General features: G+C 33.2%; 100 protein-coding genes (2 of these 100 cut by a window edge). 44 read left to right on the plus strand and 56 right to left on the minus strand.

The genetic code is table 11. The features are described from left to right. A protein-coding gene (locus OS188_RS00225; protein WP_267146793.1) for a methionine aminotransferase crosses the window boundary here: on the minus strand, positions 1 to 206 show its start. 937 nt of this gene lie to the left of the window's left edge; only the first 206 of its 1,143 coding nucleotides appear in the window; it begins with the start codon at positions 204 to 206; the stop codon falls past the left edge of the window. Positions 207 to 394: 188 nt separating this feature from the next. Here OS188_RS00225 and OS188_RS00230 point away from each other — a divergent pair, with 188 nt between their 5' ends. Next, entirely contained in the window at positions 395 to 2,530 is a 2,136-nt protein-coding gene (locus OS188_RS00230; protein WP_267146794.1) for a S46 family peptidase, read from the plus strand. 77 nt (positions 2,531 to 2,607) lie between these two features. Here the strand turns inward: OS188_RS00230 and OS188_RS00235 are convergent, their stop codons facing one another. The 5 genes from OS188_RS00235 to OS188_RS00255 all read right to left on the minus strand — a co-directional run bounded on the left by OS188_RS00235 (position 2,608) and on the right by OS188_RS00255 (position 8,476). Then, on the minus strand, positions 2,608 to 4,377 hold the full coding sequence (locus OS188_RS00235) for a MutS-related protein (protein WP_267146795.1): 1,770 nt from the start codon (positions 4,375 to 4,377) through the stop codon (positions 2,608 to 2,610). A gap of 136 nt (positions 4,378 to 4,513) precedes the next feature. Next, positions 4,514 to 5,260 (minus strand): succinate dehydrogenase/fumarate reductase iron-sulfur subunit, encoded by a 747-nt coding sequence (locus OS188_RS00240; RefSeq protein ID WP_267146796.1) that lies wholly within the window; start codon positions 5,258 to 5,260, stop codon positions 4,514 to 4,516. Positions 5,261 to 5,348: 88 nt separating this feature from the next. Continuing rightward, positions 5,349 to 5,729, minus strand: coding sequence for a four helix bundle protein (locus OS188_RS00245; protein ID WP_267146797.1), 381 nt, complete (start codon positions 5,727 to 5,729; stop codon positions 5,349 to 5,351). 32 nt (positions 5,730 to 5,761) lie between these two features. After that, entirely contained in the window at positions 5,762 to 7,774 is a 2,013-nt protein-coding gene (locus tag OS188_RS00250) for a fumarate reductase/succinate dehydrogenase flavoprotein subunit (RefSeq protein WP_267146798.1), read from the minus strand. A 15-nt stretch (positions 7,775 to 7,789) separates the two neighbouring features. Further along, entirely contained in the window at positions 7,790 to 8,476 is a 687-nt protein-coding gene (locus OS188_RS00255; protein ID WP_267146799.1) for a succinate dehydrogenase cytochrome b subunit, read from the minus strand. 402 nt (positions 8,477 to 8,878) lie between these two features. Here OS188_RS00255 and OS188_RS00260 point away from each other — a divergent pair, with 402 nt between their 5' ends. The 4 genes from OS188_RS00260 (at position 8,879) to OS188_RS14820 (ending at position 11,458) form a co-directional block, all read left to right on the plus strand. Next, complete coding sequence (locus OS188_RS00260) at positions 8,879 to 9,919, plus strand: DUF481 domain-containing protein (protein ID WP_267146800.1); 1,041 nt, start codon at positions 8,879 to 8,881, stop codon at positions 9,917 to 9,919. 126 nt (positions 9,920 to 10,045) lie between these two features. Next, a complete protein-coding gene (locus OS188_RS00265) occupies positions 10,046 to 10,819 on the plus strand; it encodes an alpha/beta fold hydrolase (RefSeq protein WP_267146801.1) in 774 nt (257 codons plus the stop codon). A 64-nt stretch (positions 10,820 to 10,883) separates the two neighbouring features. Then, positions 10,884 to 11,147, plus strand: a complete 264-nt coding sequence (locus tag OS188_RS00270) for a DUF1660 family phage protein (protein WP_267146802.1) — start codon at positions 10,884 to 10,886, stop codon at positions 11,145 to 11,147. 80 nt (positions 11,148 to 11,227) lie between these two features. Next, entirely contained in the window at positions 11,228 to 11,458 is a 231-nt protein-coding gene (locus tag OS188_RS14820; protein WP_524499340.1) for a DUF1660 family phage protein, read from the plus strand. On the opposite strand, the gene thiL is transcribed toward OS188_RS14820, so the two are convergent. Then, positions 11,442 to 12,491 carry a thiamine-phosphate kinase gene (gene thiL, locus OS188_RS00275; RefSeq protein WP_267146803.1) on the minus strand — a complete coding sequence of 350 codons (1,050 nt, stop codon included), beginning with the start codon at positions 12,489 to 12,491 and terminating at the stop codon, positions 11,442 to 11,444. The genes OS188_RS14820 and thiL overlap by 17 nt on opposite strands. A gap of 508 nt (positions 12,492 to 12,999) precedes the next feature. On the opposite strand from thiL, the gene OS188_RS00280 reads away from it, so the two are divergent. From OS188_RS00280 to OS188_RS00345, 14 genes are all read left to right on the plus strand, one after another. Then, the gene (locus tag OS188_RS00280; RefSeq protein ID WP_267146804.1) at positions 13,000 to 13,329 is read left to right on the plus strand and encodes a HesB/IscA family protein; all 330 of its coding nucleotides are present in this window, start codon (positions 13,000 to 13,002) and stop codon (positions 13,327 to 13,329) included. Between the two features lie 145 nt (positions 13,330 to 13,474). Continuing rightward, complete coding sequence (locus tag OS188_RS00285; RefSeq protein WP_416236484.1) at positions 13,475 to 13,603, plus strand: four helix bundle protein; 129 nt, start codon at positions 13,475 to 13,477, stop codon at positions 13,601 to 13,603. A 178-nt stretch (positions 13,604 to 13,781) separates the two neighbouring features. After that, positions 13,782 to 15,230 carry a Fe-S cluster assembly protein SufB gene (sufB, locus tag OS188_RS00290; RefSeq protein WP_267146805.1) on the plus strand — a complete coding sequence of 483 codons (1,449 nt, stop codon included), beginning with the start codon at positions 13,782 to 13,784 and terminating at the stop codon, positions 15,228 to 15,230. 67 nt (positions 15,231 to 15,297) lie between these two features. Next, the gene (locus OS188_RS00295; RefSeq protein WP_267146806.1) at positions 15,298 to 15,699 is read left to right on the plus strand and encodes a hypothetical protein; all 402 of its coding nucleotides are present in this window, start codon (positions 15,298 to 15,300) and stop codon (positions 15,697 to 15,699) included. Between the two features lie 68 nt (positions 15,700 to 15,767). Further along, the gene (gene sufC, locus OS188_RS00300; RefSeq protein ID WP_267146807.1) at positions 15,768 to 16,520 is read left to right on the plus strand and encodes a Fe-S cluster assembly ATPase SufC; all 753 of its coding nucleotides are present in this window, start codon (positions 15,768 to 15,770) and stop codon (positions 16,518 to 16,520) included. A 139-nt stretch (positions 16,521 to 16,659) separates the two neighbouring features. Next, on the plus strand, positions 16,660 to 17,973 hold the full coding sequence (sufD, locus tag OS188_RS00305; protein ID WP_267146808.1) for a Fe-S cluster assembly protein SufD: 1,314 nt from the start codon (positions 16,660 to 16,662) through the stop codon (positions 17,971 to 17,973). Positions 17,974 to 18,024: 51 nt separating this feature from the next. Beyond that, positions 18,025 to 18,645: an outer membrane beta-barrel protein gene (locus OS188_RS00310; protein ID WP_267146809.1), complete on the plus strand. Its 621-nt coding sequence runs from the start codon at positions 18,025 to 18,027 to the stop codon at positions 18,643 to 18,645. Continuing rightward, complete coding sequence (locus tag OS188_RS00315; protein WP_267146810.1) at positions 18,645 to 19,871, plus strand: aminotransferase class V-fold PLP-dependent enzyme; 1,227 nt, start codon at positions 18,645 to 18,647, stop codon at positions 19,869 to 19,871. The genes OS188_RS00310 and OS188_RS00315 overlap by 1 nt, the downstream gene beginning before the upstream one ends. A 52-nt stretch (positions 19,872 to 19,923) precedes the next feature. Beyond that, positions 19,924 to 20,721, plus strand: coding sequence for an META domain-containing protein (locus OS188_RS00320; RefSeq protein ID WP_267146811.1), 798 nt, complete (start codon positions 19,924 to 19,926; stop codon positions 20,719 to 20,721). A gap of 51 nt (positions 20,722 to 20,772) precedes the next feature. Next, entirely contained in the window at positions 20,773 to 21,195 is a 423-nt protein-coding gene (locus tag OS188_RS00325) for a SufE family protein (RefSeq protein WP_267146812.1), read from the plus strand. 74 nt (positions 21,196 to 21,269) lie between these two features. Beyond that, positions 21,270 to 21,596, plus strand: coding sequence for an iron-sulfur cluster assembly protein (locus OS188_RS00330; RefSeq protein WP_267146813.1), 327 nt, complete (start codon positions 21,270 to 21,272; stop codon positions 21,594 to 21,596). A gap of 150 nt (positions 21,597 to 21,746) precedes the next feature. After that, entirely contained in the window at positions 21,747 to 22,265 is a 519-nt protein-coding gene (locus tag OS188_RS00335) for a DUF2480 family protein (RefSeq protein ID WP_267146814.1), read from the plus strand. 117 nt (positions 22,266 to 22,382) lie between these two features. Continuing rightward, positions 22,383 to 23,327 (plus strand): DUF3078 domain-containing protein, encoded by a 945-nt coding sequence (locus OS188_RS00340; RefSeq protein ID WP_267146815.1) that lies wholly within the window; start codon positions 22,383 to 22,385, stop codon positions 23,325 to 23,327. Positions 23,328 to 23,460: 133 nt separating this feature from the next. Beyond that, positions 23,461 to 24,381: a DUF3078 domain-containing protein gene (locus OS188_RS00345; protein WP_267146816.1), complete on the plus strand. Its 921-nt coding sequence runs from the start codon at positions 23,461 to 23,463 to the stop codon at positions 24,379 to 24,381. 43 nt (positions 24,382 to 24,424) lie between these two features. On the opposite strand, the gene hflX is transcribed toward OS188_RS00345, so the two are convergent. Continuing rightward, a complete protein-coding gene (gene hflX / locus OS188_RS00350; protein ID WP_267146817.1) occupies positions 24,425 to 25,639 on the minus strand; it encodes a GTPase HflX in 1,215 nt (404 codons plus the stop codon). Positions 25,640 to 25,730: 91 nt separating this feature from the next. Between hflX and OS188_RS00355 the strand changes: the two genes are divergently transcribed. Next, positions 25,731 to 26,666, plus strand: a complete 936-nt coding sequence (locus OS188_RS00355) for an endonuclease/exonuclease/phosphatase family protein (protein WP_267146818.1) — start codon at positions 25,731 to 25,733, stop codon at positions 26,664 to 26,666. 154 nt (positions 26,667 to 26,820) lie between these two features. Here the strand turns inward: OS188_RS00355 and OS188_RS00360 are convergent, their stop codons facing one another. The 3 genes from OS188_RS00360 to OS188_RS00370 all read right to left on the minus strand — a co-directional run bounded on the left by OS188_RS00360 (position 26,821) and on the right by OS188_RS00370 (position 31,534). Continuing rightward, positions 26,821 to 27,198, minus strand: coding sequence for a hypothetical protein (locus OS188_RS00360; RefSeq protein WP_267146819.1), 378 nt, complete (start codon positions 27,196 to 27,198; stop codon positions 26,821 to 26,823). 81 nt (positions 27,199 to 27,279) lie between these two features. Further along, positions 27,280 to 28,686, minus strand: a complete 1,407-nt coding sequence (locus OS188_RS00365; RefSeq protein WP_267146820.1) for a DUF5689 domain-containing protein — start codon at positions 28,684 to 28,686, stop codon at positions 27,280 to 27,282. Between the two features lie 40 nt (positions 28,687 to 28,726). Continuing rightward, positions 28,727 to 31,534 (minus strand): carboxypeptidase regulatory-like domain-containing protein, encoded by a 2,808-nt coding sequence (locus OS188_RS00370; RefSeq protein WP_267146821.1) that lies wholly within the window; start codon positions 31,532 to 31,534, stop codon positions 28,727 to 28,729. 137 nt (positions 31,535 to 31,671) lie between these two features. Between OS188_RS00370 and OS188_RS00375 the strand changes: the two genes are divergently transcribed. After that, positions 31,672 to 32,724 carry an endonuclease/exonuclease/phosphatase family protein gene (locus tag OS188_RS00375; protein WP_267146822.1) on the plus strand — a complete coding sequence of 351 codons (1,053 nt, stop codon included), beginning with the start codon at positions 31,672 to 31,674 and terminating at the stop codon, positions 32,722 to 32,724. A gap of 91 nt (positions 32,725 to 32,815) precedes the next feature. On the opposite strand, the gene OS188_RS00380 is transcribed toward OS188_RS00375, so the two are convergent. The 10 genes from OS188_RS00380 to uvrC form a co-directional block, all read right to left on the minus strand. Then, on the minus strand, positions 32,816 to 33,253 hold the full coding sequence (locus OS188_RS00380; protein WP_267146823.1) for a hypothetical protein: 438 nt from the start codon (positions 33,251 to 33,253) through the stop codon (positions 32,816 to 32,818). Positions 33,254 to 33,356: 103 nt separating this feature from the next. Further along, complete coding sequence (locus tag OS188_RS00385) at positions 33,357 to 35,963, minus strand: TonB-dependent receptor (protein WP_267146824.1); 2,607 nt, start codon at positions 35,961 to 35,963, stop codon at positions 33,357 to 33,359. A gap of 162 nt (positions 35,964 to 36,125) precedes the next feature. Further along, positions 36,126 to 37,778, minus strand: a complete 1,653-nt coding sequence (gene pgi / locus OS188_RS00390; protein ID WP_267146825.1) for a glucose-6-phosphate isomerase — start codon at positions 37,776 to 37,778, stop codon at positions 36,126 to 36,128. A gap of 4 nt (positions 37,779 to 37,782) precedes the next feature. Continuing rightward, on the minus strand, positions 37,783 to 39,087 hold the full coding sequence (locus OS188_RS00395; protein WP_267146826.1) for a M23 family metallopeptidase: 1,305 nt from the start codon (positions 39,085 to 39,087) through the stop codon (positions 37,783 to 37,785). Next, positions 39,045 to 39,968 carry a tryptophan 2,3-dioxygenase family protein gene (locus OS188_RS00400; protein WP_267146827.1) on the minus strand — a complete coding sequence of 308 codons (924 nt, stop codon included), beginning with the start codon at positions 39,966 to 39,968 and terminating at the stop codon, positions 39,045 to 39,047. Before OS188_RS00400 ends, OS188_RS00395 begins: the two co-directional genes overlap by 43 nt. Then, on the minus strand, positions 39,968 to 40,750 hold the full coding sequence (locus OS188_RS00405) for a DUF3108 domain-containing protein (protein ID WP_267146828.1): 783 nt from the start codon (positions 40,748 to 40,750) through the stop codon (positions 39,968 to 39,970). Before OS188_RS00405 ends, OS188_RS00400 begins: the two co-directional genes overlap by 1 nt. 240 nt (positions 40,751 to 40,990) lie before the next feature. Then, positions 40,991 to 42,151, minus strand: a complete 1,161-nt coding sequence (hppD, locus tag OS188_RS00410) for a 4-hydroxyphenylpyruvate dioxygenase (protein ID WP_267147014.1) — start codon at positions 42,149 to 42,151, stop codon at positions 40,991 to 40,993. 100 nt (positions 42,152 to 42,251) lie between these two features. Continuing rightward, positions 42,252 to 43,406, minus strand: a complete 1,155-nt coding sequence (locus tag OS188_RS00415; protein WP_267146829.1) for a homogentisate 1,2-dioxygenase — start codon at positions 43,404 to 43,406, stop codon at positions 42,252 to 42,254. A 234-nt stretch (positions 43,407 to 43,640) separates the two neighbouring features. Then, positions 43,641 to 45,872, minus strand: coding sequence for a patatin-like phospholipase family protein (locus OS188_RS00420; protein WP_267146830.1), 2,232 nt, complete (start codon positions 45,870 to 45,872; stop codon positions 43,641 to 43,643). Continuing rightward, the gene (gene uvrC, locus OS188_RS00425) at positions 45,869 to 47,662 is read right to left on the minus strand and encodes an excinuclease ABC subunit UvrC (protein ID WP_267146831.1); all 1,794 of its coding nucleotides are present in this window, start codon (positions 47,660 to 47,662) and stop codon (positions 45,869 to 45,871) included. Before uvrC ends, OS188_RS00420 begins: the two co-directional genes overlap by 4 nt. Positions 47,663 to 47,883: 221 nt before the next feature. Here uvrC and OS188_RS00430 point away from each other — a divergent pair, with 221 nt between their 5' ends. Genes OS188_RS00430 through OS188_RS00445 form a run of 4 tightly spaced genes read left to right on the plus strand, consistent with a single transcriptional unit; the run spans position 47,884 to position 50,749 of the window. Further along, on the plus strand, positions 47,884 to 48,318 hold the full coding sequence (locus OS188_RS00430; protein ID WP_267146832.1) for an ATP-dependent zinc protease family protein: 435 nt from the start codon (positions 47,884 to 47,886) through the stop codon (positions 48,316 to 48,318). Between the two features lie 12 nt (positions 48,319 to 48,330). Further along, on the plus strand, positions 48,331 to 49,203 hold the full coding sequence (gene rimK, locus OS188_RS00435) for a 30S ribosomal protein S6--L-glutamate ligase (RefSeq protein WP_267146833.1): 873 nt from the start codon (positions 48,331 to 48,333) through the stop codon (positions 49,201 to 49,203). A gap of 3 nt (positions 49,204 to 49,206) precedes the next feature. Continuing rightward, positions 49,207 to 50,181, plus strand: a complete 975-nt coding sequence (locus OS188_RS00440; protein WP_267146834.1) for a succinylglutamate desuccinylase/aspartoacylase family protein — start codon at positions 49,207 to 49,209, stop codon at positions 50,179 to 50,181. 4 nt (positions 50,182 to 50,185) lie between these two features. Then, positions 50,186 to 50,749 carry a 5-formyltetrahydrofolate cyclo-ligase gene (locus tag OS188_RS00445; protein ID WP_267146835.1) on the plus strand — a complete coding sequence of 188 codons (564 nt, stop codon included), beginning with the start codon at positions 50,186 to 50,188 and terminating at the stop codon, positions 50,747 to 50,749. Here OS188_RS00445 and OS188_RS00450 read toward each other — a convergent pair whose 3' ends face one another. The 9 genes from OS188_RS00450 to panC all read right to left on the minus strand — a co-directional run bounded on the left by OS188_RS00450 (position 50,750) and on the right by panC (position 61,516). After that, positions 50,750 to 51,370, minus strand: a complete 621-nt coding sequence (locus OS188_RS00450; RefSeq protein ID WP_267146836.1) for a lipoprotein signal peptidase — start codon at positions 51,368 to 51,370, stop codon at positions 50,750 to 50,752. Between the two features lie 64 nt (positions 51,371 to 51,434). Beyond that, the gene (locus OS188_RS00455; protein WP_267146837.1) at positions 51,435 to 52,055 is read right to left on the minus strand and encodes a DUF4097 family beta strand repeat-containing protein; all 621 of its coding nucleotides are present in this window, start codon (positions 52,053 to 52,055) and stop codon (positions 51,435 to 51,437) included. Positions 52,056 to 52,178: 123 nt separating this feature from the next. Beyond that, positions 52,179 to 52,562, minus strand: a complete 384-nt coding sequence (locus OS188_RS00460; RefSeq protein ID WP_267146838.1) for a TraR/DksA family transcriptional regulator — start codon at positions 52,560 to 52,562, stop codon at positions 52,179 to 52,181. Positions 52,563 to 52,566: 4 nt separating this feature from the next. Next, a complete protein-coding gene (gene ileS, locus OS188_RS00465; protein WP_267146839.1) occupies positions 52,567 to 55,986 on the minus strand; it encodes an isoleucine--tRNA ligase in 3,420 nt (1,139 codons plus the stop codon). Positions 55,987 to 56,707: 721 nt separating this feature from the next. Continuing rightward, positions 56,708 to 58,066, minus strand: a complete 1,359-nt coding sequence (gene radA, locus OS188_RS00470) for a DNA repair protein RadA (protein WP_267146840.1) — start codon at positions 58,064 to 58,066, stop codon at positions 56,708 to 56,710. Between the two features lie 34 nt (positions 58,067 to 58,100). Continuing rightward, positions 58,101 to 59,249, minus strand: coding sequence for an alpha/beta hydrolase (locus OS188_RS00475; RefSeq protein ID WP_267146841.1), 1,149 nt, complete (start codon positions 59,247 to 59,249; stop codon positions 58,101 to 58,103). 66 nt (positions 59,250 to 59,315) lie between these two features. Beyond that, positions 59,316 to 60,302, minus strand: a complete 987-nt coding sequence (locus tag OS188_RS00480; RefSeq protein ID WP_267146842.1) for a lysylphosphatidylglycerol synthase transmembrane domain-containing protein — start codon at positions 60,300 to 60,302, stop codon at positions 59,316 to 59,318. Position 60,303: 1 nt separating this feature from the next. Then, positions 60,304 to 60,654, minus strand: a complete 351-nt coding sequence (gene panD / locus OS188_RS00485; protein ID WP_267146843.1) for an aspartate 1-decarboxylase — start codon at positions 60,652 to 60,654, stop codon at positions 60,304 to 60,306. A 13-nt stretch (positions 60,655 to 60,667) separates the two neighbouring features. Further along, positions 60,668 to 61,516, minus strand: a complete 849-nt coding sequence (gene panC / locus OS188_RS00490; RefSeq protein WP_267146844.1) for a pantoate--beta-alanine ligase — start codon at positions 61,514 to 61,516, stop codon at positions 60,668 to 60,670. Between the two features lie 106 nt (positions 61,517 to 61,622). Between panC and OS188_RS00495 the strand changes: the two genes are divergently transcribed. The 3 genes from OS188_RS00495 to glmS are packed head-to-tail and all read left to right on the plus strand — an operon-like array spanning position 61,623 to position 65,944. Next, complete coding sequence (locus OS188_RS00495; RefSeq protein WP_267146845.1) at positions 61,623 to 62,432, plus strand: glycogen/starch synthase; 810 nt, start codon at positions 61,623 to 61,625, stop codon at positions 62,430 to 62,432. Between the two features lie 25 nt (positions 62,433 to 62,457). After that, positions 62,458 to 64,086 carry a beta-barrel-assembly machine lipoprotein BamH gene (gene bamH, locus OS188_RS00500; RefSeq protein WP_267146846.1) on the plus strand — a complete coding sequence of 543 codons (1,629 nt, stop codon included), beginning with the start codon at positions 62,458 to 62,460 and terminating at the stop codon, positions 64,084 to 64,086. A 10-nt stretch (positions 64,087 to 64,096) separates the two neighbouring features. After that, positions 64,097 to 65,944, plus strand: coding sequence for a glutamine--fructose-6-phosphate transaminase (isomerizing) (gene glmS / locus OS188_RS00505; protein WP_267146847.1), 1,848 nt, complete (start codon positions 64,097 to 64,099; stop codon positions 65,942 to 65,944). A gap of 9 nt (positions 65,945 to 65,953) precedes the next feature. Here glmS and OS188_RS00510 read toward each other — a convergent pair whose 3' ends face one another. After that, on the minus strand, positions 65,954 to 66,184 hold the full coding sequence (locus OS188_RS00510) for a hypothetical protein (RefSeq protein ID WP_267146848.1): 231 nt from the start codon (positions 66,182 to 66,184) through the stop codon (positions 65,954 to 65,956). Positions 66,185 to 66,481: 297 nt separating this feature from the next. Between OS188_RS00510 and OS188_RS00515 the strand changes: the two genes are divergently transcribed. The 4 genes from OS188_RS00515 to OS188_RS00530 all read left to right on the plus strand — a co-directional run bounded on the left by OS188_RS00515 (position 66,482) and on the right by OS188_RS00530 (position 72,943). Further along, entirely contained in the window at positions 66,482 to 69,247 is a 2,766-nt protein-coding gene (locus OS188_RS00515; RefSeq protein WP_267146849.1) for a TonB-dependent receptor, read from the plus strand. Positions 69,248 to 69,266: 19 nt separating this feature from the next. Next, the gene (locus tag OS188_RS00520; RefSeq protein ID WP_267146850.1) at positions 69,267 to 70,868 is read left to right on the plus strand and encodes an SGNH/GDSL hydrolase family protein; all 1,602 of its coding nucleotides are present in this window, start codon (positions 69,267 to 69,269) and stop codon (positions 70,866 to 70,868) included. A gap of 206 nt (positions 70,869 to 71,074) precedes the next feature. Further along, positions 71,075 to 72,583, plus strand: a complete 1,509-nt coding sequence (gene atpD, locus OS188_RS00525; protein WP_267146851.1) for a F0F1 ATP synthase subunit beta — start codon at positions 71,075 to 71,077, stop codon at positions 72,581 to 72,583. A gap of 66 nt (positions 72,584 to 72,649) precedes the next feature. Next, positions 72,650 to 72,943: a F0F1 ATP synthase subunit delta/epsilon gene (locus tag OS188_RS00530; protein ID WP_267146852.1), complete on the plus strand. Its 294-nt coding sequence runs from the start codon at positions 72,650 to 72,652 to the stop codon at positions 72,941 to 72,943. A gap of 61 nt (positions 72,944 to 73,004) precedes the next feature. On the opposite strand, the gene OS188_RS00535 is transcribed toward OS188_RS00530, so the two are convergent. The 3 genes from OS188_RS00535 to OS188_RS00545 all read right to left on the minus strand — a co-directional run bounded on the left by OS188_RS00535 (position 73,005) and on the right by OS188_RS00545 (position 76,100). Next, a complete protein-coding gene (locus tag OS188_RS00535) occupies positions 73,005 to 74,819 on the minus strand; it encodes a sodium:solute symporter family protein (RefSeq protein WP_267146853.1) in 1,815 nt (604 codons plus the stop codon). A gap of 31 nt (positions 74,820 to 74,850) precedes the next feature. Then, positions 74,851 to 75,294, minus strand: a complete 444-nt coding sequence (locus tag OS188_RS00540) for a LexA family protein (RefSeq protein WP_267146854.1) — start codon at positions 75,292 to 75,294, stop codon at positions 74,851 to 74,853. Positions 75,295 to 75,629: 335 nt separating this feature from the next. Next, positions 75,630 to 76,100 (minus strand): regulatory protein RecX, encoded by a 471-nt coding sequence (locus tag OS188_RS00545; protein ID WP_267146855.1) that lies wholly within the window; start codon positions 76,098 to 76,100, stop codon positions 75,630 to 75,632. A gap of 117 nt (positions 76,101 to 76,217) precedes the next feature. Between OS188_RS00545 and OS188_RS00550 the strand changes: the two genes are divergently transcribed. Then, on the plus strand, positions 76,218 to 80,369 hold the full coding sequence (locus OS188_RS00550) for a RemA C-terminal-like gliding motility protein (protein WP_267146856.1): 4,152 nt from the start codon (positions 76,218 to 76,220) through the stop codon (positions 80,367 to 80,369). A gap of 132 nt (positions 80,370 to 80,501) precedes the next feature. On the opposite strand, the gene OS188_RS00555 is transcribed toward OS188_RS00550, so the two are convergent. Genes OS188_RS00555 through porZ form a run of 3 tightly spaced genes read right to left on the minus strand, consistent with a single transcriptional unit; the run spans position 80,502 to position 86,006 of the window. Next, positions 80,502 to 82,916, minus strand: coding sequence for a TonB-dependent receptor (locus tag OS188_RS00555; protein ID WP_267146857.1), 2,415 nt, complete (start codon positions 82,914 to 82,916; stop codon positions 80,502 to 80,504). Between the two features lie 16 nt (positions 82,917 to 82,932). Further along, positions 82,933 to 83,655 (minus strand): DNA repair protein RecO, encoded by a 723-nt coding sequence (recO, locus tag OS188_RS00560; RefSeq protein ID WP_267146858.1) that lies wholly within the window; start codon positions 83,653 to 83,655, stop codon positions 82,933 to 82,935. Beyond that, positions 83,655 to 86,006: a type IX secretion system anionic LPS delivery protein PorZ gene (gene porZ / locus OS188_RS00565; RefSeq protein ID WP_267146859.1), complete on the minus strand. Its 2,352-nt coding sequence runs from the start codon at positions 86,004 to 86,006 to the stop codon at positions 83,655 to 83,657. Before porZ ends, recO begins: the two co-directional genes overlap by 1 nt. A gap of 540 nt (positions 86,007 to 86,546) precedes the next feature. On the opposite strand from porZ, the gene OS188_RS00570 reads away from it, so the two are divergent. Then, the gene (locus tag OS188_RS00570; RefSeq protein ID WP_267146860.1) at positions 86,547 to 87,326 is read left to right on the plus strand and encodes a THC0290_0291 family protein; all 780 of its coding nucleotides are present in this window, start codon (positions 86,547 to 86,549) and stop codon (positions 87,324 to 87,326) included. Positions 87,327 to 87,374: 48 nt separating this feature from the next. Here OS188_RS00570 and OS188_RS00575 read toward each other — a convergent pair whose 3' ends face one another. Next, the gene (locus OS188_RS00575; RefSeq protein WP_267146861.1) at positions 87,375 to 88,514 is read right to left on the minus strand and encodes a cystathionine gamma-synthase; all 1,140 of its coding nucleotides are present in this window, start codon (positions 88,512 to 88,514) and stop codon (positions 87,375 to 87,377) included. A gap of 166 nt (positions 88,515 to 88,680) precedes the next feature. Between OS188_RS00575 and OS188_RS00580 the strand changes: the two genes are divergently transcribed. Beyond that, positions 88,681 to 89,397 (plus strand): DUF3298 and DUF4163 domain-containing protein, encoded by a 717-nt coding sequence (locus tag OS188_RS00580; RefSeq protein ID WP_267146862.1) that lies wholly within the window; start codon positions 88,681 to 88,683, stop codon positions 89,395 to 89,397. Here the strand turns inward: OS188_RS00580 and OS188_RS00585 are convergent. After that, complete coding sequence (locus OS188_RS00585; RefSeq protein ID WP_267146863.1) at positions 89,392 to 89,847, minus strand: DinB family protein; 456 nt, start codon at positions 89,845 to 89,847, stop codon at positions 89,392 to 89,394. The genes OS188_RS00580 and OS188_RS00585 overlap by 6 nt on opposite strands. Before the next feature lie 108 nt (positions 89,848 to 89,955). On the opposite strand from OS188_RS00585, the gene OS188_RS00590 reads away from it, so the two are divergent. Beyond that, entirely contained in the window at positions 89,956 to 90,309 is a 354-nt protein-coding gene (locus OS188_RS00590; protein ID WP_267146864.1) for an arsenate reductase family protein, read from the plus strand. Beyond that, entirely contained in the window at positions 90,302 to 91,186 is an 885-nt protein-coding gene (locus OS188_RS00595) for a DMT family transporter (RefSeq protein WP_267146865.1), read from the plus strand. Before OS188_RS00590 ends, OS188_RS00595 begins: the two co-directional genes overlap by 8 nt. A gap of 1 nt (position 91,187) precedes the next feature. On the opposite strand, the gene OS188_RS00600 is transcribed toward OS188_RS00595, so the two are convergent. Then, positions 91,188 to 91,667, minus strand: coding sequence for an acyl-CoA thioesterase (locus OS188_RS00600; RefSeq protein WP_267146866.1), 480 nt, complete (start codon positions 91,665 to 91,667; stop codon positions 91,188 to 91,190). Positions 91,668 to 91,784: 117 nt separating this feature from the next. Here OS188_RS00600 and OS188_RS00605 point away from each other — a divergent pair, with 117 nt between their 5' ends. The 4 genes from OS188_RS00605 to OS188_RS00620 all read left to right on the plus strand — a co-directional run bounded on the left by OS188_RS00605 (position 91,785) and on the right by OS188_RS00620 (position 94,945). Next, positions 91,785 to 92,642: a YicC/YloC family endoribonuclease gene (locus tag OS188_RS00605; protein WP_267146867.1), complete on the plus strand. Its 858-nt coding sequence runs from the start codon at positions 91,785 to 91,787 to the stop codon at positions 92,640 to 92,642. A gap of 136 nt (positions 92,643 to 92,778) precedes the next feature. Beyond that, complete coding sequence (gene gmk, locus OS188_RS00610) at positions 92,779 to 93,372, plus strand: guanylate kinase (protein ID WP_267146868.1); 594 nt, start codon at positions 92,779 to 92,781, stop codon at positions 93,370 to 93,372. 2 nt (positions 93,373 to 93,374) lie between these two features. Then, positions 93,375 to 93,953 (plus strand): nicotinate (nicotinamide) nucleotide adenylyltransferase, encoded by a 579-nt coding sequence (nadD, locus tag OS188_RS00615; RefSeq protein ID WP_267146869.1) that lies wholly within the window; start codon positions 93,375 to 93,377, stop codon positions 93,951 to 93,953. Positions 93,954 to 94,039: 86 nt separating this feature from the next. Continuing rightward, on the plus strand, positions 94,040 to 94,945 hold the full coding sequence (locus OS188_RS00620; protein ID WP_267146870.1) for a DMT family transporter: 906 nt from the start codon (positions 94,040 to 94,042) through the stop codon (positions 94,943 to 94,945). Between the two features lie 89 nt (positions 94,946 to 95,034). On the opposite strand, the gene OS188_RS00625 is transcribed toward OS188_RS00620, so the two are convergent. From OS188_RS00625 to OS188_RS00635, 3 genes are all read right to left on the minus strand, one after another. Beyond that, positions 95,035 to 95,907: a cupin-like domain-containing protein gene (locus tag OS188_RS00625; RefSeq protein ID WP_416236479.1), complete on the minus strand. Its 873-nt coding sequence runs from the start codon at positions 95,905 to 95,907 to the stop codon at positions 95,035 to 95,037. A gap of 275 nt (positions 95,908 to 96,182) precedes the next feature. Next, positions 96,183 to 96,596, minus strand: a complete 414-nt coding sequence (locus tag OS188_RS00630; protein ID WP_267146871.1) for a putative signal transducing protein — start codon at positions 96,594 to 96,596, stop codon at positions 96,183 to 96,185. Next, a complete protein-coding gene (locus OS188_RS00635) occupies positions 96,593 to 97,738 on the minus strand; it encodes an aminotransferase class I/II-fold pyridoxal phosphate-dependent enzyme (RefSeq protein WP_267146872.1) in 1,146 nt (381 codons plus the stop codon). Before OS188_RS00635 ends, OS188_RS00630 begins: the two co-directional genes overlap by 4 nt. A gap of 84 nt (positions 97,739 to 97,822) precedes the next feature. On the opposite strand from OS188_RS00635, the gene OS188_RS00640 reads away from it, so the two are divergent. After that, on the plus strand, positions 97,823 to 99,595 hold the full coding sequence (locus tag OS188_RS00640) for a M61 family metallopeptidase (protein WP_267146873.1): 1,773 nt from the start codon (positions 97,823 to 97,825) through the stop codon (positions 99,593 to 99,595). A gap of 89 nt (positions 99,596 to 99,684) precedes the next feature. Here the strand turns inward: OS188_RS00640 and OS188_RS00645 are convergent, their stop codons facing one another. From OS188_RS00645 to OS188_RS00655, 3 genes are all read right to left on the minus strand, one after another. Further along, on the minus strand, positions 99,685 to 100,179 hold the full coding sequence (locus OS188_RS00645) for a DUF6646 family protein (RefSeq protein WP_267146874.1): 495 nt from the start codon (positions 100,177 to 100,179) through the stop codon (positions 99,685 to 99,687). Between the two features lie 144 nt (positions 100,180 to 100,323). Further along, positions 100,324 to 100,821: a peptidoglycan-binding protein LysM gene (lysM, locus tag OS188_RS00650; RefSeq protein ID WP_267146875.1), complete on the minus strand. Its 498-nt coding sequence runs from the start codon at positions 100,819 to 100,821 to the stop codon at positions 100,324 to 100,326. Between the two features lie 195 nt (positions 100,822 to 101,016). Further along, positions 101,017 to 101,958: a nicotinic acid mononucleotide adenyltransferase gene (locus tag OS188_RS00655; RefSeq protein WP_267146876.1), complete on the minus strand. Its 942-nt coding sequence runs from the start codon at positions 101,956 to 101,958 to the stop codon at positions 101,017 to 101,019. 131 nt (positions 101,959 to 102,089) lie between these two features. On the opposite strand from OS188_RS00655, the gene OS188_RS00660 reads away from it, so the two are divergent. Then, on the plus strand, positions 102,090 to 103,091 hold the full coding sequence (locus OS188_RS00660; protein WP_267146877.1) for an NAD(P)H-dependent glycerol-3-phosphate dehydrogenase: 1,002 nt from the start codon (positions 102,090 to 102,092) through the stop codon (positions 103,089 to 103,091). A gap of 282 nt (positions 103,092 to 103,373) precedes the next feature. Here OS188_RS00660 and OS188_RS00665 read toward each other — a convergent pair whose 3' ends face one another. The 7 genes from OS188_RS00665 to OS188_RS00695 all read right to left on the minus strand — a co-directional run bounded on the left by OS188_RS00665 (position 103,374) and on the right by OS188_RS00695 (position 111,611). Further along, positions 103,374 to 103,769 carry a hypothetical protein gene (locus OS188_RS00665; protein WP_267146878.1) on the minus strand — a complete coding sequence of 132 codons (396 nt, stop codon included), beginning with the start codon at positions 103,767 to 103,769 and terminating at the stop codon, positions 103,374 to 103,376. 57 nt (positions 103,770 to 103,826) lie between these two features. Beyond that, positions 103,827 to 105,239, minus strand: a complete 1,413-nt coding sequence (locus OS188_RS00670; RefSeq protein WP_267146879.1) for an efflux transporter outer membrane subunit — start codon at positions 105,237 to 105,239, stop codon at positions 103,827 to 103,829. 5 nt (positions 105,240 to 105,244) lie between these two features. Then, the gene (locus OS188_RS00675; protein ID WP_267146880.1) at positions 105,245 to 108,397 is read right to left on the minus strand and encodes an efflux RND transporter permease subunit; all 3,153 of its coding nucleotides are present in this window, start codon (positions 108,395 to 108,397) and stop codon (positions 105,245 to 105,247) included. Positions 108,398 to 108,405: 8 nt separating this feature from the next. After that, complete coding sequence (locus OS188_RS00680) at positions 108,406 to 109,524, minus strand: efflux RND transporter periplasmic adaptor subunit (RefSeq protein ID WP_267146881.1); 1,119 nt, start codon at positions 109,522 to 109,524, stop codon at positions 108,406 to 108,408. Between the two features lies 1 nt (position 109,525). Beyond that, positions 109,526 to 110,035, minus strand: coding sequence for a GbsR/MarR family transcriptional regulator (locus OS188_RS00685; RefSeq protein ID WP_267146882.1), 510 nt, complete (start codon positions 110,033 to 110,035; stop codon positions 109,526 to 109,528). A gap of 101 nt (positions 110,036 to 110,136) precedes the next feature. Beyond that, positions 110,137 to 111,156, minus strand: a complete 1,020-nt coding sequence (pheS, locus tag OS188_RS00690) for a phenylalanine--tRNA ligase subunit alpha (protein WP_267146883.1) — start codon at positions 111,154 to 111,156, stop codon at positions 110,137 to 110,139. A 98-nt stretch (positions 111,157 to 111,254) separates the two neighbouring features. Next, on the minus strand, positions 111,255 to 111,611 hold the full coding sequence (locus OS188_RS00695; protein WP_267146884.1) for a hypothetical protein: 357 nt from the start codon (positions 111,609 to 111,611) through the stop codon (positions 111,255 to 111,257). Positions 111,612 to 111,812: 201 nt separating this feature from the next. Here OS188_RS00695 and OS188_RS00700 point away from each other — a divergent pair, with 201 nt between their 5' ends. Further along, entirely contained in the window at positions 111,813 to 112,340 is a 528-nt protein-coding gene (locus OS188_RS00700; protein WP_267146885.1) for a CvpA family protein, read from the plus strand. Here OS188_RS00700 and OS188_RS00705 read toward each other — a convergent pair. The 3 genes from OS188_RS00705 to OS188_RS00715 form a co-directional block, all read right to left on the minus strand. Then, entirely contained in the window at positions 112,337 to 114,529 is a 2,193-nt protein-coding gene (locus OS188_RS00705) for a PepSY domain-containing protein (protein WP_267146886.1), read from the minus strand. The genes OS188_RS00700 and OS188_RS00705 overlap by 4 nt on opposite strands. A gap of 26 nt (positions 114,530 to 114,555) precedes the next feature. Further along, the gene (locus tag OS188_RS00710) at positions 114,556 to 115,038 is read right to left on the minus strand and encodes a DUF2271 domain-containing protein (protein ID WP_267146887.1); all 483 of its coding nucleotides are present in this window, start codon (positions 115,036 to 115,038) and stop codon (positions 114,556 to 114,558) included. A gap of 115 nt (positions 115,039 to 115,153) precedes the next feature. Beyond that, on the minus strand, positions 115,154 to 115,343 hold the 3' end of the coding sequence (locus OS188_RS00715; protein WP_267146888.1) for an ankyrin repeat domain-containing protein. Its footprint extends 1,283 nt past the window's final position; 190 of the gene's 1,473 nt are visible here — the last part of the coding sequence; the start codon falls outside the window, past its right edge — the gene reads right to left on this strand; its stop codon occupies positions 115,154 to 115,156.

The following is a 115,343-nucleotide window of genomic DNA, read 5'->3' on the forward strand; positions in this document are numbered from 1 at the left end:
TCACGTAATTCCATATTTCCTCCCATTAATGCATACTGATTATAACCGGAGTTCATGGCTTTGGAAACAAAATCAATTAATTTCTGATCGCTTTTAAAATTTGGAAAGCCTTGCGATAAATTTATGGCTTCGTATTTATTCGCCAAACCACTCATAACCGTAAAAATGGTGGTTTCAATATTAGGGAGTTTAGAAAGATGCTTCATGTTTTTTAAATTTTTTACGGAACCGTTTTACCGCTATTTACTATTTTGGTAATAATGAGCATTTTTATCAAACGCCCATTATGGGTCTTCATAGCTTAAAGATACAAGTTCAATAGATAAATTTAGATCATTTTAACATCTTTTATAGCATGGTTCTTTATCTTTGAAGGATACTAAATTATCTGATTATGAAATTCATTAAAATTCTATTACTTTTTATTACAATTCAAGTGTCAGCGCAACAAGGTGGCATGTGGATTCCTTCACTTTTAGAGGGAATGAACGAGGAAGAAATGGCCAATCTTGGAAGCAAGCTTTCGGCTCAAGACATTTACGATGTTAACAACTCGAGTTTAAAAGATGCCATTGGGCATTTTAATGGCGGTTGTACCAGTGAGGTGATTTCTCCAAAAGGCTTGGTTCTTACCAATCACCATTGTGGATTTAGCCAGATTCAATCTCATTCATCTTTAGAAAACGATTATTTAAAAGATGGGTTCTGGGCTATGAAATTAGACGAAGAATTACCAAACCCAAGCTTATTTATAGAATTTATTGTTAGAATAGAAGATGTAACAGAGCAAGTTTTAAATGGTGTTACAGAATCTATGACGGAAAAAGAAAGGCAATCCGCTGTTTCTAAAAACTCTAATAATATTGAAGCTGGGGTTAAAAAAGAAACTTGGCAAGACACTAAAATTAAATCGTTTTATAAAGGAAATCAATACTTCTTATTTGTTACAGAACGTTTTAACGATATCCGTTTAGTTGGTACACCTCCATCAAGTATTGGGAAGTTTGGTTCTGATACAGACAACTGGGTTTTTCCGAGACATACTGGAGATTTTGCTTTATTTAGAATTTACGCAGACAAAAATAACCGCCCAGCAGAATACAGCGAAGACAACGTACCATATACGCCTAAACACTTTTTACCAATTTCTTTAGATGGTGTTGAAGAAGGCGACTTTACTATGGTTTTTGGCTTCCCTGGAACTACAGATGAATATTTACCAGCAGTAGCTATAGAACAAATAACTCAAGATTATAACCCAAGTAATATTGCTATTCGTAGAGCTGCTTTAGAGGTTATTGACGCTAAAATGATGGAAAGCGACGAGGTTAGAATTAAATACGCTTCCAAGCAAGCTAGAATTGCCAATGCCTACAAAAAATGGCAAGGTGAAAATTTAGGGATTGAAAAAAGTGGCGCAATTGAAAACAGAAAGAAGTTTGAAGCCGATTTTAAAAAGGCTTTAAAAGAAAAGAATCTGGAAGATAAGTACGGAAATATTCTTCCTGAGTTTGATGTGCTATATGAAGAATTTGAAGCTATCAACGTGAAACGAAGAAGCTTTATAGAAGTATTTTTAGTAACAAACGAATTGATGGAAATGACTTTTAGAGCCTATCAATTTGAGCAAGCAGTTACAAATAATCCAGCTATTTTTGATAAAGCTAAAGCTGCTACAGAAAGTACTTTAACCAAAATACATAAAGATTTTGATGTGCATGTAGATAAAGGTGTTTTCGAAAATGTGATGCCTTTTTATACAGAAAATGTAGATGTTTCTATTTATGACAAAACAGCTCTAACAAGTTTAGAGTCGGCTTTAAAACTATTTGAAGGTACTCAAGAAGAAATTATAGAAAAATTGAATAACGATCCGGCTTATGCCTATGCTAAACCAATGATTGACGAGTTCTATAATAGCATCAACCCAGAGTTTGAAGCCAAGAACGAGCCAATAACAGCTTTACAAACCGAATATATGACGGCGCTTATGAAGGCACTTCCGGATGCACGATATTTCCCAGATGCCAACGGAACACTTCGTGTAACTTACGGACAGGTAAAAGGATATTCTCCTAGGGATGCTGTTTATTACGAGCCTGTGAGCTATTTGGACGGGGTTATTGAAAAGTATATTCCTGGTGATTACGAATTTGATGTACCAGAGAAACTAATTGAATTATACGAAGCTAAAGATTACGGACCATACGCTGATACTAACGGAAAAGTTCCTGTTTGCTTTTTAGGAACAAACCATACAACGGGTGGAAACTCTGGAAGTCCAGCAATTGATGCGCATGGAAACTTGGTTGGATTAAATTTTGACAGAGTTTGGGAAGGAACTATGAGTGATATGTACTACGATCCAGAAATTTGTAGAAACATTATGGTAGATGTGCGCTATATGTTGTTTATTGTAGATAAATACGCTGGAGCTACACATTTAATTGATGAAATGGAATTGGTGCATCCAAAGCAAAATAAGAGTGAGAGTAAAAAGAAAGGTAAGAAGAAAAGAAAAAAGAAATAATTCTCTTTAAAAACGCTTTTGATTAAACTATATAAACCTTTCAACCCAGAGACATCTGGACTGAAAGGTTTTTTTATTTAAATAATCGCCATCTTCTTTAATAAGAAACTCGCATTCATATTCTGGCAAATGCCATCCTTAAATTTATAATCGAAAAAGAGTTCGTCGTTGACAATTTGAGCATCAAAAAAGTGATTTTTCACGTCTGGTAATTCTTTAGAAATTTCACACAAACTTAAATCGTGGGTAGCAATAATTCCAGTAGCATTACTAGCCACTAATTTCTCTACAAATTTTCTAGAGCCAATAGCTTTATCTGTGGAGTTTGTACCTTTTAAAATCTCGTCCAGAATAATAAAATACGGTTCCTTTGAGATTTCATCTACAATAAATTTAAGTCTCGTTAGTTCTGAAAAGAAATACGAGCTATCGTCTGTTAAAGAATCGCTGGTACGCATACTTGTAATCAGTTTTACAGGAGCGTATTTACTGGACTTGGCACAAACAGGCAATCCTGCATTTGCCATTACAATATGTAAAGAAACTGTTCTAAGAAAGGTACTCTTTCCTGCCATATTAGCACCGGTTACAATAAAAAACTCTTGATTATGGATATCTAAATTACTATCTACACGTTTATTTTTATCCAATAAAGGATGGCCTAGATCTACAGCTTCAATTACAGTACTATTCTCAACAATTTCCGGGAATACATAATCCGGATGATTAAAAGCATAATTCCCTAAAGTATTATAGGCATCAAAAAATGAAACGACTTCAAACCAATTAGCCACGGTGGTTTTATATTGAGAGATCCACTGCTCTATTCTGTAGGCATTTTTTAAATCTGATAAGAAAAACCCGTTGCCAAAAATGGCAGAAATAAGGTTATTCCTATTGTCTAAAGCATCCAAATATTTTGAAAACTGAGAGAAAATCTCAGAAGCTTTTTTTTGCTCTTGTTGAATATGGGCTTGCTTGTTTTTTAATAATTCAGACGAAAAACTTTCAGATTCAATCTGATTTAGAAGTAAAGCATATTGTCTAAAGGTATCTCGTACTTTATCGGTATTTGCAGCTAAAACATTGATCTTTTTTAAATATAAACCTGTAATTAGCAAGCCCAGAATTAACCAATATCCAATAAAGCCCAAATCGATAATTTTAAACATACCAAGGGCAATCATTACTAAGGATGCCACGGAAAAAACTTTAGGAAACCAAGACATTATTTTGGGTAAAAATGACTTATGAGATGTTAACCATTCTATAATTTTTAGAGCTGGAGTTTCTGCTTCAATTAAAGTTGCAACTGCCGAAAACTGTTGGCGCCACTCTGGTTTTCCAGACAATTCTTTGATGGCATTTTGTTTTAAGGGAATATTTTCTATTTGATTTGCAGTTAAGCTTTCTGCTAATTTTTCAGTTCCCTCATTAATACCTGTTCTGTTTATAAATTGAAAGAAAGAACCTCTTCCAAATAAATCGATATCTAAGCTATAATAATGTAAGGGATTTATAAATGCTTCTCCTGATTCTCTATGGTGAAAATCTCCGGCCGCTATTTTAATTTCCTCTTCATTTAAAGCTACCAAAGCCTTACTAACATCTCTTAAGCGTTTGGTATCTGTATATTTTGAAAGCAGAAAAATAAACAATGAAATCCCTATAATTCCAATAGCTACTGCTACCTGCCATAAATTGAAAGTGACATATATTCCAGCGACAACTCCTAAAAAAACAAGCAATCTTAGGCTGCTCATTCCTAACAGTTTTTTATTGAAAGCCTTTACCGCAAGTTGATGTTTTTCTAACTGGTTTTTATAAAATGTATTTGGATGTTCCATGACTATTATTGAACTGTAAAGAAACAAAAATCCCAAGACATAGCTTGGGATTTTAACTTATAAGAGATTCTTCTAAACTACGTTTAAGTATTTTCAATCAAAATATATTTTGATTTCAATAATGCTCTGAATGACATTATCCTTTTAAACTTGCTTTTAAGTATTCTCTATTCATTCTAGCAATACTTTCTAAGGAAATTCCTTTCGGACATTCCACTTCGCAAGCTCCGGTGTTAGTACAGTTACCAAAACCTTCTTCGTCCATTTGTTTTACCATGTTTAAAACACGATCTGTAGCCTCTACTTGTCCTTGTGGCAATAAGGCAAATTGAGATACTTTAGCAGAGACAAATAGCATAGCAGACGAGTTTTTACAACTAGCAACACAAGCTCCACATCCAATACAAGTAGCAGCATCGAAAGCTGTATCTGCATCGTGCTTATTTACTGGAATAGCATTGGCATCTATCGTATTTCCTGAGGTATTTACAGAGATAAATCCTCCAGCATGCTGGATTCTATCGAAAGAAGTTCTATCAACTATTAAATCTTTAATTACCGGAAAAGCTGCTGCTCTAAATGGTTCGATAAAAATAGTATCTCCATCTTTAAACATACGCATATGTAGTTGACAAGTGGTAACACCTCTATCTGGACCGTGAGCTTCTCCATTAATATAAAGCGAACACATTCCACAGATTCCTTCACGACAATCATGATCGAAAGCAATTGGTTCTTCACCTTTATTTATTAAATCTTCGTTTAATACGTCTAACATTTCAAGGAAAGACATATCTGGAGAAATATCACTGACTGGATAATCAACCAATTTTCCTTTATCGTCTTTATTTTTTTGTCTCCAAATCTTTAGTGTAAGATTCATAAGTTGTAATATTAAGTTATTGAGAAATTAAGTTATTGAGAGTTAAGGCTTTGCTTATAAAATCTCATTAAAATACTCTCATTTTCCGTTATTTGTTATTTTTCTGATTTTTTAGATATTTAATATACCCATTTAAAATCAGCAATGTTTTATCATGAATTACTCTTAATTCATTTAAATTTTCTTCTGAAATATAACCTTCATCCAAAGCGATAATTCCATGATCTAAAGTTTCAAATAATGATCCTCTAGCAATTCTACAAAACTGAATATTTTCTTGAAAGTGAAATCTTCCATATCCTTCAGCTATATTATTCCCAACAGATCGTGATGAACGTTTTATTTGATCTATTAAACTAAATTTTTCATTATTAGGTAGTTTAGATATAATCTTTTTGGAGACAAATAATCTTAAATTTCTAGCTTCTTTCCAACAAGCTAAATCTTCAAACGATTTAAAATTACTCACCTTAATAACTTATTTACCTAATAACTTATAATCTATTTATAAGAACGCTGCTTCAATTCAATATCTTTAAATTCTAAATCTTCTTTATGAAGAACGGCAGCACTTGGGTCTCCTTTATACTCCCAGGCAGCTACGTATGCAAAATTCTCATCGTCACGTTTCGCTTCCCCTTTTTGTTCTCCACTTTCTTCAACCGCATCTTCTCTAAAGTGTCCTCCACAAGATTCCTCTCTATGTAAGGCATCCTTAGCAAATAATTCACCTAATTCTAGGTAATCTGCCACACGACCTGCTTTTGCAAGTTCATCGTTAAACTCGTCGTTAGTTCCAGGAACTCTTACATCTTTCCAAAACTCCTCGCGTAGTTCTTTTATTTCTTGTAAAGCTTCTGTTAGTCCTTGAACATTTCTGGCCATTCCTACTTTATTCCACATAATTTTTCCAAGTTTCTTGTGGAAGTGGTCTACTGTATGTTTCCCGTTATTGTTTATTAAATGGTCTATTCTATCTCTTACATCTTTTTCAACTTGCTCAAATTCTTTAGAATCTGTTGAGATTTCTCCGGTTCTAATATCGTTCGATAAATAATCGCCAATAGTGTAAGGTAATACAAAATAACCATCAGCCAACCCTTGCATTAAAGCCGAAGCTCCCAATCTATTTGCTCCGTGATCTGAAAAGTTAGCTTCACCAATACAATATAATCCAGGAACGGTTGTCATTAAATTATAATCTACCCAAAGACCACCCATAGTATAATGTACTGCAGGATAAATCATCATTGGGGTTTCATACGGATTTTGATCTACAATTTTCTCGTACATCTGGAATAGGTTTCCGTATTTATTTTTAACAACTTCTTTTCCTAGTTTAGTTACTAAAGCAGTATCGTTTGCATCTAAATGTCTAACAGTTGCTTGTTCTTTTCCGTAACGTTCAATAGCTGAAGCAAAGTCTAAAAACACAGCTTCACCTGTAGCATTTACACCAAAACCAGCATCGCAACGTTCTTTAGCAGCACGGGATGCCACATCACGAGGCACAAGATTTCCAAACGCCGGATATCTACGTTCTAAGTAATAATCTCTATTTTCAGCAGGAATATCTACAGGTTTTAATTTTCCAGATCTCACTGCTTCTACATCTTCTTTTCTTTTAGGCACCCAAATACGTCCGTCGTTTCTTAAAGACTCAGACATCAAAGTTAATTTTGATTGGTGGTCTCCGGAAACAGGAATACAGGTAGGGTGAATTTGCGTATAACACGGGTTTGCAAAGTAAGCGCCACGTTTGTGTGCTTTCCAAGCAGCCGTTACATTAGAACCCATAGCGTTGGTAGATAAAAAGAATACGTTTCCATAACCTCCAGTTCCAAGCACAACAGCATGAGCTGAATGTCTATCTATTTCGCCAGTAATTAAGTTACGTGTTATAATCCCTCTTGCTTTTCCATCAACAATGACAACGTCTAGCATTTCATGACGGTTGTACATTTTAATTTTTCCACGTCCAATTTGACGGTTCATGGCAGAATAAGCTCCTAAAAGCAATTGTTGTCCAGTTTGTCCAGCCGCATAAAAGGTTCTTGATACAAGTACACCTCCAAACGAGCGGTTGTCTAAATAACCTCCGTATTCACGAGCAAAAGGAACCCCTTGAGCCACACATTGGTCAATAATATTTGCCGAAACTTCAGCCAAACGATACACGTTTGCTTCACGAGAACGGTAATCGCCTCCTTTTACAGTATCGTAAAATAATCTGTAAGTGGAATCGCCATCACCTTGGTAGTTTTTTGCTGCGTTAATTCCTCCTTGAGCTGCAATAGAGTGGGCACGTCTTGGGGAATCTTGAAAGCAAAATGCTTTTACGTTATATCCTAACTCTGCTAAAGTAGCAGCAGCAGAACCTCCTGCTAATCCTGTTCCCACCACAATAACATCTATATTACGTTTGTTTGCTGGATTAACAAGATTGATATTATTTTTATAGTTTGTCCATTTGTCTGCAATTGGACCTTCTGGTATTTTAGAATCTAAAGCCATATTAGATATAATTTTTTATTGATTAAAGTGATGGAATAAGGCAATAATAATAAACCCTAATGGAATTAAAATAGCATAAGCTTTTCCAAAACCTCTTAATCCTTTTGTGTATTTGTTATTTGCTCCAACAGATTGGAAAGCAGAACTAAAACCATGTAATAGGTGAAGTGATAAAAACACAAAACCAATACAATATAAAGCCACACGCCAAACAGGAACAAACTTATGTTGTAACTCTTCAAAATAACGCAAACCACTTTCTGCATTATTTGGATCGATTAATCCTGACGTATCTCCTTGGATATATTTTATATTAATTTCTGGAAACCAAAAATCTAAAAAATGAATCACTAAGAAGATTAAGATAAATAAACCGCTATAAATCATGTTTCTGCTCATCCAAGTAGAATTCGCATTTCCATTATTTTTTACATAGCTAATTTTTCTAGCACCCTTGTTTTTAATTTCTAGAACAAAACCCATAATAAAATGAAATAACACCCCAATTAATAATATAGGCTGCATAACATATTGGATTAACCAATTGGTTCCCATAAAATGAGAAACCTCATTAAAAGTTTCACTGTTGCATACAGATAATAAATTTATTGCAAAGTGTTGTACTAAAAATATCATTAGGAAGAATGCCGAAAGTGCCATGGCAAATTTTCTTCCAACTGAAGAATTCAAAATTCCGCTCATTGTTGAAGTTTAATTTTTATCTAACAAAGATACACTTCAAATAAGATTTAGACAAAGTTGTAACAATTTAAAATAGGTATTTAGAATCATTTTAATTAAAAAATATTAATTACAATACTTGGATTTTGAGCTTATCATATGTTAATGAGAGTTTCCTTTTCTTATTTCAACAAAAATATATCCTCCTTCTTCAAAACAGGCGTTATTTCAACGGTAGTTTTGTTTTACACCTTCTTTAAAACGCTTAGCTCTTCAATTATTAGGATTAATTTTTAAAAATGAAAAACGAAGATTATTGTATATTCATAAAAAACATGTAAAACCTGGGTAATTTTAATTTCTCGGTCATTTCATACAAACTAGTAATTTAAAGTTTAAATTTACTCTTATAAAAACTGAAACTTGAACAGACTTGCACCTTACTGCTTCTTATTTTATTTGTTTTTGATTATTCCTTTCAACAAAGTTTTAGCTCAAAAAACAGATACTATTTATCATGTTAATAAAAACATACTTACTGGCGAGCTTAAAAACTTAGCATACGGTGTTTTTACTTGGAAAATGGACGGCATGGGAACCATAAGTCTAGAAGAAATTAAAGTAAGCACCATTATTTCACAAAAACAGTTCGAGATTAAATTACAAAATGATGCCATTTATTTTGGAACTTTAGGCGCTTCAGATAGTTCTGGAACCGTATTTATTATAACTAAAACAGATAAAATATTAGTTCATATAAAAGATATTGTAGAACTCTATCCTATTAAAAACAGCTTCTGGCTAAGATTTAGCGGAAATCTCAGTTTGGGATTTAACTACTCAAAAGGTAGTGATATAGGAAGCTTAGCATTTTCCGGAGATATAAATTACAGGAAAAAGAAAGCCTACTTTGAAGTGGAGTGGGATCAAAACAACACCTATCAAGCAGACACCTTAGGCTCGAGAAAAGCAGATGTCTCCATTGCATGGCAAAGATTATTAAGAAATGGATGGTCTACACAACTAGCTGTGGCTTTTAGCCAAAACTCAGAATTAGGTATCAAAGAAAGGTGGGGCGTTAATTTAATGGGACTAAAGGACCTCTCTTATAACAATTGGAATAGACTATATGCAGGAACAGGGATTAATCTAACTCATGAAATCCCGTATGGCAGCACCACAGAACAAAATGACATTGCTGGTATTTTTCAAGTAGTATGGCGGGTGTATAAATATAAGACTCCCAAATTATGGGTGGATTCAGACATTAGCTATTTACCCTATTTTACAGATTCTGGCAGACATAGAGCTGTGTTCAATTTAAATCCTAAAATAAATCTTTTTAGTGATAATTTTAAGGTGGGCTTAAAGTTTTACTACACATACGACAGCAAGCCTCCGGCCGATGCAGCTTCTACAAATGATTATGGTGTAAACTTCCAACTCTCCTACTCCCTTCATTAATTAGTTGCTTAGCCTAAAATTTAGATGTCTATAAATACAAGAAAAAACACATCTATTCTAAATTAACTAACTCTTGTAACTCCAAAATGTTAAGTCTTTTTATCTTTGTAACAGAGTATTAAAATTATGATTATAGAGCATAAAGGCATACAAGTATATTACACAGAACAGGGTTATGGAGAACCTATTATCCTTCTTCATGGTTTTCTTGAAAACAGCACCATGTGGAAAGAAATAACTCCCAACTTATCAAAAACCCACAGAGTTATCTCTATAGATTTGCTGGGACACGGAAAGACCGGTTGTTTAGGGTACATTCATTCAATGGAACTAATGGCCGAAACTGTAGAAGCCGTTTTAGATTATTTAAACATAAAAAAATCTATCTTTATTGGTCACTCTATGGGCGGATATGTAGCCTTAGCTTTTGCTGAAAAAAAACCGCAAGCTCTAAACGGAATTTGTCTTATAAATTCCACCTTTTTACCAGACGACAAAGAACGTCAAGCTCTTAGAACTCGTGCAAGTAACATGGCTAAAACCAACTTTAAGAGTTTGGTAAGCATGTCTTTTACTAACTTATTTAGCCCTGAAAGCAAAACACGATATCAAAACCAACTAAAACTAGCTCTTAACGAGGCTCTAAAAACACCAGTTCAAGGTTATATAGCAGCAAGCGAAGGGATGAAAATAAGAAAAGACAGAACAGATCTATTTAAGAGTCTAAGTTGCAATAAGTTATTTGTTTTAGGACAAAAAGACCCAATAATGAATGTGGTTTTACTGAAGGAGCTTTTAGAAGATTCTGATGTTGAAATTGTTGAACTTTCAGAAGGACATATGAGTTATATAGAAAATCTGACTGAATTAACTTACAAACTGGTGCGGTTCATCGAATAATTTGTGTTTTTTAGCCATTATTCTTGTTTTTTATCTAAGTTAGGAATCCCAAACAACCTTAATTATGAAAAAAACTACAACTAACCGAACTCCGCTTAAGTTTTATTGCGATATTTTTGGACATAGATATAAAGTGTCTAAAAAAGTAACTTCACATGTAAGTGAATACACTTGCTCTTGTTGCAAGAAACAAGTAACTACAAATAGCAACGGACAATTAACAGAATTAACTCCAAAATACAAAGAGATAAACAATTTGTTGGAGGACATTTATACAAGACGCATGGTTCGTAGAAAAAGCAAAACTCTTGCCTCTACCATTTATTAAGAATACGTCTTGGATTTTCGGTTAAATTGCCTATATTGATTTTTCACATATTTTAGAAATTGATAATAGCAAATAGTAACATGAAAAATCTGATTTGTTCCCTTGTAGGTCATGATTTTAGAATCACAAAAAAAATAACCAATTATGTTAGTGAATTTCAATGTATTCATTGCAAAAAACAAATGTCCACTAACGGGAATGGCAATTTAACCCCTTTAACTTCTAAGCAAAGAGAAATTAATATATTATTGCAGCATATTCACAAAAAAAAGAAAAAGAAAACGGCTAAATTCCCTACTCATCACCAATAGGATTCCAACCTTGTGCTTTTATTGGAATACTTGTTTCTGCTCTTGTAATTAAATGCATTCCAGCAGCCTCTTCCTTCATAAAACCAATAACTGAAAAGTGAGGGTTCGCTTTAATTTTAGGAAAATCTTCCTGCGAGATTGTGAATAGCAATTCGTAGTCTTCCCCTCCATTTAACGCAACAGTTGTACTGTCGATATCAAACTCTTCGCAGGCCGAAATAACTTGCGGATCTAAAGGGATTTTATTTTCATACAAATCGCAACCCACTTTACTATGCTTACAAAGGTGCATAATCTCAGAAGACAAGCCATCGCTTATATCAATCATTGAGGTTGGTTTTATCCCTAAATCTTTTAGTAATTTTGGAACATCTTTTCTTGCTTCAGGCTTTAACTGTCTTTCTATAATATAAGTATAGGCATCTAAATCGGGCTGATTATTAGGATTTACTTTAAACACCTCTTTTTCTCGTTCTAACACTTGTAATCCCATATAAGCTCCACCTAAATCACCGGAAACAACCAGTAAATCGTTTGGTTTTGCACCACTTCTACAAACCACATCATTGGCATCTACAGTTCCAATAGCAGTTACAGAAATCAATAATCCTGTTGTAGAAGACGTAGTATCTCCTCCAACAACATCTATATTATAAATACCAGCAGCCGTTTTAATTCCAGCATATAACGCCTCTAATGCTTCCAATGGAAACCTATTAGACACAGCAATAGAAACCGTTACTTGGGTAGCTTCAGCATTCATGGCATACACATCAGACAAGTTTACAATAATAGCTTTATAACCCAGGTGTTTTAGAGGCATATAACTTAAATCAAAATGCACACCTTCAACCAACATATCTGTTGTAACAACAACCTGCTTATCTTTAAAATCTAAAACAGCAGCATCATCGCCTATAGATTTAATAGTTGATTTTTGTTTTACGGTAAAGTTTTTAGTTAGATGGTCTATAAGACCAAATTCGCCTAAACTTCCTAAATCTGTTTTGCTTTGGTTTTTATCTTCAATCATAGGGCAAAAATAAGAAGCTTCTTGATACTAAATGTAAAAATTAGCGATAATTCCTTTTTTAAAGCTATTTAACTGTGAAGTCACCCAAATAAGATCACTTATTTAATATTTAAATCTGGAGAAAATCTAACAACGCCCAACTTAAAATACTTTCATTTTTATGAAGAATTCATATTTTTTCATAAATATTCAGATAAATCAGAGAACAGTAAAAAACCCACTTATTTTTAAAGGTTTTCATACAACAACCAAGTAGTAAAACGAGACTTTAAACACCTGTTTTAACTACCAATACAGGCTCTATCTAAGCATAACAAAAGTCTATTAAAGTATTTGTTAATATAATGCTATGTTCTATGGTAAAATAGGACATATATTGTATCTTTGCGTTTCTATTTAGAAACTTTCTTAATAATATTCGTTATAATAAAACGAGTATTATGAGCTAAGGTTGCACGTAACAAATAGAAAAATTAATAAAAACACGTGAATTAATCAATTTTAATTTATGATAAAAGTGTCGGAAACAGCAAAAAAGAAAGTTACAGAACTTATGAGCGAAGATGGCTTTAATTCGGTAACAGACTTTGTGCGTGTAGGTGTAAAAAGTGGAGGGTGCTCTGGATTGTCTTACGATTTGAAATTTGACAAAACACAAGAATCAGAAGATAAGGTTTTTGAGGATAATGGCATTAAGATTATTGTAGACAAAAAAAGCTTTTTATACCTTATTGGTACTACTCTAGAATATTCTGGAGGGTTAAATGGAGCGGGTTTTGTTTTCAACAACCCCAACGCCAATAGAACTTGTGGCTGTGGTGAATCTTTTTCCTTATAAATTTAAGGTGTAAAGTTTTAAATTTAGAATTATGGCAAGGATAAAACAGTTTGAAGAGTTAGAAATTATCTAAAATACTTCGCAATAACATTTATATCATAGCTATAAACACAGATTTAAAAAAGACTACAAGTTAGACAGCCAAATAGACGGTTCATCTAGTTCTATTATGGAAAATATAGCTGAAAGCTTTAAACGAAATGGACATAAAGAATTTATTAAATTCCTATCTATTTCTAAAGCTTTAACAGGAGAAACTCGATCTCAATTGTAAAAAATGTTAGATCGAAAATATATTGATACAGAGACGTTCAATAAGTTAAATAACCAAGTCACTACCTTAAGTAAAATGATTGGAGTATTTATGAACTATCTTAAAAAGAGTAATTTAAAAAGAAGCAAATACAAACTGGATTAGCTCAACTTTAAATTTTGAATTTTAAATTTTAATTATGAACAAGTATACTGAAGACGATTTAAGAGAAGAACTAAAAACCAAAGAGTACGAATATGGTTTTTTTACAGATATTGAGTCGGAAACATTCCCTATAGGTTTAAATGAAGACGTAGTAAAAGCTATTTCAATAAAAAAAGAAGAACCAGAATGGATGACCGAATGGCGATTAGAGGCTTTTCGAGCATGGAAAGAAATGATTGAACCAGAATGGGCAAACGTCAATTATGAAAAGCCAGATTTTCAAGCTATTTCCTATTATTCTGCTCCAAATACCAAACCTAAATACGATAGTTTAGACGAAGTAGATCCAGAGTTACTGGATACCTTTAAAAAACTTGGTATCTCTATAGATGAACAAAAAAAACTTGCTGGTGTTGCTATGGATATAGTTATAGACTCTGTTTCTGTGGCTACCTCTTTCAAGGAAACTCTTGCAGAAAAAGGAATTATATTTTGCCCTATTAGCGAAGCCATTAGAGACTATCCAGATTTAGTAAAAAAATATATTGGAACCGTAGTTCCTCAAAAAGACAATTTCTACGCAGCTTTAAATTCTGCTGTATTTAGCGATGGAAGTTTTTGCTATATCCCAAAAGGCGTTCGTTGTCCAATGGAATTATCCACCTACTTTAGAATTAATCAAGGAGGAACGGGTCAGTTTGAGCGTACACTTTTAATTGCAGATGAAGACAGTTATGTAAGTTATCTCGAAGGTTGTACAGCTCCAAGTAGAGATGAAAACCAATTACACGCTGCTGTTGTAGAGCTTATTGCTTTAGATGGTGCAGAAATAAAATACTCTACCGTTCAAAACTGGTATCCTGGAAACGCCGAAGGAAAAGGAGGCGTTTTCAATTTTGTAACCAAAAGAGGAATTTGCGAGAAAAACGCGAAAATTTCCTGGACTCAAGTAGAAACCGGATCGGCAGTTACCTGGAAGTATCCAAGCTGTATTTTAAAAGGTGATAATTCTGTGGGAGAATTTTATTCCATTGCAGTTACCAATAATTTCCAGCAGGCAGATACAGGAACCAAAATGATCCATTTAGGTAAAAACACCAAATCGACTATTATATCTAAAGGAATTTCTGCAGGAAAATCTCAAAACTCGTATAGAGGATTAGTAAAAATAGGACCTCATGCTGAAAACGCTAGAAACTTCTCTCAATGTGATAGTTTACTAATGGGGAACGAATGTGGCGCGCACACCTTCCCATACATTGAAGCTAAAAATAAGTCGGCGCAGATAGAACACGAAGCAACAACTAGTAAAATTGGAGAAGACCAATTGTTTTATTGTAATCAACGTGGAATAGATACAGAAAAAGCTATTGCATTAATTGTTAACGGTTTTAGTAAAGATGTTTTAAACAAGCTTCCAATGGAATTTGCTATAGAAGCTCAAAAATTACTAGAAATTTCGTTAGAAGGATCTGTTGGATAAAATTATGAAGAGACTTTTTTATCCCGAAGTTTTCGGTTAAAAATTTAGAAAGTCTAAAATATAAATTATGAAAAAATTATTAATCCTATTCTTATTGGTAACTAGTTTTTATAGTTGTAAAAACGATACTAAAAACGAAGCCATTGAACCAGAAACAGAAGTCACTGACACAAAAGGGCTTACTTTATTAAAGGGAGATTTTGTGTATTATGCAGATGCAGCCGTTTTACAAACAAAACATGAAGTTTATGGAGTTGTTATCGATAAAAAGATGCACGAATTAGATGAACAAACAAAAACCTATAAGAAGGCTGAAACCGATATGATTCCTGTGGAAATAAAAGGAAAAATTATCCAAAAGCCGGAAGGCGAAGAAGGTTGGCCATTTCGTATAGAGATTAAAGAGATTATAAATGTTAGCAAACCAGACCCTAATAAAGAAGAAATAATCTTAGGAGCTGATAAATAAATTAAAAACTGAGTCATATTTTAAGTGCGAATTAAGCTTAAAATTTTAATTTTTTTGAATAAATAATTATGTTAAAAATTAAGAATTTACACGCAAGTGTTGAAGATAAAGCCATTTTAAGAGGCATTAATTTAGAAATAAATCCAGGAGAAGTTCACGCTATCATGGGACCAAACGGTTCTGGAAAAAGTACTCTAGCCTCTGTTATTGCTGGAAAAGAAGAATACGAAGTAACTGATGGAGAAATTCTTTTATTCGATGAAGACATAGATGAATTGGGACCAGATGAACGTGCTCATAAAGGAGTATTCTTATCGTTTCAATATCCGGTTGAAATTCCAGGGGTTTCTGTAACCAACTTTATAAAAACAGCTATTAACGAAACACGTAAAGCAAAAGGTTTGGAAGATATGCCAGCCAATGAAATGCTAAAACTAATTCGCGAAAAAGCTGAATTGTTAGAAATTGATAGAAAATTTTTATCTCGGTCGTTAAACGAAGGTTTTTCTGGAGGAGAGAAAAAACGTAACGAAATTTTTCAAATGGCTATGCTAGAACCTAAGGTAGCTATTTTAGACGAAACAGATTCCGGTTTAGATATCGACGCCTTACGTATTGTTGCAAATGGTGTTAATAAACTTAAAACCAAAGACAATGCTGTTATTGTAATTACCCATTACCAAAGACTTTTAGATTATATAGTTCCAGATTTTGTACACGTTATACACGAAGGTAGAATTGTAAAATCTGGTGGTAAAGAATTAGCATTAGAATTAGAAGAAAAAGGTTACGATTGGATTAAAGAAAAAGCGAACGCATAATTTACTTGCAGTTCTAAGTAAGCCTATGCAAACTTAAAACTGGAATAGCAAAGCTTTTAAAATGTAAAATAGCAAACAGCATTCTCTAGTAGACTCAAAATTATTGAACTTTACTATAAATGACTGAAAACTTAATTAAATGGAATTAAAAGAAAAACTCATATCCTCCTTTTTAGCATTTGAAAATGAAGTGGATTTAGATTCACGCGTTCACGATGTAAGGAGCGAAGCCATAAAAGTATTTGAAAACGAAGGATTTCCATCTAAAAAAGACGAGGCTTGGAAATACACTTCTCTAAATAGTGTTTTAAAACATGATTATAGCGTGTTTCCAAAACATGAAAAAAACGTGGAATACAACGACGTTAAGAAGTACTTTATTCATGAAATTGATAGTTATAAAATTGTATTTATAGATGGTAAATATTCATCTCACCTCTCGGAAACAACACACGACGGGATTGATGTTTGCTTGATGTCTTCCGCATTAAACAAACCTAAATATCAGTTAATAATAGACAACTATTTTAATAAAATTGCTACAAAAGATAGTTTAAGTTCTTTAAACACAGCTTTTTCCAGAGAAGGCGCTTATATTCAAATTCCTAAAAACAAAATGGTGGATAAACCCATCCAGATTATCCATTTTTCAACAGGGAATGAAGCTGCATTAATGAATCAACCGCGTAACTTAATTGTAGTTAACGAAAATTCTCATGTACAAATTATAGAACGTCACCAAAGTTTAACAGATAATCCTGTTTTAACAAACTCTGTGACAGAAATTTTTGCAAACAAACGCGCTATTGTAGATTATTACAAGATTCAAAACGATAACCAAAACGCCTCTTTAATTGATAGTACATTTATCAACCAAAAGCAAGAAAGTTTCTGTTCTGTGCATACCTTTTCATTTGGTGGGAAATTAACTAGAAATAACCTAGAATTCTATCAAAATGGAGAACGTATAGATTCTACCATGAAAGGTGTAACTATTATTGGCAACAAGCAACACGTAGATCACAATACTTTGGTACACCATATTGAACCAAATTGCGAAAGTCACCAAGACTATAAAGGAATTTACGACGATAGTTCTACAGGGGTTTTCAACGGAAAAGTACTTGTAAACAAAGAAGCGCAAAAAACCAATGCCTTTCAAGCAAACAACAATATTCTAGTAAGCGATAAAGCATCGATTAACACCAAACCACAATTAGAGATTTTTGCAGACGATGTAAAATGTTCTCATGGTTGTACTATCGGACAATTAGACGAAAGCGCTTTATTTTATATGCAATCTAGAGGTATTCCTAAAAAAGAGGCGAAAGCCTTATTAATGTATGCTTTTAGTAACAATGTGTTGAGTTCGGTTAAAATACCAGAAATTAAACAACGAATCAACAAAATTATAGCAGCCAAATTAGGCGTTAATATTGGGTTTGATCTTTAATATTACCAAAGACAAAATTCTCGATTTTGACAGGAAATCAAATTTAATATCATGAAAAAAATATCATTTGTTGTAATTTTTATATTTACTGCAACAAGTATGTTTTCTCAAAATTTATCCTATGGCTTGGTCTTAGGAGCTAGTTATATGGATGGCACAGTCGAAAGGTCATCAAATAGAATTACAGCTTCATATACTGAAAAACCTAATATCCATTTTGGAGCTTTTGCAGATTATCAATTTTTAAAAAGGTTTGGGGTTAAACTAAATTTGCAATATAACAAGTCTTACGAAAAGTACACTTTAAATTATATTCCTAATTATAAAGTTGCTGAATTTAACATAAATTCAATTCAATTAATCCCTCACATAAAATTTGATATGGCTAGCAAATCAGGATATAATAAAGGAGGCTATTTATTACTAGGTCCAAGAATGAGTTTTGTACTATCTGCTAAAGACCAAGATAACAATGATGTTACAGACTTTTACAAAAGCACCAATTTTGGAGCACAATTTGGGTTTGGGTTTATTATTGCAAAAATGTTTGCTATAGAACTCGTAGGAGATTACGGTTTCTCAGACATTTCTGAGTCGGATCCAATGGAAATTAGAACAGTCGGTGCTTATTTAAATTTAAATTTTAACTTAGAATCAATTATCAATAAATAATGTTTCCAATAGAAAATATACGTAAAGACTTCCCAATACTTTCAAGAAAAGTGCACGGTAAACCATTGGTGTATTTGGATAATGGCGCGACCTCGCAAACACCTATACAAGTAATAGATACAATTGTAGATTATTACACCAATTACAATGCAAATATTCATAGAGGTGTCCACACATTAAGTCAAGAAGCTACAGACAAATACGAAGAAGCCCGACATAAAATTCAAGCTCATTTTAATGCCAAACATGCCCATGAAATTATCATGACTTCTGGCACTACCGAAAGCATCAATTTAGTGGCACATGGATTCGCTTCTTTATTGAATGAAGGTGATGAAGTTCTTGTTTCAGCTTTAGAACATCATAGTAATATTGTGCCTTGGCAAATGTTATGCGAAAAAACTGGAGCTGTTTTAAAGGTTATTCCTATGAATGATGAGGGCGAATTAGTTATGGCGGAATACGACAAATTACTTTCAGATAAAACAAAACTGGTTTTTGTCAATCATATTTCAAATGCCATAGGAACTATTAACCCTATTAAAGAAATTATTGATAAAGCACATAAAGTTGATGCAGCTGTTTTAATTGATGGCGCCCAAGCTTGTCCGCATGTAAAACCAGATGTACAAGCACTTGATGTCGATTTTTATGTGGTTTCTGCTCATAAAATGTGTGGTCCAACGGGAGTTGGAATGCTTTATGGAAAAGAAGCCTGGCTTAACAAATTACCACCTTATCAAGGAGGTGGCGAAATGATTGCAGAAGTGACTTTCGAAAAAACAACCTATGCCGATTTGCCTCATAAATTTGAAGCAGGAACCCCTAATATTTGTGGAGGTATTGCTTTTGGTGCTGCTATCGATTATTTAAATACCATTGGTTTTGATAATATCGAAACATATGAACATGAACTCTTAGAGTACGCTACTAAAAACCTCTTGGAAATAGAAGGTTTAAAAATTTATGGCCCGAGCAATTCAGCCTTAAAAAATAAAACGTCGGTTATTTCCTTTAATTTAGAAGGAATACATCCATACGATGTAGGGACCATTCTGGACAAATTAGGGATTGCTGTAAGAACAGGTCACCATTGTGCACAACCAATTATGGACTATTTTAAAATTCCAGGAACAGTTAGGGCATCGTTTGCATTTTACAATACTAAAAAAGAAGTAGATGCTTTAGTAGCTGGTGTTAAGAAAGCAAAAATGATGTTGGAATAAAATTTTGGCTCCATTTTTGTATCTTATAAAGTCTAACACAAAAAATAGCAAAATGAAATATTTATCAATATTAATAAGCATTATTACTTTTATGTCTTGTGGCAACTCTAAAGATATCGCCGCTATGGAAACTAATAAAGAAGCTATGGAACAGATTTCTGGAACTTATTACGTGACAAATGTTGGAGAAAACAATTACTCTCAAGAAAAATTAACCCTGCAGTTTGATCAGGATACAAAGAGTGTTTCTGGTTTTTCAGGATGTAATAGATTTACAGGAACTTATAAAATAGATGGAAATTCTATCACTTTTGGGCCTTTAGCTAGTACCAGAATGCATTGCCAGGAAGCAAATAATAACATTGAAAAAAATATGCTTTCTGCTTTAAATAATGTTAATACTGTAGCTATTAAAAATCAGGAATTAACCTTGTACAACGAAGACGCTATTCTAATAAAAGCTTCCAAAAATTCTGATGCAATACTAGCGCAAGAAAACAACTATACTATAGAATATACCACTTCAACTAGAGGATTTTTTAGTCAGTATGTGTTTGAAAATGGGAAATTATCCATTCAAAAAGACAGAAACTCTGCTCCTACTTTCAGAACCTGTTCTCAAGAAGAAACCAATAAATTATTAGCTGAAGTAAAAGCTTTAGACTTAGAGAAATTAAAAACTTTAGAAGCCCCTACTCAAGATCGATTTGTCGATGCTGCTGCAATTGCAAGCTTAAAAATAACACATCAAGGGAAAAGTTACGAAGTGCCAAAATTTGATGCTGGCGAACCAAATAAATATATAGCTTCATTGATGTCCACATTATTAGAACTGTCTGAAAAACAGTAAAAAATTGATTAAAAATAATACTTATTGTATTTTTGCATAAAATAATAACAGGTGACGATTCAAGACATTCAAAACGATATTATAGATGAGTTCTCTATGTTTGACAACTGGGAAGAACGCTACCAATACATGATTGATTTAGGTAAAACTTTGCCTTTAATTGACGAGCAATATAAAACAGACGACCACCTTATAAAAGGCTGTCAGAGTAAAGTTTGGGTACACGCAAATATGGAAAACAATAAAGTTGTTTTTACAGCAGATAGCGATGCCATTATAACAAAGGGTGTAATTGCCATTTTAATTCGTGTATTTTCAAATCAGAAACCAAGCGAAATTATAGAAGCTAATACCGATTTTATAGATGAAATTGGACTAAAAGAACATTTATCGCCAAATCGTGCAAACGGCTTGGTAAGCATGATAAAACAATTAAAAATGTATGCCATTGCATACCAAACACAACTTAATTAGTATAGTTATTAGTCTTAAAATTATTTAAAAAAATGGACTAAAGAACAAACTACTAAACGAATAAACTTAAAATCATGAGCGAAACAATTATAGACACAAATGCCTTAGGCGAAAAAATAGTAAAGGTTATAAAAACTATTTACGATCCAGAAATCCCTGTAGATATCTACGAATTAGGATTAATTTACGATGTTTTTGTAAACGAAGACTACGAAGTAAAAATTTTAATGACTCTTACAACTCCTAATTGCCCAGTTGCAGAAACATTGCCTTTAGAGGTTGAAGAAAAAGTAAAATCTATAAACGAAGTAAAAACTGCTGAAGTAGAAATTACTTTCGATCCACCTTGGAACCAAGATTTAATGAGCGATGAAGCAAAGTTAGAGCTTGGAATGCTATAACCAGAATTTAATTTTTTTTAGTGGTGTTAAGCCTATAAGCTTCACCTTAGCACAAATAACTAAAAGCTAAACACCTTAATTGTTTAAAGGGTTAATAGCTATGCTCCAATAACAATTAACAAATAACATTTAATCAATAAGTATCAAATCTTGGAAAAAGAAATAATTAATCGCGTAGCTAACAGTAAACTAGTCGTATTTGATTTGGAGGATTATTATCCAGAAGGAAAACGTATCCTTTTAGATGTAAAAGATTGGTTATTTGAAGGATTTGTGCTTCGTGAAAAAGAGTTTAGAACGCATTTAAAAGAGCATGATTGGACACAATACCAAGATTGTTATGTTGCTCTTACCTGTACAACGGATGCTATTATTCCTGCTTGGGCTTATATGCTTATTACTATAGAATTAGAGGCTATTTCTAAAACAACTATTATTGGCGATTTAGAACAATTGGAAACTTCTGTCTATCAAAACATCATAAATAATTTAAATTTAGATGAGTATGCTGGTAAACCAGTTATTATTAAAGGCTGCGCCCACAAACCAGTTCCAAGAAATGCCTACCTAATGGCTACTGAGAGACTAAAACCTTTTGCATCATCTATCATGTATGGAGAAGCCTGTTCTTCAGTTCCTTTGTATAAAAAACCTAAAATAAAAAGTTAGGAAATTATTTAAATTTTACTACATTTATAATATTGCCTCCAATCTTTTGAAAAAATGGCTTGTAACCTATATATTTGCAGGCTTTTATTAAATTTTTAATCCATAAACACTCATAAGATGACTAAAAGACTACTTTCAATCCTCGTTTTAGTAGGCGCAATTTCAACCGGATTTTCTCAAACTAGAGAAGATTTAAAATCGGAACAAGCAGCAAAAAAAGATTCTATTAAAGCTCTACAAAGCAGTGTAGACGATCTACAAAAACAAATCGACGAATTCCCGGGATGGAAATTCGGCGCTTTTGGTACTGTTGGAGCTAGCTTCTCTAATTTCAACAACTGGTACAGCCAAGGAGCTCCAAACAACTCCGCAGGAAACATTACAATTACGGTAAATCCTCATGCCAAATTAGATAGAGATAAGTATTTTTGGTATAATACAGCCAATATTAACTTAAGTTGGGTAAAGTACGATGATAAAGATGACCCGAATGATGATGATAGCTTTAGAGAATCAAGCGATGTTTTTGATGTAACTTCTCTTTTTGGTTATAGAATAGCTAAAAATTTAGCTGCTTCTGCCTTGGGAGAATACAGAACTACGTTAATAAACAACTTTAACGATCCTGGATATTTAGATCTTGGGGTTGGGGTAACATGGACTCCAATAGATAATTTAGTTGTTGTGGTACACCCTTTAAACTACAACTTTGTATTTGCTGAGAATGATGTAATTTTCGATTCATCTCTTGGTGCTAAAGTTGTTGCCAACTACAACCGCGCGTTTGGAGGCTTAAAATTCAATTCAAATCTTTCTGCTTTTATGAGCTATGAAGATTCTAACTTATCGAACTGGACTTGGATTAACTCGTTAAGTTATACTGTTTGGAAAGGAATAGGTCTTGGTTTTGAACTTGGATTAAGAGACAGTAAACAAGAAGGTCTTAACTATGCATATAAGCAATGGGAGAGTGGCGGAGAGCTAGGAACCCAACCAGACTTTAATAATGTAGACAACTCTGTACAAGTCTACACTACATTCGGTTTAAGTTATAATTTCTAAGATATAAGAAAAATATATACATAAAAAGCGTCTCCTTAGTTGCGTAATCACGTGATTAAAGAGGCGCTTTTTCATTTTAAAAATTAATTAAGGTCATTCGCCCAGAAAGAACAACCAACCAAAAGTTTTAATTATGAAGAAAATACTACTCGCATTCGCATTTATTATAGCGGTATCCATAGTACATGCACAAGACACAACTACAGCAACAGACTCATTAGAAGGATGGACTTCCGATGGTAAAATTACATTATTAGTTAACCAATCGGCATTTTCAAATTGGCAACCAGGTGGAGATAATAATGCTGCCGCCAACCTAGGAATTAATTATAATATTGATTATGTTAAAGGACCTTGGTTATGGGATAACAAAATTATTGCTAGTTATGGGGTTACTATAAATGATGATGATGGAATGAGAAAAACCGATGACAGATTAGAAATTAACTCTATTCTTGGTCGTTCTATGAACAGAAAGTATTGGAGCTTTTCTTTCTTTATGAATTTTAGAACTCAATTTAGTGATGGTTACGACTATAATGATGACTTTGCCGGTGACAATGAGAACTACCCAACTGGTGGATTTTTCAAACCGGCATATTGGAGTTTTGGACCAGGTTTTTTATGGAAAAAAGATAAGAATCTAAGTGTCAATATTGCACCTGCAACCTCTAAATTTACTTTTATAACTAGTGAAATTTACACTATTAACGATGACGATAGTGATAATGTATATTATGAATCTAGCAATGATTTTGAAACTTATGGTGTAGCTCCAGGAAAATCAATGTTATATGAATTTGGTTTAAACATACGTGGGTACTACAAATTTGATATTATGAAGAATATTTCTATGGAAAATATTTTAAGTCTTTATTCTAATTACTTAAACAAACCTAAGAATATGGATATAGATTATACCATGAATATTGTTATGAAAATAAATGATGTATTTTCAACTAATTTAACTTTTCAAACGGTTTATGACGATAATGCTTTTCAAGGATTTCAAATTAGAGAAGTTTTTGGTTTAGGATTAAACGTAAACTTCTAGAATACATCAAATCCATAAAAAAAGCGCCCAATGGCGCTTTTTTTTATTCCTCTTCCTCGATATAATCTGGATACAAAAAGTTGTTATAAGGAAAACGCGTCACATGGATTTCTCGAACTTCATCATAAACACGTTTTTTAAATTCTTTCATATTTACTTTGTTTAAGGCAGAAATAAATAAAGCATTATGGCCTACTCGGTTCATCCAGGTTTTTTTCCATTCTTTTAACGTGTAATTAGCTTCTGTTCTTTCCGTTTCTAAATCGGTTTCATCAAAAGGTTCTGGTGTGTAAGCATCAATTTTATTAAACACCATTATAACGGGTTTGTCTGAACTATCAATTTCATCTAAAACTTTATTTACAGAATCTATATGATGTTCAAAATTTGGATGCGAAATATCTACTACATGAAGTAATAAATCTGCCTCGCGCACTTCATCTAAAGTACTTTTAAAACTCTCTACCAATTGTGTTGGTAGTTTTCTAATAAACCCAACTGTATCTGTTAATAGGAAAGGCAGGTTTTGGATAACCACTTTTCTAACCGTGGTATCTAAAGTAGCAAATAGTTTATTTTCGGCAAAAACTTCACTTTTACTTACAACATTCATTAAAGTAGATTTTCCAACATTGGTATATCCAACTAAGGCTACACGCACCATTTTACCACGATTACCTCGCTGTACAGATTGCTGCTTGTCTATAACTTTAAGTTTATCTTTTAATTGCGAAATTCGATCTCTTACTATACGTCTATCTGTTTCAATTTCTCGTTCTCCAGGACCACGCATACCAATACCACCTCTTTGTCGTTCTAAATGCGTCCACATACCTTTTAATCGAGGTAATAAATATTCACATTGCGCCAGTTCGACTTGTGTTCTAGCATAACTCGTTTGAGCACGTTGCGCAAAAATGTCTAGAATTAAATTGGTTCTATCTAAAACTTTACAATTTAAGATTTTACTTATATTTCGTTCTTGAGCAGCCGATAATTCATCATCGAAGATAGCTGTCCCAATCTCATTTTCGTCAATGTACTTTTTTACTTCTTCTATTTTCCCTGTTCCTATAAAAGTCTTGGAATTAGGCGTATCCATTTTCTGGGTAAAACGCTTTTTTACCTCTCCTCCAGCTGTGAATGTTAAGAACTCCAACTCGTCTAAATATTCTTTAGATTTGGTTTCGTCCTGCTCTTTAGTAACAACTCCTATTAAAACAGCTGTTTCTAAAGCTATATCTACTTTTTCAATCATATATTTATTTAAAGTACAAAGTTAATCAATTGTAAGCATTTTTATTTTTATTTTTTCAGACCTTTAACCTCATACTAATTATTCAACTAAAATGACAAGTCGTAAAAAGCATACTCTTGCTTTCTATAATATAGAAAATTTTTTTGAAGCAGAAAGTCCTTTGTTACAAACCTCTTCTATAAAATGGACAACAGGAAGATATCTTCAAAAAATAAAAAAACTTGGACTTGTTATCCCCAGAATTGGAACTAAAGAAACCTCAAAACACCCAGCTCTTATTGGTTTGGCCGAGGTAGAAAACAACAAGGTTTTAGAAGATTTAACTCAGTCTAAGCTTTTAGAACCCTATTCCTATCAATTTGTTTTCTATCGTTCTTTAGATAAACGGGGAATGAATGTGGCTTTGCTTTACGACCCTTCTGTTTTTTCTATTGAAGCATCTAAAACCTATTATATAGAACTTCCGGATTCTGATGGTGAAGCCGACTATACCCGAGATATTTTATGGGTTTGTGGAATATTAGAAGAAGAAAAAATTCATGTATTAGTTAATCATTGGCCTTCAAAACGCGAAAAAGAAACAGACCTGAAAAGAATGGCTGCTGCTAAAAAGGTTGGAGAAATTATAAATAAAATAAAACAGGAAGATCCGAAAGCCAAATTTATTGTTATGGGCGACTTTAACGATAATCCCAACAGTTTAAGTTTAGATTATTTAACCAAAAACTTTCAGCTTTATAATGCCATGGAAAAGCTTCGAAGTTTTAGTAGAGGATCTCTTAATCACAACCGACAATGGTATTTATTTGATCAGATTCTTGTTAGTGAGAGTTTTGTGAAGGCAAAGAAAGAGGAATGGCAAATTGAGACAGCAGATATTTTTGATGAAAATTTTCTAAAACACCCTAAAGGGAAACATAGAGGCATTCCTTTTAGAACGTTTTTGGGAGGAAATTATCACGGTGGCTTTAGTGATCATTTTCCGGTTTATATAACTGTGAGTTGCGCCACAGAAGGACAAGTTTAAAAACATTGAGATTAACAGTGAATATAAAATACATGTAAAGTTAGAAGGATACGCAACTAGAAAAACATGTTTACAACCGAAAACTGAGACTGAATACTGAATACTGAATACTGAAATTAAAAACCCTTTCCATTTCAACCTACCCACTACCTACTTAAACCGCTTGCCATAGAATAGCAGCTAGCACAATACAACCAACAGGTAGTAACCAAAGCATAAAAACAGAATGATTAGCCGCTTTCTTTTTAAGCATTTTAGCATTTAGTACTTTCCGTTTTTTTCCTGCATATTGGATCCAGTTTTTAAAAAAGATAAACATACAAGCCATAATAAACAGTGCCCAGGCTTTATCTTGAGTCATAGTGTCCATATTCATCTGCTTAAAAAAACCGGCAAAAAACACGCCTAAAACAAGTAAGATAGAACATTGTAATATGGAGATATACATAGTTGCAATCTGATTTGCTTTTTTACTTTTGGCGTATTTATAATGTTTAAAGACATTAAAAAATAGAGAATCGAAAACTGACATAATTATTGAAGGAATAAAAATTAAAAAAAACCTGCCAATTTTAAAAATCAGCAGGTTTTAAAATATATTTAATAACTAGTATTAGTTAGCTAAAATTTTCAAATCGTCTATCATATACGAACCAGCTAGGTCGTTTAAGGTATCTGAACCATTAGCTTTAAAAGCTACATATAAGGTTTGTCCGCTATAAGCAGAAATATCGATAAGCCCTGAATCCATAAACACACGCCAATCGCTAGATGAGTCTGCTAAAGCTGCTGTAATTGGCTCCCATGTTGCACCTAAAACATCTGAACCATCAAAGTCTGTAGACACAAATACTTCTAGCGCGTTTTCTGGTGAGTCTTGATCTAAATGGTGTTGAGCAGATTTAAAGTTTAAGAAGATATTATCCAATCCTGTAAGATCGGTACCTGGCGTAACTAACCAGCCAATATTTGAAGCTTGTCCAGATCCAAATGGAGAAAACTCAGTATATCCATTTCCTTCCCAAAATTTCTCACGCCATACGCGAGTTCCAGCTTCTGAATAATTGGTCCAACCTGGAAAATCTAAATCTGTATTATCTATAGCTGCTTGGAAATCTTCTTCTAGAACAACACTAAAATCGTCAATTTCTGACGGAATACATTTGTCTTGATCGAAGTTAATATCGCTTAAAGTGTTTAGTACAAGTACTAGGTTACTTCCATTAAAAGTTTTATTTACAACCCCAGAAATAGTTCCTCCCTTAGCTGTTGGTAAAGGGATTTGCGCAAAATTAGCAAATGAACTTGTTTCTAAAGGAAAATAAGAATAATCAAAACCTTCACAGCTTTGTATTGGTCTAGAAGAATCGTAATCGTCCATAGGATCTACAAAGAATTCTCCTGCTAAAGCATCTGAGAATTGTGCATTTTGAATTTGTACAAATATTCCGATATGGGTGTTGTTAATTTGCGACAGACCGATTGAAACTGGCTCAATAACTTCAGTAACTGAAGATCTTAAAACTTTAATTGGAATTTCACTTGCAGTTAAAGCAGTTAATCTGGTACCATTAGCACCACCACCTATACCGATAACACCATCTCCGTTTCTGTCTTCGCCAATAAATAAGCCTTTTAGGTTAATATAGGTTTCTCTACCAAAGTTAAACTGGTTGTACGTATCTACTTGGTTTAACATTACTTTTAAAGCTGCTGTTGGATTTGAAGGACTGTCTTGAATAAAAAATTCTTTGTAAAAGTTCCCTGTTTGATCCGAGGAAGACACATATCCTTTTATATATACATCTGCTACTATTTCCGTTACTTGTCCAGGAACGAAATAGGTTTTTGCAGCAGCAATACTAACTTCTTCCGAGGTAGAAATTAAAGTGTTTAATCTTGCATTTTCTTCATCACCTAAACTGCTTGGTACTTTATAATCGTCGTCTTGAACACATGAGACAACGGTAAAAACAACCATTAAGCTAAGAAGTACTTTTAATATTTTATTTGTTTTCATGAGTAATAATTTATAATTAATTTTTTCTTTTTCTTTTTTTTTAGAATCTAAAGTTAACATTTAAAAAATAAGTCGTTCCACGTCCGTACCAGTATTTAGAACCAAATACACGCTTTGGATTACTATTATCTTCTAATAATTGTTCGTAGTTAGCGTTTCTTCCTTGCTCAAAACCCCCTGTTTTATAAACTTTATCTAATAGGTTGTTTATACTTGCAAAGAAACCAATGTAGTAATCGCCTATTTTCCAAGATTTTCCACCTGTAAGGTTAACTACCATATAATTGTCAAATTCTTCTTGTTTTAATAATTCTCTGGCAACATCTTCATTATAGTTGTTAAATGGTAAGCCGTCGTTATCTAAATAGAAATTTTCTGTTCTAGTTAATGGACTTACATCTACATAAGTATTTGAAAAGAAGTTAGCTGTTGCTCCAAACCACCAATAGTCTGGATCTCTGTATTCAAATCCTACTGAGTACGCTTGTTGTGGCCCTCCAGCAACTTTATAATCTTTTAAGTTTGAGGTAAACGTATCCGATCTTCCAAAGCTTGAAGCCGTTAAATATAAGTTTGGATTGTTCTGGTAAGTATATTGACCAACAGAAGCAGCTCCTTTTAATTTAATAGTAGGTGTTACTTGAGCTTCTATTCCTAATTCTGCTCCAATATGTTGTTTATCTACACCTTGTAACACTTCTTGAACAAAGGCTGTTGTTTCGTTAATACTAACATCCTCTGCTACTTCAATGTTTAAGTTTGTTAGACCATCTGCATAGTAAAACGAAATTTCGTTGGCATCTTCAATTTTAGAATAGAAACCTGTTAATTTAGCTTTAACAATAGGAGATCTAAAAATATAGCTAATATCTCCAGAAGTAATTTTTTCTTCTGTTATATTATCAACTATATTATTATTTTCTCTTGAGTTTGAAAACGTATTTCTAATAGTTGGAGCTTTAGAAATGTATCCAGCATTAAGATCTATTAAATGTTTTCCTGTAATTTTATAAGTTAATCCAGCTTTAGCTCCAATTCCTGTAAAGGATAGTTTTTCTCCTTTTCCTGAAGAATTGTCTTCAATTATATTTCCAGCATTATCAAACTTTAAATAAGCTTCATTTTGCCATAAGCCATCTCTTTGATAGGTGGTGTTTGTTACGCTTCCCGATACATAGAAATCTACTTTATTGTACTTAAATTGTGCTTGGGCATAACCAGAAACCACATCGGATAAAATATTGTAGTTATATCTAAATTTATCTCCTTCTCCAACAACTCTATTCGGGTTTTGGTAATCGTATTGATAGCCATCAAAAGAATCTACATTTAAATAGCCAGTTGTTGAACCTAATAAATCGATGACTTCACCAAAGTTTTCAGATTTTAAATTTTTATAAGTAAAAGCCGCATTAATTAAAATGTTTTCGTTAACCTCTGTATTTAAAATTGAATTAAAAGTTACTTGCTTATCATCCGTTCTATCTTCATATAGAACATAAGCGCCATATTTTTCACCATTTGTAGGATCGTTATTAGTAATGTTAGCATCTAAAATGCGTTCCCAGTCTATTTGTCCATTATTAATAAATTCTTGTTCTGCTAAGTATGCATTAGTATAATCTGGACCATCTGGTCTTGCTAAATAATAACTAGGTAAGCTTTGGTAGTATGCTGGACTTGGGTTTCCACCACCACCATAATCTAAACGGCTATTTCCTATTTTACCAAATTGATAACCTAGGTTTGTGTTTAAACTTGTTTTGCTGCTTATATCCCAGTAATGGTTTAACATTAAAATTGGTTCTTCTACTTCTTTGATTCGCGAGTTTCTTTTTTCGCCATCTAACCAACCCCAATATTCATTGTATTTAATGCCTTTTAAATCGTATACTTCTTGAGTATTAGGAGAAGATTTCCCTCTACGATTAGGTGTATAAATAGATGTAAAGTTTAAGCTATGCTTATCTCCTATCTTTTTCTCTACTGAAGCAAAAAATGAGTTTGCATCGTATAAAGTTCCATCTTGGTAACCTTCGTTACCCCAACGTCTTCCTGCCATAAAGGTAAAAGCCCATCCGCCATCTACCAATCCAGAAGAATAGCTAGCCATGATACGGTTGGCGTAACTTCTGTTAGAAGCCGAATAAGTTACACGACCACCTTCTCTATATTGAGATGCTCTAACAATCATGTTTGTAGTTCCTAAAACGCCTCCAAAATTATAACTAGAAGGTTGTAGTCCTGTAGTTAATTCTTGGTTTCTAAGAACGTCATTTAAACCTCCCCAATCACTCCATTGCGGTCTTCCGTCGTAAAGTTTGTTCATTTCAATTCCGTTTATTAAAACAGAACCATTTTCAGAATCTAACCCTCTTACTTTAAAGAAAGACGAACTGAATTCGAAAGCTGCTGTACGTTGAAACACATCTTTAGAAGATTGTAGAAGTCCAGAGATATTGTCTAAACCACTATCATCGCTGTCTAACTCGTCGTCTGTTAAGGTAATAGTAAACATATCTCTCTCTGAGACATCCTTTGCTAAGGTCATGTCTGAAATATCCAGAGTTTGACCTTGATTAACTACAATTGGATATCTTTTAGACACATATCCACTTTTTGAAATATGTAACACCTGCTCTCCTAAAGGCACTTGTTCTAAAAACTGAAACTCTCCTTTGGCGTCCGTTTCTACCTTTAATACAGTTCCTTCTACAGATACAGTTACACTTGGAATTGGTTCAAAAGAAATAGCTTCTGTAACACTTCCCTTTACAACTGTTTCTTGAGCGAATGCTGTAAAAGTTGAAAAAATTCCGAATAGAAAAATAAAAAAACTTTTTTTCATGCTTGAATTTATGATTAATAATTGATTTTGCGTTTGTTTACATTAAATAAACCTTGCAAATCTACATTATTTATAATAAATATCTACTTTTGGCAGACGATAAGTATTAACATAACTATAACATAATATACAATTACATGAAAAATTTGAAGTTTTGGCTTGCAGCCTTGTTTTTAACTGCGTTTTTAAATATCCATGCGCAAGAGAAGAAGACCTATAAAGTACATACGATTGCTTTTTATAATTTGGAAAATTTGTTTGATACTGTTAACGATCCAGAGAAAAACGATGAAGCTAGTCCTATTATGGAAATGAAAGGCGACGTAGAAGAAGTTTACAAAAAGAAAGTGAGTAATATGGCTCGCGTAATTGCAGATATAGGTAAAGACATTACTAACAACTCTCCTGTAATTCTTGGTGTTGCTGAAGTTGAAAACAGAAAAGTAATGGAAGATATTGCAAACGACCCACAGTTAATTGACAAAGACTATGGAATTATACATTACGATTCTCCAGACCGTCGTGGAATTGATGTAGGTTTATACTATCAGAAAAAACTATTTACACCTATACATACTAGCAGTCATGAACTTTTAATATATGACGACAACACTAGAAAACGTGTTTATACCAGAGATCAACTTTTAGTAAGTGGGAAGTTAGAAGATGAAATGATTCACGTTATTGTAAACCACTGGCCATCCAGACGTGGTGGAGAAGCTAGAAGTAGACCTAAGCGTGTAGCTGCTGCCAAGCTAAATAAAAAAATGATAGATTCTTTACAGACCATAGATCCTTATGCTAAAATATTTATAATGGGAGATCTAAACGACGACCCTACAAATGCGAGTGTAAAAGAGGTTTTAAATGCAAAAAAAGAAAAAGAGGATGTCGAGCTTAAAGGAATATATAACCCTTTTGAAAGCTTCTTTAAAATGGGTATAGGATCTAATGCATACAGAGACAGCTGGAGTTTGTTTGATCAAATTTTGATGACACAACCTTTATTGGAAAAAGACTACTCTTCGTTCCGTTTTTATAAAGCAGGAATTTTTAATGAAAATTATTTAATTACGAAGAGAGGAAGATGGAAGGGATACCCGTTCCGTAGTTTTGCCGATGGCGGATTTACAGATGGATTTAGCGATCACTTTCCTAGCTATGTTATTCTTATTAAAGAGGCGGACTAAACCTGATAACTTAGATATAAAAATTTAGACATAAAAAAAACGACTCTTTGCCATGCAGAGAGTCGTTTTTTTTTACGTCCAAGTCAATATTTTAAATCCAAGTATTCCAAGGAATTCTAGATAAAAATAGAATTAAGGCTAATGTATAAAACACAGAGATAGTCTTAAATTTAGCATCGGAAATAAGTTTCTTTTTATGTTTAGAATATCCGATAGTTATTAGAACTATAGCTATAATATTAACTAAAGGATGCTCTACCAAATACAATCTATCTACAGAGCTTTTCATAATTTCTCCCATTCCAGATTGGCTAAATAAGCTAAATCTAGGTGAAACAAAATAAAGGATTAATCCTAAGAGTAATTGAATATGAGATACAATTAAAGCAAATAAAGCTATTCTAAAATCTTTTGCTTTATATTCTTTCTTCCCCACTTTTTTTACGATACTATTTACTACAGCTATCACTAAAACTAAAAGCACCAAATAGGCCCAAGATGAGTGAAGCATTTTTACCATGTTATACATATTGTTATAGGTTTTGTTGTTAAAAGCACAAATGTAGTAATTAAAAGCCAAAAAAAAACCTCTTCGAATTGAAGAGGTTTTTAAATAATTCTACTAACAGAATTTAGAATTTAAATCTCATTCCAAAGTTCCATGTTCTTCCGTTACCAAAATAAACTTGGTTATTCGTATTTATTCCTGAATAAGTATCATCTCCAGCTTCAGCCATTATAGCTGTGCTTGATTGAGAAATATACTCTTCGTCAAGAACGTTGTTAAGGTTAAATCTGAAACTTACAGAGTTTGTTCCATCTTTACCTACTAACATTTTGTAAGATAAACCTAAATCTAATAAACCAAAGTTAGGTAACTCTAAGTTATCTTTAATTGCTCCAGCATCAGCATACAATTTATCGTAATATCTGTAATCTCCATCAATAGAGAATCTTTCAACTATTTCGTAATCTAAACCAATACCAAAAGTTGTTTGTGCAGCTCCACCAACTTTTCCACCATCAACGTCTTCCATCTCTACGCTTATAGTATTTAAGTTTTCGTCTCTAAGAGTTGTTTGCGCATCGCCAACATACTCCCAGTTACCAATTGAAGCAAAACCTTTAATTCTTAAAGATTGGATAGGTTTATACATTAACGAAAGTTCTCCACCTGAATGTAATTGTTCTACACCTTCATCTGTTTCAAAAAACACAGAATTTGTATCATCTGTAAAAGAAGAAGAAACTACACGGTCTTTCCAAGACGTTCTATATAAATCTATAGACGCAGAGAAAACTGGAGTTGAATATGTATATCCAGCTTCTAAACCTAATATTTTTTCGTTTTCTGTTAATGGGTTTACTTCGTTAGTAAAGTTTAAGTAAATATTATCGTGGTAAGGCTGACGTGAATAATAACCAGCATTTACATATACTTTACCGTGTTCACCAAGAGCGTAGCTACCACCACCTTTTACATTATAACCTGGATTAGTTATAGTCTCTGATTCTTCATTATCCGCAGTATAGTTAAATCTATCCCATCTTACGTGACTTTGTGTAGAAACAGATCCTTGGAAAAACGCAGAAAACTTATTTTTAGAGTACTCTAATTGACCAAATACACCACCATAATTGATACGCTCATCATAATCGTATGCTATTCTTTCGTCTTCATCAGCAAAATTAGTTAAAGAAGACCATGGTTTTATGCTATATGTTTGAGAAACAATATATGGATCTGGATATTGTTGACTTATTCCACCTTCATTGAAACCATTTAAGCCTAATAAGTTAACTAATTGTCTAAAGTGTGTTCCTTTATAAGTACGTAAATCTGCACCAAAATTTAATGTTAAATTCTCATTTAACTGATTTTCGTAATTTGTAACTAAACCATACCATGCGTGGTTATTAACAGAAGCACGGATTGCAGAACCAGTATAAGTATCTGCATTACCTATTTTTCCTGGAAGTGAATTGTTATAAGCTTGAACAGCATTCCAGTTAATAAGACCATCAGATGTTACACCGTTATCAATATATGTGTTACCAGTACCGTAGCTACCAGTTCCACCACCACGACCCCAAGAGGCGTAAACTACAGTAGATAAAGAAGATTTTTCGTTAATAGTCCAATCCCAGTTTAAATTAGCTACAGGCTTATGGTAATAGTTTCTTCTTAAACTTAAGTATTCACCATTTAAGTATCCATAATTATAGTTGTATTTCTTACCATATTCTTGGTAATCAGAAATTTTCTTTCTGTAGTTTTGATCGTGCCATTGTGGCGCTCCAGTAACTAAAAAGTTTAAGTTATGAGCTTCATTAATTTTATAACCGAAAGAAACAAAATACGTTTGACCTTGTCCTTTTGTTCCAAAATTATACCCATCACCTTGCCAGTGAGAAAGCATAACAGTAGCTCCAAAACCACTTTCCATTAATCCAGTACTATAACCTAAAGTAGTTTTTAAGTAATTATTGTAACCTGTAGAAAAAGCAGCAAAACCACCTTCTCTTTTATCGGTAGATTTTGTTACAAAGTTAACAGTACCTCCAACAGAAGATATTGCTAACTTAGAAGAACCTAATCCTCTTTGAATTTGTACAGCACTAGCTATATCTGAAATTCCAGACCAGTTAGACCAGTACATCTTACCGTCTTCCATCCCGTTAATAGGTTGTCCATTTAATAGGAAAGCAGTGTTATCTTGATCAAAACCACGAACACGCATGTTAGAATCCCCAAAACCTCCAGCTTGACCAGAAACATATACAGAAGGAGTATTTACTAGCGTAGCTGTAATATCTTGAGTTCCAATTTTTTGTTGAATCTCTACCGCTTTAATCGTAGAAACAGCAATTGGTGTTTCTCTGTCGTCGGCTAAATCGATAATTCCACTACCTATAATAACTACCTCTTCTAAAGTGTTATCTGGCTGAAGTGTAATACTTCCTAAGTCTGTGTTTCCATTAAATTTCATCACAACCTTAGTATAACCAACAAAAGAAATAACGATTTCTCCTGAAGATGATTGTGTATTTAAAGTAAATTCTCCATCGAAATTTGAGGACACTCCGTTGGAAGTTCCTTTTTCTACGACGTTAGCGCCTGGAAGTGGCGCAGCCATTTCGGCATCCATAATTGTACCAGTAACAACACTTTGTGCCATGGTAATAGTTGTGAACAAGAATGCTCCAGCTAAAAATAATAATCTTGTAATTTTTTTCATTGTATTAAAAAGATTTGTTTCTAAATTTTGTGCAAAACTACATTTAAATAATTAATATTTATTATGTAATTGTTAAGAAATTTAACACGATGAAGATAAAGAAATAATATGGATTATCAATTTTGCAGCAAAAAAGCTATTAACAAGCTTTTCAACAAAATTTTATGTTATATTTTTATAATAACGCAATAATTTTAGAGTAGAAGCATCGTGATTGGCAATGCTGTTTTTTTTCATTTTTTCTAGAATATTTCCTGCCAACTGTTTCCCCAATTCTACTCCAAATTGATCGTAGCTAAAAATATTCCAAATAATGCCTTGAACAAAAATCTTATGCTCGTATAAAGCAATAAGTTTTCCTAAACTTTCTGGAGTTAGTTTATTAATAAAAATGGTATTTGAAGGTTTGTTTCCTTTAAATACTTTATACGGAAGAATGCTTTTAATTTCTTCTGAAGATAAATTTTTCTTTTCCAATTCCTTTAAAACTTCTTCTTTAGTTTTTCCATTTAGAAGTGCTTCGGTTTGAGCAATAAAATTAGAAATCAATTTGTCTTGATGTGTTTTATTACCGCTTAAAGATTCTACAAATCCAATAAAATCGGCAGGAATTAATTTTGTGCCTTGATGAAAGAGCTGAAAAAAAGCATGCTGAGAATTTGTTCCCGGCTGTCCCCAAATAACAGAACCTGTTTGATAAGTAACTGCATTTCCATTTCTGTCTACAGACTTGCCATTACTTTCCATACAGCTCTGCTGTAAATAGGTTGAAAATCTAAGTAAATATTGAGAATACGGAATTACAGCTTGTGTTTCTGTTTTAAAAAAATTATTATACCAGATACTTATTAGAGCTAGAACTACAGGAATGTTTTTATCAAGTGGTTGCGACTTAAAATGTGTATCCATTTTATTAGCCCCTAATAATAACTTATTAAAGTTTTCGAAACCAATAGATAAACTTATAGACAATCCAACTGCACTCCATAGAGAAAACCTGCCTCCAACCCAATTCCAGATAGGAAATATATTAGTTTCTTTTATCCCGAAACTCTTTGCTTTTTCAATATTTGTGGAAACAGCTACAAAGTGTTTAGAAATAGCCTCTTCGGTTGTCCCTAAATTCTTAGAAAGAAACCATTCTTTAATTGTTGTGGCATTGCTTAGTGTTTCTTGAGTAGAAAATGTCTTGGAAACAACTATAAATAATGTAGTTTCTGGATTAAGGTTTTCTATTACACTATTTACATGATCACCATCAATATTACTTACAAAATGGGTGTTTAGGTGATTTTTATAAAACTCTAAAGCTCCAACAACCATAGAAGGTCCAAGATCTGAACCTCCAACACCTATATTTACAACATCGGTAAAAGTTTTTCCTGTTATTCCTTTTTTAGAACCGTTGATAATCTGGTTAGTAAAAGTTTCGATTTGTGCTTTTACTTGAAAAATTTCTGGAACAACATTTTTTCCATTAACATAGATCTTATCGCTTTCTTTGGCGCGTAAAGCCGTATGTAGAACGGCCCGGTTTTCTGTTTCGTTTATTTTTTCACCAGAAAAATAGCTATTAATAGCCTGTTCTAGTTTTACTTCTTTTGCTAGTTGAAGCAATAAAGAAAATGTTTCTTCAGTAAGTCTGTTTTTAGAAAAATCGAGATAAAAATCTTCCCATTGCAAATTAAATTTTTCTGCTCTTTCCGGATCTTGAGCAAATAAGTCTTTCATATGAGCTTTTTCCAATAATTGAAAATGCGCACGGAGTTCTTTCCAGGCATTTGTAGATGTTGGATCAATCTTTGGTAAGCTCATGATATTATTGCACCTGCGTAATTAAGTTATCTGAAGGTTCTTCAAGTTCAACTGCATACTCAATATGGTCAAGTTGTTGTTTTAAAGGTACAATATAATCTAAATATTTTGCTTTTAGACTATCTGAAATAGGCTCAGCTTCTGGTAATTTCTCTTTAAACGGATCTACTTGACGTCCATTTTTCCAGAATCTATAGCAGACATGTGGTCCAGACGTATTACCTGTCATTCCAATCCATCCAATAACATCGCCTTGTTTTACATATTGACCAACCTTAACATTTTGTTTTTTCATGTGAAGATATTGGGTTTCGTAAGTGGAATTATGTCTAATTTTTACATAATTACCATTTCCTCTTGTAAAGCTAGACTTGGTTACTGTACCGTTTGCTGTAGCACGAATAGGAGTTCCTATAGCAGCTGCAAAATCAGTTCCTTTATGTGGTCTAATTTTATTGCCATAGATAGCAATACGTCTTCTAAGATTGTATCTAGACGAAATACGCTTGTATTCTACAGGCGCTTTTAAAAATGCACGACGAAGGTTATTGGCTTCTTCACTAAAATAATCTTTTAATCCTTTAACACTGTCTGTTTCAAATTCGAAAGCGTAAAATGGTTCGTTTTTATGTTCAAAAACGGCCGATTTAATATTATCTATTCCTGCGTAAATCGAATCGTCAATATATTTATCTGTATAAACTACTTTAAATCTATCTCCTTTTTGAAGTCTTGTAAAATCAATAGTCCAAGCATAAATATCCGACATTTTATAAGCCAAAACGAAGCTAACTCCTTGTTTAGCCAGAGTTTCAGAAATATTGCTTGAAATAGTTCCGGAGATTTCTTTTTCAACATACTTTATAGGTTTTCTACTAGTATATGCATGAATGGAATCTTGAAAGTTAAGAACAATATACTCCTCTCTATTAGGTTGGTAAATAAAGCATCTTGGTTCTTGAAGCGAATCGTTAGTACATAAAATAGTATATGGTTTTCCTATTTGAAGTTTTCTAATATCGAAACTATCTCGAGCTTTTTCTGCTATTTGAAATATTTTAGGATATCCAATTTTATTACGTTGCATAATCTCGCCAAAGCTATCTCCTGCTCTAACGGTATCTCTTTTAACGAAATAATTATTTAAGTTAAAACCAAATTCGTAGACCTCATCAATAACAGGTTCTACAATAGCTATTTCTTCTTCTACAATTTGTGGATTCTCTTCTCTGCAACTATTTAAACCTAAAATAATTGCAAAAAGAACTAGACATCTTCTCCCCACTCCTTTAATTCTTTCTCGCTCCATAATTCTGGAAAAAATATTCTTCTTTGATATTTTGGATGCATATACTTTACCCATTCGCTTCCTCCTGTTGCTTCAGCTGTTTTACCACCAATATTTAAATAGTGATTAGCTGTATTGTAATGTGCCAACACCCATTTTATATTTACCGTATGGTCGTAATGGCGCATGGCTTTTATTAATTCTTTATCTTCTCTAACCTCTTGTGGCAACTCTTTAAACTTGGTCCACATATTGTTGGTATTATAGAATTTGGCAAATCTAATAAATTCATCTTTGTATCTTTCTTCAAAAACTGTTAATAAATAAGATTTTTTGCCAGTTTCGTAGTCTTTTCCTGCAGCTTGCCAATATAAATGATTAAATGCGTGTTCAAAAGAGGTGTTTCTATCAATAGTTTTTCTAAATCTATTGTCTATCAAGTTGATAAGTTCTGTAGAAGCAAGCTCGATTTTTCTGTATTGTGCACTTTGAAAACCACTTGCAGGTGTTAAGGTATTTCTAAACTGATTGTACTGTTCTACATCCATCCCATCCTTCATAATTTCGAAAGAAGAGGTTAGCATATCAAAATACCTACTAACACGCATGAGTTTATTTGAAAAGAACTCTGCTTCAACATGAACTGTTTTAGCTACTTGATCTATTTCCCAAAGAATCATTTTAAATAATAATTCATTTATTTGGTGGTACATGATAAAAACCATCTCATCTGGCAATACTGTACGCTGCGTTTGAAGATCTAAAAGCGCATCTGTTTGAACATAATCCCAATAATTCATGGGTTTACTATATAATAACCCTTTTAAATGGACATCTAAATCCTGTCCAATGGCATCAAATTTTTCTTTTAATTGACTGGTTAATTCTTTATCTATTTCCATTACTTTTTTACTATTATTTGAAACGGGTGTTTTAATCCTTTAAAAGCGTCCAGGTCTGCTCTTAAAGAGCCTACAGCAAGATTTGCTTGAATACGTAAAGGTACTTTATTTTTATCATTTGAAACCCAAAGTGTTAAACTTTCTTCTTCTTTAAAGACTCTTCCAGCCATTACATAAGGCCTAAATTTTAAGGCATTAACTCTTCCAAATCTTGTCTCTATAGTTTCTATTCCTAGGTATTTTAACTTAAAGCCATAGTTTTCTTCGTCAAAAAACATATCTACATGTACTTCTTTCCCTTTATACAAATTGGAGATATCCAGATTATCTCTTAAGTAATAAAAAGTAGAAATCATGTCTTGGATATTAGGTTTAGTATCAAAAACCTTTTTGCTATTGTGTTTAATATTGTTAACGTAGGCCTTGTTATTAACTTGGTCAAAATCGATTTCAATATTTTTTGTGTGTCCGCCTTCATCAATATTTCTTATAAACTTATAAGGCATGATATTCTCTCTATCAAAATAGCTTTCGTATCTATCTTCTACCTTAAAAAACCACTTAATTGCGCCGGTGGTCCAACCTTTACCTACTACGTGATATACGGGTTTATTTCTATATCTGTCCTTTTTTACAGAAAGAGTAGCTTCTCCAGCTTTCAAAAATCCACTATAACTCATTTCAAACCGGAACCATTCGCCATGTCCAAAAGAGCTTTCATTTTGAGCAAAAGCATTAGAAATGAAAATTAGACCTAGAAGTATTAAAAATATTTTTTTCATGCGTCGTTATTCGGTTTTTACTTATCAATTAGAACTCCAATTATCTATTACATTTTTTGTGTAAAAATCTTGTGGATAGTTCTAAATGAAATATCTATAATTTTAACTTATTGAAAACAATTTTATTGTTCTATTTAGAAATTACAGTCTAATTTACAAATACCATTCCAAATGTATAAAACAAAAAAAACTCTATCTGTTAAATAGATAGAGTTTTTAGGTTTTATTTAAATATCTTTTTTATAAAGTTCCTCTTAAAGCTTGTTCGCGCTCGATAGACTCGAAAAGTGCTTTAAAGTTTCCTGCTCCAAAACCTTTTGCTCCCATTCTTTGGATAATTTCGAAGAAAAGAGTTGGTCTGTCTTGAACTGGTTTTGTGAAAATTTGTAATAAGTAACCTTCTTCGTCAGCATCAATCATGATTCCTAATTTCTTTAAGGTTTCTATATCTTCACGCAACTCATGACTAAATTCCTCTAAACGTCCAGGAACAGAATTATAATAATCTTCTGGAGGTGTAGATAAGAATTCAACGCCTCTAGAACGTAAATCTGATACGGTTTTGATAATATCGTCTGTAGCTACAGCTATATGCTGAACTCCTGGACCTTCGTAAAAATCTAAATATTCTTCAATTTGAGATTTCTTTTTCCCTTCGGCAGGTTCGTTAATTGGAAATTTAATTCTACCATTTCCGTTACTCATCACCTTACTCATTAAAGCCGAGTATTCTGTATGGATTTGCTTATCGTCGAAAGATAAAAAGTTAACAAAGCCCATAACATCTTCGTACCATTTTACCCATGTATTCATTTCATTCCAACCTACGTTACCAACCATATGGTCAATAAACTTTAAGCCTGTTGGTTCTGGGTTATAATCTGATTTCCATTCTTTAAACTTAGGCATAAACTTTCCTTTGTAGTTTTTACGCTCTACAAACATATGTACTGTTTCTCCATAGGTGTAAATTCCAGCACGAACTACTTCTCCATGTTCGTCTGTTTCTACAGTTGGTTCCATATAAGATTTGGCTCCACGCTTGGTTGTTTCTTCGTATGCACTTCTAGCATCGTCTACCCACAGAGCTACTACTTTTACTCCATCTCCATGTTTTACTATATGATCGTTAATTGGAGACTTACTATTTAACGGTGTTGTAAGTACTAAACGAATTTTATCTTGTTTTAGCACATAACTTACCTCGTCTCTGGATCCTGTTTCCAAACCTTTGTATGCATAGGATTGAAAACCGAATGCCGTTTTGTAAAAGTGTGCTGCTTGTTTAGCATTACCTACATAAAACTCTACATAGTCTGTACCTAATAACGGCAGAAAATCTTGCGCTCCATCAAATATTTTCTCTAACCCGTATTCTACTGATTTAATTTCTTTACTCATTGTGTTTACTTTTGATATTCCCATAGTGGCGGGAATTTTATTAATTAAACTTTTACTTATTTTTATTTAAATCCCTGAATTACCAGGAATAATTTTAGCCTTACAACCAAGATTTAAAATAGTCTTCGTCTGCTATTTTTAACGCTTCTTCTGTTACTTTTAATGGTTTAAAAGTATCAACCATAACCGCTAATTCATCTGTTTTTACTTTTCCAATACTGCGTTCTGCTGCTCCTGGATGTGGTCCATGGGCAATACCTGCAGGATGCAAAGAGATGTGTCCAGCATCAATATCGTTTCTACTCATAAAATCGCCATCTACATAATATAAGACCTCGTCGCTATCTATATTACTATGGTTATATGGTGCCGGAATTGATAACGGGTGATAATCGTACAATCTTGGAACAAAACTACATATTACCATGGCATCTGTTTCGAACGTTTGATGTACTGGAGGTGGTTGATGGATGCGTCCCGTTATTGGTTCAAAATCGTGAATTGAAAGTGCATACGGGTAACTAAACCCGTCGTACCCCACTACATCGAAAGGATGAGAAGCATAAACCATTTCGAAAATATCGTCTTGCTTTTTAACTTTCATTAAAAAATCGCCAGATTCGTTATGAGTTTCTAATTCTTGCGGTTGACGAATATCTCTTTCACAATAAGGCGAATGTTCTAATAATTGTCCAAACCAATTTCTATATCTTTTTGGCGTATAAATAGGTCTTCTGGATTCTACGATAAACAATCTATTATCTTCTGTATCGAAATCCATTTTATAAATAGTTCCTCTTGGCACAATAAGATAATCGCCATATTTAAAATCTAAATTCCCTAAATGTGTACGTAATTTTCCAGTGCCTTTATGGATGAAAATCATTTCGTCTGCATCTGAGTTTTTATAGAAATAATCTGTTGTAGAATGTTTAGGTGCAGCTAAAATAATGCTACAATCGCTATTAGTAAGCACTGTCTTCCGACTATCCAGATAATCGTTTTCTGGTTTTACTTGAAAACCTCTAAACCGATACGATTGAATATTGTTTTCTTTAGCAATTTTTGGCGCTACACTATACTGCTTATTTATTGCTTTAACTTGTGTTGGACGTTGTTCGTGATACGAGTTTGTAGACATCCCATCAAAACCAATGGTTCCAAACAATTGCTCGCTATACAAACTGCCGTCTGGTTTTCTAAACTGAATATGTCTTTTAGGTGGTATTTTTCCTAGTTTATGGTAAAATGGCATTTTTTTAAATTATTAGTTCAACTTAAATCCTTTTCATATACATAAAGGACGATAGATAATTGAAACGTATCTAAAGATACAACATACGCTAATTTATTCCGGATTTCTTTAGATAAGAAATTGGAGATGTGAAAGTAAGCCTGTCCAAATATATTTCATAGGTTCACAAATATCGGAAATAATTATGACAATTTATTTTAAGAATATGTTAGAATTTATTTTATTTCAACAAACTTAAAACCAAAACCCTAGATTAAAAAACCAGATACTGTTTTTAGTTTCAGGAGAATAGGTGTATTTTAATTCAATGGGTCCAATAAGTGTTTCGAGAGAATATCCAATAGCATAGCCCGAATAGTCTGGAGAAGTAAACCATTCGCCATCATCAAAAATATTATCGGCAATATTGGAATAATTGGCAGCTATATTTATATGGTTTTTCTTAAAAATCTCATAATCTAAAGTAATAACACCTTTTACAAAACTATTTCCTGAAAGGTCAATAAAGTCATATCCATAAAAAGAATCGAAGTTATTTATAAAGTCTACACCATATCCTCCAAGCGCAAAATTTAAATAAGGATTGTTGTTTTCTCCAATATTAAAACCACCTTGTGTGGTAATATTGGCGGTTAATTTACTATTAAAGCTATAAGAATAGCCCAGGGTTGCTTTGGCAATAGAGAACTCGCTAAAGTTTTTGTTGTAATCTGAAGAGTATAAATACAGGTGAAAGTCTCCATTAAAATAAAACCCAGAATTTGGAAAGTATTTATGGTCGTAAGAATCAAATTTAAGTTTCCCAAACAAGCTTAAATAATCACTATTTTCAAACGTAGTTTCCTCTGTACTTGTTCCTGTTAATATGGTTTCAGAAGTAATTTTTAATCTTTTGTGTTCGGCTCCCAAACTTAAGGATAGGTCTTTTGTAAATAAAGTTTGCACATAAAACTGACTGGTTAAATCCTTTAGATCCATATCTAGTTTGTTGACATTTATGGTTTCTAATTCCTCATCTGTTAAAAGTGAAGTGGCAGGGATTACTTTTTTAAATTGGTTGTATCTAGATCTTAATCCAACACTCCAATAAAAACCTTGATCTATATAGTATTCAAAATTATATCTAATATTATCACCTACAATAAAATCGAAGGACAAAACATCGTTTTTAATTAATAATTGCTTTTTAGTAAGATTTACTAAGGCTGCTGTTTTATATAAATCGTCATAATGTACTCCCAATTTAAAAAATGTGGTAATAGAGCTTTCTTTCAGCGTTACATGCATATCATAACCTTCCATATTTTTAGATGGTGTTAGCTCATGCATAACATTATCGAAGTTGTTTGTAGCTGCCAGGTTATTTACGCCTTCTATATAAGTTTTGTATTTAATCTTATTATTTCGTTTAAGTTTAAGCTTACCTAGAACATAAGCTTCTGTATATTTTTGGTTTCCTTCAATATTTATTGCATTAATTTGTATGCTATCTACCGGTTTTATGGCTAATGACTTTCTAGCTTTTCCTGTTTGCATAGAAGCCACATGTTTTAAAGCATCCATTTCTTTTATTGCCGCTTTTTTACCATTGGCAATAATTTGTCTGCCATCGCTAAAGGAAACAACAGTAAAGTCTGAAATATCAGGTTTTATATAAATATCGGTTTTTTTAGACTTTAGCTTCATATCGTTAATGGTTCGATAATTATTGATTTGAAGTAAAATTTCTGGTGCCGATTTTAAGTTTTCTCTAGAGGCTAATTCGTCTTGAACATCTACTCCTATAATAATATCCATTCCTTTTGCTTTTAATTCGTCTATGGGGTAATTATTAACGACCCCTCCATCTATTAAAAGCTGCCCATCTATAACTATAGGTTGAAATAGCGAAGGAAAAGCGCCACTTGCTGTAATAGCCTGAGCCAAATTTCCATTATCTAAAACCACGGCCTGACCCGTTTCTATATTTGTTGCAATACAAAAAAACGGGATAGGTAGTTTGCTAAAGTCTTCAATATCACTTACGTGTAAAGTTAATTGAGAAAGTAAACTCAACGTATTTTGTCCTCGAGATAATGCCGAAGGTAACTTGAGTTTAAAGTGTTCAAAAGGCAAAGTAACAGCATACCTCTCTGAGTTGTCTCTTTCATAAAAGGTTTTTGCTGCTCTAGGTAAATCGTCGTTAATAATTTTATCAAAATTAACGTCTTTAAAAATAGAATCTATTTGTTTTCCGGAATATCCAGAAGCATAAAGAGAACCCACAATAGCTCCCATACTAGTTCCTGCTACATAATCTATTTTAACACCTAAACTATCTATAACTTTCAATACTCCAATATGTGCTAACCCTTTAGCTCCACCACCACTTAATACCAAGCCTATTTTTACATCTTCTTGGTTTTTATTTTGAGAAAACGCAAAACTTGTAGCAAGTATAAATATGATTATAAAAAAATGCTTCATGAATTATGGTAGTAGTTATAGATTTTTTGGGCTTTAGAAACACCAACAACATCTTCCAGCTCGTCCAATTTAGCATTGGAAATTCGTTTTACAGATTTAAACGCTTTTAATAAATCTACAATGGTTTTTTCTCCAATACCTGGAATAGTTTCTAACTCGGTATTTAAAGCTGTTTTACTTCTTCTATTTCTGTGATGTTCTATTCCAAATCTGTGGGCTTCGTTTCTAAGCTGCTGAATAATTTTTAGGGTTTCGCTTTTTTTATCTAAATATAAGGGAATTGGATCATCTGGATAGAATAATTCTTCCAAACGTTTCGCAATTCCGATAATCGCGATTTTTTGACGTAATTGAAGCAGATCTAAACTTTTTAATGCTGAAGAAAGTTGTCCTTTCCCACCGTCAATTATTATTAATTGGGGCAAAGATTTTCCTTCGTCCATCAATCTTTTATAACGCCTGTAAACCACTTCTTCCATGGAGGCAAAATCGTCCGGACCTTCCACTGTTTTAATATTAAAATGTCTATAATCTTTTTTGCTAGGTTTTCCGTTTTTAAAAACCACACAAGCGGCAACAGGATGTGTTCCTTGAATATTTGAATTGTCAAAACACTCTATATGTCTTGGCTCTTCTTTTAGGCGTAAATCGGCTTTCATTTGAGCCATAATTCTGTTGGCATGTCTATCTGGATCAACAATTTTTACTTGTTTTAATTGGTCCATACGATAGTATTTGGCATTTCTAATACTCAAATCCAAAATATGTTTTTTGTCACCTAATTGTGGAACAAAGACTTTTACATCTTCTCCCAGATTAATTTTAAACGGCACATAAATCTCTTTTGATTTTGAATTAAAACGCTGTCTTAGCTCAATAATTGCTAATTCTAACAACTCTTTATCAGATTCTTCTAACTTTTTCTTTATTTCCAGGGTATGCGACCGAATAATTGAACCATAAGATAGTTGTAAAAAATTGATATAAGCATAACCTTCGTCACTAACAATAGAGAACACATCTACATTGCTAATTTTTGGATTCACAATGGTAGATCTTGCCTGGTAATTTTCTAAAATTTCTATTTTTTCTTTAATAATATGAGCTTCTTCAAACTGCATGTCTTTAGCAAATTCTCTCATCTGCTGTTTAAACTGTAATAATGAATCTTTAAAATTTCCTTTTAAAATTTCTCTAATGGCTTTTATATCTTTGTTATAATCTTCTAAAGTTTGATAGCCTTCACACGGTCCTTTACAGTTTCCCAAATGATATTCTAAACAGACTTTGTACTTTCCTGCTTTAATTTTTTCTGCAGATAGATCGTAATTACAAGTTCTAAGTTTATACAAGCCTCTAATTAAATCCAGCAAAGTACTAACCGTTTTCATGCTGGTATAAGGACCAAAATATTCGCTCCCATCTTTAATTACCCTTCTAGTTGAAAACACTCTTGGAAAACGCTCGTTTTTAATACAAATCCAGGGATAAGACTTATCGTCTTTTAGCAATACATTGTATCTAGGTCTATGCTTTTTTATTAAATTATTCTCAAGTAAAAGCGCATCTGTTTCGGTATTAACAACAATATGTTTAATGTCTGCTATTTTTTTAACAAGCACTTTTGTCTTCCCATTTTCATGATTTTTTGTGAAGTAAGAACTAACACGTTTTTTTAAGTTTTTAGCTTTTCCAACATACAAGATAACTCCATTTGCATCAAAATATTGATATACACCAGGCTCATTAGGCAAGGTTTTTAATTGTATGTCAAGAGGAGTTTCGCTCATTAAAAATAGGGTTGTTATTTAAAAGATTATAACATTGGTAGTATGAAATTATGATTTTTTTTGAAGAAAAGTGTATTTTTATAACATCTCTCAAAGGTAATTCATTTAATATTTTTAGTTATAAGTTTTACGTTTAAATTAAAGTGATAAAAAAATAACCTGTTCAACATAAATAAGTAGGCTATTTGATTACCTTGCTTCACTTTTTAATATTTTTTAAAATGGACAAACAAGTTATTGGAAGAGTTGAAAAGATCGACTTTCCTAGTTTAAATTTATTCAATATCGATGCCAAAATAGACACTGGAGCTTATACATCTGCTATACATTGTTCTGAAATAATTGTTGATGGCGAAAAATTAAAATGCACCTTCTATAGTAAAGGACATCCAAATTTTAGCGGAAAGCAAGTAGTTTTTGATAGTTATTCTACCACAAATGTAAAAAGCAGCAACGGTTTTAAAGAAAATAGATTTAAAATTAAATCTGAAGTCATATTTTTTGGAAAAACCTATAAGATTAATCTAACTTTGAGCACCAGAGACGACATGAAGTTCCCTGTGCTTATTGGGAGACAGTTTTTAAGTAAAAAATTTCTTGTCAATGTCGATTTACAAAATGTATCTTATAAAAAATCTAATCCATCTAATTCTTAATACAGCAAACAAATGAATATTGTTATTTTATCTAGAAACCCACATTTATATTCCACTGAAAGACTCGTTGAGGAAGGCAGAAAAAGGAATCATAAAGTGGAAGTTATAGACCCTTTAAAATGTGATATTATTATTGAAAAGGAAAAACCTACCATTTATTATAAAGATAGATACTTAGATTATGTGGATGCTATTATCCCAAGAATTGGAGCATCGGTAACTTTTTATGGCTGCGCTGTAGTTAGACAGTTTGAAATGATGGGCGTGTTTTCTATAGCGTCTTCTGGGGCTATTTTGCGCTCCAGAGACAAACTAAAAAGTTTACAGCTATTAAGTAAGGCCGGAATTGGAATGCCTAAAACTGTTTTCACCAATTATTCCAGAGATGTTCAAAAAGCAATTAATCACGTAGGTGGCGTTCCTGTAATAATAAAGTTATTGGAAGGTACACAAGGCTTAGGTGTTGTATTGGCTGAAACAAAAAATGCAGCCGAATCTGTTTTAGAAGCTTTTAATGGATTAGAAGCTCGTGTTATTGTTCAAGAGTTTATCAAGGAAGCTAAAGGTGCTGATTTAAGAGCTTTAGTGGTAGACGGACAGGTTGTTGGCACTATGAAACGTCAAGGAAAAGATGGAGAATTCCGATCTAATCTACACAGAGGTGGATCTGCAGAGATTATAAAATTAGATGAAAACGAACTAAAACTTGCCATGAATGCTGCAAAAGCTTTAAAACTACCAGTTTGTGGTGTAGATATGTTACAGTCTGCCCGAGGTCCATTATTATTGGAGGTTAATTCAACCCCCGGTTTGGAAGGGATTGAAGCTGCAACTGGAAAAAATATTGCCAAGGCCATTATTACCTATATTGAGAAAAACAAATAAATAATGGATTACGTACATAAAGAGTATATCACCATTTTAGGAAGAAAAATAAAAGTTGGTGAGAGCTACGAACTTAATTTTGGAGTTGCCAATTTACATACCACTTCAAGCATTGACGTTCCCGTTATTGTTGAACGCTCAAAAAAACCAGGACCCGTAGTTTTATTTACTGCTGGTATTCATGGAGACGAAGTAAATGGCGTTGAAATTGTAAGACAACTAATTGCTAAAGGTATTAACAAACCCAAGTGCGGAACTATTATCTGTATGCCTATTATAAACGTATTTGGATTTATAAATTTAAAACGAGAATTCCCTGATGGTCGCGATTTAAACAGAGTTTTTCCGGGTATTAAAAAAGGTTCTCTTGCTAGTCGTGTAGCATTCGAGTTAATTAAAGAGGTAGTAACTGACGTCGATTTTATTTTAGACTTTCATACGGGTGGAGCTGGCAGGTTTAATGCTCCCCAAATTAGGATTGCTAAAAACAATCCTGAGTTAGATAAATTAGCTCAGGTGTTTGGTGCTCCTTTTGTTTTTTACTCGAAACATTTAAAGAAGTCTTTTAGAAATACCTGTTTTAAACTTGGCAAAACCATGTTACTTTTTGAAGGTGGAAAATCGTTATATATAGACAATAACGTTACAAATACTGCCGTTAACGGAGCAAAAAGAATTTTACATCACTTTGGTATGTTACAGTCAAAATTTAAAGTAACTCCTCCAAAAAAGGAAAGCCTTTTTATAACTGGGGGCAAATGGCAACGTGCTAATTATTCTGGAATGTTTAAAGCTTCAGCTATTATTAGCACCAAAGTACATGTTGGAGATATTATAGGAAATATTACAGATCCGTATGGAAAATTTAATCATTTTGTAAAAGCAAATCACGAAGGATATATTATAAACGTTAACGAATCTCCTATTGTATATCAAGGAGATGCCTTATTTCACATTACAACTAAATTAAAAAAATAGTGTGATGAATAAATCTGAATTACGAAAAGCTTACAAGCTAAAACGTCAGGAGTTATCACAAGAAGCTATTGAGGATTTAAGTCTGCAGATTGCCAACAACCTTTTAGAGTTACCTATTTGGGAGCTTTCTTTTTATCATGTTTTTCTTTCTATTGTTGAACACAAAGAAATTAACACCGATTATCTATTGAGTATTCTGTCTGGAAAAGATAAAAATATTGTAATTTCTAAAAGTGATTTTTCTACCGGAAATTTGACTCATTTTCTTTTAACGGACAATACAGTTATCAAGAAAAATCGTTATAATATACCGGAACCTATTGACGGCATTGAGATTTCTAATCAAAAGATAGATCTTGTTTTTGTACCGCTATTAGCTTTCGATACTCAAGGGCATCGCGTTGGTTATGGCAAAGGTTTTTACGATAAGTTTTTAGCAAATTGCAAACCAGAAACTATAAAAATAGGCTTGTCTTTCTTTGAAGCTGAAACAAAAATTGAAGATGTTTTTGAAGGAGACATTCCTTTAGATTATTGTGTTACTCCTACAGAAATGTACAAATTCTAATTAGTCTTTTGGGAAGGCTTTTTTATTAAAAAAAATAATCAAACAAAACCCTGTACTTATTGCCACATCGGCCACATTAAAAACAGGTTCGAAAAAAGTAAAATATTCTCCTCCATAAAAAGGCAACCATTCTGGTAAATAACCTTTCCATAATGGGAAATAAAGCATATCTACTACTTTTCCATGCAATAAACTATCGTAACCTCCTTCTGCAGGTAAAAATGAAGCCACTTGTCCACGACTGTCGTTAAACAAAACACCATAAAAAACGGAGTCTAGAATATTCCCAAGGGCGCCGGCAAAAATGAAAATAATTGCCCAAATCAATACTTTTGGACTTTGCTTTTTTACAGCATCGTATAGCCAATAACCAATTCCAAAAATAGCTACAATTCTAAAAACGGTTAAAGATAATTTTGCTGTTCTATCGCTTATAAAAGAAATAAAGTCGCTAAACTTAGTACCCCAGGCCATACCATCGTTTTCAACAAAATAGATTTTGAACCATGAAAATACTTGATGTTCTTCTCCTATAGTGAAATGTGTTTTAATATAGATTTTGCTTATCTGATCTATCAATAAAATAAGAGTAATGAAAAGAATAGATTTTTTTAAGCTCATATTATTTCCCAATAATGCGGGTGAATTTATAGTAGTAATAGATTATTTTTCAAAAATAGACATATTATTCAGTTTTCTTAACAGTAATATTTCCATTTATTGAATTTAAACTTATTTGATGTTCGCCTGGTTTTAAAGCTTCTTTCTTTACACTACCATGTTTAGTTGAAACTTCAACTTGAGCCCAATTTGTTTCTAATTTAATATCTCCATGAATGGTATTAACCAACAAATTTCCATAGAATTTTTCAGCATTAAAAGAACCATTTATCAATTCGGCATCTACATATTTATAGTTTCCGGATAAAAATACCAGAGCAATATCGCTAGAAATTAAAAGGCTCATATTCTCAGGAATTATTAACTTCAGCTCTATAGAAATAAGTTTGTGCGCACTTAATTTATCGTTATTTGCAACAAACATAGGGTGGAATGTACTGGAGATATGCAGTTTTTTATCTTTTATATCTGTAAATAAAACCACATGCTGGTTGTTTTCTCCTCTAACTTCAGAAAAAATAGAAATGTTTTTAGTTTTAGCGGTTTCAACAACTATTTTAAAAACAGAATTACCATCTATAACAAGAGTTGAAATTCCTTTAGACGAAAAGGATTTAGTACTTGTTTTCTGCGCTTGGATTTGACACAAAAAAAACAGAAAGAAGATGTATATAATATACTTCATTTAAAGAAAAAGAAGGTATAAAAAAACGCCTCAACAAAATGAAGCGTTTTAAAGTTTTAATTTTCGGAAAACTAAAAAGATTGAATTTCTAATTATTAGATTCCTTTTTAGATATTATAAATACTATTGTTGCATGTTTTTAGCTTCAATACTTAAAGTAGCATGTGGCACTAATTTTAAACGATCTTTGTTTATTAGTTTCCCAGTTACTCTACAAACTCCATAAGTTTTATTTTCAATTCTAATGAGTGCATTTTTCAAATCGCGAATAAACTTTTCTTGTCTAATTGCCAATTGCGAATTAGCTTCCTTACTCATAGTTTCGCTACCTTCTTCAAACGCTTTAAAGGTAGGAGACGTATCGTCCGTGCCATTATTTAAATCGTTCATATAAGCACTTTTTATTAAATCTAAATCGTGCTGAGCTTTTACAATTTTATCCTGAATAAGACCTTTAAATTCTGCTAAGTCTTTATCCGAATACCTTACTTTTAAATCTTCTGCCATGTTCTTAATGTTTTTTAATAAATAATTTGGTGCTAACATCGTCGAAAACAACTTCTATACCGTTATTTATTTGGTCAATAATTTCTAATTTCTCTGTTAAAGTTTCAGCCTTAATATACGACATATTTGTTTGTATGGCATCCACTATTTTTTCATCTTTTTGAAGCTGAACCTCAATTTTATCTGTTACTTCAAATCCTGAATCTTTACGTAAATTTTGAATGCGATTAACAAGTTCTCTTGCAATTCCTTCTTTTCGTAGTTCGTCAGAAATAGTCACATCTAAAGCTACTGTTAATGCTCCTTCGTTCGCTACAAGCCAACCTTCAATATCTTGAGATGTTATCTCTACATCTGTCTGCTCTAATGTAATACTTTTTTCGTTAATTACAACCTCAATTTTACCATTTTGCTCGATTTCCTTAATATCTTCAGAAGTAAATTCAACAATAGTATTAGCTATCAATTTCATATCCTTACCAAAGCGAGGTCCTAAGGTTTTGAAATTAGGTTTTATTTGTTTTACTAAAATATCTGAAGCATCTTCTAAGATTTCTACCTCCTTAACATTTACTTCGTGTTTTATAAGATCGGCAACTGCTAATATCTCTTCCTTTTGCTGTTTAGAGTCAATAGGAATCATGATTTTTTGTAATGGCTGACGCACTTTTATCTTCTCTTTAGCTCTTAACGATAATACTAAAGAAGATATTGTTTGAGCTGCTTCCATTTTGCGTTCTAGGCTCTTATCTACAAATGTCTCGTTGTACACAGGGAAGTTTGCTAAATGTACACTTTCAAAAGCTTCTTTCTTAGATACAGAATTTAAATCTAAATATAACCTATCCATAAAGAAAGGAGCAATTGGAGCGCCTAACTTTGCAATGGTTTCCATACAGGTGTAAAGCGTTTGGTACGCTGAAATTTTATCTTGTTGATAATCGCCTTTCCAGAAACGTCTTCTGCTTAAACGCACAAACCAGTTACTTACATAATCTTGTGTAAAATCTGATATAGCTCTGGCAGCTCTTGTTGGTTCGTAATCTGCATAAAATGCATCTACTTTTTGAATTAAAGTATGTAATTCTGAAAGAATCCATCTATCAATTTCTGGTCTTTCACCTAATGGAATATCTGCTTCTAAATTCTTAAAATTATCTAAGTTTGAATATAATGTGAAGAAAGAATATGTGTTATAAAGCGTTCCGAAGAATTTGCGTTTTACTTCTTCTATTCCATCGACATCAAATTTTAAGTTATCCCAAGGATTGGCATTTGAAATCATATACCAACGTGTGGCATCTGCTCCGTAAGTAGCTAAAGTCTCAAACGGATCTGTAGCGTTACCAAGACGTTTAGACATTTTATGTCCGTTTTTGTCTAAAACCAACCCATTTGAAACAACATTTTTATAGGCAACCGAATCGAAAACCATTGTTCCTATGGCATGTAAGGTATAGAACCAACCTCTAGTTTGATCGACACCTTCTGCAATAAAATCGGCTGGAAAAGCCTTATTTTCATCAATTAGTTCTTTGTTTTCAAACGGGTAATGCCATTGTGCATAAGGCATAGAACCAGAATCGAACCAAACATCAATTAAATCTGCTTCGCGTTTCATTGGCTTTCCAGAAGGAGACACTAAATCAATTTCGTCTACAATGTTTTTATGTAAATCGATTTTCGCATAGTTTTCTTCGGAATAATTTCCAACTTCAAAATCTTCAAAAATATCTTTTGCTAAAACACCTGCTTCAACAGAACGTTTCATTTCAGTTTTTAATTCTTCAACAGAACCAATACAGATTTCTTCTTTACCATCTTCTGTTCTCCAAATTGGCAATGGAATTCCCCAGTAACGAGAACGAGATAAATTCCAATCGTTGGCATTAGCTAGCCAGTTTCCAAAACGTCCAGTTCCAGTAGATTTTGGCTTCCAATTTATAGTTTCATTCAATTCGAACATACGTTGTTTTACGTCTGTTACTTTAATAAACCAAGAATCTAACGGATAATATAGTATTGGTTTATCTGTACGCCAGCAATTTGGATAGCTATGTTTATATTTTTCAACCTTAAAGGCTCTATTTTCTTCTTTTAATTTAATGGCAAGTTCTACGTCTACAGAGCGTTCTGGAACTTCGCCATCAGCATAATATTCATTTTTAACATATTTACCGGCATGCTCTCCCATTTCTGGTCTAAATTTCCCTTGTAAGTTTACCAACGGAACCAAGTTTCCTTGATCGTCTTTTACTAACAATGGTGGCACTTCTGGTTTAGCCTGTTTAGCCACCAAAGCATCGTCTGCTCCAAAAGTTGGCGCTGTATGTACGATTCCTGTTCCATCTTCTGTAGTAACAAAATCTCCAGAAATAATACGAAATGCGTTTTCCGGATTGTCGTTTGGAAGTGCATAAGGCAGTAATTGCTCATAAGTAATTCCTACTAAATCTTTGCCTTTAAACTCTTTTACAACATAATAAGGAATGTGCTTACCTCCTGACTTATATTCTAATAGCTCTGGTTTTGTTTCAACTCTTTTAAACTTTCCATCAAACTGATTATTTACCAATGGTTTTGCTAAAACAACATTCATTGGCTCGAACGTATATTGATTGTAGGTTTCTACTAAAACATAATCTATTTTTGGTCCAACGGTTAAAGCTGTATTACTTGGTAAAGTCCAAGGTGTTGTGGTCCAAGCTAAAAAGAAAATAGTTCCTTCGTTTTGTAAAAAATCTGGAAGCGAGTCTTCGTTGGCTTTAAACTGTGCAACAACTGTGGTATCTGTAACGTCCTGATAGGTTCCTGGCTGATTTAGCTCATGCGAGCTCAATCCAGTTCCGGCTTTTGGAGAATAAGGCTGAATGGTATACCCTTTATACATCAAGCGCTTGTTGTAGATTTCCTTTAACAACCACCAAACCGATTCCATATATTTAGGATCGTAAGTTATGTATGGATTGTCCATATCTACCCAGTAGCCCATTTTTTGAGTTAGATCGTTCCAAACATCAGTATATCTCATAACAGCTTTTCTACAAGCTGCATTATAATCTTCAACAGAAATACCCTTTTCGCTGTCTGGATTACCAATATCTTCTTTAGTAATTCCTAATTCTTTCTCAACACCAAGTTCTATTGGCAAACCATGTGTATCCCAACCAGCTTTACGCTTTACTTGGAAACCTTTCATGGTTTTATAACGAGGAAAAATATCTTTAATAGCACGAGCTAACACGTGATGCACGCCTGGAAGTCCGTTTGCTGACGGAGGGCCTTCGAAGAACACAAATGGTTTATTGCCTTCTCTAGTGGTTACACTCTTTTCAAATATGTTATTTTCTTCCCAATATGAGCTAATTTGGTTAGCTACATTTGACAAGTCAAGTCCTTTATATTCAGGGAATTTTGTACTCATGATATCATTCATTCTTTTCGACCTGCGAAAATAATGATTTTTAGGAAAATAGGCAGTGAAAAAGTAGTGAAATCCCTAATTAATAATCTCACTTGGTTACAATTGGCAAAATCATTGGTGCTAAATAAAAAAAACAAATAATAAAACTGATTATTGAAGAAGGAAAAACAATAAATAAAATTTGTTTTTTCATAGAAAGGTTACATAATCTAAAAAAAAGATTTAGGGCCAAAATTAATATGACAAAATTTTGAATAATTCTAATAAACTTTGTTTGTATGTTATCCATATAAACTTAAAAATTATTAAAAAATTCTGCCAAAAATTCAAGACAGTCAGCTAATGAGAAACAAAATACTGTAAATATTAACCAGTCTATGTAATTAAAATTTTGTTTTTCTGAAATTCTTCTTTTTAATATAAACCAGCTAACTATAGAGAATAAAAAGAAAAATAAACTAGTCAGATTATTAAAAATTTTGGATCTGAAACCCAAAGATTCGTTTAGCTCTTTAACTTCTATACATCCCAACAAATGACCTAAATAATTAAATGTAAAAACCTCTGATATTTTACCTTTTGTTATTATGAAGTCAAATAGAAAATAAATGACATTGTAAAATTGAGTTTTTAACGGAAAAAAAGTAAAAATAATATTGCAACAAACATTTCTTTTTTGTGAATTGAAAATGTTATTTTATCTTTCATATTATTAATAATTTTAAACTATAAAGTTTACCAAATCCTCAATCTTAGATATCATTTGAATTTTAATACCGGTGTTTTTTAGAACAATTTTATTGTATTTAGAGACAAATATGGTGGAAAATCCTAATTTTTCAGCTTCCAAGATACGTTGTTCCACACGTTGTACTGGACGTATTTCTCCAGATAAGCCAACCTCAGCTGCAAAACAGATATCTTTTTGTAAGGCTTCGTCTTCATTAGATGAAAGAATAGCAGCTACTACTGCTAAATCGATAGCTGGATCGTCTACTGTTATTCCTCCTGTTATGTTTAAAAACACATCTTTAGCTCCTAATCTGAATCCAGCTCGTTTTTCTAAAACTGCCAACAACATATTTAAGCGTTTAGCATTGAAACCCGTGGCAGAACGCTGTGGTGTTCCATAAACAGCTGTACTTACTAAGGCTTGAACTTCTATCATTAAAGGTCGCATGCCTTCCAGAGTGGCAGCAACGGCATTCCCAGAAAGCTCGTCGTCTTTTTTGGAAATTAAAATTTCACTCGGGTTTGATACTTCACGTAATCCGGAACCTTGCATTTCGTAGATACCTAGTTCGTTTGTAGATCCAAAACGATTTTTGTTAGCTCGGAGAATTCTAAACACGTGATTTCTATCTCCTTCAAATTGTAAAACCGTGTCGACCATATGTTCTAAAATTTTTGGTCCAGCTATATTCCCGTCTTTAGTAATATGTCCAATTAATACAACTGGAGTTGCTGTTTCTTTTGCATATTTTATCAATTCTGTGGTACATTCTTTTATCTGAGAAATACTTCCTGAAGAAGATTCTATATAATCACTATGTAAAGTTTGAATAGAATCAATAACAACAATATCCGGCTCTAAATCTTCTATTTGTTTAAAGATATTTTGTGTTTTTGTTTCAGTAAGAATGTAGCAATTACTACTAGTTGGATTAATACGCTCCGCGCGCATTTTTATTTGTTTCTGACTTTCTTCACCTGAAACATACAAGGTTTTATAAGGTAATTTTAAAGCTATTTGTAGCAATAAGGTACTTTTTCCAATTCCAGGTTCGCCCCCTAACAATATCATGGAACCAGGAACAATACCACCTCCAAGCACCCGATTAAACTCTTGATCGCTTGTTGCCATTCTAGCATCTTGCGAAGCATCAATTTCGTTAATAAGCAAGGGTTTGGAAACACGTTTTGAAGCTGAAGTTGGCGTTTTCCAATCGCTTTTTTCTGGTTTTTGAATAACTTCTTCTGTAATAGTATTCCACTCTTTACAAGCTGTACATTGTCCTTGCCATTTAGAATACTGTGTGCCACAATTCTGGCAGAAAAAAGTTGTTTTTACTTTAGCCATGTTTACTTTCCGAAAAAAACGGAAGTGTTTTTAATTAATACCCAAAATCCGCTTTAATTTCATCTGCTTTTTCCAAAACTAAGTCTTTGGTAATTCCTGCAATTTCCTCTAAAACAAATGCCGACTGATATGTTCTCATTGCTTTTTTAGTTTCACCAGTTTCTTCATAGAAACGCGCTAAATAGTAACTTCCCAACATAGTTTTAGGATATTGTTTTCTAGCAAGTTTTCCTAAATCTTCATAATATTCAAACTTCTCTGTTTTCTCAATAGCGGCTTGGATTGCTTTAAAGTCGTTTAGTAGGATTTTTTTATCAACTCCAAATAAATCTAGAATAGTTTGATATTTTTCTTCTAAATATACCACTGGAGAAGACTCCAATTCTAAAATAGTTTCTCTATATTCCTTTTTACTTATGGGTTGGTATACCAAAAATATTTTCTGTAACGCATCTGGTATAACGTAAGCTGGTAAAGAATAATGAGTAGGATCTTCTAATTTTTTAAAATTGTAGAGAATATTTTTATTATCAATTCCTGAAATAGCTGTATTTAATGCTTCTGAACCTGTATTAATAGACGCCACATCATTCTCTGAAGTTGCCAAGTAATAAAACATCTTTGTTTCTATTTTACCTAATCTTTCTGGAATATAGTTTAACATATCTGGTGCCAAATCTGGAGATATAGCTATATATGCTTTAAATATTGGATCTCCTTTTAGCAGGTAATAATTGATAAAGTTGGCTGTTTCTCCATGTCCAATAGCTACTCTAAATTTTTCGGTTCTGTATGTTTTTTCAATATGTGGGATTAATTCCATGCCAATAAATTCAAAAAAACTAGCACCAGTTTCAATTGGTAATGAATTTTGCTCAGAATAGTACATATCTGCCTCTCTGCTACCCATTTGATTAACACCAACCACAATAGCATCTGGCATATCTTCCCAGTAAGAGTAATAATCAACATTTCCAGAAACGGCTTCAAACATATAATCGCCATCAAATACCATAATTATTGGGTATTTTTTATCTGGATTAGCGTCATATCCTCTTGGTAATTGGATTTTAACTTCGCGAGTTTCACCTAATTTTGAAGAATTAAACGGCTCGTAAATTACTTGAGCATTTACAAATTTAATACACACAAGAAAGATTAATAAGTAGATCTGTTTTTTCATTTTTTACATGGTTAAGAATGCCATGCAAGGTAGTAAAATACCTATAAGATTGAAAATTTTAGTTATTTAAACTTCATCTTTATTCTTAGTAATTTCCGCTCTTTTATTTTTATTAAAAACAGGCAATAAGATCAAAGAAAGTCCACCGGCCAAAACAAGAAGAACGGTTTGCGATGCCCATACAATCCAGCCAAAAGCCATACTTGGAGACTCTGGGATGGCAAAAAGAGAAAAAGCTGCATAGACAGCAATTGGATAAGAACCTATACCTCCATTTGTAGCAGCAATACTAAAAGTGGCTGAAATAAACCCTAATAAAACCGCACCAAAAGATATACCCTGTAATTCTGTTAGAGAAAAAGTTGTAACGTAAAACATAACTATATACATACTCCAAATAAAAAGGGTGTGACCAATAAAAGCCCATTTCTTTTTCATTTTAAAGATGCTTAAAACACCTTCTAAAAGTCCTGCCAAGAACTTTTTTACTTTTAAAGCAAAAGTAGATTGACTGCTTTTTATATACCTAAAACCAACAAACGCAATGAGAGTCAATGCAACTAAAGCTATTATTATGTGTAAGGGATTAAATTTTTCAATAAAAAACTGATAGATAAAGTCGAATTGAATAAAAAGAGTTATTCCAATAATAGCAGACATTACTATTAAATCTGCCACACGCTCTGATACTATAGTGCCGAAACCTTTTTCAAAAGGAACATCTTCGTAAGTTGTTAAAATAGAAGCTCTAGCAACTTCGCCCGCTCTGGGAATGGTGTAATTAATTAAATAAGCCGAAAAAACAGCCATAATACTGTTTGCAAACCTTACTTTATAACCTAAGGGTTCTAATTGAAATCGCCATCTATAAGCTCTAGATAAATGACTCAATAAACCACATAACATGCCTAAAAGAATCCAACTATAGTCGGCATTTTTAACAAATACTAACAGTTCATTTAAAGGTACTTTAGATAAAGAATAGCCTATTAAAAAAACTCCCAACAAAATTGGGAGTAGGATTTTTAAATATTTTTTAAGCGTTTGATTCAATTTATATTAATCTGTTGGTGGCTTCATCTGGAAACACTAGAGCTGGTTTAAATACTTTTGCTTCTTCTAAATCCATAAAAGCATAAGTAATTAAAATAAGCGTATCCCCCACAGACACCTTCCTAGCGGCTGCTCCGTTTAGAGTAATTTCTCCACTATCTCTTGGACCGGGAATAACATATGTATCTAAACGCTCGCCGTTATCGTTATTTACAATCTGAACTTTTTCGCCTTGAATAATATTGGCAGCATCCATTAAATCTTCATCGATAGTAATACTACCAATATAATTAAGTTCTGCACCCGTACATTTTACTCTGTGAATTTTAGATTTTACAACTTGTATTTGCATGTGTTAAAGGTAATTAATTTAGTGCTATATTGTCTATTAGTCGTATATCGTCTGCGTAAACAGCAACAAAAGCACGATATTTTTTATTCTTATTCTTTCTTTTAACGGACTTCAGGGTTACTGCATCGGCAATAATAAAATATTCCAATTTTAGAAATTTGTGTTTAGCAAATTCATTTTCAACCCATTCCGTAACTTTATTAGCACTTTTTGTGCCAAACTTATTTTTGGCAGTTTGAAGCGTTTTAAAAATAAAAGGCGCTGCTTCTCTATATTCCCTTTTTAAACGTACATTCCTAGAACTCATAGCTAAGCCATTGACTTCTCTATAGATATCGCAACCAACGATATTTACAGGAATTTGTTGTTTTTCAACTAGTTTTTTAATTATCATCAATTGCTGATAATCTTTCTTACCAAAGTATGCATTATCTGGTGTAACAATTTCTAATAATCGTTTTACAACAGTTCCAACACCATCAAAATGTCCAGATCTAAACCTACCTTCCATTTCAAACTCCAAGCCATCAAAATCAAAGGCTTCCGAAACGGTCTGCCCATTATAAATATCGGCTACTGTTGGTGCATAAATAAGAATATCTTTAGAAACACTTTCCAGCAACTCAACATCGTTATCTAAAGTTCTAGGGTATTTTTTAAGATCATCTTTATTATCAAACTGTGTAGGATTAACAAAAATACTTACCACCACTACTTGATTTTCCTTTAAGGCTTCTTTAACCAAAAACAAATGTCCGTCGTGTAATGCTCCCATAGTTGGAACAAAGCCAATAGACAAATTCCTGGTCTTATTTTGCCTAATGACGTTTTGAATTTGGGTCCTTTCTGTAAAAATCTTCACTTTATAAAAATATTAACGCGTGCAAACTTAATATTTTACAACGAATCTGCATAAAATTTTGTATTTTTGCGTGATTTTATTTTGAATTACCCAAAAGCATTATGTTATGAAAGATAAGAGGATATTATACGTATCATCTGAAGTTGTACCCTATTTACCAGAAACTGAAATTTCTTCAATGTCCTTTGAAACACCTAGAATGGTGAATCAACAAGGCGGACAAATACGAATTTTCATGCCTAGATATGGGAATATTAATGAAAGAAGACACCAGTTGCATGAGGTAATAAGACTCTCAGGAATTAATTTGGTTATTAACGATTTAGACATGCCTTTAATTATTAAAGTGGCATCTATTCCTAAAGAGCGCATTCAAGTATACTTCATTGACAATGACGAATATTTTAAAAGAAAAGCTACTTTAACAGACGAAGATGGAGCTCTTTTTCCAGACAACGACGAACGCGCTATTTTCTTTGCAAAAGGTGTAATTGAAACTGTTAAAAAACTAAACTGGTCTCCAGACATTATACATGTTCACGGTTGGTTGGCATCATTATTGCCAATGTACTTAAAGCAATTTTATAAAGACGAACCATTATTTACTGAAAGTAAAATAGTGACTTCTATATACAATCAAAGTTTCGAAGGTACGTTAAACAAAGACATGGTTAACAAAGTTAAGTTCGATAATATTGACGACGCTTTTATTAAAGAGCTTGCAAAGCCAACGTACAATAGCTTAATGAAAGTGGCTATCGACCATTCTGACGCCCTAATTATAGGTTCGAAAGAGATACCAGACGAATTGAGCAAATATTTAAATGAATCTAAAAAACCAATACTCGATTATAAATCGAAAGATGAGTTTGGAGAAGCTTATGTGGATTTTTACAACACAAAAGTTTTAGGCTAAGCCCAGATTATTCTATATTATATTTATGAAAAGAATCATTAAAGTTTCAAAGTTTATCAGCATTTTATCTCTAATTGGTATTGCTTTTATTGCTTGTGACAACGATTACAACTCCTTAGAAAGCGACATTGAGGGGATCCAGAATTTTGGAACTAGTAGCGATAAGTTTCCTGTTGTAGCTTACAACAAAAGAATAAAACCTCTGCAAACTAGTAATTTCCCTTCAAACTTTCTGGGTATCTATTCAGATCCTATTTATTCAGAAACTACTAACGAGATTTTGACTCAGGTTGTACCTGCCAATGGTTATCTTAGTCCTGATTTTGGTAGAAATCCAGAGGTCTCAAGTGTTTATTTAACCATTCCGTATTTCTCGAGTGAAACGGGCGAATCTGGAATGGATAAATATGAATTAGATTCCCTTTACGGAGACAAACCCATTAAATTAACTATTTATAGATCTAATTACTTTTTAAGAGACTATAATGCTGCTACTGAAGACACAGGTTCGCAATTATACTATTCAAACAATAGTGAATTTGGAGCTACCAGTAATTTAAAAGAGAAATTATACGAATCTGAAGCATTTTTTCCAAGCAAATTAGAACAAACCATCTATGAAGAAAATGAAGAAGGTGAGCCCGTTGTAGAAACCGGAACTATTCCTCCAAGTCTACGTGTTAAACTACTAAACCCAGGTGATATCTTTTGGAAAACCTTATTATTTGACAAACAAGGCATGCCAGAGTTAAGCAATACTAATAACTTTAAAGATTATTTTAGAGGTTTATATTTTAAAGTAGAACTTGCAAACGACGAAACAACAGGAAATGCTATTATGCTTAACTTTGATAGCTCAGCTGCTAATTTAACAGTAAACTATAGTAATGAAGAGGTTGTTTTAGATGATAATGGCAATATTGAAGAAATTAAACTTGTTAGAAACAATAAGTATATAATGAACTTCAAAGCAAATAGAGCCAGTACTATAACTGTAGATCCAGTAGCAATTTCATTATTAAATAATGCCAATGATAATGCAGACAAAATTAACGGAGATCAAAACCTCTACTTAAAAGGAGGAGAAGGTGCTATAGCAATTGTTGACCTGTTTAAAGATCCAGCTGTATTAGACGAATTTAATTTACTTTATAAAGATACTAACGGAGAGCCTAGTCGTTTAATCAATGAAGCAAATTTAATTTTTTATGTAGATGAGATTGAAACCTCGCAAATGACTTCAAAACAGGATCCCGATCGAGTAATTCTTTATGACATTAAGAATAATATTCCTATTGTAGATTATTTTTACGATACTACAACTAATACAAACAACCCCGTAAATTCTAAATTGAACTACTCATCTCGTTTAGAAGAAGATGCTAGTGGAAATGGTAAGTACAAAATAAGAGTGACCGAGCATTTAAATAATATTTTGCTAAGAGATTCAACTAACCTTCAATTAGGCTTGTATGTTACAAGTAATATTAACGAGATTATTAATTCTTATGTCTTAAATGATGGTGATTTAGAAGGAATTCCTATCGGAACAGCTCTATCTCAAAAAGGCACGGTTTTACATGGTAGCAATTTAAATGTCCCAGAAGACAAAAGAGTACAATTAGAAATATATTATACCCAACCAGATAATTAATTAACAAACTATGTGTGGAATTGTAGGATATATTGGCCAAAAAGAGGCCTTTCCAATTATTATTGAAGGCTTAAAAAGGCTTGAATATCGCGGATACGACAGTGCCGGAGTCGCTTTATTTGATGGCAACAACCTTAATGTTTGTAAAACAAAAGGCAAGGTTGCAGATCTTGAAGAAAAAGTTAATAAATCCATTCCAACCCATGGAAATATTGGGATTGGACATACACGTTGGGCAACACACGGGGTTCCAAACGATGTTAATGCGCATCCACATTACTCCAATTCTGGAGATTTAGTTATTATCCATAATGGGATTATAGAAAATTACGAATCACTTAGAAAGGAACTCACTGCAAGAGGTTACGAATTTACATCAGACACTGATACAGAAGTACTTGTCAATTTAATTGAAGATGTTAAATTAAAGGAAAACCTAAAGCTAGGGAAAGCTGTTCAAGTTGCATTAAATCAAGTTATTGGAGCTTATGCCATAGCGGTTTTCGATAAAAACAAACCGGACGAAATTGTAATTGCTAGATTAGGGAGTCCATTAGCTGTTGGTGTTGGAGATAACGAATTTTTTATTGCCAGCGATGCTTCACCATTCATAGAATATACTAAAAATGCTATTTATTTAGAAGATGAAGAAATGGCTATTATTAGAGCCAATAAAGACATTAAAATTAGAAAAATTAAGGACGATTCTTTGGTAGACCCTTATGTTCAAGAGTTACAAATGAATCTAGAGCAAATAGAAAAAGGAGGTTTCGACCACTTTATGCTTAAAGAAATATATGAGCAACCTAGCGCGATAAGAGACACCTACAGAGGTAGGCTTCTAGTTAAAGAAGGTATCGTAAAAATGGCTGGTATCAATGATAATATAGAGAGATTTCTTAATGCAGATAGAATTATAGTAGTAGCCTGTGGTACCTCATGGCATGCTGGTTTAGTAGCCGAGTATATTTTTGAAGACATTGCTAGAATTCCGGTAGAAGTAGAATACGCATCAGAATTTAGATATAGAAACCCAGTAATTACCAATAAAGATGTAGTGATTGCTATTTCGCAATCTGGAGAAACTGCAGATACCTTGGCAGCTATAAAATTGGCAAAATCTCATGGAGCTTTTGTATTTGGCGTTTGTAACGTAGTAGGATCTTCTATTGCTAGAGAAACTCATGCTGGAGCATACACTCATGCTGGACCAGAAATTGGGGTGGCATCAACTAAGGCTTTTACTACACAAATTACTGTATTAACACTAATAGCATTAAAATTAGCTAAAATAAAAGGTGAAATCTCACTCCCAGAATTTAGACATCATTTACAAGAGTTAGAGCTTATTCCAGAAAAAGTACAAAAAGCACTAGAGTCTGAAGATCATATAAAAATGATAGCCAATAAATACAAAGATGTTAGAAACTGCTTGTATTTAGGAAGAGGTTATAACTTTCCAGTAGCCTTGGAAGGGGCTTTAAAATTAAAGGAAATCTCATACATCCACGCAGAAGGTTACCCTGCTGCTGAAATGAAACATGGTCCTATTGCTCTTATTGACGAGAACATGCCTGTTGTTGTTATTGCTACAAAAAAAGGGCATTATGAAAAAATAGTGAGCAATATAGAGGAAATAAAAGCCAGACAAGGAAAAATTATAGCGGTTGTAACCGAAGGTGACACCAACGTTCAGAGACTGGCAGATTATGTAATTGAGGTTCCAGAAACCTTAGAGTGCTTATCGCCATTATTAACCACAATTCCCTTGCAATTACTATCATATCATATAGCTGTTTTATTAGATAAAAATGTAGATCAGCCAAGAAATCTTGCTAAGTCTGTAACGGTAGAATAATAAGAAGTTTTAAAAGTCAAGTTTTCTTTCTTGCAAACTTTTATAAATAGCATCTGTAGCAGATAATAATTCTGGGTCGCAGTTGGTAGTATCCACTTGCCTGTTATTAGAGAATGGAATAACACTCGAGTAATCGAAAGACATTTCCATTTCTTGAGCTATATGTTTTAAAACTAGTTTGGGTTTGTTTAAATAGTCCTCATATTCTATTAACATGTAGTTATCGTCATCAATTTGCATGAGGTAGCTATATCAATATATCCAAATAAATGGTTCTACTATATAAAAAGCTTTTCTAAGTTGTATTTAAAAATGTAGATATATTAACAAACATATAACATTTATTAAATTGAATATCAGCACCTTATATTCCATTTTATCATCAAAATCAACATTTAGTAAATGAAGTAGAATTATGTTAAAAATGTTATGCACGCATAATTTTAATCAAAAACCTCTTAAAGTTTTCATAATATTATTATATATTGCCTAATAATAAATTAACTAAATCAATTAATAATTAACTAAAACTATAAAATGAAATCAATCCTTTCACTTTTATTTTTGTTTTTTTGTGGGATATCGTACTCACAAACAACAATTTCAGGTGTTGTAACTGACGAGAACAGTCAGCCAATTCCTGGAGCAAACGTTATTATAGTAGGGACGTCGACTGGTACAGTTACCGATTTCGATGGAAACTTTTTTTTAACTGTCAGTCAAGAACCTCCGTTTACATTACAAGCAAGTAGTGTTGGGTTTAGCACCGTAAACCAAGAGGTTACGGCCAACAACCAAACTTTAAATTTTATCTTGAAAGAAGGAACTTCATTAGACGAAGTAGTTATTTCCGCTTCTAGAACTCCGGAAAGAATCTTTGAATCCCCAGTAACTGTAGAACGTTTTGGTTTAAAAGAAATTAAAAATACAGCTTCTGCAGATTTCTATAATGGTTTAGAAAACTTAAAAGGTGTGGATATCAACACCAACAGTTTAACGTTTAACTCAATAAATACAAGAGGGTTTGCGGCTTTTTCTAACACACGTTTTATGCAACTGGTGGATGGAATGGACAACTCAACTCCTGCCTTAAATTTCCCAATAGGAAACTTAGTAGGAATGATTGAAACCGATGTACAAAGTGTCGAGTTACTTCCTGGAGCTGCTTCTGCACTATATGGAGCAAACGCTTTCAACGGAATTCTTTTTATGAGAAGTAAAAGCCCGTTTGATGTGCAAGGTATTAGTGGTTACTACAAACAAGGAATTACCTCGCAAGATGCTGCTGGAGACAACACCTATAGAGATTTAGGGATTAGACTCGCACATAAATTTAGCGATAAATTTGCGGCTAAAGTAAATTTTGGCTGGTTAAAAGGAACCGATTGGTATGCAACTAACTATCAAGGAAAACCAGGAACTGGTGACACTAGAGCTAGTTTAAACTACGATGGTTACAATATATATGGTGACGAAGTTTCTACAAACATACGCTCGGCTTCTGGTGGATTAGGAATTATTCCAGACGTTGTAGTAAGTAGAACAGGATATGAAGAAAGAGATTTAACCGATTATAATGCAGAAAGTATAAAAGCTGACTGGGGACTATACTACCGTCCATGGGCTAACGATTTCGAAATTGCTTATGTAGGTAAAGTAGGTACAGGTTCTACCATTTATCAAGGATCTAACCGTTACAGCATTGATAACTTCTTTCAACAACAACACAAAATTGAAGTTAGAAATGACAACTTCTTTTTAAGAGGTTATATAGTTGCAGACAAAGCAGGAGACTCTTATGATATGACTATGACCGGTATTCAAATTAACAGAGCTTGGAAAAGTGATGAACAATGGTTTGGAGATTATATCAACACCTTTGCTGCAGCAACTATAGGCGGTGCTACAGAAGATCAGGCTCACGATTTAGCAAGACAAGCTGCAGAATCAGGAAGATATGAACCAGGTTCGCCAGAGTTTAAAGCGGCCTTCAATAAAAGTATTAATGACCCACAGTTAGTAACTGGTTCAAAATTCCAAGATGCTTCTAAATATTACCATGCAGATGGTAACTACAATTTCAGTCACCTTTGGGATGTGCTCGAAGTACAACTTGGAGGATCTTTTAGAAAATATGATTTAAATTCATCTGGAACAATATACACGGATTACGACGGATCTATACCTTATTCAGAATATGGTATCTATACCCAGCTTCAAAAACAATTTGATTTAAACGAAGACTTAGAACTTAAATTAACAGGTTCAGCACGTTTTGATAAATCTGAATTTTACAGTGGATTTGTGTCTCCAAGAATTTCTGCTGGTTTAACTATAAACAGAAACCACAATATTAGAGCTTCTTTCCAAACAGGATTTAGAAACCCAACAACTCAAGATTTATTTATTGGATTAGATGCCGGACCATACGTATTAGTTGGTTCTGCTCCTTCCAACTTGGATAGATATACTAGAGATTATGCTGTAAGTGCTTCCGGACAACAAAACGGTCACCCAGCAATTATAAACCAAACAGGTGGAGCTGCATATACCAACTCTTACTCAAGTTCAAGTGTTACTGCATATTTAGCCAGTGGAAACTCCCCTGGAACAAGAGATGCTAGTTTACTAAAGGTTGGGAATCCAGATATTGTAAAACCAGAACAAGTAAGTTCTATGGAAATTGGGTATAGAGGTAAATTAAACCCTCTAACTATAGATTTAAGTGTGTACTACAATAAATATAAAGACTTTATATCTAACGAAAATGTTGTTGCTCCTTTATACGGGGTAGCAGGAGATAATGGAGTCTCTCTTGACGCGATTAACTTTAAAGATTACCAATCATATCAAACCTACACAAATTCAGATGTCGATGTAAAATCTTTTGGAGGGTCCATAGGACTTTCAATGAAAGTATTTAATGGCTTCGATTTAAATGGTAGTTATACATATGCTAAAGAAGATTTCGACCAAGAAGCTAATCCAGATTTTAGAACAAGTTTTAACACTCCAGAACATAAAGTAAAAGTTGGCTTTGGTCATACCGAAGTTTTTAAAAATTTTGGATTTAATTTAGCTTGGAAGTGGAGTGATGATTATAAGTGGGAAGCTACTTTTGGAGACGGAGACATTCCTGCTTTCCATTCTTTAGATGCACAAATTAGCTATACTGTTCCAAAAATCAAGTCCGTATTTAAATTAGGTGCTTCTAATGCCTTTGGCGAAGAATATTATTCTGCAATTGGTACCGGTAGTATTGGATCTATTTATTATGTATCATGGACACTTAATAACCTATAATATCATGAAAAAATTTAATATGAAAACAAAATATATATGGTTACTTGCTGTACTCTTAGGTTTTACAGCTTGTAATAACGATGATGACTCTTCTACACCGGAGCCTGTTTTACCAGCCTTAGTTGCTGGAGAAGCAGATTTATCAAATTATGTGGCGGTAGGTGCTTCTTTCTCTGCTGGTTTTACAGACAATGCTTTGTTTATAGCAGGACAACAAAATTCATTCCCAAACATTTTATCGCAGAAGTTTGAATTAGTTGGAGGAGGAACCTTCAATCAACCTTTAATGAACGATAATATTGGTGGTTTTGTAATGGGACCAACTGTAGTTGCCAATCCTAGACTATATTTTAATGGAACAGCGCCTGTTGTATTACCTGCAACTCCAACAACCCAAGTAACCAATCATTTATCAGGACCTTTTAATAATTATGGTATTCCTGGTGCTAAAAGCTTCCATTTAGGAATACAAGGTTACGGAACTTTAAACCCATATTTTGGCAGAATGGCTTCTAGTGCTGGTGCTACCGTACTTGGAGATGCTGTAAGTCAGAACCCAACATTTTTTACCTTATCTGAAATTGGAGGAAACGATGTCTTAGCTTATGCTACTTCTGGCGGATCAGGTGTAGACCAAACCGGGAATATAGATCCATCAACTTATGGAAGCAATGATATTACAGACCCTAACGTGTTTGCAGCGTCTTTCTCTGCAGCAGTAGATGCCTTAACAGCAAATGGAGCTAAAGGTGTTGTAGCCAATGTACCGTATATTACAAGCTTAGCACATTTTACAACGGTACCTCATAACCCTCTAGATCCTACAAACCCAGATTTTGGACCTCAAATTCCAATGCTTAATTCTATTTTTGGTGCATTAAATCAAATATATGATGCCTTAGGAGAACCTAACCGTATGGTTGTTTTTTCTGAAACAGAAGCAAGTCCAGTGGTTATTAAGGACGAGTATTTAACAGATATATCTGCTCAAATAACTGGCGCTTTAATGGCTAGTCCAACCTTCCCTGATTTTATTGCTCAATTTGGTTTACCACCACAAGCGGCACCATTAGTAGCTGGATTATTAGGACAGACTTACGGTCAAACAAGACAGGCTACAGAAACAGATTTATTTGTTTTACCTAGTAGTTCAGTAATTGGAACTGTTAATCAAGCTTATGCAGCAGCATTAATGCAACAAGGATTATCTCCTGAATTAGCAGGTCAATTTTCTATAGAAGGTATTACACTACCTTTAGAAGACAAATGGGTGCTTGTTCCACAAGAACAAACAAATATCAAAAACGCAACAGATGCTTATAATTCAAGTATAGAAGCTATTGCAAATAACAAAAGCTTAGCTCTTGTAGATTTTAAAGGTATTCTAATTGAAGCGTCGACCATAGGTTTTCCTTCTGGAAACTATATTTTAACTACAGAATTAGTTAGAGGTGGTTTGATTAGTTTAGACGGGGTTCATTTAACATCAAGAGGTTATGCCGTTATGGCTAACGAGATGATGAGAGCTATAGATCTTACTTACGGATCTAACTTTGAAGCCTCAGGGAATTTTGTAGATCCAGGAAACTATCCTACAAACTACCCTCCTAACTTACAATAATATAGGTAAAAAACATGTTTAAAACGCCATCATTCCTTAATTCGGATTGATGGCGTTTTTTATGCTTAAAAAAGCCTAAAAAATTCATGTTGTTTTTAAATTAAAACTACTATCTTTGCAGCGCGAAAAAATGCATTTATCCCACGGGGTAAATTAGTTGTTTTTTTTCATATGAAACATTTAGCAAATAAATAAACACAAGAGTAATGTCAAAAGTTACAGGTAAAGTTGCACAAATAGTAGGTCCAGTTATCGACGTAGAGTTCGAAGTTGGTACTGAACTTCCAAAGATTTACGATTCATTAGAAATTAGAAGAACTGATGGTTCCATTTTAGTATTAGAAGTACAATCTCACATTGGTGAAGATACTGTACGTACTATTGCTATGGACTCCTCTGACGGTTTAAGTAGAGGTTCTGAAGTTCATGCTACAGGAGCACCAATACAAATGCCAATTGGCGAGGATGTATATGGTCGCTTATTTAATGTTATTGGTGATGCTATTGATGGTCTTGGAGACTTACCTAAAAGCGGTGAAGCTGGTTTACCAATTCACAGACAAGCTCCTAAGTTTGAAGAATTATCAACTTCTACAGAAGTTTTATTTACTGGTATTAAAGTAATCGATTTAATTGAGCCTTATGCAAAAGGTGGTAAAATTGGTTTATTTGGTGGTGCTGGTGTTGGTAAAACTGTATTGATTCAAGAATTAATTAACAATATTGCAAAAGGACATGGTGGTCTTTCTGTTTTCGCAGGAGTTGGTGAAAGAACTCGTGAAGGAAACGATTTACTTCGTGAAATGTTAGAGTCTGGAATTATCCGTTACGGTGACGATTTCATGCATTCTATGGAAGATGGCGGATGGGATTTATCTAAAGTTGATAAATCTATAATGAAAGAATCTAAAGCAACTTTCGTTTTCGGACAAATGAACGAACCTCCTGGAGCTCGTGCTCGTGTTGCTTTATCTGGATTAACTATTGCGGAGTATTTCCGTGATGGTGCTGGAGAAGGACAAGGAAAAGATGTACTTTTCTTCGTAGATAATATTTTCCGTTTTACACAAGCTGGTTCTGAGGTATCTGCATTACTTGGTCGTATGCCATCTGCCGTAGGTTACCAACCAACTTTAGCAACAGAAATGGGTGCTATGCAAGAGCGTATTACTTCTACAAAAAGAGGTTCTATTACATCTGTACAAGCCGTTTACGTACCTGCAGATGATTTAACGGATCCTGCACCAGCAACAACGTTTGCCCACTTAGATGCTACTACTGTATTGTCTCGTAAGATTGCTGAGCTAGGTATTTATCCTGCTGTGGATCCATTGGATTCTACATCAAGAATTTTAGCTGCAGATATTTTAGGTGATGAGCATTATAACTGTGCTACTCGTGTAAAAGAGTTATTACAACGCTATAAAGAATTACAAGATATTATTGCCATTTTAGGTATGGAAGAATTATCTGAAGAAGATAAATTAGCTGTGAATAGAGCAAGACGTGTTCAACGTTTCTTATCACAACCTTTCCACGTAGCTGAGCAATTTACTGGAATTCCAGGTGTATTAGTTGATATTAAAGAAACTATTAAAGGATTTAACATGATTATGGATGGTGAATTAGATCACTTACCTGAGTCTGCTTTTAACCTTAAAGGTTCTATTGAAGAAGCTATCGAAGCTGGAGAGAAAATGCTTGCAGAAGCATAAAAAAGTTCAGAGTTTAGAGTTCAAAAACTGAAACTCATAACTTATAACTCATAACTAAAAAGAGATATGTATTTAGAAATTGTATCACCAGAAGCAACTTTATTTAGTAAAGAAGTGGATTCGGTTGTTGTTCCCGGAGTTGATGGCGAGTTTGAAATGTTAAAAAATCACGCGCCCATTATTTCTCTCTTAAAAAAAGGCATCGTAAAAATTCATACTCATACTGAAAGTCATTTAGTATTTGATGAATTACCGGCAGAAATACGTCCGCATAAAGACAACGATAAACTTTTGCTTTTAAAAATAACATCAGGAACTGTTGAGATGAAAGATAATAAAGTTATTATCTTAGCTGAATAAGCTATCTAAAACATTCGATATAAATAAAAAAAGACTATCTATTAAGACAGTCTTTTTTGCTTTATAAGATATTCACTTTTATTTTCTTCCAGAGTTTAATCAGGATCCATCCAAAAATTATAGAGGCTCCAGTTAGTAATACAGCAGAAGTATATTCTCCATATATAAAGTAACCTGTGGCAAACATGAGACTGTAAATTAAAGCAGAACCTACTAACATAGCCAATATACCAGAAGGCACACTCCAACCTCCTTCTTTGGCATCCACTAATTCCATGTTTTCGTCTCTAGCCTCTACAACTACTTTTTCCCATCCTGGACCACCTGGCTGAATTCTCTTATAGAAGTTTCGTAAAACAGTTTTACTTTCAGCTTGTGTTAAAAAGGTAACCAATACCCAAACACATGTGGTTACCAAAACAATCATGGGGAATTTTGCCCAAGTAGGCAATAGTCCTTGATCTCCAAAAAAGTAAATTCCTAAATCTGTAAAGTTTAGTAATATAGAAACTATCCCAGATACAAACATTGCAGAAATTTCACTCCAAGCGTTAATTCGCCACCAAAACCAACGCAAAATAAAAATCAAACCTGTTCCTGCGCCAAACATTAAAATAATTTCGAACAGTTGTAAGGCATTAGTAAGTACTAAAGCTAAAAGCGCACTACAAACCATTAAGGTAACGGTTGCTAATCTACCTACAGTTACCAATTGCTTTTCTGAAGCTTCTTTATTTATTTGTTGTTTATAAAAGTCGTTTACTATATAAGATGCTCCCCAATTTAAATGAGTAGATATGGTACTCATATAGGCCGCAATTAAGGATGCCAATACTAAACCTAATAAACCACTTGGTAATTTGGTTAACATGGCAGAATAGGCTAAATCGTGTCCCAATTTATCTTTGGCTACCAAAGGGAAAGCCTCTTGGATACTTGCAATATCCGGAAAAATCACCAAAGATGTTAAGGCGACAATAATCCAAGGCCACGGACGTAAAGCATAGTGCATAATATTAAAAAAGAAGGTAGCGCCAATGGCATGATTTTCGTTTTTAGCAGCCAACATACGTTGCGCGATATAGCCTCCACCACCTGGTTCGGCTCCCGGGTACCAAGAACTCCACCATTGGACTGCCAAAGGAATTATCAATAAGGTAATAAGAGCTTCTGTATCTGTAAAATCTGGTAATATATTTAATTTATCTACAACATTTTCGTGTTTAAGCATGGCTTCCAAGCCTCCTACTTCCGGTAAACCTACCAAATAATAAGCAGCTCCTAAAGCTCCTGCCATAGCCGTAAAAAACAGAATAAAGTCGGTGTAAACCACTCCTTTAAAACCACCTAAAGCACTAAAGACAACTGTAATTGTTCCCGCATAAACAACTGTTTCCCAAGGTTGCAGTCCCAACATAATAGCTCCAATTTTTATGGCTGCCAAGGTTACGGCCGACATGGCTAAGATATTAAAGATAATTCCCAGATAAATGGCACGGAAACCTCTAAGAAAACGAGCAGCTGGACCGCCATAACGCAATTCATAAAACTCGATATCTGTAGTGACTTGCGACTTTCTCCACAACTTAGCATAGACAAAAACCGTAAGAAGTCCTGTTAACAAAAAAGCCCACCATACCCAATTTCCAGAAACGCCGTTGGTTCTAACTATATCTGTTACTAAATTAGGAGTATCTGTAGAAAAAGTAGTTGCAACCATAGAAACACCTAGTAACCACCAAGGCATATTTCTTCCTGAAAGAAAATATTCGGCTGCAGATTTTCCAGATTGCTTGGACACATAAATTCCAATAAAAAGAGTAATTGCGAAGAAAATAACTATTAAAATAAGGTCTAGCGAGGACAATTCTACCATAGGTGTCTGTGGTTTATTTTGGTGGCGTAAGTTATACTTTTTTAATCACATTGGTAACAATTCCCCAAATAACAAAGTTATTGTCTTCATTGATTTTTATGGCTTGATAGTTTGGGTTTTCAGGTTGTAACCACACCCCATCTTTTTCAACACGCAAACGCTTTACTGTAAATTCGCCATCCAGAAAGCATACAGCTATTCTATTATTTATAGGTTCCAAACTCCTATCAATTACCAATAAATCGTTATCGTCTAAGCCAGCACCAATCATACTTTGACCGCTAACACGCGCATAAAAAGTGGTTTTTCTATTCTTAACAAGCATATTGTCTAAAGAAAGTGTTTCTTCTCCTTTAAAATCTTCAGCAGGGGAAGGAATTCCAGCAGATATACCAGCATCGAAAAAAACGGCGCCCGAAGAATTTGAATAATCGGGACTAAAAAAGCTAAGACTTTTAGATTGACTTTGTATCATAGTTATTTGTGTGCTTAAAGTCCTATTTACACAGGTTATATCTATAGGACTTAAAGACTCTTAGATTAATAAGAATTGCTTGATGATATTTATACCATTAGAAGCCTCAATTTAGTAAATTAAACATATAAAATGTATAGAAGTAAACTATATTTTTAAGATATGTATGTTATAGAGCCTTTTGTGTTTATAGCATCACATTGTAAATAAGATTTAGTTTTTTAATGTTTTGGTATACTACCATGAGGTAGCCATGGAGTATCCATGGGAAAGGTACGGGAAAGCCATGGGAAAGGTATACTATTTGACTCGTCCTAAAATAACTATACAGATTATTAAAACAACTCATTGACTTTATCGTACACCAAATGGCTTTCCCAGCCTCTGTACAAAAGATAATCTGCTAACTTTTTCTTTTTTTTAAAGGGGTTTGTTTCTTTGATGGTGGCTGCTTTTTTTTCAGCTAATTCGTGAAAGACGTTTAGATAATCTGAATCTGGAATTTCCTTAAAAGCTTCTTTGATATTATACGCAGAGATATCTCGTTTTTTCAATTCTATCTCGAGGCGTTTTTTACCCCATTTTTTTACTCGAAATTTCCCTCGCGCATAGGTTTTTGCAAACCGGGTTTCATTTAAAAAATCGTGTTCCAGCAAATGTACTACCACTAGATCTATGGCTTCTGGAATCATACGCATCTTATAAAGTTTTTGGGTAACTTCCTTATGGCATCGCTCCTGATAAGCACAATAGTTTTCTAGGTTTCGTTTAGCCTCTTCTAGAGTGTAAGTTTTAACCGATTTCATAGCTGCAAGATAATAACAATTTGTTAATAAGTAACCCGCTACTAATCACTGCATTGTATTGAAATTTAGACTATATTTGTTTACTTGTCTTACAAAAAGACATTATTTGTTTTCCCTATGATTAAAAAATACTCCCTCATATTTGCTGCGCTTTTATGCTTTGGTTTGTCTGGATTTGGGCAAGAAATAGACATTAATGTATTAAATATAGATTACAACACTAATTTTAATTCATGGAACGGTACGCTACCAAATGGTTATACGCATACTGGAGAAATCACAACATACAGAGGGGATCAAGCTGACACCGACTCTGGAGGTTTGTATGCGGTTCCAAATAATGGCTACGGTTACCAGCCATCAGGATCTGCAGATCACTTAACACTAACTGCAACTTATAGAAATACCTCTGGAAGTCCGATTACTGAATTAGTAATTAGTTATGAAGCTTTTAGTATTTATCACCAGGCTAGTAGATTGCCAGGTTGGTCAGTTACCTCAGTTTTAGGGAATGTTTCTTCTTTAGATTGGTCTTATAACCAATCTGCTACAAATAATATTCCCGATTTAAGAACAGTCACTTTAACTGGTTTAAACATAGCAAATAACGCCACTTTCACGATTGATTTTGATTCAGACCGAGGTTCTGGATCGGGTAGATCACCTAAAATAGGACTCAACAATATACGTGTTAATGCAAATAACTCTGCTCCAACCACCCCAGAACTCCAAATAGTAGATAATACAGCTACCAATCAAAACTGTGGTTATACCATAGATTTTGGAACTCTTGGAAGTAATTTTGGTACAAACAACCTTACTTTTGATATTGAGAATTTAGGGTTTGCAGAATTAGATGTAAGCTCCCTTAATATAACAGGTACCAATGCCGGAGATTTTTCAATCGTATCACCTGCTGCACCGTTTACAGTAATACCAGGTGCTAGTCAAACCGTTACCGTGCAATTTGCACCTACAGCAAATGGTACCAGAAATGGAGTTTTAACTATAAATAATAACGATGTAGATGAGAGTTCATGTACTGTTAATCTTACAGGAATCGGGGTAACCCCTGACCCAGAGATTCGTGTTGAAACCAACTCTGGAAATAATATTCCAGATGCTGCAGGGATTGCTCCGGTATATGACAACACCTTTGCTGGAACAATAGAAGGACAAACCTCTGCCCCAAAAACCTACTTAATTGTAAATTTAGGAACTGGGCCTTTAGATTTAAGCAGTATAACTGTATCTACTACAGAGTTTATAATTACAAGTAATCCTGCTCCTATAAGCTTGGCACCTGGAGATTCCACTCCGGTTATGATTGCGTTTAGTCCATCTACTCCGGGCGAAAAAAATGCCACTGTAACTATTAATAATAATGACAGTAATGAAAACCCATTTACCTTTGCCGTTAGAGGTACTGGTATATGTGGTTCTAGCAGCATGACTTCAACACCAAGTTCTGGACCCATTGGTACCGTTATAACTTTAACAGATTTTAGCACCAATATAAGTACAGCAACAGTAACTTTAAATGGCACGCCATTAACTGTATCTGTTATTAGTAATCATGAAATTGAGGTTACTGTGCCTACAGGCGCGCAAACAGGAAATCTTATAGTAACAAATAGTTTGGGTTGTTCTAGCGCGTTTGCTTTTAGTATTATTGATAGCCAAATTGGTGGTTGTGAAGGCAGCGCAACCTTAGCTGATATATTTATTAGTGAAATTACAGATGCTACTTTAGGAGGCCTCACTTATATAGAACTTTATAATGGAACTGGTAGTCCTGTAAACCTTTCAGGGTATTCTATAGGTATATACAATAATGGAGAAAATTCACCATCAAATTCTGTTAATTTAACAGGTAATATTCTTACTAACGATACTTTCGTTATAGCCATTGGAGCTACAACAAACCCACAAACATCAAATAGCTGCCCGATTAACGGAAATGGAGAATTGGCAGACCTTGTTAGTAATGTTGGAGGAATTAATAAAAAGACTAATGAACATGATGCTATTCGTTTATTAAAAGCATCTGGAACTGTAGTTGTAGACGAATTTGGTGTGCATGAAAGCAATAACTGGATGGATAGTATGCATACTACAGTTTCAGGAGATAGAGGGTTTAACTTTAGAAGACTGAATACTGCGAGTCCTTTACCAAATAATAACTTTGATGATAATGATTGGTTAATTATAGATTGGGCTGGTTCTGGAACTAGTTCTTGTAACACCAATGATTATTCCGACATTGGAACCTACGATTTTTCCACAGGTGTTCCTCCTTCCATAACTGTTCAACCTAATCTGCCAGCTAGCTATTGCGATCTAACTGCCTCCATTAGTGTTACAGCTACCGAAGGTTTTGTTGGAGGAAACCCATTAGCCTATCAATGGTACTATTCTGCTCCCGGAGATACTGGCTGGACTGAAGTTATTAACGGAACAAACTATGCTGGCGCGAATAGCGATACTCTAACCATTTTAGATGTATTAAATCTTGAAAACTACCAATTTTACTGTCAAGTAAGAGAAGATACAGCAAGCTGTTACCAAGCAAGCAATGCTGTAAGGCTGTATATTGAGCGCACTATATGGACGGCTACTGGTTGGTCTTCACCCCCAACTATAGATAAAATTGCCATTATAGATGCTGATTACAATACAGGTAACGGTACAAACGGACAAGTTAGCTTTGAGGCTTGTAACTTAATAGTGAATAGCGGTAACACATTAATTATTAGCGGTGGCACTTATGTGGATGTCAATTTAAATATTACCAACAACGGAGCACTGCATATTGAAAATAATGGCTCTTTAGTACAGAGAGATAATGCCGGTATAAATACCGGAAACATCAGTATGGATCGCGATACCAATATTAGAAGATTGGATTACGTATATTGGTCGTCTCCTATCACTGGCTTTAATGTCAACAATATTTCTCCTGGCTCGCCAAGCAATAGAATTTATAGATGGCATCCAACCATTTACAATACCAATGGTACACAAGGTAATTGGGTGGCTGCAGCTGGCGAAACCATGCAAGCAGGAATTGGCTATATTGTAAGAGGACCAAGTTCTTATACAGATACACCACAAATCTATACAGCAACATTTAATAATGGGGCTCCATTTAATGGGGTTATTACAGTTCCTGTTTCTAGAGGTACTATTTCTGGTAATATAGACGATCAATGGAATTTAATTGGAAACCCTTATCCTTCTGCCATTGATGCTTTTAGCTTTTTACAGCACCCAAACAATAGTGAATTAGATGGTTACGTCCACCTCTGGACTCACGGACATAATATTTCTGAAACATATATCGATCCGTTTTATGATGATTTTGGTTACAATTATACTGAAACCGATTATCTTCCATACAACGCTACAGGATCTGGAAGTGGACCCGGTGACTTTTATATAGGTGCTGGACAAAGTTTTATGGTAAATTTAGAGGAATCTGAGCCAGAAAACTCTACCATTGAATTTACTAATTCTATGAGAAATAGCACTTATGATAACTCACACTTTTATAGAACCACCGAAAGAAATTATAATACAGCTGAAAAACACAGAATATGGTTGGATTTAGTTTCTGAAACTCAAGGAGCTAATAGAATTTTAGTTGGTTATATTGATGGAGCGACCATGGAAAAAGATAGAATGTACGATGCTAGAACTTCTATAAAAGACAATCAACACTTATATTCTTTATTAGAAAACAAACCTTTTATTATTCAAGGGAGAGCTTTGCCTTTTACAGATACAGATGTCGTTCCATTAGGCATACATATAATAGAACAAGGAAATTACCATATAGCGATTGCACATATAGACGGACTGTTTAAAACAACTGACCAAATTATTTATCTAAAGGATAATTTGTTAGGATTTGTGCATGCTTTAAATGACATGCCTTATTCTTTTACTTCAGAAGTAGGCGAATTCAATAACCGTTTTGAAATTCTTTTTAAAGACTCTGCTCTTTCTATAAATGAAAATGAAATAACCGGAAGTAGCATTTCTATTATAGAGCTTCAAAATGGAAATATACAGTTTAGTGTACCAGGAAATTACGAAATAGAATCGGTTGAGATTATTGATATGTTAGGGAGAACTATTTACAAGTTAAAGGGGAAGAGTTCTTCGGAAGTTTATAATCTCTCTAATTTAAGTCAGGGAACTTATACTGCTAAAATTACGTTATCTAATGGACAAATAATTAGCAAAAAGGCTATAAAACGATTTTAGATATTTTGAATAACACTTTATTTTTAAATAATCATCAGAATTCAACTAAATAAACACAATCAAACCAACCTTAAACCAAAAAGCCACTATTTGTTATTTATAGTGGCTTTTTTTACGATGCATTATTGTTATCTACAAACTATAAGTTAAAGAAATAATTAAATTCCTTCCTGGAGAAGCAATTCCAGAAGAATAGGTTTTATAGCGTTGATCTGTAATATTTTCTAAACTAGCCGTTATGGTGGCCGCTTTTGTAATTTGATATTGTGTTCTTAGATTTAATGTAAACCAAGATGGTGCGTACGGATTACCGTTTTTATCTATAGCGTACATATAATCCTTTGATTGTTCGGATGGTGCCATTTGATAAAAGGACAATTCGTCGTTATACTCTGCAAACGCATCCACTAAAAACTTGTTTTTTTGCCAAACAAGATGTGTATTTCCAAAATTTGGAGACACATGTCTAACTGGAACTTCCTTACCATTACTCTCTTCTTTACCGCCTGTAACATTATACTGCGAAGTTATTTTAAATTGTTTAGATAAGTTGACACGCACCCCAACTTCAAATCCGTAAATGGTTGCTTCAGAAGCATTTTGAATAGCTTGTACGTTACTTAATTCGCCATCATACATTATCTCAGTTTCGCCATTTAAACTATAATCTTTTCTAACTAAAGCATTATCTAAATAGGTATAATATGTAGCTAAATCGAGAATAACAGCATTCTCAAAATTTAAAGTCAGACCTAACTCTCCTCCATAAGCATATTCGGCTTCCAAATCTGGATTAGGCACAACTACAGAGCCAGGTTCCGAGTCGAAGACTTTTCCAATATCGTCTATATTTGGAGCTCTAAAAGCTGTGGACAAATTAAATTTCCACTGCATGATGTTATTTGGTAACCAGCTAACTCCGGCAGAACCGGTTAAGGCTCCAAAATTTAAATTGGTTTTATCAAATGGCAAATGGAGATATTGATTGTTTTCTGTAAAATCGGCATGCATTAAAATATAGTTATAACGCAAACCCGATTGAAAAATAAACTTGTCGCTAGATTTAAATTTCACACTAGTATAGGCAGCAATAGATTGCCAATTAGAGCCATTTGGATATCTAGAAACTGTTGGTGTTAGTTCAGAAGATTCCATATTCAGTATATCTCCAGTAGATTTTATTTTATTATATACATATTCCACCCCATAAAATAAATCTGTTTTAGGAGATAACGATTTTTCAAAATCGGTGTTAAATGAATAAGCATCTACGGCTTCTTCTCTAATGTCTTTATATATTTTTTGATAGTCTCTATCGTTTCTACTTTCTTTAAAATTCTGATAAGCTAAAGTGGTTTGTATCTTGTCATATAAATTAGAACTACTACTTACTTTGGTCATTTGTAGATTTCCCATAAACCATTGTTGGGGACCGTAATACCATTCGGCAGAACGCAAATTATCCCCTTTATATCTTATCAATCTATCGTATCTAGAGTAATCAGAGGTAGTCGTGTAAATTAGTCCCAAGTCGAAATTTAAATTCTCTTTTGGCTCAAAACGCACTTTTTGCATTAGGTTTAACTGACTATAACCTGTAGGTATCTGAATTTTAGGATTTGAATTTGGGATTATTTCGTCTACTCCATTATTTGTAACTACATATTCTGGTCTTAAATAGTTATCTGGACCATGACTTCCCATTCTTAAATCGTCAAAATCCGAATAAGAAACACTGGTTAAAAAGGCCCATTTTTTTAAGCCGATATTAAAGTCCAGATGTCCCGTTTTCTCTTTATTTGCCGTGGCGTATCGAACTACGGCATTGGTTGCAAAATACATTTTATCAGAATAGGACACTTGTGGTTTTTTTGTATAAAAACTCATAACACCTCCAATAGCATCACTTCCATAAACCACAGAACCAGCACCTAATGTTATTTCTGTATTTTGAATTACAAAAGGATCTACAGAAATAACATTTTGAAGATTTCCACTTCTAAAAATAGCATTATTCATTCTTACCCCATCAACAGTAAGAAGTAATCTATTAGTAGAAAAACCTCTTATCATAGGACTTCCACCACCGAGCTGACTTTTTTGAATGAACACATTTCCAGAACTTTCTAATAAATCTGCACTTGTTTGTGGGTTTGCTAATTTAATTTCCTGTGCATCTATACTTATAATTTTCTGAGGGATATCTCGTTTGCTTTGTTCAAATTTTGATGCAGAAATAACCACCTCATCTAAACCTTCAATTTTAGCTTCCAATAAAACGATATGGTTATTAGCAATAATTTTAGATTTATTCGATTTATACAATAAGTGTGTAAAATTTTCAAAGTAAATAGTTTCAATCTCAGAAAAGCTATTTAAAGAAGCTCTTCCATCAATATCGGTACTTACGGTGATACTTTTTGTTTGGTTATAAATAGAAACTCCAGGAATAGGTTGCCGAGATTCGCTTTCCAATACTTGAATATTTTGTGCCTGCGTCCAGCTTATAGCAAAAAGTCCTAAAAAAAGGAATAAAACAAACTTCATATTAGTTGGGTAAAAGTTATGTATTAAATACTTGATTAAAAATCTGTAAAGATTGAGGTTTTTTAAAACCTTCTAGGTGTAATTCAAAATACAAAAGCATCATTTTTAAAAACGCTTGTCGCTGATTTGAATTGATTTTAATTGCGTTTAACGCATCAAAATTTATGCCTAAAAGCTGCTTGAGAAGGATTAAATTTTCACCTGTAATTGCGTACATATTGGTTTTATCATTCTGAAAAGTTCCTTCTGTTAAATCGAACCAATTTTCATTGTTTGTGGCCATTTCGGGATAAAATCCTAAGTATTTGGTGAGTCTTAATAAAAAAAGAAGATGAAAATTGGCATACTCTGAATTTGTATCTAGCCACTGTAAAGTAGTTTCTAAATAACTGTAAAGATTCTGGTTAACTTCTTCTTCTTTTAAAGTGCTGCTAAGAACCTCAGCTAGAAAAAAAACAATGGAACTCTTTATAACATGAGTCTGTAAACTCGTATACATATAATGAGTTTTAACCTCTTTTACTTCTTGTAAGGATCTGTTATTTTTATGAAAGACAACTAATTGCAGTTGAGATAATAATTGAAAATAGGCTGTTTTAGATTTTCCTTTTTTAGAGCTGGAAACATTTCTCAATATATAGCTAACTACACCATATTTCTGAGTATAGCATTTAACTATTAAATCGTTATCTCTATATTTAATTTTTGATAGAACAATGGCATTTGTAGTTGTTAGCATTATCTGACTACCATTAATTTAATGACTTTCGTTTCAAAAGTTCCTAAATCGGATAACAAAATTAAATACACTCCAGAAGCCACGGTATTATTACCTAAGTTTTTTCCATTCCAATATGCCGTTCCACCATCAATCTCCAAATTATAACCTTTATATCGCGTATTAGTATTAGATTGAGCTTCTGCTACTAGATTTCCTTCAATATCGGTAATCTTGATATTCATATTATCTGTAATGCCCTTAATTTTCACTTTCTTATCCGTCATATTGTAGTTTGGTCTAACGGGATTCGGGTAAATAAAAGCGTTTTCTAAAGTTTCAGCTGTTTGTGAACCCCCAGACCCATAAGACACCAAGCCTTTGTCTGTTGCTATATAAATAACACCATTAGATTGATCTAGTTTGATATCTACAACATTATTAGAAGGCAAAGGCGAATTGTCTTTAGTAAAATGATAAATTGTTTCTTGACCATCTGACGAAAAGTAAAACAGTCCGGAGCTATAAGTTGCCACCCATTTATTATTAGAACCATCAACTTCTATATCTGATACAAAGGTTTGGTATAGAAGTTCTTTTGGAACTCCATCGTCCAAAATAATAATGGATTGAGCTTGTACAGAAGGATCTGTAAAAAAACCAGCTGTATTGTATAACACCCTTAAACCATTAGTGGTTCCCATCCAGATTTGATTTCTTTTATCGATAGCAACTGTAGACACAAAAGGTGTTGGCATATTTTGTTCTTCCCTGTTTATACTTTTTATTTTAACCCCATTGTTATTATTATAACCAATTAGTCCATTAAAATAAGAGCCTATCCATTTGGTTCCATTTTGATCTATTTCAATATCGCTATAACCCCATTCGCCTTCTAAAGGATCTAAGATTAAACTAGTAAAATCAAAACTTTGCCATTGTCCAGAATTAGGATCATAAGATACCAAGGGTTTTGCAACTCGACCTGTCATAGTCCATAAAACACCACTGGAATCGAAAGTAGAAGCACTTACTCTAATACTTTTATAATTTGGATTTGGTGTTACAAGTGATTTCAACCCACTATTACTTTCATCGTATAAAATAGTAGGAATATCGTTATTAACCTCTAATAAGCCGTCAGCAAAAGAACTAATAAAAGCTTGTTGATGATTAAAAGGGTTTACTGCAATTTTATTTAAGTTTTTAGCTCCTAATACACTATCGAATGGCACATTTACCCATGCTTCTTCTGCCGGAAGATGACTAAAACCTCTTTTTCTTACTGGAGCTGGGTCGTATGCTAAAGTATAATCTCCAAAAGTAACCCAGAGATTATTAGCAATGGCTTGAATGGCAAAGGGGCTATTTCTTAGAGGTCCATCTGGGTGAATTTCAGAAAACTCTCCAGGACTAGGGTATTCTGTTTGTAGCAAACCATAATTTTCAGTTCCAATATATATAAATCCCTCTACAAGAGTAGATACTGTAAATTTTGTATTATATGGTTCTGCCACTGGAATGGAAAGAGTTTGCGCAAAATCGCTATTAAAAACATAAGAAGTGTTTTTGGTTGTAATCAAAAGATTATTTTCTCTACTTCTATAATCTAAAACAGTTGATGGTATAGTTGTTTTTAATTCTAAGTTTGTATTGTTTACTTTAAACACTCTTCTATCGGCTCTAATTACATACACATATCCTTCTTCGGTAGATTGAATGCCCACATAATTTCCAGAAGGCACTACAGAAATCCATTCCTGATAATTTATTAAGTTTGGACTATCTACAAGTGCTCTCTTAAAACCTATCTCACTATAGCATGCTGCATAAATAAAGCCATTTGCTATAGTTGTTTGTTTCACCTTTACCTGAGTTCCATTATTTCCAATATAATAAGTGTCTCCAAATTCCAGACGAGACATATCGTATACAGAAATACCATAATCTGTTGATATATAAACAAACTGGTTATATTCTTCAAAGTTATTAATCTGTTTATTTGTTGGAGGAATGGTTGGTTTATCTAAAATATCTACAACAGTAATTATGTTGGTTTCATTATCTAAAGCAACTTCCATTAAACCATTTGTATGGCCAATTAATAACATTTGATAAGCCTCACTATAATGGATAGATGAAATTTCTTCGCCCGAAAGTCCGTTAATAGTTGTTAGGGTTTCAATTTCTGAAGTATTTATATCATACGAAAAAACAGCGTTCTCTGAAGCGACAAAAACCTTACCATTTCCTTGCGAGACATCTTTAACATTAAGATAAGAAAAATAACCTTTCCACTGGGAAGAATAATCCTGAGCTATTAAAGCCATTGGAAAAAGCAAAACAATTATTAAGAAGTTTCTTTTATTCATACTTACTTTTAAACGTTTCAAATATATCTATATATAACGAGTTTTAAACCAAAAACATATATTTTGAATAAAAAAAGCTTTAAGAAAAGGAACTTTCTTTAAAGCAAGTATCACTTTTGCATTTTAAACGACTAATAATAACTCAGATTTATTTGCTTAACTTTCAAGTTATATGACTAAAAAAGGCCTATATTTTAATTTTTATTTGAATAAATTCAAATGTATCATAGAATTTATTTAATTTATCCAATAAATATACACTATCTTTAAAAGTTGTTTGTTATTTTTTAATTTTTCGCAATGCAACTTATAAAATAAATTCATAGATTTATCTAATTAAGAATTAAAACAGAACAGCTTCAAAATATTGAAGTGTTATAAAAAAATATCATTGCCAATAACGATTAATTTTTCATGTACCCCACCCATTTGTAGACCGACAAAATTATCATAGTAGTTTCGTTTTAAATGATTTGTTTGTCGGTTTGCTGTGTTTTTATATATTTGTTTAACAATATGCTCTAATTATCGAATGCTTATATGCGTAATTTGAAACTGTTATCTATATCCTTATTCCTACTTTTAGGAACTCACTTTAGTTTTGCACAACTTGGATTTTCGCATGAAATTGGTGCTATTGTTGGTCCTGTTCAATTTAGGTCGGATTACGGTGTTCGTCAAGATGAAGGCACAAACTTCGGGAATTCTGGATTTGGAATTGGAATTATTCATTACCTCAACTTTTCGTATAGTGCCGAATGTAATTGCTATACCACGGACAGCTATTTTAACGACCACTTTAAACTAAGAACTGAGATTTCTTATAACAAAACCAAACTCGAGCATCATGGAAAATGGGCCGAAGGGAATAAATTAGAAGCACAAAAATTACGAGCCCACACTGGAGAAGCAAATAATTTTGATATAGGAATGCAATTGGAATATTTCCCTTTAAGTATTCGCGATTTTCAAGCTTTTGCCTATCGTTTTGCTCCTTTTGTAAGTTTTGGAATTCATTATACCGCTTATAATCCAAAAGCAGAAACCTCTTATGGGGACCAAAATATTTTAAACGCAGATAACTTCTGGGGAGCTTGGGAACCTGGATCTATAGATCCTTCTCCAGGAAGTACCTGGTCTTTAGTTTCAAGTCTTGGAGTAAGGTATAAGTTGACAGGCGATTCTGATTTAATGATGGATCTAAGACTACAATATTATGGCAGCGATTGGATAGACGGCTTAAACCATCAATTAGATTCCAATAAATATAACGATTGGTTGGTATGGTTGAACTTTGGATATATTTATTATCTGGATTAAACCTTTAGCATAAAAAGTCCAAAAAACTCTTAGTCTTTTTCTTTATTTCTAGTTGATGGCTTGTTTTAAATCAGCAATTAAATCGCTGATATCTTCAATTCCAACACTCAATCTAATTAAGGAGTCCAAAATTCCCATTTTTTCGCGTTCTTCTTTTGGAACACTAACATGAGTCATACTTGCTGGATGACCCGCTAAAGACTCCACGCCTCCAAGAGATTCAGCTAAAGTAAAGATTTTCAGTTTTTCAACAATTTTAATTGCTTCTTCATAATTATTTCCTTTTGTACTAAATGAAACCATACCTCCAAAATCTTTCATTTGCAATTTTGCAACTAAATGGTTTGGATGGTCCTCAAATCCCGGCCAGTAAACCTTTTCAATTTTAGGATGATTTGCAAGGTATTCTGCAACTGCTTTTCCATTTTCGCAATGACGTTGCATTCTAACATGAAGAGTTTTAATTCCTCTTAACACTAAAAAACTATCATGTGGACCACAAATAGCACCGCTAGAATTTTGAATAAAATATAGACTATCTGCCAATTTTTTATCTTTTACAATCAAGCCTCCCATAACTACATCGCTATGTCCACCAAGGTATTTAGTTGCCGAATGCATAACAATATCTGCACCTAAACTTAAAGGTTGTTGTAGATATGGTGTAGCAAAGGTATTATCAACTGCAAGCAATAAATTATGCTTTTTAGCAATTACAGAGCATGCCTTAATATCGATAATACTCATCATGGGGTTGGTTGGTGTCTCCACCCAAAGTAGTTTCGTGTTTTCATTTATATAAGCTTCTATATTACCAATATCTTGCATATTAACAAAGTGAAATTTAATGCCAAATTTCTTATAAATTGAAGTAAATAGTCTGTAAGAACCTCCATATAATTCGTTAGTTGACAGAACTTCATCCCCAGGTTTCAAAAGTTTTAAAACAGCATCTATTGCTGCCAAACCAGATCCAAAAGCCAATCCGTAATTCCCGTTTTCTAAACTGGCAAAAGCACTTTCTAAAGCATTTCTCGTGGGGTTTGCACCTCTAGAATATTCATAACCTTTATGGCCGCCAGGAGTTGATTGTGCGTAAGTTGTAGTTTGATAAATTGGAGGCATAACAGCTCCATAGGCTATATCAGGCTCTTGACCTCCATGTATTGTTTTTGTATTAAATTTCATTTAAATCAGTTTTTAATATTAATAAAAAGATTCTATGTTACAAATTACCAGAAAGTGTCTGATTTTATTCCAAAAAAATAAAAAATTATTGTCACAAAGTAAGCGTTTAATTCGGTGTATTCAAATGCAATAACTACCTTTAACATCATCTAAATTCTTTTGTGCTATGCGCTTTAAAATTTTCTTTTATGTTATTCTATTTTCATTAGTTTCACAAACTTGCAAAGAGGAAAAAACCATTGAGTTTAAAGAAGTTAATAAAACAACTACAACCAACAAACTTGTAGATATTAATATTCCTGAAGCCTCAGGAGATGATACTGTTTCCATAGCCATTAACAATACTGTGAACCAGTTAATTATAAATTCTTTAAACACAAACGAACCAGACGGATCTGCACCTAAAAACATAGAAGAGAGCATAGATTCTTTTAATAAGGAGTTTAATCGTTTTAAGACGGATTTCCCTGATGCTGTTGTAACTTGGGAAGCCCAAATTGATGGCGAAGTTATGTATCAATCGCCTGATATTATTTCCATGGCAATTACTACTTATCTTAATACTGGCGGAGCTCATGGTAATTTAAGCATTTCGTTTTTAAATTTTAATGCCCAAACAGGAAAGCAACTAAAAAATGAAGATTTACTAGAGGATCATCTAGCTTTTATAGAAATAGCTAAAACTTATTTTGACGAAGAAATAGCCGACAAAAAAGAACTATACTTTGAACCTGAAAACTTTAAACTACCTGAGAACATAGGCTTTAGTGAGGAAGGTGTTATCTTACTTTACAATACCTACGAAATAGCTCCTTACTCCTCTGGAATTACCGAAATTCTTATTCCTTGGAACGAACTACAGACTTCTCTAAATTATTTATAAGGACTTTTTTAAGGCCAAAATATAGCCTAAATGTATGCCTTCATGAAAATTGTTAAAATCGATAGCCTCTTCCACTTTAGTTAGAACACTTTTTGTACTAACCGTGTATGCGTTATACGTTTTAAACACGTTGTTTTTATAATCTTCTTTTGTTTTTTCAAGCGTAGAGAACAACAGGTCTTTTATAATTTCTACTTCGGCTTGGGTAACATCTCTTTCCACTTTTGTCCCTTTTCGATACATTTCTACTAAATCATCCGATAAAAGCATTGGCAATCCAGACATATTATAAACCAATAGTTGTTGTGTTACAATGGTGTGAGCCACATTCCAGATTATATTATTACTAAAGCCTTTTGGTACTTTATTAAGTTGTTCTAAACTAAAAGTTTCTAGAAAATTTTTAAAAATGATTCTATTTTTTAATGTAATATCGAAAGCCCATTCCATATTTATAAGTTTTGCTTAAAAATAATTATTTTTCATTAAAAATGGGCGTTATTTGTAGGTAGAAATTTTTTGTTTAATGTATTAAATACTCACTGTAGTGAGCATCTTATGAAAAAAGTTTACTATTTAAAAACTTGTAGCACTTGTTCGCGAATATTAAAAGAATGGGATTTACCTTCAGACTTTGTATTACAAGACATAAAAAATGAAGAGATTACTGTAAAACAATTAGAAGAAATGAAATCTCTTGCAGGTTCTTACGAGGCTCTTTTTAGTAAACGCGCCAAGCTTTATAAAGAAATGGATTTAAAAAATCAATCTTTAAAAGAAGCTGATTATAAGCAGTATATACTTGAACATTACACTTTTTTGAGTCGTCCAGTTCTTCTTTTTAACAATCAAATATTTATTGGAAACTCTAAAAAAGTAACACAACAAGCCAAAGAAGCTATACATGGATAAAACCAGGCTTCTAGCAATTCTTGCTGTAATTATGGTTCATGTTATTTATGGACTTACCTTTACATTTGCCAACGATGTTTTAGCAGAAGGTTATGTAAAACCTTATGGATTTCTAGTTATACGTGTAGTAGGAGCCGCTCTTTTATTTTGGGTTTTTAGCTTATTTACCCCCAAACAACGCATAGAGCCCAAAGATTATATTACTATTTTCTTTGCATCTGTTTTTGGATTAGGCCTAAATTTTCTTACATTTTTTAAAGGCTTAGAATTTACAACACCTATTCATGCCTCTGTAATTATGACGGTCGTTCCTATTGTGGTTCTTGTCTTATCTGCAGTCTATTTAAAAGAGAGAGTTTCAGGACTAAAAATTATTGGTATTCTACTTGGTTTTTCTGGAGCTATTGTGCTTACACTTTATGGAAAATCGCCACACCCAACAGATCATATTCTCTTGGGTAACCTTTTAATTTTTATAAATGCCGTTTCTTACAGTATTTATCTAATTATTATAAAAAAATTAACCAATAAATACCATCCTTTCACTTTTATAAGGTGGTTGTTTCTATTTGGTTCCATTTTGGTAATACCTTTCGGTTTTAACGAGTTTTCACAAGTAGAATGGACAAGCTTTACTCCTTATATCACATTTTCGGTTTTATTTGTTGTAGTTGGCGCCACTTTTGGAACTTATCTCTTAAACCCAATAGCTTTAAGACATTTAAAAGCTTCTACCGTTAGTACTTTTTTATATATACAACCAGTAATTGCCAGTGTTTTTGCGCTTTTTATGGGCAGTGATTCTATAGATTTGGTTAAAATAATTGCCGCAATTCTAATTTTTGCAGGAGTTTATTTAGTTACAAAGAAGGCCTAAACTACATATCTAAATGTACCGGTTTTTTCCCAGAAACTCTTGTGTCTTCTTTAGTTAGGGTTTTGTAGTTTTTTGTTTTAGGAAAGGTGTTTTCCTTTTCTAATAATAATTCTGGAAGCTCAGTTAGTTTTCGTGTAGACAGGTCAATCCAAGCGCCAAACATATCGCAGCTAGCAATATTTTCGCCTTTATGATTATAAAAGTTATGTTCAAATTTAAAAAACATGCCGTCTTCGCTCAAACCAGAAACCTCTAAACTTACTGTTAACGGCTGTCCCATAAAAACTTCTTTAAAATAATACATGTGTTCATAAAAAACTACAGGTCCTAAATTATATTCAGACAGCGTTTTCATATTAAAACCATTTTCAATTAAAAACGCCATTCTAGTGTGGCTCATAAAATTGGTATAGGCACTATTTGCTAGGTGTCTATTAGCATCTACATCACTCCATCTAATTTCAAATTGTTTTGTATACATCTTATATTCAATTTTTAAAAAAGCAAACTTACAGAATTTTGTTATGCATGTATAATTAAAAATCTATTTTCTAAGCCCTTAGTTTTACCTACCTTTGTGCAACTTTATAAAAGAGATATGATACACTCCATGACTGGTTACGGCAAATCGATATTGCAATTACCAACTAAGAAAATTACTATTGAAGTAAAATCGCTTAACAGTAAAAACCTAGATTTGAATGCCAGAATGCCCTCTATTTATAGAGATAAAGAGCTGTCTTTACGAAAACTTATTGGTAAAGAACTTGAGCGTGGAAAGATAGATTTCTCATTATATGTAGAAATGACAGGAGAAGAAAGCTCGACTCAACTAAATAAGACTGTTGTAAAGCAATACATAAAACAGTTAAGAGACATTGTTGATGGAGACGAAACTGAGCTATTAAAAATGGCCGTGCGTTTTCCGGACACTTTAAATACAGAGCGTGAGGATATAGATGAAGATGAATGGGAAGCTATTCTAAGTGAAGTAAAAGTTGCCCTAAAAAATATAGGAATTTATAGACTAGACGAAGGAAAAGCACTGGAAACAGATTTCAAGATTCGACTAAGCAATATTGAAAGTTTATTAAACCAGGTTATTGCCATGGATCCAGAACGTATTGAAGGCGTTCGCGAGCGTTTGCGCAAAGGTGTTGAAGAGTTAAAAGAGAAAGTAGACGAAAATAGATTTGAGCAAGAATTGGTTTATTATATCGAGAAATTTGATATCACCGAAGAAAAAGTACGCTTAAAAAACCATTTAGATTATTTTAATTCCGCTTTAGACTCGGCAGATTCTAATGGAAAAAAATTAGGCTTTATAGCTCAAGAAATTGGTAGAGAAGTTAATACCATAGGATCCAAAAGTAATTATGCTCCTATGCAACAACTTGTGGTACAAATGAAAGATGAATTAGAAAAAATTAAGGAACAACTTTTAAATGTACTTTAACTAGTACTCGTTTTTTGGGGACAGAAAGTGGTGTTTAGTAAATAACATCGCCCTTATTAAAAACAGTATATCTGTCTAAATAAAACAATTATAACAAACGTGCGTGCTTTTTAGTACGATAGCTAAAAATATATTTGTGACAAACAAAAATTCAAATAAAGGAAAACTCATTGTGTTCTCGGCACCTTCCGGCTCTGGAAAAACAACAATAGTTAGACACCTTTTAAATCAAGAAGCATTAAACTTAGAATTTTCTATTTCTGCTACTTCCAGAGAAAAAAGAGGTACAGAAATCAACAAAAAAGACTATTATTTTTTGTCTGCCTCAGAATTTAAAAACAAAATAAAAAACGATGAATTCTTAGAATGGGAAGAAGTATATCGTGATAATTTTTATGGAACTCTAAAAACAGAAGTAGAACGAATTTGGGCTCAAGGCAAACATGTTATTTTTGATATAGATGTATCTGGAGGTTTACGTATTAAGCGAAAATTTCCAGAAGAAACCTTGGCTATTTTTGTAAAACCTCCAAGTATAGACGAACTTAAAATAAGACTAAAAAAACGCGAAACGGAAACTTCAGATAAAATTAATATGCGAATAGCTAAAGCATCTGCCGAGCTTGCAACCGCGCCTCTATTTGATGTAATTATAGAAAATGACAATCTAGACAAAGCGCTTCATGAGGCAGAAAATTTAGTAGCTAATTTTGTAAACAAAACACATTAAAAATGAAAGTAGGACTGTTTTTTGGTTCTTTTAACCCCATTCATATTGGGCATCTTATCATTGCAAATCATATGGTAGAGCACAGCGATTTAGATAAAATCTGGTTCGTTGTTACGCCACACAATCCGTTTAAAAAGAAAAGTACTTTACTAGACAATTATCAGCGTTTAGAAATGGTATATCGAGCTACTAAAGATTATGACAATTTAGACCCAAGCAATATAGAGTTCAATTTACCTCAGCCTAATTACACCATAAACACTTTAGTGTATTTAGAAGAAAAATATCCAACTTACGAGTTTAGTTTAATTATGGGGGAAGACAATCTTAAAAGTTTTCACAAGTGGAAAAACTACGAACTTATTTTGGAGAGTCATGATATTTATACCTATCCACGTATCTCTAAAGGCAGCATTGAAACACAGTTTCATGGTCATAAAAGAATACATCATGTCCAGGCACCAATCATGGAAATTTCATCTACATTTATCAGAAAATCTATAAAAGCCGATAAAAACGTGAGGCCTATGTTACCTGAAGCCGTTTGGAAATATATAGATGAAATGAGCTTTTATAGGTAATTTCACCTTAGCATAACAATAGAATATCTGCTCTTATCTTTCTAAAAACAAGATAGCCTAATTAGTCCCTATCCCATTATATACAGATGAAGCAAATCTTGCACAATAAATATGTTCTCCTCCTCATAATTTCTCTTACCTGGGGTTCGTCTTTTATACTTATAAAAAAGACATTACCAGTTTTCGATCCTTATCAAATTGGGGCATTTCGAGCGGGACTTTCAGGACTTATTTTAGCTTTTATAGGTTTCCCTGCCATGCGTAAAATGACAAAGAAAGATATTTTCTGGATTGCTTTATCCGGATTATTTGGTAATTTTTTAGTGGTTTTTATTTTTCCATTTGCACAACGGGAAGTAAGTAGCTCCTTGGCAGGAATTATCAACGCATTAGATCCTATTTTTACCTTAATTTTAGGGGTGCTACTTTTCGGGATTAGAAGTAAACCCATTCAGTACTTTGGTGCTGTAATTGGTTTTTTAGGAGCTCTGATTCTGGTATATACCTCGGGTTCAGAAAGCAGTGAGAGTCATTACTTTTATATATTATTATTAGTCATTGGATCTGCCCTTTACGCAGTTTCGGCACTTATTGTCGAGAAGAAACTGAAACATATAAAAACAACAGAATTAACGAGTTCCATTTATACTATCTGGATGATTCCGTCACTTATAATATTAGGGTTTTCTGGTTTCTTTACAAATATTGATTATTCCCAATCAGCAACCATGGAGTCTTTGGGGGCTTTAGTTTTCTTAACCGTTGTTAGTACAACCCTGGTTATGTTTCTGTTTTTTAAACTTGTTCAAGATACTTCGGCAGTTTTTGTTAGTACCGTTTCGCTTTTAATTCCAGTTATTGCAGTTTTTTGGGGGATTTTAGATGGTGAAAAATTTACTATTTGGTATGCTCTTGGAGGAACTTTAGTTATTATAGGCGTCTATTTTATTCGAGATAAGAAAAAAGAGAAACCATTAGAGGAAACTAAATAATAAATTAATATTGAGAAAATATAAAACTTATATTACTCAATCATAGTTTGAGGAAATCTAGTTGAAATAGATCTTTTTGGGGCTAGTTTTTATTGAAAATTATTTTGTTTCGAAGTTCTTAAAACAGCTTGTTCATTTTTCCAATCAATCCATTTCTGACCTTTTATTCGTCTCATAATATTATCAAAATATCTCATGATAAAAATATTATAGACTGCTTTCCCTAAATTGGCAGGATTTCTTGGAATGGCTCTTAAACTCATAGAGAAACCCGTAGTTTTATATTTCATATAATGCCAATAACCTTCTGGCATATAAAGAATTTCACCCCGATTTAACTGAGTTTTAAAACCTTTCGCTTGTTTTAAGGCTGGCCATTTCTCCAAATCAGGATTTGAAAAATCAATATCTTCCCGGGTAATTAACGAATGAGGAACTTTATATAAGTACTTATTTTGCTTTTGATCGAAGAGAATAATTTCTTTTTCACCATAAAAATGAATATGAAAAATATTGGCTAAATCAATATCATAATGCATAAAAGTATATGAATCTTCACCCCCAAAAAACAACATAGGAAGTTTTTTTAAGAGTTTTAAACCAAAATCCGGGTATTTAAAATCCCTTTGTAGTTCTGGGACTTCCTTTAATATATTCCAAAGAAAAATTCGATATTTTGTGGGTTCGCTTTTAAGTAAATCTATGTATTCACCTAGACTCATTTTAGCATGAGGCTGGTTAAATTCATCATCACAAGATACAGGTCTGTCATCATAAAGTGAGACTACTTTGTCTCCTGCCAACTCATTAAAATAATCTAAATTCCATTTTTTAAATGCTGGCCAATCTTCAATATAATGCTCGATAACCACAGGTTTTTGTGGTTTAAAATAGTGTTTTATAAAATCTTCTTTAGAGATAGATTTAACACGTGGAATGTCTTGTAGATTTAGTTCCAACATTTAGTATTTAAGTGATTAAATAATAATTTTAAAGCTAGTTTACAGTGTTAGATGCTCTTTTAATAAAGTACTTAAGCTCAATTTAAGCTTTGACCTAACTCAAAAATAACATGTTTTATATTAAAAAGGTATCAAATAATTTACAAATACGGGCTCTTTAAAAGTAAATATAACTAAAACGTTATAAGAATGGAAGCAGCTTTTACAAAAATGTTCTTGTTCATCTTATATCTTTTAGTTAATTTCTTGTATTTCAAAACTTGCTAATGAAAATCTTATTTTAAATCGAATTCTGTGTGACAAGTTTCACATCTATATTTATGTCTGGTATAAAACGGAAGTGAGGAAAACATGACTCCAAAAACAAACCATATTAATGATTTAGCATCCTTTATAGTAGAAAAAAGTTCAATTTTTTCACTTTTACAGGAAGGACAGAATATTGAGTTTCCTTCGTCGTCTAAAGAGTATTTATTAATGGAATTTAAAATTTCTATAGCTTCTTCACTTTGACTAGAAAGCACTTTTAACTTAACACCTCCAATGGCATTACTTATTAGTGGATCTGTATCTATAGTTAGATTATCTGAAAGAAAAACTTCGATTCCGTCTGCTTCCAAACGACCTTTTATAATTTGGGCTTCGGAAGAATACTGAAATTTAGCAATGGTTTTAAAAGTATCTTTCATATATCTATAAGGGTGGCTAATAATTGAACAACATCTTTTATTTCCGTTTCCGAATTAAAACTGTGTAAGCAAAAACGCAGACGTTCTTGGCCTTCAGAAACAGTAGGATAAAAAATAGGGTTTACATTATAGCCTTTTTTTAAAAGCTGATTGGAAACACCTTTTACATTTTCATTTCCAAGAATAAGACAGGATTGAATGGCTGAATCGCTTTCAATAAAATAAGATTTTAGCTTGTTTTTAAAGACCTCTTTTTTAAATAAAGCGATGTTTTCATGTAATTTTGAAATTTCATGTGTTTTGGGTAATTCAATATACACAGACTTTAAAGTCATTAAAGTATGCGGTGGAAGTGCTGTTGTATAAATAAATGATCGTGCAAAATTAATTAAATATTGACTTAGCTCGTTGCTTCCTAAAATAGCTGATCCATGACTTCCTAGAGCTTTTCCAAAGGTTATTATTCTTGCAAAAACCTTGCTTTCCAATTCGAGTTCTTGAACCAAACCAACTCCGTTATTTACATAAACTCCAATAGCATGAGCCTCGTCCACAATTAAATAAAAATGATACTTGTTGCTAAGAGCAACTAATTGTTTTAAGTCTGGGGAGTTTCCGTCCATAGAAAACACAGATTCAGTAACCACATATATCTCTGCGTCGGGGAAGTTTTTATTATATCTCTCCAGCTTATTTTTTAAATCGTCTAAATTATTATGGTCAAATTTATAAGCTTTTGCATGGCTCATAATAATGCCATCTCTTATGGAAGCGTGAATATACTCGTCGAACAGAATAATGTCTCCACGTTGAGGCACTGAGGAGAACAGACCCAAATTGGCATCGTAACCCGAATTAAAAATTAGGGCAGATTCCGAATGATGAAACTCGCACAAGGTCTCTTCAACTTCTTGATACAGCTGATAGTTTCCAGATAACAATCGAGAACCTGTGGCTCCATTTCTAGATAAACTGTAATTTTCTAAATAGTGATGCGTCATATCGAAAATTTCTTTCGACCTTGAAAAGCCGAGATAATCGTTAGACGAAAAATCTATCAGATTATGCTCAATGCACAATTCACGTAAAGTATTTTTAGCTTTTCGCTGATTTATTTTTTCTTGAAGTTTTTTAGGAATCATATAGTCAAATATACAAAAGTGCTATAAGCAGTTCTAACTTTAGAAGTAAAAAACATTGTATCTTAGAGCCTTAAATTTATATTCATGCAAAAATTACAATTTGGCTTTTTAGCTTTTATTTTTTCAATGCTTGTAAATGCTCAAGTGTCTTCAAGTTATCTCATTTCATTTGAAAACGCTGTGCACCACGAGGCAAATGTTCGAGCTAGTTTTACAGATTTAAAATCTGAAAATATAGAGATTAGAATAGCCCGATCGTCTCCTGGACGTTATGCCCTACATGAGTTTGCTAAAAATGTTTACAACGTTAAGGTAACTGATAGCAAAGGAAATGAATTAGAGATAACCCGTACAAACCCATATTCCTGGAATGTTTCTGGACATGATGGGGCTATAAATGTAAGTTATACCTTGTTTGCAAATCGTGGCGATGGTACGTATGCACAGGTTGATGAAACCCATGCTCACCTAAATATTCCGGCTATTTTTATGTATATTCCCGAATTATCCGAAAATGAAATTAAAGTAACCTTTAATGTTCGTGAAGACCTAAATTGGAAAGTGGCCACACAATTAAAACATGTTGAAGGAAATACATACTACGCTAAAAACTATCAATATTTTATGGATAGTCCAACTGAAATTGCCAATTTTAGAACCCGATCTTTTAAGCTAGATGGACAAACCATAAAATTAGTGCTTCATGACGATGCTGCTTCAGATAAAGATTTAGATAAGTATTTTGAAAATGTTAAGAAAGTTGTGCTTCAGCAAAAAGCTGTTTTTGGCGAATTGCCTGCTTTCGATTATAACGAATACACCTTCTTAGCCTGTTATATGCCAAACGCAAGTCGCGACGGTATGGAACATAGAAATTCTACCTATGTAACTAATACACGTAGTTTGGCAGATGGCGGAATTGAACAGAATATTGGAACTGTATCTCATGAGTTTTTCCATATTTGGAATGTAGAACGTATTCGTCCAAAAAGCTTAGAGCCATTTAGGTTTGAAGAAGCTAATATGAGTGGGGAATTGTGGTTTGCTGAAGGTTTTACAAGTTATTATGACGATTTAACCTTATGTCGTGCTGGTATAACCTCTCAAGAAAACTACCTAACCGGATTAACAAGAACCTTTAATTATGTATGGAATTCTCCAGGGCGCGATTATTTTAACCCGATAGGAATGAGCTACCAAGCTCCTTTTGTAGATGCCGCTAAATCTGTAGATGAAACCAATAGAGAAAATACCTTTATTTCTTATTATTCTTACGGGAGTATGTTAGGCTTGGCTTTAGATTTGTCTTTAAGAGATAAAGGCCTAAATCTAGATGATTTTATGAAATTAGTTTGGAAAAAATATGGCAAAACAGAAATTAGCTATACTTTAGAAAACATAAATGAAACCTTAAATACCTATGCTGGAACCGATTTTGGGAATAATTTCTTTAACAGTTATATTTATAAAAGTGGCATGCCAGACTTGAAACAGTTGTTTGAAACAGTTGGTGTTAATTTAAGTCAAGATCTTTCTAAAGTAGCTTTTGGAGCTTTTGTTAGACATGGAAAGTTAATGAGTAACCCTACAGTTGGTTCTACTGCCTATAAATCAGGGTTTCAAAAAGGAGACAAACTTTTAAAGGTAGGGACTACCCAACTTACTGATAATTCAGATTTAAACAAGATTCTAAATTCTTATAAGGTAAACGATCAAGTTGAAGTTAGTTTTGAACGTTTTGGAAAAACAAATTCTACAACCTTATCTCTCCAAGCAGATACCAATTACACCATTTCTTTAATGGAGACAGATAAAAAACAGGAAACCAACAGAGAAAACTGGTTGGGAGAGAAATAATAAGCAAAATAAAAAAGCCTTAGAAGCTAATTTTGACTTCTAAGGCTTTTTTTTATATAAAGTTATAAGCTCTTAATACTACTTGTGTATTAATTTAAATTAAAAACAGCACCTACGTTAAAAGTAAACTGATTATTAATTTTTTCTGCATAACTTAAGTGATCATTGTTGTATTTAGCAATAGGAAACGCAGCTTCGGTAAATAATCCAAACCCTTCAGAAAAGAAATATCTAGCTCCAACATGGCCACCAAAATTCTTTAAACTAAAGTTAATACCAGGATATAAATCGAAATTTTCACTAATATTTAAAACGTTTCCAATATTAGCATTGAAGCGCGCTTTAATATCAAATCTGTCGTCAAATTTAGCATCTGTAACACTAGCAACTCCTAAAGCATAAGATGAAGCAACTCCTATAGAGAAATTCTCTCCTAAACCATAGTCGTAACTCATATACAATCCAGTAGCGTGTTCTTGAAAACTAGCACCAATTTGCATTTTATTATCTCCTTTACCTGTAAAAGCTTGTGCATTTACTAGATATCCAGTAAGCAGGCAAGCGATAATCATTACATTTTTCATAATTTTTGAATTAATTTTTTTGTTAATTGAGGTTGCAAAGATAAGATTTACTTTTTAAAGTTATTCCTACAAAGACTACAATTAGTGCATAAAAAAAACGTCAACTTCTTATAGCTGACGTTTTTAATTCTAATCTAAAGTTTTCTATCCTAAAACAGGAATACGTAAAACTTGTCCTGGGTATATTAGATCTGGATCTTTAAGCATTGGTTTATTAGCTTCAAAAATTGCTGGATATTTCATGGCATTTCCATAATATTTTTTTGCAATCTTCCCTAAGGTATCTCCACTAACTACTGTATGAAATTGAGCTTCTGGTTCTGGGTTTTCAACCGTCATTTGATCGTCTACAACAGCAATTCCATTAGAATTTCCTACTACTAAAACCACTTTTTCTTTGGTTGCTTGATCATAAGCTGCTCCAGAAATAGTTGCTTTATCGTCTACAATATGAATGTTTAAATTCTCTACTTTAAGGTCTAAATCGTTAACAGTTTCCGATAAATTGTTTGCAGCAGCAGTTTCTGCATTTAATTTAGCCGCTTTTGCATCTGCTGCTTTCTCGGCAGCTTCTTCTGCACTAGTTTTTCCAATTCCAAAAACCTTTGCTCCTGCATCTTTAATAAATGAAAATAATCCCATAATTTGTTAATTTTATTTGTTTTGTATTAATTATCTAAAGTTCAAAAAAATCTTTTTAAAAACCTATTTATTCTAAGAATAAACCTAAGAAAAAATGTTATGCTCAGTAAGTTTAAGTCATTAAAAAAAAGAAACTGCTTAGTTTTCTAAATAATCAAAAGCAGTTTCTTCTTTAATTAATCTACCTACTCCATTCTATTTTTCTAATCTAGAATTTTCTCTAGGATTTTCTTTTCTTTCTCCTTTAAACTTACGGAGTTTAGGAGTTTCTGTTTGCTTTCCTTCGGCATTTCTCATATATTGAATATAGCCTCTTCCCGCAAATTCATAAGTTGTACCAGAAGCATTGTGATACAGTCTAATTAGTGCATCATTAATAACACGTAATTCAAAAAATTCGGTTCCGTAGTAATCGTAATTCAAACTTAGAGTTTTTAAATACATATTATTTGGAATGTTATTTACACCATAAATTCCAGTATAATCCCAGTAAATATTCTCTGGATTGACAATTCCATAATCTTGCGAGCTTCTAAATTCCGAATCGTTACCTCCGGCTAAGAATTGTAAGTAATTCTCATTATCAAAATCGTTAATATTCCCTGTTTGACTGGTATAGGTTTTTTCCCAAGCCTCATATTCTTGCAAGAAGTAATGAATATTATCGTAGAACACCAGGTCGTAATCGAAATTAGCACGTTGATATCCTTTTAAAAAATAAGAAGTATCGTTATATGGATCGTACAATTCTATGGTATTGGTGTTTATTTGATAAACATCAAAGGTATTAAACCCGTCTATTACATGATTTACATCTAGAATAGTTCCATAAGCATTGTAATTACCTACTGGTATTCCAAATCCGTTTCCCTGACTTCCAATACCAACTAAATTATTATTGGCCCAAAGTGTCCCATTTCTAAAGGATATGGTAAAAGCAATTTCTAAAAATGGCACCTGTCCGTATCCTATAGTTTGGTTAATATCTACGTACCATAACTCGTAAGAATTAAGTAGTTGATTTAAAGAAATAGAAGGTTGAGGATTATGATTATCTATAAACACATCGTCGGTATAACAAGATGTGAATAGCGTTGCTATTAGAGCAAATCCGAAAAGTAGTTTTATAGTTTTCATAAGCCTTTGTTTTAAAGTTATTATGATAATGAATTCAAAACACGTGCCAAAATTTTTAAGGCTTTCATTTTAAACAAGTCGAAAGAGTTAATTTTTATGTATTTTTGATTCTTGTAATTTGAAGAAGAGATATGGAAAAACCATTAAAATATGCTGTTTTTGGTTCAGGAAGTTGGGCTACAGCTATTGTAAAAATGCTGTGCGAAAATTTAGACGAAGTAGGTTGGTATATGCGCAGTGTATACACTAAAGAGCATTTAATTAAAGAACAACACAACCCAAGTTATTTAAGCTCGGTGGAGTTTAAAATAGAGCAGCTTAAATTAAGTAACGATATTAATGAAATGGCTGAGTATGCCGATGTGTTGATTTTTGTTATTCCTTCTGCATTTATGCATTCTGAATTAGAAAAACTAACGACAGATCTTTCTGAAAAAACTATTGTATCTGCAGTTAAAGGAATAATTCCAGAATCCGGACTGCTTGTTGGCGAGCATTTTCATGACATTTATAATATCCCTTTTAAAAACATTGCAGTTATTGCTGGCCCGTGCCATGCAGAAGAAGTTGCACTTGAGCGTTTATCTTATTTAACTATTTCTTGTGCTGATGCTGAAAAAGCACAAGAAATTGCCGATAAATTTTCTAGTAATTATATAAAAACAAAAATAAGCGACGATGTTATTGGTACCGAATATGCCGTCATGCTAAAAAATATTTATGCTATTGCTGCTGGAATAGCTCATGGATTGGGCTATGGAGATAATTTCCAAAGTGTCTTGATGAGTAATGCCATTCGTGAAATGAAGCGGTTTATAAAGAAAACGCACAAAATGAAACGAAACATTAACAACTCGGCTTATTTAGGCGATTTATTAGTAACGGGATACTCTATATTTTCTAGAAACAGAATGTTTGGAAATATGATTGGGAAGGGCTACACGGTTAAATCTGCCCAAATGGAAATGAGCATGATTGCAGAAGGGTATTACGCTACAAAAAGTGCTTATTTGATAAACGAAACCAATAAAAAGAAAACCAAAATTCCTATTATAGACGCTGTTTACGCTGTTTTATATGAAGGGAAAGACCCAAAGAAGACTTTTAAAAAGTTGGCAGATAAGCTGGATTAACCCATGCCTGTGAAAGTAGGAATCTAGTCAATAATTGATGAAAATAATCAAATTATAATATTTCAACTTTTATTAAGACAAACATATAGCTATCCATGTAAAAGTGAATTCTAAACGGCAAACAAGAGATTAGCTTCGCTGAATCTTCGATTTCCTGTAAAGCCTGAAAAACAGTTGATTTCGAGCATAAATTATAATTTCAAAACTGTTTGTCAGAAAAATATTTATAAGAGTATGTATTTTGAATTTTAAATAATGAGATTCCTGCGTTCGCAGGAATTTTTACTTCACCAAAACCCCTTTTGCATCCATTAAAGGAAGAGGTTGCAAAGCCTTTAAATTAATGGTATTTTTTCTAAAGAGATATGTTTTATCGTACATGGTGTTTCCTTGAAAGAAAGTAACTTTAAATGTGTTATTTAAAGCAAAAAGATCCTCCTGCAAAAGCTCAATTTTTGCGTAGCTTTTTGCAGGAAGTCTTTCTAATTTTTTTCTAAATACAGCTGTTTTTTTAGCTTCAGAATAACCACTAGAGACTATAAGAACCATCTCTAAATCGACATCCTTATCATTAATAATATAAGCATTCCAATCTTGAGTTTTATAAATGTCGTTGTATTCATTTACAACTGCTAAATACACATTTTTCACCTCTGGAATTTGAATGTCTTTTTTCATATTATCATCATGTTTGTTCGTGTAAAAACAAAAATATAAGCTAATTTATCTCTTAGTTTATTGCCAGCCTCCACCTAAGGATCTGTATAAACGTACCACAGATAAAAGTTGTTCTAACTTATTGTCAATGGTATTTATTTCTGCTCTCAACACACTTTCTCTAGCAGTTAACAAATCTAAGTAATTGGCATAACCGTTGTCTAGCAATTCTTCCGAATTAGATTCGGCACGTCTAAGAGCTTCCACCTCTTTTTCACGGTATTGGAATTTATCCACTTCAGCTTGATAAGAATATAAAGCATCTGAAACCTCTTTCCCTGCTACTAATAAGGTGTTTTTAAAGTTTAATAAAGCTTGTTCTTGTTGGGCTTGAGAAACTTCGTATTGGGTTCTAACTTTTCTTTGGTTAAATATGGGTTGTGTTAATCCGCCAACAATATTAGCGAATAATGCGTTTGTACTAAACCAATTCTGAAATTCTAAGCTCTGAAAACCTCCTGCTGCACTTAAAGTTAATGATGGGTAGAAATTTGTTAAGGCCACATTAGTTAACTCAAAAGATTGAATGAATTCGCTTTCGGCAGCAATCACATCTGGTCTATTTCTTAGCAATAAGTACGGCACACCTAGTTTCATTTCTGTTGTAATAGCTTGTTCGTCCAAGGTACTTCTTTCAAAACTCTGTGGTTGTTTAGCCAATAAAATACTTAAGGTATTTTCTAATTTAAAAATTTCAGTTTTCACTTCAATCTCCAGAGCTCTCGCATTGTTATACTGCGCTACGTTTTGATCTACAGCCACCTGAGTTACTTGTCCAGCTTCTTTTAAAGCCATTATAGTATGAACACTTTTTTCTCGTGTTTCAGCAGTTTCTGTTAGAATATTTAACTGTGCATCTAAAGCTACCAACCCATAATACGTAGAAGCAATATTTTCGATAAGTCTTGTTTTTACTGCTTGGTGTGCTGCAATACTTTTTAAATAACCTGCATGAAAGGCTCGTTTATTAGATCTAATTTTTCCCCATATATCAGCTTCCCACGAAAGAGAAAGCACGGCTTCATAGTTATTAATAGACCCTCCTCCTAATTGTCCATTTTTAGAAAACTCCTGATGACCAGCAGAAGCATCTCCATTTAAGGTTGGTAAATACCCGGCATTTCCTTGTTTCATATAAGCCTCTCCAGCAATAATTTGTTGTATGGCAATTCTAATATCAATATTATTCTGAAGGCCTTCTTCTATATATTGGGTTAAATATGGATCGGTAAAAACTTCTTTCCAAGATACATCTGCCATAGATAAACTATCTGCAGGGAGGTTATCTGTACGATATAAAGTCTCTGTTTCGTCCTCTAATTCTTCTGGCCTTTCGTAGTTTTTAGATACCAAACAACTTTGCATAGTTATGGCTAGCAATGCAAAAACCATAACTCTAGAAATTCCTCTCTTATTTATAATTGCTTTCATTCTAATTATTCTTTTATATCTTGATTTACTATTTCTGGTGTACCACTAACTTTTTCTTGTAACCATTGGAAAACAACAAATAATACTGGAATTACAAAAACTCCAACAACAGTTCCAACTAATAATCCGCCAACTGCTCCTGTACCAATAGAATTGTTACCAACTGCTCCTACTCCTTTTGCCAATACTAATGGGGTAATACCCAGAATAAAAGCAAAGGATGTCATTAAAATAGGACGTAATCTTACTTTAGCACCATCGATGGCAGCGTTGACTAACGACAAGCCGTGTTGTCGGCGTTGAACTGCAAACTCCACAATTAAAATGGCATTTTTGGCTAATAAACCTAAAAGCATAATTAAAGCAATTTGGAAGTATATATTATTTTCCAGTCCCGTTAAATAGGTTGTTAAATAAGCTCCAGCAACCCCAATTGGTAATGATAAGATAATAACCAAAGGCAATAAATAACTTTCATATTGTGCAGCTAATAAGAAATATACAAACAAGATACTAATCATAAATATGACTGTTGATTGTCCTGCAGAAGCAATTTCTTCTCTGGTAATACCAGAATAAGCCACTTGGTAACCCTCTGGTAAATTATTTGCTGCCAATTGATCTATAGTTTTAATAGCATCTCCAGAACTAAATCCAGGAGTTGCAGATCCATTAACCGTAACCGCATTAAATAGGTTAAAACGATTAACAGTTTGTGGACCGTATACACGTTCAAACGACACGTATTGTGAGATTGGTGTCATTTCTCCACTAGGTGTTTTTATAAACATGCTATTTAAACTTTCTTCGTCAACTCTATCTTCAGGTAAAGCCTGCATAAACACTCTAAATTGTTTTCCAAAGCGGCTAAAATCTGCCACATAATTACCACCAATATAGCCTTGTAAAGCTGATAAAATAGCGCTAGTTGAAACCCCAGCTTCTTTTGCTCTCTCTACATTAATATCTAATTGCAATTGTGGGAAGTTAGTACTAAATGAATTGGATGCATATGCAATTTCAGGTTGTTGGTTTAACAGTTTAACAAAATCGTTTGCAGTATCATCTAGCTCTGTTAAAGGTCTAGCATTTCTATCCATCAATCTCATTTCAAAACCATCTGCACTACCAAAACCAGGTACGCTAGGTGGTGTAAAAAAGATAATATTAGCTTCAGGGATCATAGCAGCTTTTTGAAACAACTGACCAATAATTCCATTTACAGAAGTTGCTTCTGTCTCTCGCTTATCCCAATCATCTAGAATAATAAAGCCCATGGCGTTAGAACTACCTTGTCCTGAGAAAAAGTTCTGCCCACTAATAAAAGAAGCTCCTTTAATACCTTCAATTTCTTTAACGGCTTTTTCTAATTCTTCATTCACTTCGAATGTACGGTCTAATGATGAACCTGGAGGTAACTCGGCATTCATAAACACAATCCCTCTATCTTCTGAAGGCACAAATCCTGTTGGAATAATTTTATTCAATCCTATAATTCCAAAAACACTAAGCCCCAAAATTATTATGGTAATCCATTTATGCTTTATCAAAAAGCCTACAGATTGTGCGTATTTTGATGTTGTTGCATTAAATCCTGCATTAAAGGCATCGTAAAAACGCTGTAATAGAGATCTCTTTTTTACTTCTTTACCATCATGCTCCTTATGAGGTTTTAAGAAAATAGCACATAAAGCCGGTGTTAATGTTAAGGCGTTAATTGCCGAGATAAAAATTGCAATCATTAAAGTAACTCCAAATTGCTCATAGAAAACCCCTGAAGGTCCCTTAATAAAAGTAATTGGAATAAATACGGCCATCATTACTAAAGTAATTGAGATAATAGCACCTGTAATTTCGCTCATGGCAGAAATGGATGCTTTTTTAGCATCTTTGTAGCCACCTTCCAGTTTGGCATGAACAGCTTCTACTACTACAATGGCATCATCTACCACAATACCAATGGCTAGAATTAATGCAAATAGCGTTAATAAGTTAATAGAATAGCCTAACACATTTAGGAAAAAGAAAGTACCAATAATAGATACAGGAACAGCAATTGCTGGAATTAATGTAGATCTAAAATCTTGTAAGAAAATAAATACTACCAAGAAAACTAGTAAAAAGGCCTCTAACAGGGTATGTACCACTTTATCAATGGAAGCTGTTAAAAACTTATTGGTATCGTAGTTTACTAAGTAATCCATACCTTCTGGAAAATCTTTTTTAAGCTCGTCCAGTTTTACGTAAATATCTTCAATAATTTCTTGAGCATTAGAACCTGGAGTTTGAAAAACCCCAAAGTTAACTGCTGAATTACCATTTGTTTTTGAGATAGAGGAATAAGAGAACGCGTCTAATTCTACTTTTGCAACATCCTTAACTCTTAAAAATTGTCCGTTACCTAAAGCTTTTATTACAATATCTTCATATTCTTTAGCTTCCTTATAACGGCCTTTATATTTTACAACATACTCAAACGACTCTCCAGCATTCTGACCGAAAGATCCTGCAGCTGCTTCCAAACTTTGTTCGTTTATAGCTTGAGTAACCTCTCTTGGTTCTATTTTATAGGCTGCCATTTTAGTTGGATCTAACCAAATACGCATGGAATAATCCTTAGCACCAAAAACGTTCATGGCTCCTACACCGTTAATACGTTGTATTTCTGGCTTAATATTAATATTTAAATAGTTCTGTATATACGTATCGTTATATTCTGGATTTGTAGAATATATAGCAGCAAATAATAAAGCGGAGTTTTGTTGTTTTTGTGTAATTACTCCTGCACGGATAACTTCGGCAGGTAATAAAGCATTTGCTCTTGCTACTCTATTCTGAACGTTTACAGCAGCAATATCCGCATCGTAACCTTGTTCAAAAAACACTTCAATAGAGGCACTACCAGAGTTACTAGCTGTAGAGGTAATATAGGTCATACCTTCTACCCCGTTTATTTGTTCTTCAATAGGAACCACCACACTTTCTAGAATGGTTTCTGCGTTTGCACCAGGGTAACTAGCTGTAACTTTAACAGTTGGCGGTGCAATATCTGGATATTGTGTAACCGGTAATTGCGATAGCCCCAGAACCCCCAAAATAACTATAATAATGGAGATTACTGTAGATAATACAGGCCTTTCAATAAATTTTTGTATCATAATTAATTTTATTTAAAGACAGTCTGGAAAGAGTTAATAATACTATCTAACGGTTTTACAATTGGTTGAATTTTTGTTCCAGGTCCTACTTTATTAAGGCCTCTAGCTAAAATAGTTTCTCCTACTTCAATTCCGTTATCTATAATATATAAGCGATTAGCATTCTTTAAAATAGCAACAGGCTTATCTACTAATGAATCGTTAACTATGGTATAAACAAAGGTCTTTCCTTGTCTTTCAAAAGTTGATTCGGCAGGAATAACAATGACATCGTGATATTCTCTTGGAATTAAGATAGTACCACTACTACCATTTCTAAGTAAACCCGCTTTATTATCGAATCTAGCTCTAAAAGTTATTGTTCCTGTTTGTGTATTAATATCACCAGCAATAGTTTCTATTTTTCCCGGTTTATCATATATATTTCCATTGGCGAGACGCAATTTAACATTTGGAAATTTTTCTAATTTCTCTTTAGCAGTTTCACCTTTGGCTTCAGCCATAAACGAAATAAACTTTTTTTCGTTTATAGAAAAATACGCGTAAACTTCGTCAATAGAAGACACATTAGTTAGTGGCAATGGATCTTGACCACTTACCAAAGCTCCCTTTCTAAAATTGATAGAACCCACAACTCCATCTACTGGACTTTTTACATTAGCATAGTCTATATTAGCGTTAATACTATTATAATTACTTTGTGCCTGTAACAATTGTGCTTTTGCTGTTTCCAATTGCACTGGACTAATAATATTTTTATCAACTAATGGTTTAAGTTTATCAACCTCAACCTGCGCAGCATTAACATTTGCTTTTGCAGCATTGGCATCTTGACTTAAAGATTGAGTTTCTAATCTAAATAAGGATTGTCCTTGTTTAACAAACTCACCTTCTTTTACAAGTACTTCTTTAATATAACCTGAAACCTTAGGTCTAACTTGGCTGTTTACTTTTCCTTCTATTGTAGCCGGAAAATCTTCGTGTGTAACAACATCTTGTTTTTCAACTTTTACCACTGGATATGGCATAACATAAGCTGGTTTTTTTTCTGCTTGTTTATTGCCACAGCTGCTTAGCACTAATACTAAGGCGCACGGAATGAGGATGTTTAATGCGTTTTTTTTCATGTTAGGGTTGCGTTTTAATGTTGTTAGCAACTATTTTGGTTTTTAAATCTGAAATAGATGCAATTGCTAATTTTAAAAATTCTATGTATTTGTCGTGAAATGTTAAATCGAATTCAAATTCATTTAAGGTAGAATCTAATTTATTTACCTTTAATTTATATTCTGATATTTCTTTATGAAGATTTTTTTCAGATTCCCATTCGCTAATCATATGATCAATACTTTGTAAAAAGTTTGCAGAATTAACAATGAAATACTTTTTTCTATCTCCAGTTTTAGTGAAATAACTAATTCGGTCTAAGCTCTGTAAATGGGTTAAATGAGTAGAAATAGTACTTTTACTAGCGCATAAATTTGACACCAAGTCTTCGAAAGTACTCCCCTCTTTTCCTGTAAGAATAATATATGCTAAAATTCGTGCAGCAACTGGTGCTAGATGGTCTTTCCCTTCTAAATGAACGCCCAGTTTTTCAACCAATTTATATTTTTCTTCTAATAACTTCTTCTCCATAATTTTGGAATTATTTGCAAAGATACCTTAAGTTCGGAATTAACCGAACTAAGCGAAGTTAAAAAAATGTTAAATACACTAAACCCCTTGTGAAATTAGGTTTAGAGGGCTGATTTAAACTGCTCTAAAAAGCGAACATCGTTTTCGCTTAAGAGTCTAATATCATTAATTTGATGCAATAGCATAGCAATTCTGTCTATTCCAACACCAAAAGCAAATCCGGAATATTCTTTTGGATCAATATTACAATTTTCCAAAACATTAGGATCTACCATTCCACAACCACCAATTTCTAACCAACCTGTTCCTTTGGTAATTCGGAAATCGGCTTCTGTTTCCAGACCCCAATACACATCAACCTCCGCACTTGGTTCTGTAAAAGGAAAATAAGATGGACGCAATCTAATTTTAGATTTCCCAAACATTTCAGTTGTAAAATATTGAAGGGTTTGTTTTAAGTCTGCAAAACTTACATTCTTATCTATATACAAACCTTCTACTTGATGGAAAAAACAATGAGATCTAGACGAAATGGCTTCGTTTCTATAAACTCTCCCTGGAGAAATGGTTCTTATAGGTGGTTTATTATTTTCCATATAGCGCACTTGCACAGAACTGGTATGTGTGCGTAATAATATATCTGGATCTGTTTGAATAAAAAAGGTATCCTGCATATCTCGGGCAGGATGATATTCTGGCAAATTTAAAGCTGTAAAGTTATGCCAATCGTCTTCAATTTCCGGCCCTTCACTAACATTAAAACCAATACGCGAAAAGATACCAATTATCTGATTTTTAACGATAGATATAGGGTGACGAGCTCCAATTTCAATTGGTTCGCCAGGACGAGATAAATCTCCGTAAATTCCTTTTACTTCCTCCTTGCTTTCTAGCTCTTCTTTTAATGCATTAACCTTATTCTCTGCTGTAGTTTTTAAAGCGTTTATTGCTTGACCAAAATCCTTTTTCTGATCTTTAGCAACGTTTTTAAACTCAGCAAAAAAGTCGTTTAAAAGACCCTTTTTTCCTAAATATTTTATTCTAAAAGCTTCGATTTCCTCCTTGGATTGCGCTTGAAAGTTCTCTGCTTCAGTAATAAGTACTTTTATCTTATCTATCATGATATGGTTGAAAATGACTGCAAATTTAATGATTTTTAGAAATAATCATACTAATGCTTCTATATAAATTAGTTCCAGTTAATTTCTCAAAAAAAATGTTATTCTATGTATTCCGATTCTAAAAAATAACTAACAATGGCTTCCTTCATCAAAACACTTTGTTCGCCTGCTTTTAAGGTTGGTAGTTGCTCTTTTGTAATATAATGAGGCCAACCATCTTCATCGAAATAGTCAAATTCATAATAACCATAAGGTTCTAAAAGCCTACAAATAGCTATATGCATAAGGTCTAATTTATGGTCTTTCTTGAACTTTCTATCAAGTTGCCCCAATTCTTGAACTCCAATTAAATAGATAATTGCGTCTAAATCTAAAGTATCTCCATCTGCAAATTGTGTGGATAGTTTACTAACCACAAGTTCCCATCGGGTTTTTAATTGTTCGTCTCTTGACATATTATAAATCCTGAAGAAACCAGGAGGATTTTAAGTTTAACTTAGAAAATAATTCTCGCAAAGTTAAGTTATATTTACAGAAATAAAGAATTTCGTAAAATGCTAATTTTTTTTATTTTCGTTCCCTGAATCACATAGAATCAAACAGTTTCAAATGTTCTCCCAATAATTCTAAGAGAGCGTATAATCTAAACCGGAATTATGGGTGTTATTGATATTATTTTATTAGGCTTTTTATTACTCGGATTAGTGCGAGGCTTTTTAAAAGGTTTTTTTGTTGAAGTTGCATCTTTAATCGCTTTAATTGCCGGGATTTATGGCGCCATTCATTTTAGTTTTTATGCTGCTGAAATGTTGACAAATCAAGTTGACTGGGACGAAAAGACTATTAACGTCACCGCTTTTGCCATCACCTTTATTGTTATTGTTTTAGTTATTGCTATGGCTGGAAAAGCCCTTACCAAGTTAGCAGATTTTGCTGCTTTAGGCATTGTGAATAAGGTTTTTGGAGCAATTTTTGGTCTGGTAAAAATGACATTAATTTTAAGTATTCTCCTTAATATATTCGATAAACTAAATACAACAATTCCCTTTCTAGATGAAGAACACACTAAAAATACAGTGCTTTACAACCCAGTAAAATCTGTAGTCCCAATAATTTTTCCGTTTATTATAAAGACTGAAGAATTAGAATTTAATGAGTCTAAAGAAGAAATCCATGACGTCTAATAGCAGTCCATTTTAAGTTGTTGCCTATTCTGATAATACCCCAAAGGTTTGTTATTATAAGTAGCACAAATTTTCTCTAGAACACCTAACACGTCTTTTTGCATAGCCAAAGAACCGCAAATCATAATAACACCGTTATTCTGTAGCACTTTTGCAATAAATTTAGCATCTTTAAATAAAGCATCTTGAACATAGATTTTATCTGTTTCTTGAGATAATGCCACTTCCAGTTTCCTTAATTTATTATCTGAAATAAAATCTTCAATTTGTTTTTGATACAGATTAAAAGACGCCTGAGTTCTTAAACCCAAATACAAATAAGTCTCTATTTGCTTTTTATTTTCGTGAAGCATTCCCAAAAATGGACCAATTCCAGTTCCATTAGCAATCATAACAACTTGAGATGCTTTTTTAGGGAAATAAAACTGACTATTTTTAAAAATTCTCGCTTTAAACCTAGTTTTAGGCTCTAAATTATTTAGGTAATTTGACCCTAAACCTCTTTCAAAATGTTTCACACTTAATTGCATATTCCCGTTTACTTTTCCTATAGAGTATAGGCGCTCACGATAATCGTGATTGGGGTATATTGCCAACAAATCGCCAGATTTAAAACAATATGTCTTTTTAGGTTTTAAGGTGATTAGAAACGTCTTGTCCGGGTTTGTTTTTACTTCGGTTCTTTTTACAACTTTTAGTTTCTTTAAGAGTTTAGGCTTTACTACTAAATCTTGTTTAGATATTTTAAATTCTAAACTTTGAGTCTTAGCCCACAATTGTGTCCATTTTTCAAAAGCTTCAACCGATTTATCGTTAATGGTAAATGGTGCTAATTCTTCTTTAAAATAATCGTTAAGCTCAATATTAACATCAAAAGCGTACTTACAGAAATCTGGGTAAGATAGAGAACCAAAACCAACTACAGAGAATGCTAATTTTTTGTTTTGTTTGGTTGTTTTTAGCAGTTTTAAAAATTTATCAGCATTGGTTGGAGCTTCTCCTTGTCCATAAGTGGCTGTAAGAACAATGAGGTGTTTGGCTTTTTTATAAGTTGTATACTTATTTAATTCTGAAATATAAACCTTCTCTCCTGCTTGCAATAATTGTTTATATAAAACATTGGCAAACGGTATTGTGCTTCCGTTTTCTGAGCCTACCAAAATAATATACTTTGCCTGATCTTTTTTATATTTATTTTTAAGTTTCGCTTTCCTTCGCTTTAAAGTCATAGCAAATCCAGAGTAGATAAAAAATAGGATATTGACACTTGCAATAGCCAGGATTAAAGACCAAATAATACTGCCTTTACCCGTATGAAGATTTAAACTTAAGTTAGAGAAAAAGCTCACTAATGGATATTTTTCTTCACTTAAAACAGTTCCTGTAAACTGATTTACCAAAATTTCTCTGTCTTTTAATTCTATAGTGAAGTAATCTTCTACATCTTCTGAGAAAGGAAACTCAACAGCTTTAACTTGCGACAGTTTTATGTCTTTAAAAACAGGAAACTGGAAGAAGTCCAATTTTGGAGTTTCATAAATAGCATCAAAATCAACATTATGAGATGTGGTTACTTTGGGTAAAACATTAAATTTTTCTAAGGATAAATACACTCCAGTAAGGGTGATGATAATAATAGGAATTAAAGACAAACGTCCAAGAACCACATGCCAGTATTGATTAAAATTTTCATTAACAACGGATGAAAATATCTTTTTGAAACTCCCTTGTCTTTTAACAACCAAAACTAACCCAGAAACAGCTATTAAAAACAAAATAAAGGAGCATAATCCAACAAAAAACCGACCAGTTCCTTTTAAAAACAACGAACGATGGAAATTAGTCACCCATTGAAAAAACTTAGAAGGTTCTTTTTTATTGGCAAGAAATTGTGCTGTTTCTGGATTAAAGTAACCATTTAAGCTTTTGCCCTCTTTAGTAATAACCGATGCAAAAACAAAGTTGTTAGCATCTACCTGAAGTTCTATAACCTCGGGATAATTATCTTTGAAAACAGTAACTGTTTCAGCTAAACTTAAAGCATTAAGATCTGCCACATGATACGGTTGCAGCTTATCTGAAACAGGTTCGAATGCCAGAATTATTCCAGTTACAGATGCTAAGAGAATAAAAACAAAAGAAGATACAGCCAACGCAAGATGGCTATATCTCCAAATGGAAATGGTCATGTTTATTTGTGTTTGTTCAGTAAAAACTAATTAGGCATCATTCTTATATAACGAATAAAACCTGTTCCGTCCTGTTTACTTTTTACATTTTCTGTAGTTAATGGGAACTCCACATCTTTGGTGTAGTACTCTTGATCTTCAACGGCTGTTTCAAAACGAATGCTGTAACCAGCATCAATTTTAGAATCATCAATATCGATTACACTAATGGTTCTAGCGCCTCCGGCAATTGTTGCTCCAGTTATTGCATCTAAATTTGTACGTTTTTTTCCGTAGAAGTTCCACCAATCAGAAATATCGTGATACCACTCGTCGTCGTCTCCTTGAACATAAAGCGTTTTTTCATATTCTCCTTGAGGATTAATCAATGAAATAATTACATAGGCAGCTTCACCTGTATAATTAGTCATTTGAATCATGCATTTGTACTTAGTAGTTTCAGAAAAAGTACTTACAGACAAAAGACCTAATGTGGCAATAGCTATAAGTATAAATTGTTTAATTTTCATTTTAATATTGAGGATTTATTAGATTCATTAAGTAATACCATGACTTCAAATTAAACCCACAAAGCTTTAAATGGCTTAACATTTATGATAGCTGCTTTGCAGGCCTAATAACCAACTAACTACTCAAAAAATCAAAATTTAGTTTTTTCGCTAATAAAATTTCGTTTTCCGAAGCTAAATCGAAGGCTGTTTCTTCAAATTCTGTGAGTTCCTTCTTTTTTGCTCCTTGCTCTATAAGGTATTTTAGAATTTCTGTATCTGTGGCACTCATAGCTGCTAAATGAAGCGCTGTATTGCCTTCCTTA

Origin of the sequence: Xanthomarina sp. F1114 (assembly GCF_026410255.1) — a bacterium.
Taxonomy (GTDB): Bacteria; Bacteroidota; Bacteroidia; order Flavobacteriales; family Flavobacteriaceae; genus Xanthomarina.

Coding starts and splice junctions, on each gene's coding strand:
- OS188_RS00680 (WP_267146881.1), bottom strand. CDS start 109,524: ATGAAAAAAAACGCATTAAACATCCTCATTCCGTGCGCCTTAGTATTA.
- OS188_RS00535 (WP_267146853.1), bottom strand. CDS start 74,819: ATGGTAGAATTGTCCTCGCTAGACCTTATTTTAATAGTTATTTTCTTC.
- ileS (WP_267146839.1), bottom strand. CDS start 55,986: ATGAGTACAAAATTCCCTGAATATAAAGGACTTGACTTGTCAAATGTA.
- atpD (WP_267146851.1), top strand. CDS start 71,075: ATGTCAAAAGTTACAGGTAAAGTTGCACAAATAGTAGGTCCAGTTATC.
- thiL (WP_267146803.1), bottom strand. CDS start 12,491: ATGATTGAAGATAAAAACCAAAGCAAAACAGATTTAGGAAGTTTAGGC.
- OS188_RS00645 (WP_267146874.1), bottom strand. CDS start 100,179: ATGAAAAATGTAATGATTATCGCTTGCCTGCTTACTGGATATCTAGTA.
- OS188_RS00555 (WP_267146857.1), bottom strand. CDS start 82,916: ATGAAGTTTGTTTTATTCCTTTTTTTAGGACTTTTTGCTATAAGCTGG.
- OS188_RS00460 (WP_267146838.1), bottom strand. CDS start 52,562: ATGGCAGAAGATTTAAAAGTAAGGTATTCGGATAAAGACTTAGCAGAA.
- sufD (WP_267146808.1), top strand. CDS start 16,660: ATGGAATTAAAAGAAAAACTCATATCCTCCTTTTTAGCATTTGAAAAT.
- rimK (WP_267146833.1), top strand. CDS start 48,331: ATGAATATTGTTATTTTATCTAGAAACCCACATTTATATTCCACTGAA.
- OS188_RS00355 (WP_267146818.1), top strand. CDS start 25,731: ATGACAAGTCGTAAAAAGCATACTCTTGCTTTCTATAATATAGAAAAT.
- lysM (WP_267146875.1), bottom strand. CDS start 100,821: ATGGGATTATTTTCATTTATTAAAGATGCAGGAGCAAAGGTTTTTGGA.
- OS188_RS00510 (WP_267146848.1), bottom strand. CDS start 66,184: ATGCAAATTGATGACGATAACTACATGTTAATAGAATATGAGGACTAT.
- OS188_RS00620 (WP_267146870.1), top strand. CDS start 94,040: ATGAAGCAAATCTTGCACAATAAATATGTTCTCCTCCTCATAATTTCT.
- OS188_RS00405 (WP_267146828.1), bottom strand. CDS start 40,750: ATGAAAAAAATATTTTTAATACTTCTAGGTCTAATTTTCATTTCTAAT.
- OS188_RS00280 (WP_267146804.1), top strand. CDS start 13,000: ATGATAAAAGTGTCGGAAACAGCAAAAAAGAAAGTTACAGAACTTATG.
- nadD (WP_267146869.1), top strand. CDS start 93,375: ATGAAAGTAGGACTGTTTTTTGGTTCTTTTAACCCCATTCATATTGGG.
- OS188_RS00580 (WP_267146862.1), top strand. CDS start 88,681: ATGCGCTTTAAAATTTTCTTTTATGTTATTCTATTTTCATTAGTTTCA.
- sufB (WP_267146805.1), top strand. CDS start 13,782: ATGAACAAGTATACTGAAGACGATTTAAGAGAAGAACTAAAAACCAAA.
- OS188_RS00315 (WP_267146810.1), top strand. CDS start 18,645: ATGTTTCCAATAGAAAATATACGTAAAGACTTCCCAATACTTTCAAGA.
- OS188_RS00375 (WP_267146822.1), top strand. CDS start 31,672: ATGAAAAATTTGAAGTTTTGGCTTGCAGCCTTGTTTTTAACTGCGTTT.
- OS188_RS00625 (WP_416236479.1), bottom strand. CDS start 95,907: ATGTTGGAACTAAATCTACAAGACATTCCACGTGTTAAATCTATCTCT.
- OS188_RS00380 (WP_267146823.1), bottom strand. CDS start 33,253: ATGTATAACATGGTAAAAATGCTTCACTCATCTTGGGCCTATTTGGTG.
- pgi (WP_267146825.1), bottom strand. CDS start 37,778: ATGAGCTTACCAAAGATTGATCCAACATCTACAAATGCCTGGAAAGAA.
- OS188_RS00255 (WP_267146799.1), bottom strand. CDS start 8,476: ATGAGCGGAATTTTGAATTCTTCAGTTGGAAGAAAATTTGCCATGGCA.
- hflX (WP_267146817.1), bottom strand. CDS start 25,639: ATGATTGAAAAAGTAGATATAGCTTTAGAAACAGCTGTTTTAATAGGA.
- OS188_RS00545 (WP_267146855.1), bottom strand. CDS start 76,100: ATGAAATCGGTTAAAACTTACACTCTAGAAGAGGCTAAACGAAACCTA.
- OS188_RS00600 (WP_267146866.1), bottom strand. CDS start 91,667: ATGTATACAAAACAATTTGAAATTAGATGGAGTGATGTAGATGCTAAT.
- OS188_RS00370 (WP_267146821.1), bottom strand. CDS start 31,534: ATGAAAAAAAGTTTTTTTATTTTTCTATTCGGAATTTTTTCAACTTTT.
- OS188_RS00530 (WP_267146852.1), top strand. CDS start 72,650: ATGTATTTAGAAATTGTATCACCAGAAGCAACTTTATTTAGTAAAGAA.
- OS188_RS00240 (WP_267146796.1), bottom strand. CDS start 5,260: ATGAATCTTACACTAAAGATTTGGAGACAAAAAAATAAAGACGATAAA.
- recO (WP_267146858.1), bottom strand. CDS start 83,655: ATGCTAACAACTACAAATGCCATTGTTCTATCAAAAATTAAATATAGA.
- OS188_RS00230 (WP_267146794.1), top strand. CDS start 395: ATGAAATTCATTAAAATTCTATTACTTTTTATTACAATTCAAGTGTCA.
- OS188_RS00575 (WP_267146861.1), bottom strand. CDS start 88,514: ATGAAATTTAATACAAAAACAATACATGGAGGTCAAGAGCCTGATATA.
- OS188_RS00665 (WP_267146878.1), bottom strand. CDS start 103,769: ATGAAAAAAGACATTCAAATTCCAGAGGTGAAAAATGTGTATTTAGCA.
- OS188_RS00540 (WP_267146854.1), bottom strand. CDS start 75,294: ATGATACAAAGTCAATCTAAAAGTCTTAGCTTTTTTAGTCCCGATTAT.
- OS188_RS00310 (WP_267146809.1), top strand. CDS start 18,025: ATGAAAAAAATATCATTTGTTGTAATTTTTATATTTACTGCAACAAGT.
- OS188_RS00455 (WP_267146837.1), bottom strand. CDS start 52,055: ATGAAGTATATTATATACATCTTCTTTCTGTTTTTTTTGTGTCAAATC.
- OS188_RS00655 (WP_267146876.1), bottom strand. CDS start 101,958: ATGAAAACTATAAAACTACTTTTCGGATTTGCTCTAATAGCAACGCTA.
- OS188_RS00705 (WP_267146886.1), bottom strand. CDS start 114,529: ATGACCATTTCCATTTGGAGATATAGCCATCTTGCGTTGGCTGTATCT.
- OS188_RS14820 (WP_524499340.1), top strand. CDS start 11,228: ATGAAAAATCTGATTTGTTCCCTTGTAGGTCATGATTTTAGAATCACA.
- hppD (WP_267147014.1), bottom strand. CDS start 42,151: ATGAGTAAAGAAATTAAATCAGTAGAATACGGGTTAGAGAAAATATTT.
- OS188_RS00675 (WP_267146880.1), bottom strand. CDS start 108,397: ATGATACAAAAATTTATTGAAAGGCCTGTATTATCTACAGTAATCTCC.
- OS188_RS00320 (WP_267146811.1), top strand. CDS start 19,924: ATGAAATATTTATCAATATTAATAAGCATTATTACTTTTATGTCTTGT.
- OS188_RS00345 (WP_267146816.1), top strand. CDS start 23,461: ATGAAGAAAATACTACTCGCATTCGCATTTATTATAGCGGTATCCATA.
- OS188_RS00605 (WP_267146867.1), top strand. CDS start 91,785: ATGATACACTCCATGACTGGTTACGGCAAATCGATATTGCAATTACCA.
- OS188_RS00550 (WP_267146856.1), top strand. CDS start 76,218: ATGATTAAAAAATACTCCCTCATATTTGCTGCGCTTTTATGCTTTGGT.
- OS188_RS00520 (WP_267146850.1), top strand. CDS start 69,267: ATGAAAACAAAATATATATGGTTACTTGCTGTACTCTTAGGTTTTACA.
- bamH (WP_267146846.1), top strand. CDS start 62,458: ATGAAAAGAATCATTAAAGTTTCAAAGTTTATCAGCATTTTATCTCTA.
- glmS (WP_267146847.1), top strand. CDS start 64,097: ATGTGTGGAATTGTAGGATATATTGGCCAAAAAGAGGCCTTTCCAATT.
- OS188_RS00495 (WP_267146845.1), top strand. CDS start 61,623: ATGAAAGATAAGAGGATATTATACGTATCATCTGAAGTTGTACCCTAT.
- OS188_RS00595 (WP_267146865.1), top strand. CDS start 90,302: ATGGATAAAACCAGGCTTCTAGCAATTCTTGCTGTAATTATGGTTCAT.
- OS188_RS00685 (WP_267146882.1), bottom strand. CDS start 110,035: ATGGAGAAGAAGTTATTAGAAGAAAAATATAAATTGGTTGAAAAACTG.
- OS188_RS00400 (WP_267146827.1), bottom strand. CDS start 39,968: ATGGAAATAGATAAAGAATTAACCAGTCAATTAAAAGAAAAATTTGAT.
- OS188_RS00440 (WP_267146834.1), top strand. CDS start 49,207: ATGGATTACGTACATAAAGAGTATATCACCATTTTAGGAAGAAAAATA.
- OS188_RS00270 (WP_267146802.1), top strand. CDS start 10,884: ATGAAAAAAACTACAACTAACCGAACTCCGCTTAAGTTTTATTGCGAT.
- OS188_RS00385 (WP_267146824.1), bottom strand. CDS start 35,963: ATGAAAAAAATTACAAGATTATTATTTTTAGCTGGAGCATTCTTGTTC.
- OS188_RS00570 (WP_267146860.1), top strand. CDS start 86,547: ATGCGTAATTTGAAACTGTTATCTATATCCTTATTCCTACTTTTAGGA.
- OS188_RS00295 (WP_267146806.1), top strand. CDS start 15,298: ATGAAAAAATTATTAATCCTATTCTTATTGGTAACTAGTTTTTATAGT.
- OS188_RS00660 (WP_267146877.1), top strand. CDS start 102,090: ATGGAAAAACCATTAAAATATGCTGTTTTTGGTTCAGGAAGTTGGGCT.
- OS188_RS00445 (WP_267146835.1), top strand. CDS start 50,186: ATGAATAAATCTGAATTACGAAAAGCTTACAAGCTAAAACGTCAGGAG.
- OS188_RS00395 (WP_267146826.1), bottom strand. CDS start 39,087: ATGGAGCGAGAAAGAATTAAAGGAGTGGGGAGAAGATGTCTAGTTCTT.
- OS188_RS00515 (WP_267146849.1), top strand. CDS start 66,482: ATGAAATCAATCCTTTCACTTTTATTTTTGTTTTTTTGTGGGATATCG.
- OS188_RS00265 (WP_267146801.1), top strand. CDS start 10,046: ATGATTATAGAGCATAAAGGCATACAAGTATATTACACAGAACAGGGT.
- OS188_RS00250 (WP_267146798.1), bottom strand. CDS start 7,774: ATGGCTTTAGATTCTAAAATACCAGAAGGTCCAATTGCAGACAAATGG.
- OS188_RS00235 (WP_267146795.1), bottom strand. CDS start 4,377: ATGGAACATCCAAATACATTTTATAAAAACCAGTTAGAAAAACATCAA.
- OS188_RS00340 (WP_267146815.1), top strand. CDS start 22,383: ATGACTAAAAGACTACTTTCAATCCTCGTTTTAGTAGGCGCAATTTCA.
- OS188_RS00365 (WP_267146820.1), bottom strand. CDS start 28,686: ATGAAAACAAATAAAATATTAAAAGTACTTCTTAGCTTAATGGTTGTT.
- sufC (WP_267146807.1), top strand. CDS start 15,768: ATGTTAAAAATTAAGAATTTACACGCAAGTGTTGAAGATAAAGCCATT.
- OS188_RS00640 (WP_267146873.1), top strand. CDS start 97,823: ATGCAAAAATTACAATTTGGCTTTTTAGCTTTTATTTTTTCAATGCTT.
- OS188_RS00635 (WP_267146872.1), bottom strand. CDS start 97,738: ATGATTCCTAAAAAACTTCAAGAAAAAATAAATCAGCGAAAAGCTAAA.
- OS188_RS00670 (WP_267146879.1), bottom strand. CDS start 105,239: ATGAAAGCAATTATAAATAAGAGAGGAATTTCTAGAGTTATGGTTTTT.
- OS188_RS00430 (WP_267146832.1), top strand. CDS start 47,884: ATGGACAAACAAGTTATTGGAAGAGTTGAAAAGATCGACTTTCCTAGT.
- porZ (WP_267146859.1), bottom strand. CDS start 86,006: ATGAATAAAAGAAACTTCTTAATAATTGTTTTGCTTTTTCCAATGGCT.
- OS188_RS00710 (WP_267146887.1), bottom strand. CDS start 115,038: ATGAAAATTAAACAATTTATACTTATAGCTATTGCCACATTAGGTCTT.
- OS188_RS00695 (WP_267146884.1), bottom strand. CDS start 111,611: ATGTCAAGAGACGAACAATTAAAAACCCGATGGGAACTTGTGGTTAGT.
- OS188_RS00360 (WP_267146819.1), bottom strand. CDS start 27,198: ATGTCAGTTTTCGATTCTCTATTTTTTAATGTCTTTAAACATTATAAA.
- OS188_RS00420 (WP_267146830.1), bottom strand. CDS start 45,872: ATGAAGCATTTTTTTATAATCATATTTATACTTGCTACAAGTTTTGCG.
- panD (WP_267146843.1), bottom strand. CDS start 60,654: ATGCAAATACAAGTTGTAAAATCTAAAATTCACAGAGTAAAATGTACG.
- OS188_RS00590 (WP_267146864.1), top strand. CDS start 89,956: ATGAAAAAAGTTTACTATTTAAAAACTTGTAGCACTTGTTCGCGAATA.
- radA (WP_267146840.1), bottom strand. CDS start 58,066: ATGGCTAAAGTAAAAACAACTTTTTTCTGCCAGAATTGTGGCACACAG.
- OS188_RS00475 (WP_267146841.1), bottom strand. CDS start 59,249: ATGAAAAAACAGATCTACTTATTAATCTTTCTTGTGTGTATTAAATTT.
- OS188_RS00700 (WP_267146885.1), top strand. CDS start 111,813: ATGGGTGTTATTGATATTATTTTATTAGGCTTTTTATTACTCGGATTA.
- OS188_RS00630 (WP_267146871.1), bottom strand. CDS start 96,596: ATGAAAGATACTTTTAAAACCATTGCTAAATTTCAGTATTCTTCCGAA.
- OS188_RS00415 (WP_267146829.1), bottom strand. CDS start 43,406: ATGCCATTTTACCATAAACTAGGAAAAATACCACCTAAAAGACATATT.
- pheS (WP_267146883.1), bottom strand. CDS start 111,156: ATGATAGATAAGATAAAAGTACTTATTACTGAAGCAGAGAACTTTCAA.
- OS188_RS00330 (WP_267146813.1), top strand. CDS start 21,270: ATGAGCGAAACAATTATAGACACAAATGCCTTAGGCGAAAAAATAGTA.
- uvrC (WP_267146831.1), bottom strand. CDS start 47,662: ATGAGCGAAACTCCTCTTGACATACAATTAAAAACCTTGCCTAATGAG.
- OS188_RS00450 (WP_267146836.1), bottom strand. CDS start 51,370: ATGAGCTTAAAAAAATCTATTCTTTTCATTACTCTTATTTTATTGATA.
- OS188_RS00585 (WP_267146863.1), bottom strand. CDS start 89,847: ATGGAATGGGCTTTCGATATTACATTAAAAAATAGAATCATTTTTAAA.